Genomic DNA, 115,343 nt, shown 5'->3' on the forward strand with positions numbered 1-115,343 from the left:
AGGAATCGACAGGACATGATTCGACCACGACAGTGGGCCTACGCCCTCACACTCGCCTTGGCCGTGACCGGCTGTGGCCCCAATACACCGGGGGGAACGGGAATGGAACCGACCGTCACCGAGGATGAAGCCGCCGAGAAGGTCAGGGAGCACATCGACAACACGATGGCCGCTCTGCCCGGCGGCGCCGAACTGGAGGAGCGACGCGGAACCATCGTCGCCGCCTGCGACGACCCCACCGACGGCGGACCCAAGGACCGTGTCACGGTCGGTGAAACGTTCTGGATCCGGAATCTGCCCGTTGAGGACAACGAGGAGAACATCGAGCTCCTCCACGAGCACTGGACATCCAGCGGCTACCGGATCCGCGATGATCTACGTCCTGACGACATGTTCCTTTCAGTCGAACACGAAGAGGACTCGTTCGGGTTGTCCATACAGGTGGCTGGAGACGGCAGCCTAGCTATCGCCGCATCCTCCCCCTGTGTCTGGCCCAAGGGCACCCCCGGACCCTGAGCCGTCAGCCCAGCCTCTCCAGCGCCTTGAGCGGGGACCTGGCGTGGCGCCCCATCCCCGCGAACGGGCACTCGTCCCGTTCCAGGTCGATCGTGAACGCCCCGGCCGCTTCCAGACCGTCCAGCTCCTCCCAGGTGAGCGGCGCCGCGACCGGCGCGCCCGGCCTGGCCCGCACCGAGTACGGGGCGACCGCGAGCTGCTCGCGACCGTTGCGCAGGTAGTCCACGAACAACCGGCCGCCCCTGGCGGCCTTGCGCACCTCTGTGGTCAGCTCGTCGGGGCGCCGGTCCGCCACACGGTCCGCGACCGCCTCCGCCAGCCGCCGGACCTCCTGGTCGTCCGCCTCCGGGCGCAGCGGCGACCGCACGTGCAGCCCCTTCGACCCGCTGGTCATCACGTAGGCGGCCAGGCCCAGGTCGTCGAGCACCTCCCGCACGTCACGGGCGGTGTCCCTACAGGCCGCGAATGCCTCCGGTCCGTCTCCCGCGGGGTCCAGGTCGATCACCATCCGGTCGGGGCGGCCCAGGTTCGGCTCCCTGGACTGCCAGGCGTGCACGGTGATCGCCGCCTGGTCGGCGCACCACACCAGCGCCGCCGCGTCCTGGCACACCATCATCCGCCCGCCGCTGGTCTCCACGGTGCGCACCCAGTCCGGGACCGACGGATGCTTGACGAAGAACCCCTGCGCGCCGATCCCGTCCGGAAACCGCTCCAGGGCCACGGGGCGGCCGCGTAGGTGCGGCAGCATCAGGGGCGCGATCCTGGCGTGGTACTCCGCCAGGTCCTCCTTGGTCGCGCCGCCCGCGCCGAACAGCGGCTTGTCGGGCTTGCGCACACGCACCACACGCCGTCCCGCTCGCACCCCCGACGACGTCATCGATCCTCCCCCGGTAGGCACCGTGCGATCCGCCTACCCGGTCCGGCACACCGAAAACGGCCCCGCACAGCGCGAACGCCCGGCCAGGTCCGCCTGGCCGGGCGTTCGCGGTGCCGAGCACGGTACTACTTGCGCTTGTTGATCTCCTCGGTGAGCTGCGGGGCGACCGCGTGCAGGTCGCCCACGACGCCGAAGTCGGACAGCTCGAAGATCGGAGCCTCGGGGTCCTTGTTGACCGCGACGATGTTCTTCGCGGTCTGCATGCCCGCGCGGTGCTGGATCGCGCCGGAGATGCCCAGGGCCACGTACAGGTTCGGGCTGACCGTCTTACCGGTCTGGCCGACCTGGAACTGGTTCGGGTACCAGCCGGAGTCGACGGCGGCGCGGGAGGCACCCACGGCCGCGCCGAGGGAGTCGGCCAGGTTCTCGACGACGGAGAAGTCGTCGGAACCGACACCACGGCCACCGGAGACCACGATCGCGGCCTCGGTGAGCTCGGGGCGCTCGCCCTGCTCCTCGGCGACGCGCTCGACGACCTTGGCGGTCTTGGCGGCGTCGGAGACCTCCACCGACACGGCCTCCTCGGCGGCGGCGCCGGAGGCGGCCTCGGCCGGGATGGAGTTCGGGCGGACGGCGATGACCGGCACGCCGGTACGCACGCGGGCGTGGGTGACGGTGGCACCGCCGAAGATGCTGTGCTCGGTGACGGCCTCGGCGTTGACGTCCACGACGTCGGTGAGCACACCGGAACCCAGCTTGACGGCGGCGCGGCCGGCGATCTCCTTGTTCTCGGCGGTGGCCGAGACCAGGATGGCGGCGGCGCCCTTGTCCTGGGCGAGCTTGGCGAGCAGCTCGGCCTTGGGGGCGACGACGTAGTCGCCCAGCTCGGCCGGGGCCACGTAGACCTTCTCCGCGCCGTACTCGGCCAGGGCGCCCTTGCCCGACTCCGCGCCGTCGCCGACCCACACGGCCGCGGGCTCGCCGATACGGCGGGCGGCGGTGAGCAGCTCGGTGGTGACCTTCTTGACCTGTCCGTCGACGTGGTCGACGAGGACGAGGACCTCAGCCATAATCCTTGAACCTTCCTGAGTCTCTCGCCGGACCTAAACGAACTTCTTCTCGACGAGGAAGTCGGCGATCTTGGCGGCGCCGTCACCCTCGTCCTTGACGACCGTGCCCGCGGCGCGCGGCGGCGCGGCGGCGAAGTCGACGGTCTCGGTGGTGGCGTTGGCCAGGCCGACCTTGTCGGTGTCGATGCCCGCGTCCGCGGTGGACTTCTTGTCGACCGGCTTCTTCTTCGCCTGCATGATGAGCTTGAAGGACGGGTAGCGGGGATCGTTGATCTTCTCGACCACGGAGACGACCGCCGGGAGCTGGGCCTCGACGACGTCGTAGCCGTAGTCGGTCTGACGCTGGATCCTGATGGTGCTGCCGTCGACCTCGACCTTGCGCGCGAACGTGAGCTGCGGCAGGCCGAGGTACTCGGCGAGCGCGGCGCCGACGACACCGGTACGGGCGTCGGTGGACTCCGAGCCCAGCACGACCACGTCGTACTCGATGGTGCCCAGGGCCTGCGCGATCGCGTAGGCGGTCTGGAGCGAATCCGAGCCGTGGAGCGCGTCGTCGTTGACGAAGACCGCCTTGTCCGCGCCCATCGACAGGGCCTTGCGGATGGAGTCCTTGGCCTGGTCCGGGCCCATCGTCAGGACGGTGACCTCGCCACCGTGCTTCTCCTTGAGCTGAAGAGCCTCTTCGATCGCGTACTCGTCGAGCTCGTTGATGACCCCGTCGGACGCTGCGCGGTCGAGCGTCTTGTCATCGGGGTTGAGCTTCCGCTCGGTCGCCGTGTCCGGGACCTGCTTGACCAAAACGACAATATTCATGGCCGGTGGCCGACCTCCCTGCACTCCATGATCCGCCGTGCGGCGGTCGGACGCTGGCGCGCCCCGTATTGCCAACAATGCCGAATGCCGTTCGGTCATCCGACGGCGGGGCCGCCTTCATGTCCAGACAGGTCCCGCAGTGTGCTCCATACAGCCAAATGTTACTGGCTAGTAGCTTGGAGGCCAACCCGTGGCCCCCGATGTGACTGAGGCAACCCTGACCATCCCCGTGGTACCGGACCGCCGCTCCGCCGCGGTGCACCGATCCCGGTGCCGGGGAGCCGGCCTCCGGTTTCCACCCTAGTCGCCGCGGCCTCCCCCGGAACCGGTCACACCATCGGTTACACCACCGGTGGGGCCCCGGGAAAGGGTCGACGCCCTCCCCCGGGACGGGAGGAGGGCGTCGAGGAGTCCGGCACCGCGGCGCCGTCTAGGAGGACGCGGAGGACTCAGAGCCAGTCCGACGGTCCGTCCAGCGGGGTCCAGCTCGGTGCAGCGGTCAGTCCGATGGACAGGATCAGCATGGTCAGCAGCAGGATGCCGACGACCACGCCGATGTACATGTACAGGTTGTGGAACCGCACCCGCTCGACCAGCCACACCGCCTGGTGCCGGGCCTCGCGCCCGCTGGGCATGATGTAGCTGAGCAGGACCATCACGAACACGGCGAACGCGCCGGTGTAGTTGGCACCCTGACCGACGTCCGCCCCGGCGACCTGGGCGTAGATCATGCCGACCAGGACCCCGGCCAGCAGGTAGATCAGGCCGAACCCGACCGTGCGCAGCACCATGCGCCCGAATGCCCACGGGAAGCTCAACACCACCAGCATGCTGTCGGAGTTGCGCGGACCGCGGGTCTGCAACCGGCGCGCGTGCTCGGCCTTGACCACGTCCAGGGCACTCAGCCCGGCGATGATCACGACGCCCAGCAGGATGCCGAACCAGGGGAACCACAGGGCCACGCCGGCCAGCGAGACCATGGTGGGGATCAGCACCAGCGGGTGCATCCGCCACGCCTCGGCCTCGTACTCGTCGTCGTAGTACTCGTCGTCGCCGCCGCCCCGGAAGTAGTCGCCCATCCGGTCGTTGCTGCCGCGCTTGAACCGGCTCAGCCAGCCGCCGCGATCCTGGTAGTCGTCCTCGTCGAACTCCTGTGTCCGGCCGCTCTGGCGGTTGTCGTCCACGGGGGTGAGGATGTCGGCGAAGTCACCCTTGTGCAGCGGGGTGTTGAAGAACTGGGTCTGCGGGGCCTGGTTCTCCGCCACGGGGCGCCCGTGGCCGCTCTCGCCTCCCGGGTCCATCATCATGGTGCCCTGCGGGTCCTCGCGAGGCAGGTCGCCGGGCTGGATGCGCCGCGTGCCCTGTATGTCGTCCAGGTCGTCTCCGGCGCCGCCCGGGTTGATCCGCATGGTCCCCTGCGGGTCGTCCAGGTCGTCCGAACCACCCGGGGCGATCCGCTGGGTGCCGCCCAGGTCGTCGGTCGCGTCCTCGCCGGTGCCCCAGCCCCGCTGGGCGTCGGCCGCTCCCGACGGGTCGTCCGTGGCCTCCGGACCTCTGTCCCAGCCGTTCGAGTGGGCCGCGGAGACCGTGTGCGGGGACTCCCCCGGAAGGGACCAGGAACTGGCCGCCGGGTTGGCCCCGCTGCTCGTGTGCGAGGGGCCCCACCCCTCGTCGCCCCTCATGTGGCCCGCGGACTCGGGAACACCGCCCACGGACGGGTTGTACACGGTGTGGGTGCCGGTCAGACCGGTGGACTGGCCGCCGACGTCCTCGGTCCAGGGCAGGTCGAGGTTGAGGCGGCTGGTCGACTCGACCAGCCGCGCGGCCGTGGGCCGGCTCGCCATGTCGCGGGAGACCGCGCGGTTGACCAGCGGCCGCAGCGCCTCGTGCATCCCGTCCATGTCGATCTCACCGTTGAGGATGCGGAAGAAGATGACCTCGAAGGAGCCCGCGCCGTAGGGCGGGCGGCCGGTGGAGGCGAAGGCGACGGTGCCGCCCCAGGCGTGGACGTCGGTCGCCGGCCCCAGGTCGGTGCCCTCGATGACCTCCGGGGACAGGTAGCTGGGCGTGCCGACGAACGTGCCGGTCTGGGTCAGCTTGGCGCCGTCCACGGCGTGCGCGATGCCGAAGTCGATGACGATCGGCTCGCCGTTGGAGATGATCACGTTGCCGGGCTTGAGGTCGCGGTGGATCACGTCCACCTCGTGGATGTCCTTGATCGCCCGGGCCATGCCCGTCACGAAGCGGGTGAGCGCGCGGCCGCGCAGCGGGCCGTGGTCGGTGACGGTCGAGTCCAGGGTCGGGCCGGGGATGTACTCGGTGACCACCCACGGCAGTTCGGCCTGGGTGTCGGCGTCGATGACCTCGGCCACGTTGGGACTGTGCACTCGGCGCATGGTCTCGACCTCGCGGGCGAGCCGGGCCCGGGCGATCTCGTCCCCCGCGACCTCCGGCTTGAGGACCTTCACCGCGACGAACTGCTCGGTCCGGGGGTCCTCGGCCTGGTACACCACGCCCATGCCGCCCTGCCCGATACGGCGGCGGATCACGTAGTGGCCGATGCGCTCCGGCAGCTCCTCGCCCGTGGGGAAACCTGCCGACATTGCCATCGAGAACTCATCCCCTCAAAAGACCGCATACCGCCACGTCCAGCTTATCGGCCGGGGGGATGGGTCAACATTGGCTTGTGTGGCCCGTCCGGGACCCGTGCGGTCGCTTCCGCGCCGCCGGGGTACCCGGGGCTCTGGCGGCGCGTCCGTCCTCGGACGACCACCACGAGTATGACGGAAAACTTGCGTGCACGGTTCCCTCCTCCGTGTCCGGACTGGCCGGATGCGGACGTTCGGCCGGACTCCCCCGGTCACGCCTGCCCGCCAGGGGCGGGAAGGTGCGCAGGACACCGGAGAACCAGCGGTCGGGGGAGGGCGGCACCCGGGTAGGGCCCTCCCCCGTCTCCCCGGCTCAGCGCCCGTTGAAGGAGGCCTTGCCAGGTCCCTGGTCGACGAAGCTGCGCATGCCGTTCTTCTGGTCCTCGGTCGCGAACAGCCCGGAGAAGTGCAGGCGCTCGATCTCCAAGCCCGTGTCCAGGTCGGTCTCCAGGCCCCGGTCCACGGATTCCTTGGCGGCGGCCAGCGCCACGGCCGGGCCGTCGGCGTACTTCGCGACCCGGGCCAGTGCGGCCCCGTAGACCTCCTCGTCCGGGACGACCTCGTCCACCAGGCCGATCTCGCGGGCCTCGTCCGCCTTCACGTGGCGGCCGCTGAAGATCATCTCCTTGGCCCGGGCCGGACCCACGAGGCGGGGCAGGCGCTGGGTGCCGCCCGCGCCGGGGATCACCCCGAGCTGGATCTCGGGCACGCCCAGCTTCGCCCCGGCCCCCGCGACCCGGAAATCGGCGGCCAGCGCCAGCTCCAGGCCGCCGCCCAGCGCGTAGCCGGCGACGGCCGCCACGACCGGCTTGGGGATGCGCGCCACCAGGGTCAACGCGCCCTGGAGGTTTCGCGCGTACTCGCGCATCTCGGTGGCGGTGCGGTCCGTCATCTCCTTGATGTCGGCGCCCGCGACGAACACGCGCTCGCCCCCGTAGACCACCACGGCGCGCACGGCCGGGTCGGTGGACACCTGTTGCGCGGCCTCGGCGATCCCGGCCGTCACCACCGCGTTGAGCGCGTTCACCTTCGGCCGGTCCAGCCTGATCACGGCCACGGCCGGATGGTCCGGGTCAGTCTCCACGCGAACGAACTCGCCCACGGTCTCCACCTCTTCCACTTGACGTCGGTGTCCTGAACTACCTACCACCTGGTTCAGGAGAACAGCAGCACCAGGGTGCCCAGCCGGGAGGACAGCGTGTACGCCACCGCCAGGAGCAGGGCCGCGCCCGCGAGCAGCAGCGTGTCCGCGCGCCGCCAACGGCTCCGTCTGGCCCACGTGCGCGGCCCGGTTCCGAACGCGCGGGCGTCCATCGCGGTGGCCAGCAGCGTCCCGGTGCGGATGGACCGCACCAGGAGGGCGAACAGGCGGCCGAAGAACAGCGTGAGCACCCGCACGGGGTTGCGCCCGGCCTCCAGCCCACGGGCACGCCGGGCCAGCGTGATGGTGCGCCACTGGTCGGCCAGCAGCGGGATGAGCCGCAGCGCCGCCAAAACGCCCATGGCGGGCCGCTCGGGCACCTTCAACCGCTGCACCAGCCCGTCGGACATCTCCGTCGGATCGCTGCTCACGGCCGCGAGCAGACCTGGCAGGGCGATGGCCAGCAGGCGCACCGCGGCGCCCAGCGCGCCCTCCGCGCCGTGCTCGCCGTACAGGTAGTTGACCAGACCGCTGGAGAGCCCCATGAGCAGGAAGGGACCGCTCAGGACGAGCAGGGTGCGCCGGTCGATCCCGCTGAACGGCAGGAGCAGCAGGATCCCCGCCAGCACCACGCCGCCGGTCACGGCGTCCACGGCCGGGACCAGGCCGATGCCCAGGAACAGGGCGGCGAGCAGTTTGGCGGCGGGGTTGAACCCGACGAGCCAGTAGCGGGCCCCGCCGCCCTCCGGTGTGTCCAGGGTCAGTGTGTCCCCGCCCGCGGCGCAGGCCCCCTCCGGAAACCGTCGGTCACCCACGGGCTCTCCCCTCGGCCGCCGCGCGGCGCGCGGCGGCGGACCCGGGACCGCGCGTTTCCCCGTCCGGGGCCCCGTACACGGCGCGGCCGTCGGCCACGCGCACCCGGGCGTCCGCCAGGTGCCGCAGCAGCAGGTCGTCGTGGGTGGCCATGACCACGGCGCGCCCCTCGGCCCGCAGGGCGCCCAGCAGCTCCACCAGTTCGATCCATGTGCGGGTGTCCTGGCCGAAGGTCGGCTCGTCCAGCATGAGCACGTCGGGCGCGTGCGAGGGACCGGAGCTGAGCGCCGTGGCCACCGACAGGCGCCGCTTCTCCCCGCCCGAGAGCGTGTAGGGGTGCACGTCGGCCAGGCGGGTCAGGCGCAGCCGCTCCATCAGCTCACCCACCCAGGTGTCGGTCTCGGCCTCACCCATCCCGGCACGCAGCGGGGCGAACCGCAGCTCGTCGCGGACGGTGGTGGTGACGAACTGGTCCTCGGCGTGCTGGAAGACCGTGCCCACGTGCCGGGCCAACCGCCGGGCGGGCCAGCGTGCGAGCGGGCGCCGGTCGGCACCGGCCAGCGGCCCGCGCGGCAGCACCTGTCCCCGGTACGGCTTGGACAGCCCGGCCAGCATGGTCAGCAGCGTGGACTTGCCCGAGCCGTTGGGCCCGGTCAGTGCGGTCGCCGTCCCCGCGGACACGGTGGTGTCCACGCCGTCGAGCACCACACGCCGGGGCGCGGAGCGCACGCCCAGCTGGAAGGGGGTGCGCGCGGCCACGTCCACGGCCTCCAGCAGGGCCCCTCCCCCGGGTGCCGGCGCCAGGTCGGGCCCGGGCTCGTTCCCGGGCATCCACACCCCCTGGTCGGCCAGTGAGCACCCGTGTCCGGCGAACACGGTGTCCGGGTCCCCGTCGGCGATCACGCCGCCGCCGGGCTCCACGACCACGACCCGGTCCACCAGGTCGACCACCTCGGCCACGCGGTGCTCGACCAGGACCAGGGTCGCCCCGGTCTCGGCGAGCAGGCGTGTGAGCACACCGCGTACCAGCGCGGCCCCCGCGGGGTCGAGGTTGGCGGTGGGCTCGTCCAACAGCAGCAGGCGGGGGCGCATGGCCAGCGCCCCGGCGATCACCAGGCGCTGCTTCTCGCCTCCCGACAGCGCGCCCGTGGAGTGGCGGGACCCGTACGGGAAGCCCACGGCCTCCAGCGCCCCGTGCACCCGGGGCCAGATCAGCTCGGGGTCCACGCCCAGGTTCTCCGGCCCGAAGGCCACGTCGTCGCCCGCGCGCGCCATCACCAGCTGTGTCTCGGGGTCCTGGCTGACCAGGCCGACCCGGCCCCGTCCGCGGTCGGCGGGCTCGCCGTCCACGACCAGGGTGCCCTCCTGGTCGCCGCTGATCGCGCCGTCCTCACCGGTCAGACCGGCCAGCGAGTGCAGCAGGGTGGACTTGCCCGCCCCGGAGGCGCCGAGCAGCAGCACGCGCTCCCCGGGTTCGACGACCAGGTCCACGCCGCGCAGCGCGTACTCCTCGCGTCCGGAGTGCCGCCAGCCCCAGCCGGACAGCTCCACGCGCGCGCCGGGGCGGGCGTCCCGCCCGTGTGTTTCCGCCACGGGTCAGCCCCTGGCCGACGGGAAGGGCGCCAGTGCCCCGGACCTGGCCAGGGCGGTGGTGAGGATCCGGGCGCCTGCGCCCGCGATGACGGCGGCGCTGATCACCACGATGACGCCGTAGACGATCTGGAAGTGCAGCGGCCAGGCGACGTTGTAGGTGATGTTGTCGCGGATGGCCGGTGAGACCCCCGCGGCCGCCGCGGCGAGCACGGCCGCGCCCATACCCCAGCGCCGGTAGCCGAAGGCGAGGAAGACCAGCTCGGGCAGGATGCCCTGGAGGGTTCCGTCGAGGATGACCATGATTCCCCACTGGGTCCCCAGGACCGCCGACACCGAGGCGGCGGCGACCGAGGTGAGCACGGCGGCTCCGGGTTTGCGGATGACCAGGCCGCCGAGCACGCCGGAGATCAGCCACATGCCGTAGACGGCGGCCTGCGCCGGCGGGAACCCCACGAACAGGGGTGTCGTGACCGTCCACACGATGTTCCACAGCCAGAAGACGACGCCGACCGCGACGCCGATGACGGCGGCCACGACGATGTCGACGGTGCGCCAGCCCAGCAGTTGGCCGCGAACGTCCCGCCAGAAGCCGGTCTTCGCGGTGTCGTCCTTCTTCTTCATGTCCTGGTGTCCCTTCGTCGGGGGATGACGAGGGGCCATGGGGCCAAGAGCGGCACCGGTGGAGCATGGCGCGCACCAGATCACTCCGGTGCGCGGGAGCACGCCACCGGTGACGAGTTCCTACGACTTCCTTCGCTGGTATGACCCAGATCAGGTGTGTAAGGGTCTGCGGCCTGGTACCGCACTCTCAGCGCTCACGCGCTCCCCTGTCGGTTCTTCCCTCCAGTATGGGGCACGGGGGAGGATCGTGGGGTGGTCCGCCCCCCACGATCCTCGTCCCGCCCGGGGCGGCCGGCCCGGCCGCCCCGGGACGGCGTCAGGCCTCGTCCCCGTCGCTGTCGGACCCGGACGGCTCGGACGACGAACTGCCGAAGGCCTTCGGCGACGACGCGAACTTCTTCTTCGGAAGCTCGTCCGCGGCCTCCTCCATGGTGGCCTGCCAGATCGGGCCGGGCAGGGTGGCGCCGTAGACGATGCCGTAGAACTGGTCACCGATGGTCACGCCCTCGAGCGGGTGCTGCTCACCGCCGCGGATGTCGCCGACCGCCACGGTTCCGACCAGGTTCGGGGTGTATCCCGCGAACCACGCGTACGCCGAACTGTCGGTGGTACCGGTCTTGGCCGCGGCTGGGCGCCCGATCTCAAGGCCGTTGGTGGTACCGCCCTTGAAGGTCTGCTGGAGCAGGTGGTTGACACCGTCGGCGACCTTGGTCTTGATCGCGTCCTCCTCGCAGACGGTGTCCACCTCGATCACCTCGCTGTCCTCCTCCTCTTCGTTGCCGACGCGGACCGAGGAGACCGGGACCGGTTCGCAGCGGGTGCCCCGGGCGGCGAAGGTGGCGTAGGCGCTGGCCAGGGTGAGCGGGGAGACCTCCTGGTCGCCCAGGGTGAAGGAGTTCCACACTCCCAGGTCCTCGCCGTCCGCGCGGTGGATGCCCAGTCGCTCAGCCATCTCCGCGGTCTCACAGAGGCCGACGCGCTCCTGGAGCTGGGCGAAGTAGGTGTTCACCGACCCCTTCGTCCCGCTGACCATGTCGTGCTCGCCCCCGTCGCTTTCACCGGCGTTGCGCACGTCCCACTCGGCCATCTTGCCGCCCTCGCAGTTGCGCATCCCGCTGACCGACACGGTCTTGGGCGCGTTGAAGCTGGTGCCGTACTTGAGCCCTGAGTCCAGGGCCGCGGCCAGCGTGAACGGCTTGAACGTCGATCCCGCCTGGTATCCGTGGGATCCGCCGCCGTCGCGGTCCACGGCCAGGTTGATCGAGGTGGTACCGGTCTCCTCCTCGTCGAAGCCGTAGGGCATGTTCTGGGCCATCGCCCGCACCCGACCGGTGCCGGGCTCCACGAGCACCTCGGAGGCGAACTTGGTGTTCTCCTCCGCCGGTACGTACTTCTCGATCGCCTTCTCCGCGGCCTTCTGCATGTCGCTGTCGAGCGTGGTGCGCACGGTGATGCCGCCCTGTTCGATCATCCGGTCGCGCTCCTGCTGGGTGTCGGCGAGCACGTCGGAGTCGCGCAGCCAGCGCATGACGTAGTCGCAGAAGAACGGCTGCTCGCCGTGGAAACAGCTGCCCCCGCGCGGGGTCTCGTCCACGCCCAGCCCCCGGTTCTTGTACTCCTCGGCCTCCCCCGCCTCCAGGTGCCCGGTGGCGGCCATCCGGTCCAGCACCAGGTTGCGGCGCTCCAGCGCGGATTCGGGGTTGTCGATCGGGCTGTAGTACGACGGCGCGCGCACCAGGCCCACGATCGTGGCCGCCTGCGCGGGGTCCAGTTCGGAGGCCGAGACGGAGAAGTAGCGCCTGGCGGCGATCTCGATGCCGTGCGCACCCGCGCCGAAGTAGGCGAGATTGAGGTAGCCCTCCATGATCTCGTCCTTGGTGAGCTGCTCCTCCAGCTCGACGGCGTGGCGCAGTTCCGTCAGCTTGCGGCTCAGGGTCTGCGCGCTGGCGCTCTCCACGTCCTCCTTGTCGGTGGCCTGCTCGATGAGCAGGTTCTTCACGTACTGCTGGGTGATGGTGGACCCGCCCTGGGTGTTGCCCGTTGCGGTGCGGATCGCGGCGCGCAGCGTCCCACGCAGGTCCAGTCCGGAGTGCTCGTAGAAGCGCTCGTCCTCGATCGCCATGAGCGCGGCGGGCGCCCAGGGGCTGATCTCGTCCAGGGGCACCACATCGCGCTCGCGCTCGGCGACCTCCGCGATGGGGTCTCCGTCCATGTCGGTGAGGAGGACCCGTTCGGCCAGGGGCCGCACCTCCAGGTCGCTGGGCATGGCCATGAAGGCCGCCGCCGTGTCCTTGGCCACCAGTCCGACGCTGCCCACCCACGGCAGCACCAGCGCCGCGGTCAGCAGCCCGGCGACCGCGCTCGTCCTCGTCAGGCGCAGGACCGCCTCCTGACGTGTCCCGCTCGGCACCGGTTCGGACAGTCTTCCGCGCAGGACCGCGGCCCACCGCTTCACGCCCGGGACCGCGCCCCACAGCTTCCCGCGTGAGGAGGCGGCGCTCCCCCTCCCCCGCAGGGCCTCGTGCCGCCGCCGTCCGCGCGGCGGGCGCTGGTTCGACTCCGTCACGTCGCCCCCCCTACGGCCGTGTACCGCCCGGCCCGCGGATCACGCGGACAGGGCCGTCCACCGACCACGCTCGCAGGAGGGCCGTAAAGGGAGGACCGTGAAAACGGGCGTGTCGCGAAAAGCTTCGCCAATCCCCAGCAAAGCCCACAGAGCGAACATACCCCTCTAATCTCCACTAAACAGACATACAGCAGTCTCGAAACCGAGAGAAACCGAAGGGTCGTCCGGAGCTTGCCAGCCCTGGATGACCGAATCCGGGGCGAACGCCACTCCGAAGATCATTCGGCCACACCGGGATGTCCGGAATAAGGCTGAGCGGCCCGGAGGTGCATTCGGTCATCCCTACCCACCGCACCACACCACCCAACACCACAGATCAGTTTCTCGGCATTTCCTCATAATCCATAGAAAAACAACCACAGATACGCCTGCATCAGCTGTGCTCTTATGGCCGATTTGAGAGGTTTACTCAGCCGAAACCCGGCAAATGCCAGCTCTTAGCGCATGCAGCAAGTGTGATGAGGATCACTCAAATTATTCGGCACGGCCGCTCCGCCAAACACCGCAAGAGGGCAGACGATAGACAGCGGGGGGCACCGAAGTCGCAATCCGGACAGTTTCTGTTCTGGATACTTCGTCAACCCCGCCTTGCCTTGGATTGACCCCCGGTTATTTCCTACTGCCGAAAACCGGCACGCTTCCATAACGCCCAAACCATGACAATTACGGTGTAGCCAGTGATCGGACGCCTGCCCATACTCGACATCTCTCCAGACAACGACCTCGGTCCGGTGAAATCCGTTCCCGGAGAACGCTTCACCGTGGGAGCCACGGTGATCCGCGAGGGCCACGACTCCCTCGCCGCGGGCGTCGTCGTCTACTCACCCGAGGGGCGCCGCGAACGCCTCGTCCCCATGCGCGAGCACACACCCGGCACCGACCGGTACGAGGCCGAGATCAGCCTCCCCTCCGAGGGAAAGTGGTCGTTCGCGGTCGAGTCGTGGTCCGACCCCTTCGCCACCTGGCACCGCACCGCCCGTATCAAACTCCCCCTGGACCAGGACACCGGCCTCGTCCTGGAGGAGGGTGCCCGGCTGCTCGCCCGCGCCGGATCCCGTGTCCCCCGCAAACCCTTGCTCACCAGGGCCGCCGAGGCCCTGCGCGACACCTCCAAGGCCCCCATGGAGCGCCTCGCCGCGGCGCTCACCCCCCAGGTCCTCGCTGAGATGGAGCGCGCACCCCTTCGCGAGCTGGTCACCAAGTCCCGGCGCACCAGCGTGGCCGTCCACCGCGAACGCGCGCTGTTCGGCTCCTGGTACGAGTTCTTTCCCCGCTCAGAGGGCGCCCAGGTCGGCACCGCCCCCGGAGACGAGCGCTCCGGCACATTCTCCACCGCCGCCAAGCGTCTGCCCGCCATCGCCGACATGGGCTTCGACGTGGTCTACCTGCCGCCCGTCCACCCGGTCGGCACCAGTCACCGCAAGGGCGCCAACAACGCCCTGACCGCTGGCCCCGGCGAGCCCGGATCGGTGTGGGCCATCGGATCGTCCGACGGGGGCCACGACGCCGTCCACCCCGCCCTCGGCTCCCTCGCCGACTTCGACGCCTTCGTCGCCGAGGCCCGCGAACACGGCCTGGAGATCGCCCTGGACCTGGCCCTACAGTGCTCGCCCGACCATCCGTGGGTCACCGAGCACCCCGAATGGTTCACCACCCGGGCCGACGGCTCCATCGCCCACGCCGAGAACCCGCCCAAGCAGTACCAGGACATCTACCCGCTGAACTTCGACAACGACTTCGAGGGCCTGTACACGGAGGTCCTGCGGGTGGTCGAGCACTGGATCGGCCACGGTGTGCGGATCTTCCGCGTCGACAATCCGCACACCAAGCCGGTCGCGTTCTGGAGGAGGCTGCTCGCCGACGTCGCCCACAGGCACCCGGACGTGCTGTTCCTGGCCGAGGCCTTCACCCGCCCCGCCATGATGCGCACCCTGGCCAAGGTCGGCTTCCACCAGTCCTACACCTACTTCACCTGGCGCAACAGCAAGGAGGAGCTGACCGACTACCTCACCGAGCTGAGCAGGGAGACCGCCCACTACCTGCGTCCCAACCTCTTCGCCAACACTCCGGACATCCTGCACGCCTACCTCCAGCACGGCGGCCGTCCCGCCTTCGAGGTACGCGCCGTGCTGGCGGCGCTGCTCTCCCCCACCTGGGGCGTCTACTCCGGTTTCGAGCTGTGCGAGAACACCCCGGCCGCGCCCGGCAGCGAGGAGTACCTGAACTCGGAGAAGTACCAGTACCGGCCGCGCGACTGGACCGCGGCCGAGACCTCCGGCGAGACCCTCACCGAACTCATCACACTGCTCAACCGGCTGCGCCGCGAGCACCCGGCCATGCGGGAGCTGCGCAACCTGCGCTTCCACCATGTGGACCGACCCGAGCTGCTCTGCTTCTCCAAGCACCGGCCCGGCTCCGGAACCGACACCCCCGACGACGCCGTGATCGCCGTCGTCAACCTCGACCCGCACCACGCCCACGAGGCGACGGTGCACCTGGATCTGCCGTCCCTCGGCCGCACATGGGAGGAGGAGCTCAGGGTGACCGACGAGCTGACCGGCCGTTCCTACACCTGGGGCGCGGACAACTACGTCCGGCTCGACCCCACGACCGGTCCCGCGCACGTGTTCACCGTCAACGGCAGATAGCGGACCCCGGACCAGAGCACGGGCCCCGGCGGCGCACCCTCCGCCGGAGCCCTTCCCGTGTCCGAAACGCCTGTTGATCCGACGTCGAACATTCTTGGTGGGGAGCAGTAGATGAGCAAAGACGAGCCCGGCCCCGGTGGACACGGTCACGCCGAACACGGTCCGCTCGCCCCAGCCACCGGGGCCGCCACCGGCCCGCTCATGTCCTCCGGTGGTACCAGTGATCCCCACTGGTACAAGCACGCCGTCTTCTACGAGGTACTCGCCCGGGGCTTCTTCGACTCCAACGGCGACGGCACCGGCGACCTCGCCGGCCTGGTGCAGAAACTGGACTACCTCCAGTGGCTCGGGATCGACTGCATATGGCTGCTGCCGATGTACGAGTCCCCTCTGCGTGACGGCGGATACGACATCTCGGACTACTTCAAGATCCTGCCGGAGTTCGGCCGCACATCCGACTTCGTGGAACTCCTGGACGAGGCGCACCGGCGCGGCATCCGCGTCATCACCGACCTGGTCATGAACCACACCAGCAACGAGCACCCGTGGTTCAGGGCCTCTCGCGAGGACCCCGAGGGCCCCTACGGCGACTTCTACGTGTGGTCGGACACCGACGACCGCTACGACGAGGCCCGCATCATCTTCGTCGACACCGAGACGTCCAACTGGACCTACGACGAGGTCCGCGGCCAGTACTACTGGCACAGGTTCTTCTCCCACCAACCCGACCTCAACTTCGAGAACCCGGCGGTCCAGGAGGCGCTCCTGGAGGTCCTGCGCTACTGGCTGGACCTGGGCATCGACGGGTTCCGCCTGGACGCCGTGCCCTACCTGTACGAGCGCGAGGGCACGAACTGCGAGAACCTCAAGGAGACGCACGAGTTCCTCAAGCGCGTGCGCGCCGAGGTGGACCGGCTCTACTCCGACCGCGTGCTGCTGAGTGAGGCCAACCAGTGGCCGTCCGACGTCGTCGACTACTTCGGCGACTTCGAGTCCGGCGGCGACGAGTGCCACATGAACTTCCACTTCCCGCTGATGCCGCGCATGTTCATGGCGGTACGGCAGGAACGGCGCTTCCCGATCTCGGAGGTCCTCGCCCAGACGCCGCCGATCCCGCGCAACTGCCAGTGGGCGATCTTCCTGCGCAACCACGACGAGCTGACCCTGGAGATGGTCACCGACGAAGAGCGCGACTACATGTACTCCGAGTACGCCAAGGAACCCCGCATGCGCGCCAACGTGGGGATCCGCAGGCGGCTCGCGCCCCTGCTGGACAACGACCGCGACCAGATCGAGCTGTTCACCGCCCTGCTGCTGTCGCTGCCGGGCTCGCCCGTCCTGTACTACGGCGACGAGATCGGCATGGGCGACAACATCTGGCTCGGCGACCGCGACGCCGTGCGCACACCCATGCAGTGGAGCTCGGACCGCAACGCCGGGTTCTCCAAGAGCGACCCCGCGCGCCTCTACCTGCCGCTGGTCATGGACCCGGTCTACGGCTACCAGGCGCTCAACGTGGAGTCCCAGCGCGACAACCCCGGCTCGCTTCTGCACTGGACACGGCGCATGATCCAGATCCGCAAACGCCATCCCGTGTTCGGCACGGGCGCGTTCACCGAGCTCAACGCCTCCAACCCGAGCGTGCTGGCGTTCATCCGCGAGCACGGCGACGACCGCATGCTCTGCGTCAACAACCTGTCGAAGTACCCACAACCAGTGGAGCTGGACCTTTCCCCGTACACCGGGGTCAGCCCGGTGGAGTGCGTGGGAGGTGTGCGCTTCCCCGAGGTGGGGGAACTGCCGTACCTGCTCACCCTGCCAGGGCACGGCTTCTACTGGTTCCAGCTGCCCGCGACCGCCGATCCGGGGGCCGCGCACGGGAGCCGGGACGGCATTCCGTCCTACGGCCTGCCCGCCGCCGGGGTCCGCGTGCACACCGCTCTCGGCACCTCCACGGGGCGTGCGGCCCCATCCCGGACGCACGCTCCGGACCACCCAGTCAGCACGACGTCCAGCATTCCGGCCGGGTTCGTCTCCACGTTCGACGGCGGCGCGTCCGAGCCCCCAGCCAGGGCTCCGATGCGCACCGCGGGCTCCTCCGGCCCGGTGACCGAGCGCACGGACCGGGGTGGTGGCGAGAAGGGAAACGGGCCTCTCTGACATGTCCCAGCTCGAAGAACTCCTGGCCGTCTGGCTGCCCCGGCAGCGCTGGTTCTCCGGCAAAGGAATCCCCATTCGGCAGATCCGGGTCGAGAGCAGGCACACGCTGGTGTCGGCCGGCCCCGAAGGGCCTGACCTGCACGTCCTCGTCATCCAGGCCGGGCAGCGGGGGCTCAGCTCCCGCTACCAGCTGCTGTTGGGCTCGCGGCCGCCGCGCTCCCTGCCTCCCGACCTGGCACGCGTCGCCATCGGCGTGTGCCAGGTCTCGGGCGGCAAGCCCAAGGTGGTCTACGACGCGGCCCACGACGCTCAGCTGACCGGGCTGCTGCTCGAACGGTTCGCCGCGCCCACCGGCGCGGAGCCCTCGGGACGGGTGCGCTTCCGGACCCTGCCGGGCAGCCGCATCCGTGTCGGGACGACCGGACGGATACTCACCGGAGAGCAGTCCAACACGTCGCTGGTCTACGGCGAGGACTACGTCCTCAAGACCTTCCGCAGACTCTGGCCCGGCACCAACCCGGACCTGGAACTGAACATGGCGCTGTCCGGATCGACGTACGTGGCCCGACCATGCGGCTGGATCGAGGCCGACCTGGCCGGGCACTCCACGCCCACGACGCTGGCCATGCTCCAGACCTACATCCCGCAGGCCACGGACGGGTGGGTACTCGCCACCGCCAACGTGCGCGCCCTGCTGGAGGGGACCGGGAGCGAGCGCGAGTCCGCGTTCACCGAGGAGGCGGCCCGACTGGGCCACACCACCGCCGAGGTGCACCGGTCGCTGGCTCAGGCCCTGCCCACGGACGTGCTCACGCCCATGGGCGCGGCCGAGATGGCCGACGCCATGGTCGAGCGCCTGGCGATGGCCAGTGCAGAGGTGCCCGAGCTGGCCGAACACGCGCCCCGGGTGATGGAGGCCTACGCCGACTTCTCCGAGGTGGACGAGCCGCTGCCGATACAGCGCATCCACGGCGACTACCACCTGGGCCAGGTGATCCGGCCCGGGCCCGGATGGGTGGTGCTGGACTTCGAGGGCGAGCCCACCGTGCCGGTCCGGGACCGCCAGCGCCTGTCCAGCCCGCTGCGGGACGTGGCCGGAATGCTCCGCTCCTTCGACTACGCGGCCGGGTACCTGCTGGTCGGGCACCCGGGCGATTCCGAGCTGGAGTGGGCGGCCCGGGCCTGGGCCCGGCACAACCGGGAGGCGTTCTGCCGGGGATACGCCGACGGGGGCGGGGCCGACCCGGAGAAGCATCTGACGGTGCTGAGGGCCTTCGAGTTCGACAAGGCCGTGTACGAGGTGCTGTACGAGGCCCGGAACCGGCCCAACTGGCTGCGTGTCCCGCTGGAGTCCATCGCCGCCGCGGCCGCGGCGCCACACGTCCCCGGATAGACCATCGGCGGCCGCCTTCCACGGGGGCGGCGGCCGCCACGACCACCATCCACCCCCGATTCGTCCGCCACGAGAACCACGGAGTCCGTATTGACCTCGCCGCGCAGCGAACAGCGTCCGCGTGCCAGTACCGCCAAGGCCGCGACGCCCGCGAAGAACACGAAGAAACCGGCGGCCGCGGCCGCCGCCGACGGCGGCACGCCGGTCGTGGAGGAGATCCCGGTCGGCAAGACGGGAGCCGTGTCCGAGACCGCCGAGAAGCCCGCGACCGCGAAGAAGGCCGCCGCCAAGAAGCCCGCCGCCGGTAGAACTGCGGCCAAGGGCAAAGCCACGGCCGGAGGCAGGCGGAAGGCGGCGCCCGACCCCGAGCTGATCGCCGAACTGGACCGGCTGGTGGACGGACACCACCACGACCCGCACGCGCTGCTGGGCGTGCACCCCGAGGGCAGGAGCACCGTGATGCGGGTCCTGCGGCCGGGCGCCCTGGAGGTACACGCCCTCCTGGCCGACGGCTCCCGGCTGCGCCTGGACCACCTGCACCGCGGCGTGTTCTCGGCCAAGGTGGCCAAGACCAGGCTGGCGGCCGCACCCGACTACCGGATCGCCGCCCGCTATGAGGCCGACGGACCCGAGCACGTGGCCGCCGACTCCTACCGGTTCGCGCCCACCCTCGGTTCCCTGGACCTGCACCTGATCGGTGAGGGCCGCCACGAGGAGCTGTGGAACGCCCTGGGCGCGCACACGCGGGTCGAGGCCACCGCGATGGGCGAGGTGGCCGGGACCGGCTTCGCCGTGTGGGCGCCGAACGCGCGCGGCATGCGGCTGATCGGCGACTTCAACTACTGGGACGGCGTCGGGCACCCGATGCGCAGCCTGGGCGCCACGGGCGTGTGGGAGCTCTTCCTGCCCGGTGTGGGCGACGGCGCCCTGTACAAGTTCCAGGTCCTGGGCCCGGACGGGCACTGGCGGGACAAGGCCGACCCGATGGCGCGGTGCACGCAGATGCCGCCCGCGACCGCCTCGGTGGTCACCGCCTCGTCCCACACCTGGAGCGACCAGGAGTGGATGGCCGAGCGCGGGAGCGTGGAGCAGCACCGTGCGCCGATGAGCGTGTACGAGGTGCACCTGGGCTCCTGGCGGCCCGGGCTGGGGTACGCGGAACTGGCCGATCAGCTGGTCGAGTACGTGACCGACATGGGGTTCACACACGTGGAGCTCCTGCCCGTGGCGGGGCACCCCTACGACGGGTCCTGGGGTTACCAGGTGACGTCGTACTACGCGCCCACGCCCCGGTTCGGGTCACCGGACGAGTTCCGCCACCTGGTGAACTCCCTGCACCAGGCGGGGATCGGCGTGTTCCTGGACTGGGTGCCCGCGCACTTCCCCAAGGACGACTGGGCGCTGGCCCGGTTCGACGGGACCGCGCTGTACGAGCACCCCGACCCCCGCAGGGGCGAGCACCCGGACTGGGGGACGCTCATCTTCAACTACGGGCGAACCGAGGTGCGCAACTTCCTCATCGCCAACGCCCTGTACTGGCTGGAGGAGTTCCACATCGACGGCCTGCGGGTGGACGCGGTGGCCTCGATGATCTACCTGGACTACTCGCGCGACTCCGGCGCCTGGGAGCCCAACGCCTTCGGCGGCAGGGAGAACCTGGAGGCGATCGACTTCCTCAAGGAACTCAACACCACCGTCTACCGGCGCAACCCGCACGCGGCGATGATCGCCGAGGAGTCCACCGCCTACACGGGCGTGACCACCCCGGTGGACCACGGCGGACTCGGCTTCGGGTTCAAGTGGAACATGGGGTGGATGCACGACACCCTGGAGTACGTCAAGAAGGAGCCGGTCCACCGGCAGTACCACCACAACGACGTCACCTTCTCGATGGTGTACGCCTACAGCGAGAACTACGTGCTGCCGCTGTCCCACGACGAGGTGGTGCACGGCAAGCAGTCGCTGTTCAACAAGCCGCCCGGCGACGAGTGGCAGCGGTCGGCGACCCTGCGCGCGCTTTTGGCCTTCATGTGGTCGCACCCGGGCAAGCAGCTGCTGTTCATGGGCGGGGAGATCGCCCAGGGGGACGAGTGGTCGCACCGCGACGGCGTGCCGTGGTGGCTGTTGCAGTTCGACCACCACGCGGGTATGCAGCGTCTGGTGAAGGCGCTCAACGAGGCCTACCGGCCGCGGGCCGCGCTGTGGTCGCAGGACACCGACCCGGCGGGCTTCCGCTGGTTGGACGGTGGCGATCACGAGGGCAACACGCTGTCGTACCTGCGCCACGGCGACGACGGGTCGGTGCTGGCCTGCGCGGTGAACTTCTCGCCGGTGCCCCGCTCGAACTGGCGGATGGGCCTGCCCTCCGAGGGCCGGTGGAACGCGCTGCTCAACACCGACGAGGCACGCTTCGGCGGGTCGGACCACCCGGCGCCCGCCCGGGTCGAAGCCGAGGCCGCCCCGTGGCACGGTCAGCCGTTCTCCGCTGAGGTCACCCTGCCGCCGCTCGGCGCGGTCTGGTTCGAGCCCGAGCGGTAGACCGCGACGCCGTCAGAGGGCCCCGGGGCGACCTGGGGCCCTTGGTGTCCGGCACGCCCGCCCCCCCTGGGCCCGGCCCCGCACCCTTACGCCGCACATCCCCTGGCGGGGTGTCGTGCCTGCCCGTACGAGGAGCGACCGAAGTCTCACCGATGAGCGACTTCCCCTCTCGCCCGTTCCGTGCTTCGGTTCGTGCACCACAGGACCGACCCCGAGGAGCCCCCATGTCAGACAGCAGTACGGGTTTCGTGCGGATCCTGGGGCGAGGTGACGTCCTCGCCCTGGCCTTCGGCGCGATGATCGGCTTCGGCTGGATCGTGCTGACCGGAGACTTCGTCAGCGCCGCCGGACCCGGCGGCGCCGCGCTGGCCTTCGTCATCGGCGGCGTCATCATGGCCCTGGTCGGCCTCACCTACGCCGAACTCGTCTCCGCGATGCCCCACGCGGGCGGTGAACACCACTACGCGATGCGCGCCATCGGTCCCAAGGGCGCGTTCGCGGCGTCCTGGGCGATGGTCCTGGGCTACGTCTCCGTGGTCGCCTTCGAGGCGGTGGCGGTTCCGCAGACCCTGGTCTACCTGTTCCCGGACATGGAGGCCGGGTACCTGTGGACCGTCGCCGAGTACGACGTCCACGCCAGTCTCGTCGCCGTCGGCCTGGCCACCGCCGCGCTGATGACCGGGATCAACTACGTCGGCATCCGGCCCGCCAGCGCCTTCCAGGGCATCGCCGTGCTGTTCCTGCTGGTGGCCGGTGCCGCGATGATCACCGGATCGTTCACCGGCGGCTCGGCCGAGCACCTGGAGCCCCTCTTCACCGGCGGGGTCCCCGGCGTGTTCGCCGTACTGGTCGCCGTGCCGTTCCTGTTCGTGGGCTTCGACGTCATCCCGCAGTCCGCCTCGGAGATCAGGCTCCCCCACCGCTTGATCGGCGCCCTGCTGGTGGTCTCGGTCCTCTGCGCGACCGCGTGGTACGTGATGATCATGCTGACCACGGGCTCCGGCCTGTCCGCCGCCGGCCTGGCCGGGTCCGAGCTCGCCGCCGCCGACGCCATGGCCGCCCTGTGGAACAGTCCGGCCATGGGCAACCTGCTCGTTCTCGGCGGTGTCGCCGGTCTGCTCACCAGCTGGAACGCCTTCCTCATCGGCGGCAGCCGACTCATCTACGCGATGGCGCGATCCCGGATGCTTCCCGCCTGGTTCGGCCGACTGCACCCGCGCTTTCGCACCCCCGCCAACGCCGTGCTGTTCGTCGGCGTGCTGTCCGCGGCCGCGCCGTTCTTCGGCCGCCCGATGCTGGTGTGGCTGGTGGATGCCGGAGGGCTCAACATCGTGGTCGCCTTCCTGCTGGTGGTAGTCAGCTTCCTGGTGCTGCGCCGCCGCGAGCCCGCGATGGAGCGGCCGTTCACGGTCCGTGCGGGCGTCCCCGTCGGATGGGCGGCCCTCGGGCTGTCCCTCGGACTGCTGGTGCTGTACATGTCCGGCATGCCCGCCTCGCTGGCCTGGCCCCACGAATGGGTGATGGTGGGCGCGTGGTGGCTGTGCGGGGCGGCGCTCATGTGGCGGCTGCCCCGGACCACTCCGGGACCCGACGCCGAAAGGAACCTCGTCGCGGCCATGGACGCCCGTGCTTCCCAGGGCACCGACCGGTCCTGACCGGGGCGGGCGCCGCCCGGCCCCGCCACGGGCGCGGGTGGCGTCCGCACACGCACGGGCCGGACGGACGGTCTCAGGAGGAGCGCTGGTGCCAGCCGGTGAGGCGGGTGATCGCCTCGTCCAGCACCTCGTCCTTCTTGCAGAACGCGAACCTGAGCAGGTGCGCGCCCTCCTCCTGATGGTCGTAGAACACCTGCGCGGGCACCGCCGCCACCCCGGCCTCCTTGGGCAGGGCTCGGGCCACCTCCACCCCGTCCGCGTACCCGAGCGGGCGGATGTCGGCCATGAGGAAGTAGGTGCCCTCGCACACGTTCACGTCGAAACCGGTACCGGCCAGCCCTTCCGCCAGCCGGTCCCGCTTGTTCTGGAGCGCGGCGCGCTGGGCGGCGACCCACTCCCCCTGGTGGTCGATGGCGTCGGCGGCCGCCAGCTGCAACGCGCCGTTGGCGGAGAAGGTCAGGAACTGGTTCACCGTCCGCACCGCGCCGACCAGCGGTGCCGGACCCATCACCCAGCCGAGCTTCCAGCCGGTCACGGCGAACATCTTGCCCACCGACGACACCGACAGCGTCCGCTCGCCCATGCCCGGAAGCGCGGCCAGCGGCACGTGCGGCCGGTCGTCGAAGGTGAGGAACTCGTACACCTCGTCGGTGAACGCGATCAGGTCGTGCTCACGGCACACCCGTGCGATCTCCTCCAGTTCCCCGGCGGTGAACACGGTGCCCGTGGGGTTGTGCGGAGTGTTCACCAGGACCATCCTGGTGCGCGGGCCCACGGCCGCGCGCAGTTCCTCCGGGTCGAAGGAGAAACGGCCGGTCTCGGCGTCCGGACGCAGCGTCACCGATCTGCGCACGCCGCCCGCCAAGGTGATCATGGCGGCGTAGGAGTCATACATCGGCTCGAAGACGATCACCTCGTCGCCGCGTTCCACCAAGGCGAGCATCGCCGCCGCGATCCCGGCGGTGGCGCCGACGGTGACGTAGACCTCGGTGTCCGGGTCCAACTCGATGCCGTAGTCACGGGCCCGGTACCGGCTCACCGCCTGCCGCAGCTCCGGCCGCCCCGGCCCGGGCGGGTACTGGTTCACCCCTTCCAGGATGTGTCGGGAGGCGGACTCCAGCAGGGAGCGGGGACCGTCAGTATCGGGGAACCCCTGTCCCAGGTTGACCGATCCGGTCTCCACCGCCAGTTGGGTCATTTCGGCGAAGATGGTCTCGCCGTACACACGCATTCGTTCGATCAGCGGTTCTTCCACCTGTCGAGCGTATCCACCCGTCCTCCGCCCGGACCATCCCTACCCGAGCGCACACCCTTGGGCACGAGGAAGGGGCGGACCGCGAGGGTCCGCCCCTGGTCGGAGTCCCGCGGTCCTCCCTACAGCAACAGGCTGAGCACCATCCACGCCACGGGCCCGGCGATCAGCAACGAGTCCAGGCGGTCCATCAGCCCGCCGTGCCCCGGCATGAACCGGCCCATGTCCTTGACCCCGAGGTCGCGCTTGAACAGCGATTCGATGAGGTCTCCGACGGTGGCGGCCAGCACGGTCGCCAGCCCGAGGACCACACCGACCCACCACGGCCCGTCCAGCATCAGCACCACGCACAGTGCCCCGGCCACCGCACAGCCCACGACGGAGCCGCTGAAGCCCTCCCAGGTCTTGTTGGGGCTGATCACCGGCGCCATCTTGTGCCGTCCCAGCAGGATCCCGGCGAAGTAACCGCCGATGTCGCTGGAGATCGTCACCACGATGAACGTGACGAGGCGGTACTGGCCGTCCTCCGGGTGCGCGGTGAGCAGCAGCCACGTCCCCAGCAGGAACGGCAGGTACACCAGGGTGAACAGGTTCGCCGCGACGTCGGCCACGAACCCCTCCGTGCCGCCGCGCAGCCGCCACACCAGAGCGACGATCGCGGTCAACGCGGTCGTTCCCACCAGCCACTCGGTTCCCCCGAAGTAGGCGGCGACCTGCATGGCCACACCACCGACCGCCAGCGGTGCCAGGGCCAGGCCCATGCCCTTGCCGGCGAACGCCCGGTTCACCTCCCGCAGGCCGATCAGTACCGCGAGCGAGGTGATGATCGTGAACAGCTGGGGCCACGGGAAGACGGAGAAGAACACGAGCGCGCCCAGGGCGCATCCGCTGGCGATGGCCACCGGAAGGTTGCGCCCGGTCCGGACCGGCTCGCCCCCCGGCTTGTGCAGCACGAAGCGCTGACCGGCCGGGGCGAAACCGTCCCGGAGACCGTCGCCGGATCTGTGCTCGGGCGAATGGTCATCGCCTCCGGAGCCGCTGGAGGAAGGAGGGGTCACAGGCTAAACCTCGAGCAGTTCCGATTCCTTGTGCTTCAGCAGTTCGTCGACGGAGGCGACGTACTTCTGAGACATCTCGTCCAGCTCGGTCTGGGCGCGGTGCGCCTCGTCCTCGCCGATGTCGCCGGCCTTGACGGCCTTCTCGAAGGTGTCCTTGGCCCTACGGCGGACGTTGCGGATCGAGACCTTGCTGTCCTCGGCCTTGGTCCGCACGACCTTGACGTACTCCTTGCGGCGCTCCTCGGACAGGTCGGGGAACACCACGCGGATGACCTGACCGTCGTCGGAGGGGTTCACGCCCAGGTCGCTGTTGCGGATGGCGTTGATGATCCCGGTGCGGGCGTTGACGTCGAACGGCGAGATGACCACCATGCGCGGTTCGGGAACCGAGAAGGAGGCCAGCTGGTTGAGCGGCGTCCGGGCACCGTAGTAGTCGACAGTGATCTTGTTGAAGGTCGCCGGAGTCGGGCGGCCGGTGCGGATCGTGGCGAAGTCCTCCTTCGCGACGACCACGGCCTTCTCCATCTTCTCCTCGGTCTCGAGGAGAGTCTCTTCGATCATGTGGGCGCTCCCGGTTCGGACTGTGGTGTTCTTGCTGTGGTCACGAGGGCCGGCTCAGGCGGGTGTCGGCCCGACGATGGTGCCGATCTTCTCACCACGCACCGCACGCAGGATGTTTCCCTGGCTCATCAGATCGAAGACGACGATGGGCAGACCGTTGTCCATGCACAGGCTGACCGCGGTGGCGTCCATGACCTTGAGGCTGCGGGTGAGGACCTCGTTGTAGTTGAGCTTGTCGAACTTGACCGCGTCGGGGTTGCGCTGGGGGTCGGAGTCGTAGACCCCGTCGACCTGGGTGCCCTTGAGTACCGCCTGCGCACCGATCTCCAGCGCGCGCTGGGCGGCGGTGGTGTCGGTGGAGAAGAACGGCGCGCCCAGACCGGCACCGAAGATGACCACGCGGCCCTTCTCCAGGTGGCGGACGGCGCGGCGCGGGATGTAGGCCTCGGCGACCTGGCTCATGTGGATCGCGGTCTGCACGCGGGTGTCCACACCGAGCCGCTCCAGGAAGTCCTGAAGGGCGAGGCAGTTGATGACGGTGCCGAGCATGCCCATGTAGTCGGCGCGGCCGCGCTCGATACCGCCCTCGGTGAGCTGGGCGCCGCGGAACATGTTGCCGCCGCCGACGACCACGGCGACCTGGATGCCCTCGGAGACCGCCTCGGCGATGGACTCGGCCACGTACTGGACCACCTCGGGGTCGATACCCAGGCCGCCCCCGCCCGCGAACGCCTCTCCGGAGAGTTTGAGCATCACACGCTTCCAGCCGGAGTCGTGCATAGCGGGTTCGGTGCTCGTCGCTTCGTTCACGGCCTGTGGCCTCCCTTGTCGTCCCCGAGCGGCACAGGGTCCCCCGAGTGCTCCTGTCGCGGGCCGAGTCGACGCACCCGAACCCGCCCATATCCACCGAAGGTGCCGGGGAGCAGTCTCCCCGGCACCTCCATCATCTCAAAGCTCTCAGGCCTGGCCGACCTTGAAGCGAGCGAAGCGCTTGACGGTCACTCCGGCCTCTTCGACGACCTTCTGGACCGTCTTCTTGTTCTCCTTGACGAACGGCTGGCCGAGCAGCGTCACGTCCTTGAAGTAACCGTTGAGACGGCCCTCCACGATCTTGGGGATGGCCTGCTCGGGCTTCCCCTCCTCGCGGGTGGTCTGCTCGGCGATGCGACGCTCGTTCTCCACGACCTCGGTGGGGACGTCGTCCCTGCCGATGTACTGCGGAGCCAGCGCGGCGATCTGCTGGGCGAGGTCCTTGCCGACCTCCTCGTCAGCCTTGTCCAGCTCGACCAGGACGCCCATGCTGGGGGGCAGGTCCGGGTCGGACTTGTGCAGGTAGCTGGCGACGTAGGCACCCTCGAACTTGGCGAAGCGGCGGAACTCCAGCTTCTCCCCGATGACGGCGCTCTTGTCCTCGATGAAGGCCTGGAGGCTCTTGCCCGGCTCGATCTCGGTGGCGGCGACGGTCGCGAGGTCGTCGCTGTCCTGGGCGGCGACGAAGTCGGCGACCTGGTCGGCGAGCGCGATGAACTGGTCGTTCTTGGCGACGAAGTCGGTCTCGCAGTTGAGCTCGACGAGGGTGGCTTTACCCTCGGACTCCTGCTTGAGGACGACCATGCCCTGGGCGGCGGTGCGGTCGGCGCGCTTGCCGACGTCCTTGGCACCCTTGACGCGCAGGGCCTCGACGGCCTGGTCGAAGTCGCCGTCGGCCTCGGTCAGGGCCTTCTTGCAGGCCATCATGCCGGCGCCGGTCATGTCGCGCAGCTTCTTGACGTCCGCGGCGGTGAAGTTCGCCATGACTGTTCTGGATTCCCTTGGAGTGGAGAGACTGTACGGAAAGTGGAGCGGGTCCGGCGGCGCACCGTCGCCGCCCTGCCGCTTCCGGCGGGGCGGCGACGGTGCGCCGGGGCACGGAACTACTCGCCAGAGGCCTTGGGGGCCTGGGAGGGCGCCTCGGCCGGGGACTCGGCGGCGCTGGCCTCGGACGGGGCCTCGGCGGCGACCTCGTCGGCGGGAGCGACGTCGGTGGTCTCGACGGGGGCCTGCTCGGCCGCAGCCTCGCCGGCCTCGCTCTTGGCGGCCTCACCCGTGGCGGCCTCGCCCTTGCCCTCGAGGAGCTCGCGCTCCCACTCGGCCAGGGGCTCCTCGACGGCCTTCTGCGCACCGGCGGTCTCGGAGGCACCGGAACGGGCCATGAGACCGTCGGCGACGGCGTCCGCGACCACGCGGGTCAGCAGGCTGACACTGCGGATGGCGTCGTCGTTACCCGGGATCGGGTAGTCGACCTCGTCCGGGTCGCAGTTGGTGTCCAGAATGGCCACGACCGGGATGTTCAGCTTGCGAGCCTCGCTGATCGCGATGTGCTCCTTCTTGGTGTCCACGATCCACACGGCACTGGGCACGCGGGACATGTCGCGGATACCACCGAGGGTGCGCTCCAGCTTCTCCTTCTCACGGCGGAGGTTGAGGAGCTCCTTCTTGGTGCGGGTGGAGCCGGCGACGTCGTCGAAGTCGATCTCCTCCAGCTCCTTGAGACGCTGCAACCGCTTGTGAACGGTGGAGAAGTTGGTGAGCATGCCGCCCAGCCAGCGCTGGTTCACGTAGGGCATGCCGACGCGGCGGGCCTGCTCGTCGATAGCCTCCTGCGCCTGCTTCTTGGTGCCGACGAACAGGACGGTGCCGCCGTGGGCGACCGTCTGCTTGACGAACTCGTAGGCGCGGTCGATGTAGGCCAGCGACTTCTGGAGGTCGATGATGTAGATGCCGTTGCGCTCAGTGAAGATGAAGCGCTTCATCTTGGGGTTCCAGCGACGGGTCTGGTGCCCGAAGTGGACGCCGCTCTCCAGGAGCTGGCGGATTGTCACGACTGTGGCCATGACCTGGTCCTCCTTGCGGTGGCGGGAAGTCTTCCCGCCTTCGGTTGTGCCTGACGCCCCGGCCGTACCGCCGCACACCGGAGAAGGCGTGCGGACCGCGGGTGCGGCCCCTCACTGAGGAGGCTCGTGGACGTGCGTATTGTGGTCGGCCCGAAGGGCCAAGGATGATTCTATCCTCCGTCGGGAATACACAGGACGTGTGCTGCGCCTCCGGAGTTGTCCACAGTCTCCGGCTCTCCCTGGCGAAGCCTCTCCGTCCGGCGGACCCTTGAAGTATGGCCCCCTTCCTCCTCGCCCGCCTGCTGCTGATCCTTCCGCTTCTGCTGTTCCCCCTCCGCCCCGTGTCAACCGCCACCGAGTGGCGTTGGCCAGCGGATCCGCCCGCAGAGGTGCTGCGTCCCTTCGATCCGCCCGAGCAGCGGTGGCTGCCCGGGCACCTGGGCGTGGACCTGGCCGCGGAGCCCGGCCAGGAGGTGCACGCGGCTGGTCCGGGCCGGGTGCGCTTCGCTGGCAGGGTGGCGGGCACGCCGGTGGTGAGTGTGAGCCACGGCGCACTGCGCACCACCTACCTGCCGGTGGAGTCCGAACTGGCCCGGGGCGACCCGGTCGCCGCCGGGGATCCGCTGGGCACGCTCGCCGCCGAGCCCCTCCACTGCCGGGACCGCCCCTGCCTGCACTGGGGCCTGCTCCGCGGCACCGACTACCTCGACCCCCTCAGCCTGTTCGGACTCGGAGAGTTCCGGCTACTGCCCCTCCGCGATTCCGCGGGGACGGTGCGCGCAGGAGCCCCCTGCCGTGCACCCGTAGAGACCGCAGCAGCGCCCCACCGAAGGAGGTCGGGGAAGCCTAGAGCGGTGGCCCGCCCCAGAGGGGTTGGGCAGAGCCTTCCGGAGACCCCGGCCGTGCGCCCTACCAAAACCCCTGCGGTGACGTTTCCCCAACCCCCTCGGGGCCTGGGCAGCCGCCGGAAGACGGGCACCTCCGGCCTGGTCAGGCCCGGGGGTGGGCCTGACGGTAGGTGTCGCGCAGGCGCTCCACGGACACGTGCGTGTAGACCTGTGTGCTACGCGGGCTGGCGTGGCCCAGGAACTCCTGCACGCTGCGCAGGTCGGCGCCGCCGTTGAGCAGGTGGGTGGCGGCGCTGTGCCGCAGCCCGTGCGGTGCCCCGTCGACACCGGCGGCGCGCAGGTAGGCGTGCACGTCATCCCGGGCCTGGCGCACCCCCAGACGTCTGCCGCGCGCCCCCAGGAACAGCGCGGTACCGCTTTCGGGGACCGCCATCTCCCGGCGGCCTCCGGACAGCCAGGCGTCGAGGGCCTCCAGCGCGGGGCCGCCCACGGGAACCGTGCGCTCCTTGGCGCCCTTGCCCAGGACGCGCACGGTGTTCCGTTCGCGGTCCACGTCGACCAGATCCAGTGCGCACAGTTCGGCGACGCGTACACCGGTGGCGTAGAGCGTCTCCACCACCGCGTGTCGGCGCAGGCCGGTCGGGGTCTCGGCGGGCCCCCGCGAGAGCGCGTCGGCGGCCTGGCGCTCGTCGAGCACCGCGGGCAGGGAGCGCTGCTGGGTCGGGGCGGACAGACGCGGGCCGGGGTCAGCGGCCAGCACCCCCTCGCGGTGCAGAAAGCGCGTGAGGGCGCGCACGGCCGCCACCCGCCGGGCCACCGTGGAGCGGCTCGCGCCCGCGTCGCGGGCCCGCGACAGCCATCCGCGCACCAGGGGCACGTCCAGGTCCTCCCAGCCGTGTCCCCGGGACTCCAGGTAGGCCAGAAGCGAGCGCAGGTCGGCCAGGTAGCCGCGCACGGTGTGGGGTGAGCGTCCCAGCTCGCCCGTCAGGTATGCGGCGAAGCGGTCCAGCATGCCCCTACTCCCCCGACGGCAGGCAGGCGATCCCGTCGATCTCCACGAAGTAGGCGGGGTTGACCAGGCCGCCCACCTCGACCAGGGACGCGGCCGGGCGGTGTCCCTTGGGGAGGCAGCCCAGCAGGGCGGTGCGGAACTCGTCGAGGTCGGAGATGTGGCGCAGGTAGTAGGTGAGCTTGACCAGGTGGCCGAGGTCCGCACCGTGGCGGGCCAGGACGGCCTCCAGGTTGCGGAAGATCTGGCGGGTCTGCCCTCCGACGTCCCCGGCGACCCCACCCTCGGGTCCCTCCGGAACCTGTCCGGAGACGAACAGCAGCGGCCCGTCCGCCACAAGGGCGTCACTGTAGGGTTTTGCCATGGCGATACCGTACCCACGGCGGGGGACGCCCTATCGCTGTTTCCTCCAGATCGGTCCGTGCGTTGCCTCCTCTCAGCGCGGAAGCCGCCAGCCCGACGGACAGCGCTCCACCAGACCGGCGGCGGCCAGCAGTCCCAGGAGCCGCATGGTGCCCTCCAGCCCGACCCCGCTGATCATGGCGATCACCGCCGGACCCGCCCCGGACCGGGGTACGGCCTCCAGTACGCGAACGCTGTCCCGGTCGAGTTCGGCGGACACCCGCAGCGGCCCGGTCTCCGGCGGCAGCTCCTCCAGCGCGCCCACCTGGGCGACGACGTCGTCCGCGCAGGTGACACACCCCGCGTGCCAGTCACGGAGCAGCAGGTGGCACCCCGCCGACATCGCCGAGGTGACCGGCCCGGGGACCGCCATCAGCATCCGGTTCAGCTCGGCGGCGTGCGAGGCGGTGTTGAGGGCTCCGCTGCGCCGACCCGCCTCCACGACCACCGTCCCCGGAGTGAGCGCCGCGATGAGGCGGTTGCGCACGAGGAAGTCCGGAGCGCGCGGGGTGGCGCCCACCGGCCGCTCGCTCACCAGTACGCCGGTGCGGGCGACGTCGGCGAACAGACCCGCGTGCCCGCGCGGGTAGTCCACGTCCAGCCCGCAGGCCAGCACCACCACCGTGCTCCCCGAGGCATGGGCGGCCCGGTGCGCGGCCCCGTCGATCCCGTAGGCCCCGCCGGAGACCGCCACGACCGCGCGCTCGCCCAGCTCGTAGGCCATCTCCGCGGCCACGTGCTCGCCGTAGGGGGTGGCCGAGCGCGCCCCCACCATGGCCACCGAACGCAGGCACAGGTTGCGCAGATCCCCGCCGCCGCGCACCCACAGTCCGTGGGAGCGGCGCCCGCCGGGCAGGTCCAGCTCGTCGAGCCGTCCCGGCCACTCGGGGTCCCCGGGTACCACGAACCGGATCCCGGCCGCCGCCGAGTCGCCGAGCAGCCCGTCGGGGTCCACCACGGCCGCGGCGGCGCTCCATCCCCACCACCGCCGCCACAACCGGGCCAGCGCCTCCGGCCCGGGCTCCTCGTCCTCCGAGCAGGGCACCGTCGGCGGGGAAGCCCCCGCCACCAGTTCCGCCCACACCCGGGCGGCCCCGTGCTCGGCGAGCATCGCCCCCAGCCACAGGTCCCCCGGCGGGGCCACGGCCGTCAGGCAGGCCCGTGCCCGCGCGTCAGCCTCCCCCTCAGCGTCCCGCACCACCGCACCGCTCTCCTTTTCCGCTCCCGACCTGGCCGTGCTCACCACGCGCGCCCCGACCACAGCGCGAAGGCGTACGCGGCATCCTCCTCGCCGGGGCGGTCCCGACCGGCGAGGTCGGCCAGCGTCCACGCCACCCGCAGCGCCCGGTCCACGCCCCGGGCGCTGATCTGCCCCAGGTCCATCGCCCTCCCGAGCACCCTCAGCGCGGTGGGCTCCACCGGAAACTCCCGGCGCAGCTGGGCCCCGGGGATGGCCGCGTTGGTGCTCCACGGTGTGTGCGAGAGCCGCTCGGCGGCACGGGCTCGGGCTTTCTCCACCCTGGCGGCCACCACCTCGGAGGACTCGGCGAAGGCGCGGTCGGCGAGCAGCTCGGCCCTGGACACCGGCTGAAGCTCCACCTTGAGGTCGATCCGGTCCAGCAGGGGCCCCGAAAGCCGGGAAAGGTAGCGGCGCCGCTCTCCGGCGGGACAGGTGCACAGGTTGCCGGGTTTGGCGCAGGGACAGGGGTTGGCCGCCACCACCAGCTGGAAGCGGGCCGGGAAGGTCACCGTGGCGGAGGACCGCGCCAGGACCACCTCGCCGCGTTCCAGCGGTTCGCGCAGGGAGTCGAGCACCCCCCGTCCGAACTGCGGTGCCTCGTCGACGAACAGCACACCGCGGTGGGCCTTGGACACCCAGCCGGGGGAGGGGTGGCCGCTGCCGCCGCCGATGATCGAGGCCCGGGTGGAGGTGTGGTGCGGCGCGGCGAAGGGCGGTGCGGTGACCAGGGGCGACCCCGGGGGCAGGATGCCCGCCACCGAGTGGATGGCGGTGGCCTCCAGCGCCTCAGCGGGCCCCAGCTGGGGCAGCACCGTGGGCAGCCGTTCGGCCAGTAGGCTCTTCCCGGTGCCCGGTGGCCCCAGCATCATGAGGTTGTGGCCCCCGGCGGCGGCGATCTCCACCGCGCGGCGCGCCACCGGCTGCCCCAGCACGTCGGACAGGTCGGGGCCGCGGTCCCGGGGCTCACGTGGCGGCGGCACCGAACGCCCGGCGGCCTCCTCCGGGAAGTACTCCCCGCGCAGCCACTGGCACAGGTCCATCAGGCTGTCCACCGTCGTCACCTCGACGTCGGGCACCAGCCGAGCCTCGTCCGCGTTCCCCCGCGCGACGACGAATCTGCGGTACCCCTGCTCGGCGGCCGACACCATCGCCGGAAGCACCCCGGGCACGGGCCGGGCCCGTCCGTCCAGGCCCAGCTCGGCGATGAGGACGGTGTCCTCCAGCCGCTCCATCGGCACCGAGCCCGCCGCGGCCAGGACCGCGCCCGCGATGGCCAGGTCGAAGAGGCTGCCCGCCTTGGGCAGGCTGGCGGGGGACAGGCTGATGATGATCTGGCCGCTGGGCCACTCCTCACCGCTGTTGACCACGGCTGCGCGGATACGGTCCCTGGCCTCGCGGAGTGCGGCGTCGGGCAGTCCCACGAGGGTCACCCCGAAGTCGCCGCCGCCCAGGTGCACCTCCACCTCGACGAGATGCCCCTGGACCCCCAGCAGGGTGATGCAGCAGGTACGGGCGAGCGTCATCATGGCATCCCCCGCTCGTGGGAGACGAACACGCGCCCGCCGCTGACCAGGACGCAGACTCCGTCCACGCGCAGGGGATGGCCGGGGACCCGGTGCCGGGCCGCCCAGGCACGCCCGAGGCGGCGCAGGCGGCGGCGTTTGCCGGGGGTGATGGCCTCCACCGGATGTCCGTACCGGACGGAGGTGCGGGTCTTGACCTCGGCGACGACCAGGACGGGACCGTCCCGGGCCACGATGTCGATCTCACCCGCGTGGATCCGCCAGTTGCGGGCGACCACCCGCATACCAGCGCGTTGGAGGAAGGCCGCGGCGAGTTCCTCGCCGCGGCCGCCCAGCGTCCTTCGGTACTCGGCCCACCGGTCCAAGGTCGACCACCTCCCGTTACTACGGTCGGTGATCGCCGGTCACTGCGCCAGAGCGAGTTTTCTCCTGTGGACAACCGGAACCGGGCCGCCTGAGGGGCGCCCGGCGGAGAGTCAGCCCCCGACGCCCCCGTCGGTGGGCGGCATCTCCAGGTCGGCCTTGGTGATCTCCTCGACGTTGACGTCCTTGAACGTCACCACGCGTACGTTGCGGACGAACCTGGCCGGGCGGTACATGTCCCAGACCCAGGCGTCCTCCATCACGACCTCGAAGTACATCTCCCCGTTCTCGGTCGAACGCGGCTGGAGGTCGACGTGGTTGGTGAGGTAGAACCGCCGCTCGGTCTCCACCACGTAGCTGAACAGACCGACGACGTCCCGGTACTCGCGATAGAGCTGGAGCTCCATCTCGGCCTCGTATTTCTCCAGGTCCTCAGAACTCATCCACGCGCTCGCTTTCGTCGCACTCTCCGGTCGTGGTGTGCCGGTCCCTTCCACTGACACCGCCGCCGCGCGGGTTGTTCCCGATCGGCGGCGACCCCGCGCGGTGGGAGGACGCCAATACGGTCCAGATCCATCATGCGTCACGGAAGGGGCTTGTGTACCCCGTCGGGCGAATTTCTTCGGTGAATCGCCCGACGTACTCCGCCCGCGGCCCCGGGCCGTCCGCCGTGTGACCGCTCCGCCGGAAGGCTCCCCGCCCGGTCGGCGCCTCACCCGTCCTCGGCGTCGAGTTCCTCGAAGCTGTCCGGGACGCTCAGTGAACCGGCCTGGCTGAACGGCCAGATGATCACGAAGGCACGGCCCACCACGTGGTCGGTGGGGACAGCGCCGCCGCCGGGGTTGTTCTGGTTCATCCGCGAGTCGGCGGAGATCGCCCGGTGGTCCCCCATCAGCCACAGGTGGTCCTCGGGCACCTCGACCGGCCCGAACTCGGTGTGGCTGGCCACGCTGCCCGGGTACAGGTAGGCGTCCTCCTCCAGGGGGACGCCGTTGACCATGACGCGGTTCTGCTCGTCGCAGCACTCCACGGTGTCGCCGGGAAGACCGATGACCCGCTTGATGTACTCCTTGCCCGTGGGCGCCGCCCCCAGCTGCTGCTGCACCCAGGTGAACGCGCCGGAGACCGGATTGGTGGGTTCGGGGACCGACACGGTGTTCGGGTCGTCCCATGACCCGTCGCCGTCGAAGACGACCACCTCACCGCGCTCGATGTCGCGGATCTGGTAGACGACCTTGTTGACGAGCACGCGGTCTCCGACGAGCAGCGTGTTCTCCATCGAGGTGGAGGGGATGTAGAAGGCCTGTACCAGCCATGTCCTGATCACGAACGCCAACACCAAGGCGATCACGATCAGGATGGGGAGTTCCTTCCAGAACGACCCCTTCTTCTCGCTGCTCTGGGACTTGCTCATCTTGGCGTCCGCCTTCTCCTCAGGCTCCTGACCACCGGCTTCGGAGACACCACTGGCTCCCGAGAGCTCATGCTCTCGGGAGCCAGTGGCGGAGCTGTGCTCCTCCGGACCGGACCGGGCGGAGTCCTCGTCCTGGGCCCGGTCCGTGCCGAGGTCCCTCTCATCTTTGCTCATCGAGCCGAAGCCTATCCTGCCTCCCTGCCGGGAGCGGGGGTTTCGGCCCGGGAAAGGCGCGTGTGAGAGTCCGCGGCCACCCGCCGGAGGGTTAGCGGCGCTCGCGGATGCGGGCGGCCTTGCCCCGCAGCTCGCGCAGGTAGTACAGCTTGGCGCGACGCACGCGGCCGCGGGCGACGACCTCGTACTTCTCGACGGCCGGGGTGTGGATGGGGAAGGTGCGCTCCACGCCCACGCCGTAGCTCACCTTGCGGACGGTGAAGGTCTCGCGGCTGCCCGCGCCCTGACGGCGGATGACAACACCCTTGAAGACCTGGACACGGGTACGGTTGCCCTCAGTCACGCGGACGTGAACGTTGAGGGTGTCACCCGGACGGAACTCCGGGACGTCGGAACGCAGCTGGGTCTTTTCCAGCTCCTGAATGGCGGTGTGCATCTCGCGAATCCTCATCGGTAGCGCTCCGCGTCCTGTCCCCGGCGGGGAGGGGTGCGCGGGCGAGGGCCCTTATGGGTCTGAACTTTCGAACCGCCCGGGTGACCGTCACAGAGGCCGACGTCGTGCCGCCGGCATGCGGATGCCGCCGATCACCAGGGGGGAACCCACCCAGTTTGCCACATCTCAGATGGCGTCTCGAACGCCCTCCTCCGCGAGGACCTCGCGGTCGCGCCGGTCCAGGGCCTCCTCGGGCAGGGCTTCGACCAGGTCGGGGCGGTTGCGCGCGGTCCTGCGCAGTGCCTGGTCGCGGCGCCAGCGGTCTACGGCGCCGTGGTTGCCCGACAGCAGCACCGGCGGCACCTCCCTGCCCCGCCAGGTGGCGGGCTTGGTGTAGACCGGCCCCTCCATCAGGTTCTCCATACCTCCGGAGGCGAAGGAGTCCTGCACGGCCGACTCGGTGTTGCCCAGCACGCCGGGCAGCAGCCGGGTGATCGCCTCGACCATCACCAGCGTGGCGGACTCGCCGCCGTTGAGCACGTAGTCGCCGATACTGACCTCCTCGACGGGCATCCGGTCCGACGCCGCCGCCACGACCCGGGAGTCGATGCCCTCGTAGCGGCCGCACCCGAAGACCAGCCGTTCCTCCTTGGCCAGGCGCTCAGCGTCGACCTGGCGGAACGGGCGGCCGCTGGGGGTGGGCAGGATCAGCCGCGCGGGTTCGTCCGCCACGACCTCGTCGAGCGCCTCGCCCCACGGCTCGGGCTTCATGACCATGCCGGGGCCACCGCCGTAGGGGGTGTCGTCCACGGTGTTGTGCCGGTCGTGCGTCCAGGTGCGCAGGTCGTGCACGCGCACGTCGAGCAGCCCGGAGACACGCGCCCTCCCGATGAGGGACAGCTCCAGGGGACCGAAGTAGTCGGGGAAGATGCTGATGATGTCGATGCGCACGGCGCGCCCCTTCAGTCCGCGAGGTCGAGCAGGCCGGACGGGGGGTCCAGGACGATCCGCCCGCCGGGCACGTCGACCTCGGGAACCAGGGCCGCCACGAAGGGCACGAGGACCTCGCCGCCCTCGGGAGCGGTGATGACCAGGACGTCCTGCGCGTGGTGGAGGACGTCCTCCACCGTGCCGACCGGCTCGCCGCCGGTGGTGACCGCTGCCAGGCCGATGAGTTCGTGGTCGTGGAACTCGTCCGGGTCCTCCAGGGGAGCGATGTCGGCGGAGTCCACGAGCAGGGTGGTGCCGCGCAGCTTCTCGGCGGCGTCGCGGTTGGCCACGCCCTCGAAGCGCACCAGCAGGCGGCCGCTGTGGCGGCGGGTGGAGGCGACGGTCAGCGGACCGGCCCCCGCGGGGTCGGTCTCCAACACGGAGCCGTCGGCGAACCGCGCCTCGGGGTCATCCGTGCGCACGTCGACGGCGACGTCGCCGCGGACACCGTGTGCGCGGCCGATCCGGCCGATAACGAGTCGCATGGGAATTTCCGTCCTTTGCCCGGTCCCGTCCTCGCCGGAACTCGGAGAGAAAACCGTGCCCGGAGCTTGTCGCCCCGGGCACGGCTGCGGGGCGCCGACCGTTCGCGGTCGGCGCCCCTGGAGGCGCGTCAGCGCACTTCGTGCAGGTCCAACAAGTCCACGCGGACGTAGCGGCCCCCGGCGAGGGAGCCGATAACGGTCCGCAGGGCCTTGGCGGTACGGCCGTTGCGGCCGATCACCTTGCCCAGGTCGTCGGGGTGAACGCGGACCTCCAGGACTTTGCCCTTGCGGAGCCTCTTGGCTCTCACCTGGACATCGTCGGAGTTCGCCACGATCCCCTTCACGAGGTGCTCAAGCGCCTCTTCCAGCACGTCAGGCCTCGCCCTCGGACTTCTTCTCAGCCTCGGCGGCCTCGGCGGGCTTCTCCGCCTTCTCCGCCTTCTTCTCGGACTTCTTGCCCTTGCCCTTGCCCTCGGCACCGGGGAGCACGAGCTCCTTCAGCGCGGCCTGGAAGGCGGCTTCCTTGGCCTCGGGGTCCTTGGGCTCGGCGACCTGGAGCGGAGCCGGAGCGGGCAGGCCCTTGAACTTCTGCCAGTCACCGGTCTTGCGCAGGAGGACCTTGACCGCGTCGGAGGGCTGGGCGCCCACGGACAGCCAGTACTGGGCCCGCTCGGAGTCCACCTCGATGTAGCTGGGGTGCTCCTTGGGACGGTACTTGCCGATCTCCTCGATCGCCTTGCCGTCGCGCTTGTTGCGGGCGTCGGCAACGATGATGCGGTACTGGGGCGTACGGATCTTGCCCATACGCTTGAGCTTCAGTTTGACAGCCACTGGAGTGGTCTTCTCCCGATTAACGGTGTGAGCGCCCGTCGGTGAAACCACGTGGGGTTGTGGTACCCGGCGGGACAGACGTGGGTGACGGGCTAGTTAGAGGGCTGGCCCGAAACCGTTAGTCGACTACTCATTGTGCCAGACGCGGACGGGTTCCCCGCACACGACACCAACGGTTCATGGACGAGAGCGGCCCGTCCCCGGAACGTGGACGGGCCGCCGGGCCCGGTTTCCCGGGCGGTACCAGCGGCTCGCTGCCGAAGGCGAGCCGACGGGCCGGTGGCCCGCCCGCGTCCATGACGCGGGGCGGCTGGCGGCGCCACAGGCATGGTAACCCTCCGCCCGCCCTCTGGCGGGTGGAGGGGACGGCACGGGCCGCGCTATTTCTTCGGGAACTTGAAGTTCGACAGGTCCGGCATGTTGGGACCGCCGCCCAGACCGGGTGGGAGCGTGGGCTGGCCACCGTCGCCGCCGAGGCCCGGAGGCAGCTGCGGCGCCTGCTGCTGGCCGCCCTCCTCCTGGCGGCGCTGCCGCTCGGCGGCGCGCTCGGCCTCCTGCTGGCGGGCCTTCATCGGGTTGCCGCTGCGCTGCTTGCCCTTCTTCGCCTTCTTGGCCTGGCCCTTGACCTTCTTGCGGTTCCCACCGCCACCACCCGGCATGCCGGGCATACCAGGCATTCCACCGCCGCTCTTCATCTTGCGCATCATCTTCTGCGCCTCGAAGAAGCGTGTGACCAGGCCGTTGACATCGCTGACCTGCGTGCCCGAACCGTTGGCGATGCGCAGGCGACGCGAGCCGTTGATCGTCTTCGGGTTCGAGCGCTCGGACGGGGTCATCGACTGGATGATCGCCTGGATGCGGTCCAGGTCCTTGTCGTCGATGCTGTCGATCTGCTCGCGCATCTGCCCCATGCCGGGCATCATGCCGAGCAGGTTGCCGATCGGGCCGAGCTTGCGGACCATCGACATCTGCTGGAGGAAGTCATCCAGCGTGAAGTCGTCCTCCGAGGCCATGGTCGAGGCCATCTTCTCGACCTCGGACTCGTCGAACGTGCGCTGTGCCTGCTCGATGAGCGTGAGCACGTCACCCATGTCCAGGATGCGCGAGGCCATCCTGTCCGGGTGGAAGAGGTCGAAGTCCTCCAGCTTCTCGCCGGTGGACGCGAACATGATGGGACGGCCGGTGATGTGCCGGACGGACAGGGCCGCACCGCCACGCGCGTCACCGTCCAGCTTGGTGAGCGCCACCGCGTCGTAGCCGACGCCGTCGAGGAAGGCCTGCGCGGTGTTGACCGCGTCCTGACCGATCATCGCGTCGACGACGAACAGGATCTCGTCGGGACTGACCGCGTCGCGGATGTCCGAGGCCTGCTGCATCATCTCGCTGTCCACACCGAGACGGCCAGCGGTGTCGATGATCACCACGTTGTGGTTGTTGCGGCGGGCGTGCTCGACCGACTCGCGGGCGACCTGGACCGGGTCGCCGACGCCGTTGCCGGGTTCCGGCGCGAACACGGGGGACCCGGCGCGCTCACCGACCACCTGCAACTGCGTGACCGCGTTGGGGCGCTGTAGGTCGGCGGCGACCAGCAGCGGCGTGTTGCGGTCGGCCGCCAGCCATTTGGCGAGCTTGCCCGCCAGGGTGGTCTTACCGGAGCCCTGAAGGCCCGCGAGCATGATCACGGTCGGCGGGGTCTTGGCGAAGCGGAGCTGCCGGGTCTCGCCACCGAGGATCTCGACCAGTTCCTCGTTGACGATCTTGATGACCTGCTGTGCCGGGTTGAGGGCCTTGGACACCTCCTCGCCCCGCGCGCGCTCCTTGACCCGCGAGATGAACTCACGGACCACCGGCAGCGCGACGTCCGCCTCCAGCAGCGCGAGACGGATCTCCCGCGCGGTCGCGTTGATGTCCTCCTCGGACAGGCGCCCCTTGCCGCGCAGCGAGGAGAAGACCGATGTCAGCCGGTCGGAAAGCGTCTCGAACACGAGTGTGGCCAGTCCTTTGTCTCGGAATTGGTCTCCCAGCCTACCCGCCCCGGGTCACCCTGGAGTATCACGAGACGGGGAGAAATCCGTGCACCGCACGGAAGGCGGAAGAGGCGGGGAGTGCCGCGGCCGCGGGCCGCCGGCCGGGGCGAGGGAGCGAGTCAGTTACCGCTACCGCTCTCCTCCCCTTCACCGGCCCCTTCCTCCTCGGAGGGGGCGCCGTCATCCGAAAGGGTGGTCTCACGCTGCTCGTTGAGGTTGGCCAGCATCTCCTCCTGCTGACCGCCGGTCAGCCCTCGCGTGGAGAGCTGCGCCTCCCCGTCTATGGTGTAGGTCTGCTGGTCGGCGCTGACGATGTCGTAGTTGGCGCCGCACGACAGGTCCATGGTTCCGCCCGCCTCCAGAGCGCCGCCGTCCTCGCACGTCTGCTCACCGATGTCGGCGTTGCTGAAGGTGACGTCCATGCGCACGGTGACCGTGCCGCTGCCGTCGCCGCCCGCGTCACGCACGGTACCGGACCAGGTGCAGTTGGGGCCGTCCTCGCACGACATGCTGGGGTTGCCGTCCCAGCCCACCTCGATGCGGGCGTCCCGGGAGCCGGTCAGTTCCTCCTCCGTGGTGGTGATGACACCGTCGTAGAGCTCCTCGGCCTCGGCGGTGTCGGCCTCAGCCAGGTCCAGGCGCACCTGCGGGCCGCTCTCGGCCTCCTCCGGGACGAGTTCCTCGATGGCGATGCGCTGGATCTGACTGGTCTCGGCGTTGATCCACACCTGGTCGTGCTCACCTGCCAGGTCGACCCGGTAGGTGAGGGTACCGTCCAGGCTCTCCTCCGTGGCCTCCTCGGAGTCCAGCTCGATCGCGCTCAGGGCGGCGGAGAGCTCAGGCGGGGCCAGGACGGCGCTCGGGTCGAACCCGGCCTGGGGCGTGGAGGCGCGCACCCAGTTGTCGTCGAAGTCGTCGGAGTCCGGACCGAAGACCCCCTGGTCGAGCCAGAAGTCTCCTGCGGACCGGATGAAGAGTTTGTCGTCGGCGCTGATCAACTCGGCCTCGATGCCGTTGGCGCGGATCGTGCCGTTGGCCGTGCCGGAGTCGGCCACGGTCAGGGAGGTGTCGCGCACGTCGGCGGAGCCGACGCTTTCGGCGACCTGCCCGGTGGCGGTGAGCGCCGGGTAGGCGGCGAGATCGGCCAGGGCCTCCTCCAGGAGGGGTGCGGCGGCGACCGGCTCGGCGGGCTCGGAGCTGGGCTCCTCCTCGCCCCCGCCTCCAGGACGCAGGTCGCTGAGGCCGATGGAGCACCCGGCCAGCCCGAGTGCGACGACCGCGCCCGCGGCGGCGAGCGCGGCGCGCCCACCCCGGCGACCCCTGTTGTGACTAACCGGCGCCATCTTGCCTCCTGACCCCGACATGTGGGGCACTGTACGAATCAGCATGGTTTACGGGCGGGCGGCGGGTGGATGGCACCGGCCCTGGCCCCGTCTCTTGGCGTGAGATGCGGATGCGCGGCTCCCGGTTCCGCCGTGTACCCCTTCGGAGGGGGAACCGGGACGGTTCCATGACGGGATGCTTCCGTCGGCCGGGCACCCCCGCGCCCGGTTCTACCGCCGCACCGCTCCGAAAGGGTATCGAACCGATGCGTGGGACATGGCCAATACGGAGCTACGAATGCCTACATATGCCACGAAAAGTGTCCGAAGCCACGAATGGGGCTGACGGGGATCGCTCCCCGTCAGCCCCTGAGACACCTCACCGCGTCAGCGGCGCAAGGCCTGCGGCCTCAACGCTGAGGACTAGGCCTTGACCTGCGGCGAGGCCGTCCCCCCGCCCGGAGGCGTCGGCGAGGAGACCGCTTCTTCCTCCATCTCGTCCAGCTCGTCGAAGGCGTACGCGGATTCGGCGTGCAGTTCGTGGTCCAGCCCGTTGGTCTCGACTTCCTCGGGGATACGGAATCCCATGATGAGGTCGATGACCTTGGCGATGACCCACGTGACGACGAAGGAGTAGAGCATGACGCCGATGACCGCGATGGCCTGGACGGCGAGGAGACCGATGCCGCCGCCGTAGAGGAGCCCGTCGGAGCCGTTGGCCACACCGGAGGCCAGGAAGCCCAGCACCAGGGAACCGATGATGCCGCCGACCATGTGGATGCCCACGACGTCGAGGGCGTCGTCGTACTTGAACTTGAACTTCCAGCTGATCGCGTAGGCGCAGACGGCACCGGACAGCGCACCGACGGCGATCGCGCCGAGGGGGGTGACGTCCGCGGCGGCCGGGGTGATGGCGACCAGGCCCGCGATGGCACCGGAGGCGAAGCCGAGAGCGCTGACCTTGCCGTACCGGAGGCGCTCGACGAGCATCCAGGCGCCGGTGGCCGCGGCGGTGGCCACCTGGGTGTTGACCAGGGCCAGGGCGGCGGTGCCGTCGGCGGCGTAGGCGGAACCGGCGTTGAAGCCGAACCAGCCGAACCACAGCAGCGCGGCACCCAGCAGGACGAACGGCAGGTTGTGCGGGCGCATCGACTCCGAGCCGAAGCCCTTCCGGCGGCCGAGAACGAAGGTCAGGGCCAGCGCGGCGGCACCGGCGTTGATGTGGACGGCGGTACCGCCCGCGAAGTCGATCACCTCGTAGCCGCCGATCTCCAGGCCGCCGATCCAGCCGCTGCCCCAGACCCAGTGGGCGACGGGGAAGTAGGCCAGGAGCGCCCAGATCGGGGCGAAGAGGACCCAAGCGCCGAACTTGGCGCGGTCGGCGATGGCTCCGCTGATCAGGGCCACGGTGATCACCGCGAACATCATCTGGAACCCGGCGTCGATGAGGAGCGGGTAACCCCCGGCGCCGTCGTCCATGGGCTCGACCTCACCGATGAGGCTGGACAGCCCCACGTGGTCGAGTCCTCCGATGAAGGCGTCCACCGGGCCACCGTCGGAGTAGGTGAGCGAGTGGCCGATCAGGACCCAGAGCACACTCACGACCGCGATGCTCGTGAAGCTCATCAGCATCATGTTCAGGACGCTCTTCGCCCGCGACATACCTCCGTAGAAGAAGGCCAGGCCCGGGGTCATGAGCATCACGAGGGCTGCGCTGATCAGCAGCCACGTCGTGTTGCCGGTGTCAATCATTACGTCGCCTCCATAGGACGGACGGGGGACTGTCTGTGAGGGCGGCGGTCAGCGAGCGCATCATCGGGCCCGATGCAGAACACCACGCAGGCAACTGTCTGACCGGGGTGTTTCTCCCCTGGACCCGATGTGTTGCGCTCCGGTAAAAGGACAGACAGCAGTGTTAAGGAGCCGTGAACCGAGGCCCCGAAGCGCGCGAACACACGCGCACCGACGCGGAGCGACCCCCGTCACACCAGCAAGGGGTTACGAAATGGACACGGAGAGTCGTTGCTCACGTCCGCGGCGACGGCGCGGTCAGCTGGTCGCCCTCCGTGTTGCACCGGGGTTTCCGCCGCGTGTCGCGTTTCACGCCCCACACGCACCGGGAGGACACCGCCGTCACATCCCCGTGTACACACGGGTGCGGCCGGACACCCGGTCGGGTGTCCGGCCGCGTCGCCGGTATGGGGGCGCGCCCGCCGGGCGCGCCCCAGTTCAACCTTCGGACAGGATCGTGTCCACGAAGACCTCGGGGTCGAAGGGCGCCAGGTCGTCAGGGCCCTCGCCGAGCCCGACGAGCTTGACCGGCACGCCCAGCTCCCGCTGGACCTGCACGATGATGCCGCCCTTGGCGGTGCCGTCCAGCTTGGTCAGTGCGATGCCGGTCACGTTCACGACCTCGCCGAACACCCGGGCCTGGCGTAGGCCGTTCTGCCCGGTGGTCGCGTCCAGGACGAGCAGCACCTCGTCCACCTGGGACTTCTTCTCCACGACCCGCTTGACCTTGCCCAGTTCGTCCATCAGGCCGGTCTTGGTGTGCAGGCGGCCCGCGGTGTCGATGATGACGGTGTCGACGCCGTCATCGATGCCCCGCGAGACGGCGTCGAAGGCCACGCTGGCCGGGTCGGCGCCCTCTTCCTTGCGCACGACCGGGGCCCCCACTCGGCCGCCCCAGGTCTGGAGCTGCTCGGTGGCGGCGGCTCGGAAGGTGTCGGCGGCGCCGAGGACCACGCTGCGGCCGTCGCCGACCAGCACACGGGCCAGCTTGCCGGTGGTGGTGGTCTTTCCGGTGCCGTTGACCCCCACGACCATGATCACGGCGGGGCGGTCGCCGTGCGGCTCCGTGCGCACGGTTCGGTCGGCGCTGGTGACGATGTGCGCGAGAAGCTCCTCGCGCAGCAGCGCCCGCACCTCGTCGGCGCCGCGGGTGCCGAGCACCCTGACGCGGGTGCGTAGGTTCTCCACGATCTGCGAGGCGGAGGTCACGCCGATGTCGGCGGTGATGAGGGTGTCCTCGATCTCCTCCCAGGCGTCCTCGTCGAGGGAGTCGGAGGAGAGTAGGTTGAGCAGCCCCTGGCCGAAGGAGCTCTGCGAGCGGGCCAGCCGTGAGCGCAGGCGGACCATGCGGCCGGCGGAGGGGGGCGGGGCCTCCAACTCCGGTTCCGCGGGTTTGACGGCCTCCTCCGTGGGCGGCGGCGCCTGGGCGGGGGGCGTGCGCACGGTCCCCGTGTCCCGGTCCCGGTCCTCCACGGCGGTCGCCCCCGCGGACTCCCCGGTGGCCTCGGGCCTGGTCTCGTCCTTGCCCGGTTTGACCGAGCGCTGGGTCCTGACCAGGAAGAATCCGCCGGTGACCAGCAACACGACGGCGATGACGATGGCAACGAGCAAGGTGATGTCCATAGCACCGCCCAGTCTCCCAGAGTGTCCGACGCGTTCGTGTCACAGCGGGATGGCGCGCCGGGAACGAAGGGGGCGCTCTGCCTTCCGGAACCCCGCTCCCTCGACCCCGGCCCCGCCCTCCGTCACGGTCCTGCGGCACGGCTCCGGCCCTAAGTGCTGCGGTGGCGCGTGGTGCGCAGGATGAGCACGAAGAAGGGCGCGCCGAGGAAGGCGGTGACCACGCCGATGGGCAGTTCGGCCGGAGGGATGAGGGACCTGGCGACGATGTCCACCACGACCAGGAAGGCGCCGCCGAAGAGCACTGTGACCGGAAGGATCGCCCGGTAGTTGGAGCCCACCAGGCGGCGCACGATGTGTGGGACGACGATCCCCACGAAGCCGATCAGGCCGCTCACCGACACGGCTGCGGCGGTGGCCAGGGACGCGGCGCTGATCACCACGATGCGCACGACGGCTGGGTTCAGGCCCAGGCTGACCGCCTTGTCGTCGCCCAGGGCCAGCATGTCCAGCAGGTATCCGCAGGCCAGCAGCACGGCGAGGCCGACCACCGCGTAGGGGGCGACGAGGCGCACGTCGTCCCAGCCGCCGCGGCCGAGCCCTCCGAGCAGCCAGGCGAAGATGCGCTGGAGCTGGTCCACCCCCATCTGCTGGACGAGGGTCTGCGCGGCGGACAGGAAGGAGGAGACGGCCACGCCCGCCAGGACGAGCGAGGCCGTGCCGCCCCCGCCCGCCGTGGAGCCGAGCAGGTAGGCGGCGGCCACGCCGAGAAGGGCGCCGAGGAAGGCCGCGACGGGGACCAGGGCTCTCGGGGAGTCGCTGAACTGCTGGCCGAAGACGATGACCATCGTCGCTCCGAGGCCGGCCCCGGAGGCGGCGCCCAGGAGGAAGGGATCGGCCAGCGGGTTGCGGAACACGCCCTGGTAGGCGCCGCCCGCCGTGGCCAGGAGCGCACCCACGATCGCGCCCATCACCACGCGGGGCAGGCGCAGCTCCACCAGCAGGGCCGCCTCCCGCTCGGTCAGCGGCGACTGTACGTCGAAGGGCAGGAGACTGAGCAGGTGCAGGACGATGTCGGCCGAGGAGAGGGAGGCCGCTCCCGCGGAGATACCGAAGAGGACGGCCACGGCAAGCGCGGCCAGTCCTGCCACGGACCATGTGACCGGAGGTCCGACACCGCCCCGCATGCTAGTTGCCCGCGTTCTCGACGACGGCCTCGCCGACCAGGTCGGCGAACTCGACGACGCGCGGTCCCCAGCGGGAGGAGATGTCGGCGTCGAGCAGGTAGACGGCGTCGTTCTTCACCGCGGTGACGGTGTCGAAGGCGGGGCGCTCTGTGACGTCGGTGACCGTCGACTCGTCTCCGTAGGACAGGAAGATCATGTCGGGGTCCTCCTCGACGATGTACTCCTGCGACAGCTGTGGGTAGCCGCCGTCGGAACCGTCCTCGTCGACGGCGTCGGCGATGTTGACCAGGCCGAAGGACTCGTAGATCTGGCCCGCGAAGGTGCCGGAGGTGGCTGCGTAGGAGGTCTCGTCCAGCTCCTGGTAGAAGGTCAGCCCGGCGCCGTCGACCTGCTCGCGCACGTCCTCGACGATCGCGTTGAACTCGCTCTCGACCCGCTCGGCCTCGGCGTCCGCCTCCTCGGCCTTGCCGGTGGCGTCGCCGAGCAGGCGGATCTGGTCGTAGGTGTCCTCCAGGTCCACGGCGGCGTCGAGGACCAGCGCCGGGATGCCCACGGTCTCCAGCTGCGAGGCGGTCGCCTCAGCGCTGCGGGCGAGCACGACCAGGTCGGGATCATACTCGGTGATGGCCTCCACGCTGGGCTCGAAGCCGCTCAAGGCGGTGGTGGGGGCCTCCTCCGGGTGGTTGGAGTACTCGTCGACGGCCTCGACCTGGTCGCCCGCACCTATGGCGAAGAGCATCTCGGTGTGGCTGGCGGACAGGGAGACGATCCGCTCGGGCGCCTCCTCGACGGTGACCTCGCCGGTGGCGTCGGCGATGGTGACGGGGAAGGCGCCGTCACCCGCGGTCGGGCCGGGGTCGGGGTCGGGAGCGTCACCGTCCTGTGCACCGCATGCGGTCAGGACGAGTACGGCCCCGAGGAGGGCGAGGGGAAGATGGCGTGCGGTCCGCACGGTGCTCCTTTTCGGCAGGGGAAGGAGCACGGTCCCAACTGAGACGGCCTGTCCTTCCCACGAGGACGGGGACGTCGGTGTCGGGAAGGCGACCTGGCTCGTCCCCGTACGGACGGGGCTTCACAGTTGCGGGACAGCGCCGGGTCGGGCGGCCGCTTGTGGCCGCGTTAGCCGGACTTCGCTTCCTTGACACCGGTCGGGCCGCCCGTGGGCGGCCCGGCTCTTCCAGCGTACTCGGCCCGCCGCACGCTCCGGGGAGCGCCCCAAGGGCTACGCTGGCCTGCGTCTTCGCCGGAACGGCGGTGTTTTCCACGGAGAGCGAAACATCCCATCACCCTGCCCTTTTATCCCATTAAAAGACAAAAAAGCATATTGTCCGGTTTGCGCAAATATGAAAAACAGCGCGCCTCTCGTCCCGCCATGTGGCCAGATTGAGTCTTAATGAACATTGACACCTTTATGGCACACAGCAATGATCTCGTTGCTATGCGCGCCGATTAACCGAGTACGGACATTAAGCGGCGTATCCCCCTGAGCACCACAGACGTATCCAGCGGGGTGCCCCGCTCCCCCGGTGTCCCCCGGCGCGCACCGAGAAGGGATGTGTTGACAAGGTGGTACCCCACCGAACTCGCCTGGCACCGCTCGCCGGGTTGACACTCATTGCGGGCTTGGTCACGGCCGCACCGGCCAGCGCCGACGAATCCTCAGAGCTCGCCCCCCTGCACCCCGCCCCCTCCGCCGAGAACGGCGAACTGACCCACCAGGCCAACGGCCTGTGGTTCATCGAACTCGAAAGCCCGCCCACCACCGAGGGCTCCCCCTCGGGGCAGGTCGAGGGCGAGCAGGAGGAGTTCCGGGCCGAGGCCGAGGAGCACGGCCTGGAATACGACGAACGGCACTCGTTCAGTGACCTCTGGAACGGCCTCTCCGTCGAGATGGACGACACACAGGTGGGCTCGGCCCGGGAGATCCCCGGCGTCAACGCCATCTACCCCGTCGTCTCCTACCGGATCCCCGAGACCGATGACAGCGCCCCCGACCTGGACACCGCGCTGCCCATGACCGGGTCCGACACCGCCCAGAACGAGCTCGGCCTGACCGGTGAGGGCCTGCGGGTGGCCGTCATGGACACCGGCGTGGACTACACCCACCCCGACCTGGGCGGCGGCGGATTCCCCAACGACCGTGTGGTCGTCGGCCACGACTTCGTCGGCGACGACTTCAACGCTAGCGACCCGGCCTCCGTGCCCGTCCCCGACGATGACCCACAGGACTGCAACGGCCACGGCACCCACGTGGCCGGGATCGTGGGCGCCGAGGGTGAGGTCACCGGCGTGGCACCCGACGTGGAGTTCGGCGCCTACAAGGTGTTCGGCTGCGAGGGCTCCACCACATCCGACGTCATGATCGCCGCCATGGAGCAGGCCCTGGACGACGGCATGGACGTGCTCAACATGAGCGTGGGCTCCGCGCACTCCTGGCCGCAGTACCCCACGGCCGTCGCCTCGGACAACCTGGTCGACCAGGGCATGGCCGTGGTCGCCTCCATCGGCAACGAGGGCGACACCGGCCTGTACTCCGCGGGCGCCCCCGGCCTGGGCGAGGACGTGATCGGCGTCGCCTCCTTCGACAACACCCACATCCAGGCCGCCTCCGTCACCGCCAACCCCAGCGGCGAGACCCTGGCCTACATGGAGATGGGTGAGGCCGTCCCGCCGCCCGCGTCCGGAGAGACTGACGAACTCGTCTACGTCGGACGGGGTTGCACGACCCTGGGCGACGAGCTGGAGGGTGACCCCGAGGGCAGGACGGCGCTGATGGTGCGCGGTGAGTGCGCCTTCGCCGAGAAGTACGACGCGGCCCTGGCCGCGGGCGCCACCGGCGTGGTCGTGTACAACAACGTCGCGGGCATGTTCGCGGGCGGCGGCATCGTCGACCAGGGTGCGTTCGCCGTCGGGGTCTCCGCCGCCTCCGGCGCCCACCTGCGGGACCTCCTGGAGCGCGAAGAGCCCGTCACCCTGTCCTGGACCGGCGAGAACACCACCGTCCCCAACCCGACCGGCGGCCTGATCAGCTCCTTCAGCTCCTTCGGCCTCTCCCCCGACCTGGGGCTGAAGCCGGACATCGGTGCCCCGGGCGGCCTGATCAACTCCACCTACCCCGTGGCCAAGGGCGGTTACGCAACCCTCAGCGGCACCTCGATGTCCTCCCCGCACGTGGCGGGCGGCGTCGCCCTGCTGTTGCAGGCACGGCCCGACCTGGACGCGTACGAGGTGCGCGACGCCCTACAGAACAGCGCCGACCCCAAGGCATGGTGGGGCAACCCCGACCTGGGCTACCCGGACAACGTGCACCGCCAGGGCGCGGGCATGCTGGACGTGCCCGGATCGGTGCTGGCCTCCACGGCCGTGGCCCCCGGCAAACTGTCCCTGGGCGCCACCGAGGGCGCCGTGACCGAGACGGTCACCATCACCAACGACGGCGACGAGGAGGCCACCTACGAACTGGGCCACGAGAGCGCTCTGGGCACCCACGGCAACACCTTCACGCCCAGCTACAACGACGGCTTCGCCGATGTGGCCTTCGACACCGACGAGGTGACCGTGGTCCCTGGCGGGTCGGCCGAGGTCCAGGTGACCGTCACCCCGCCCGCCCAGGATTTCGAACAGATGATCTACGGCGGGTACGTCACCGTGGCCGAGGCGGACGGCGAGACCTACCGCGTCCCGTACGCCGCCTACAACGGGGACTACCAGGAGATCGAGGCGATGACCCCGATCACCGACGGGGCGGGCGACACCTTCGAGCTGCCGTGGCTGGCCAGGATCACCGACTGCGGCGCCTTCTCCGGCCTGGAGTGCGCCAGCGCCGACGGCGGCACGTTCGAGAACCAGCCCGACGGCGCCACCTACACGATGGCGTGGGTCGACGGGCTGCCGGACGTCCCGTACGTCACCGCGCACTTCGACCACCACGTCACCAAGCTGGAGATGGTCGTCGTCGACGAGCGCACCGGACGCCCGGTGCACCCGCACCGCAACGTCGCCGTGTCAGTGGACCACGTGCACCGCAGCGCGACCGGGACGTCGTTCTTCAGCTACCCGTGGGACGGCACGGTCGTGGACAGGCACGACAAGATCAAGCCCGTCAAGGACGGCGAGTACCGCCTGGAGGTCCGTGCGCTCAAGGCGCTCGGCGACCCGGACAACCCCGAGCACTGGGAGACCTGGACCTCCCCGGTGATCACCATCGCGCGCGGCTAGACAGCGCCCCCGGGGCTCCACCGCCGCACCGGGGCCGTTCCTTCCGACGGGAGGGGCGGCCCCGGCCGCGTGTCAGGTGCCGGTCGGTTCCCCACCGCCGCGGCGGTCACGCCTGAGCCGCTCCCTTAGCTCCTCCTTCCCGTTGACGGCGTCGAGGGCGCTCTCCCGGACGCGCAGCACGAGGCAGACCAGGGCGACGAGGCCACCGGGGCCCAGCCCAGCCAGGGAAGGGCCATCTCGGCGCAGGCCTGCGCCTCGTGGTGGAAGCCGGAACCGTTCCACGGCGGTCTCTGCCCCAGGACCGGGTAGCAGCTCAGCCCTTCATCGGGACGGACGTCCATCATCCGACCCGGCCATGAGACGTCCGTGACCAGGAACAGGAGGGCGACAGCGAATCCGCCCCCAGATCCCGCAGAGCAGGAACCCGCGCCAGGCGGGATTCCCTGGATCGCGGGTCCGCGCCACGAAGAGGACCACGAAACCGGGCAGAGACACCGTGCACAGGGGCCAGCATGAGGGTGGACTCTCCGGTCATGCCGCCTCCCCGTCCCCGTACGAACCGGACGGACGCTACCGGTCCCTCACAGAGCGTGCGTGGCCGGATCCGGCCGTCAGGCGGGGCGTTCGAGCTTCTGGCTGATCACCTGGGAGATACCGTCGCCCTGCATGGTCACGCCGTACAGCGCGTCGGCCGCCTCCATCGTGCGCTTCTGGTGGGTGATGACGATCAGCTGCGAGGAAGCACGCAGTTCCTCGAAGATCACCAGTAGCCGCTGTAGGTTGGTGTCGTCCAGGGCCGCCTCGACCTCGTCCATCACGTAGAACGGCGACGGTCGGGCCTTGAAGATCGCCGCGAGGAAGGCCACGGCCGTCAGGGACCGCTCGCCGCCGGAGAGCAGCGACAACCGCTTGACCTTCTTGCCGGGCGGACGCGCCTCCACCTCGATACCGGTGGTCAGCATGTCCTCGGGCGAGGTGAGCAGCAGCCGCCCCTCGCCGCCGGGGAACAGCCGTCCGAAGATCGCCGCGAACTCGCGCTCCACATCCAGGTAGGCGGCGGAGAAGACCTCCTGCACACGGGCGTCGACCTCCTGGACGATGTCCATCAGGTCCCGGCGGGTCTTCTTCAGATCCTCCAACTGGGCGTTGAGGAACGCGTGCCGCTCCTCCAGGGCCGCGAACTCCTCCAGCGCGAGCGGGTTGATCTTGCCCAGCTGGTTGAGCTGGCGCTCGGCGGACCTGGCCCGCTTGACCTGTACCTCGCGCACATACGGCAGCGGGACCGCGTCCTCACCGGCGTCCGCGGGCGGAGGCACGGGCACCCGGGGCCCGTACTCGGCGATGAGGGTGGGCACGTCCACACCCATCTCCTCCATCGCCTTGGTCTCCAGCTGTTCCAGGCGCATGCGCCGCTCAGCACGGGCCACCTCGCCGCTGTGCGCCGAACTGGTCAGCTTCTCCAGGTCCACGGACAGCTCGCGCACCCGGGCACGCACGGTCCTGAGCTCGGCGTCACGAGCCTCCTTCTCCTTCTCCGCGGCGGCCCGCTCGGACTCGGCGGCGACCAGGGACACCGCGATCCGGTCCAGGGCCAGCCGGGCACTCTCGGCGACGGCTCCGGCGATGGTGGCCTGCGCGGCACGGGTACGGCGGCGCTCGTCCGCGCGTTCCACGGCGCGCCGCTCCTCGAAGGCCTGGGCACGCAGCTGCCCGGCACGACCGGCGATCGAGCGGGCGCGCTCCTCGGCGGTGCGCACCGCCAGGCGCCGCTCCATCTCGGTGGCGCGGGCGCGCGAAGCCTGGGCGGCCAGCTCGTCGCGGGTATCGGCGTCGGGGGCGTCCTCCTCGATGGAGGCCGCCATCTCCTCGGCCTCGGCCAGCTCCTCCTCCAGGCGGGCCAGCCTGTCGCTCTCCTCACCGCGCGCGGCGACGGCCTTGGCGGCGGCCGCCGCATACCGCTCGGACTCGGCCTCGGCGGAGCGGGCCTGCCCGCCGAGCTTGCCGAGCCGCTGGGCGGACTCGTTGCGCTTGCGGTCGCTCTGGCGGCGGCGAGCGGTGAGCTCCTCCACCTCGGCGGCCAGGTCGGCGCGCCCGCGCTTGCACTCCTCCAGCTCGGCCGCGATCCGCGACGCGGCCTCCACGGCCAGCTCCAGCCTCTCGCCCGCCTCGTCCACGGCCGCCTGCACCTCCAGCAGGCTGGGGGCCGCGGCCGATCCGCCGTGGACCAGCGCGGAGGCGAACACGTCACCCTCGGGGGTGACGGCGCGCACGCCGGGGACCTTGCCGACGAGGTCGCGGGCGGTGGCGGTGTCGGCGGCCAGAGCGGTGCGGTCCAGCAGGGTGGTGACCGCGCCGCGCAGGTGTTCGGGTGCGACGACGGCGTCGAGGGCGTAGCGGGCCCCGACGGGCAGCTCGGGCCATTCCTGGAGGGGCACGGCGGGAAAAGCCTGGGCGATGACGATCCCGGCCCGGCCCGCGTCCTCGGACCTGAGCAGGTCGAGGGCGGCCACGGCGGTGTCGGGTTCGCTGACGGCTACAGCGCCCGCGGCGGTGCCGAAGGCCGCGGCCACGGCGGTCTCCTGGCCCGGCTCGACCTGCACGAGCGCGGCGAGACTGCCGAGCATCCCGGGAAGGTCGGCGCCCAGGAGGGTGTCGGCGCCGTCCTTGTGCGCCAGCCCCATCTCCAGGGCCTCCTTGCGGGCGGCGAGCGCGGCGCGCTCGCCCTCGGCGGCGCGTTCGGCGTCGCGTAGGCGGTTGAGCTCGGTTTCGGCCTCGGATAGCCGACGGGCGGCCCGCTCCTGAACGGAGTCGAGTTCGGCGTCGCCCTCGTCGAGCCCGGCGGACTCCTCAGCGGCCGTCTCGTACTCGGCCTGGGCCTGTTCGGCGCGCTCGGCGGCCTGCTGGGCGGACTCCTCCAAGCGGGTGATCTCCTCCTCGCTGGAGGTGAGATGCCTCTGTAGGCTCTCCACCCGCGCGGACAGCCGCACGAGCCCCTCACGGCGGTCCGCGGAGGCGCGTGCGGCGGCTTCCAGCCGCTTCTCCTCGTGGTGCAGGGCGTCCTCGGCGGCGGCGCGCTCGGTGACGGCGGTCTCCAGGACCTCCCGGACCTCCTCCAGCCGGGTGAGGAGCTCCTCCTCCTGGGCGGCCGCCTCCTCGGCCTCCATCTCCAGTTCCTCGGGGTCGCGGTGGTGCACGGGTTCGTCGTCGACGGAGGCCAGATTGCGGTGGCGCTCGTTCGCGAGGCCGCGCACGGCGTCCAGGCGCTCGGTGATGCGGGACAGGGCGTGGTAGGTCTCCAGTGCCCGGGCCAGGGCGGGGGCCGCGGCGCTGGACTGCTCGTCCAGCTCGGTCTCGCGTTCCTGGGCCTGTGCGAGGGCGGCCTCAGCGGAGGCACGGCGGGAGAGGACCTCCTTCTCGTCCGCCTCCTCCTTGGCCAGCTGCTCGGTGAGGGTGGCGATGTCGTCGGCGAGCAGGCGCAGGCGGGCGTCGCGCAGGTCGGCCTGGATGACGGCGGCCCGGCGCGCGAGCTCGGCCTGGCGCCCCAGGGGCTTGAGCTGACGGCGAAGCTCGGCGGTGAGGTCGGTGACCCGGTCCAGGTTGCCCTGCATCGCGTTGAGCTTGCGGATCGCCTTCTCTTTGCGCTTGCGGTGCTTGAGGATGCCCGCGGCCTCCTCGATGAGGGAGCGGCGCTCCTCGGGGCCGGCGTGCAGGACGGTGTCCAGCTGCCCCTGGCCGACGATGACGTGCATCTCACGGCCGATCCCGGAGTCGCTGAGCAGGTCCTGGATGTCGAGGAGACGGCAGGTGTCGCCGTTGATGGCGTACTCCGAACCGCCGTTGCGGAACATGGTCCGCTTGATGGTGACCTCGGTGTAGTCGATGGGGAGGGCACCGTCGGTGTTGTCGATGGTGAGACTGACTTCGGCGCGGCCCAACGCCTGACGGGTGGAGGTGCCCGCGAAGATGACGTCCTCCATCTTGCCGCCCCGCAGGGACTTGGCCCCCTGCTCCCCCATCACCCAGGACAGGGCGTCGACGACGTTGGACTTGCCCGAGCCGTTGGGACCGACCACACAGGTGATCCCGGGTTCGAAACGCAGGGTGGTGGCCGACGCGAACGACTTGAAGCCGCGCAGCGTCAGGTTCTTCAGATACACCCACACCTCCCACGACGGTCACCTCTGACACGGACCGCGATCACCTAAGGGTGCCACGAAGCTGTGACCGAGGGGTGGGGTTCGGGTCAGTGTCTCCTGACGGAGCAGGCCACTGAGCAGGTACTCCCGTGACCGGGCGGGGGGAGGGGATGTCCGGCGGACACGAAGGGTTGCGAAAGGGTCCGCCGGGTACAAAGGTAAAAAAGGCCGCAAGGGAAAGGAAAAACTACGGCTTGACGGGCTGAGGTTCAGGACCGGTCCGTCGACGGTTCCGGCCAGGGACGCCTGGATCGTGCTCTCGGCGTCCCCGTCGGTGGGTCAACCACGAAGGCCAGCCTGGCTGGGGCCGAAACGTCGGCGGCGTCAGGTCAGGCGAGCGCGGGCTCGCGGTCAGTCGCGCTGGAAGCGGTGTCAGTAACGGCCATGTTGAGCTGGTCGTTCTGGGCCTGAAGGCGGCTGACCTCCTCCTCGAGGTCGCGCACCCGCTTCTGAAGCCGCCGCATCTCCGAGACCATCCGAGGGTCGGAGCCGCCGACGTGGCCAAACAGAGCCTTCGCCATGATATGGGTCCTCCACGCTGAGTGACCAGCAATGATCCGCGCACGCGATGTCCCGTGGGAGCGTCGACTGACGTTGCCGCATACGGGCAGGAAGGTTGCGCGATGTATCTTCCAGGATCTCACTGTGCGCGCCGCTGGTCAAGATTGGATTACAACGGTCCGTAACGGCCACAACCCAGAATGACGCACCTGGGCAGGTGGCAGCGCACGATCCGAACACGGTTGCCCCGGGCTCAGCCGGAGTGTGCGGACGACACGGACACCGCACAGTGGTCGTTTCGCACTCCGCGAGGTCCTGCCGACGGCCCCTCGGCCGTCGCTGTCGCGCGGTGTGCTCGAATCGCGTTACCCCACAAGCATACTCACCGCTCGACGAATCCGCTGAAGGTCCCCCCGGACGAAGACCAACGTTCGATCACGGAGTCCACACGACCAGGTGTTCCGCCGCCCCTGAGATGGCCAAGAAGCCGCTCGCAGTCGCTCCTCGGCCCCTCGGCGACCACCTCGACCCGTCCGTCGCCGAGGTTCGTGGCCGCACCGGTCAGCCCCAGTTCCAGCGCTTTGGACCGCGCCCACCAGCGGAAACCCACGCCCTGCACGTGCCCGCGCACCCACGCGGTCAGCCGAACGGTCCCGTCGTCGTCCCCCACGGCCCGACTCCTCACTTACCTGACAGACACACTTTGCTCACCAACACGCGGATGCTGCCTCAGGCCCGGCTCCCGGGCTCCCTCTGACAGCCGGGGCAACTGTAGGAGGAACGGTTCATGAACGCCTCGCGGACGATCAGCGCGCCGCACCGGCCACATGGGAGGTCACGGCGGCCGTAGGCGTTGAGCCCCCGCTCGAAGTAACCGCTCTCGCCGTTGACGTTGACGTACAGGCCGTCGAAGGTGGTGCCGCCCACCTCCAGGGCCTCGGTCATCACCTCGCGCACGTGCCCCAGCAGCTCCGTGGCCTGCTCGTCGGACAACCCGTGCGTGGAGCGCGCCCAGTGCAGCCGCGAGCGCCACAGCGCCTCGTCGGCGTAGATGTTGCCGACGCCGCTGATCAGGGACTGGTCCAGCAACGCCCGCTTGACCTCGGTACGCCTCGCCCGCAGCGCCCGCACGAACACCTCGGGGGTGAAGTCGGGGTCGAGCGGGTCCAGGGCGATGTGGTCCACCGACGAGGGCACATCATCGCGCGCACCGGGAACGTCCACCATCAGGTGGCCGAAGGTGCGCTGGTCGACGAAGCGCAGTTCGGTGCCGTCCGACAGCGGCAGGCGTACCCGCAGATGCTTCTCGTCGGGCTTGCCCGCGGGCTGGACCAGCATCTGCCCGCTCATCCCCAGGTGGGTGAGAAGCATCTCGTCGCTGTCCAGGAGCAGCCACAGGTACTTGCCGCGCCGGTGCGCGGCGGTGGGCACCCGGCCCGACAGGCGGGCGGCGAAGTCCGCGGCGCCGGGCACGTGCCGCCGGATCGACCGGGGGTGCAGGACCTCGACCGCGCCGACGGCGCGGCCCAGGGCGTGCTCGGCCAGGCCGCGGCGGACGACCTCCACCTCGGGGAGTTCGGGCACCTCAGCTCACCCCTGCCCGTCGCCGGAGGCCTTGGCCTCGGCGGTGGTTCCGGCCACCTCTTCGGCGACCCTCTCGGCGACCTTCTCGGCGGCCTCGGAGCGGGCCTTGATGGCCTTCCACGCCGATTCGGCGGCCTGCTGCTCGGCCTCCTTCTTGCTACGCCCCTCGCCCAGGCCGTAGCTCTCCCCCGCGACGCGGACCGTCGCGCGGAAGGTCTTCTGGTGGTCGGGACCGCTCTCGTCCACGTGGTACTCGGGAACACCGAGCATCTCGGCCGCGGTCAGCTCCTGCAAGGAGGTCTTCCAGTCCAGTCCGGCGCCCAGACCGGAGGCCGTGGCGATGAGCGGGTCGAAGAGCCGGTGCACGAACTCCGAGGCCACTTCCAGGCCGCGGTCCAGGTAGACGGCACCGATGACCGCCTCCAGGGTGTCGGCCAGGATCGAGGACTTGTCACGGCCCCCGGTGCCCTCCTCACCCCGGCCGAGCCGGATGTAGGCGCCGATGCCCAGGCCGCGGGCGACGTCGGCGAGGGCGCGCATGTTGACCACGGCGGCGCGCAGCTTGGCGAGCTGCCCCTCGGGCAGGTCGGGGTGCTTGCGGAAGAGGGTGTCGGTGACCACCAGACCGAGCACGGAGTCGCCGAGGAACTCCAGGCGCTCGTTGGTGGGCAGGCCCCCCTTCTCGTAGGCGTAGGAGCGGTGGGTCAGAGCCCGGAGCAGGATCTTCGGGTCGACTTCGACCCCGATCGCCCCGTGGAAGGACTTGGCCTCGGAGGCGGAGAGTTGGTTGGCCACTGGTTCACTTCCCTGTTCGTGCGCCGGGGACCGGCGCGGGGACTGGAGGGATCCGAGGTCAGGCCAGGGTGCTCGAAAACGAGGTGATCGTCGCGGGAGGCTCCGCTCCCCCGGCAACCACCACGAACGCGGGAACCCGGGGAGCCCGGATCGCTGTGCGGTGTGCTGTCTGGTGCTACTGGGTGTGCCTGTATCCGTCGTGTGTCATGCGTCGTTCCTCAGGTAACTCTACAAATCCTCGTACGGCGGCGCTCGGGGAGTGTGAGGGCGGGGTGCGCCCGCACCCGGACAGCACTTCGGGGCGGACCCGTTGGACGGGTCCGCCCCGAGGCGGATCGAGAACCGGGTACTGGGACCCGAAGCCAGGCATCCGCTAGGAAGTGTTTCTTGGATGCTTTCGCTATACGGCGGAATGATCCAGGGAACACGACCTAGGCCGGGTTGGTGACCTGGCGGTTGTTGTAGGTGCCGCAGGTCGGGCACGCGATGTGGGGCTGCTTCGGGTCGCGGCAGCGCGGGCAGTTGACCAGCACCGGGCGCGACGCCTTCCACTGGGAACGGCGGGTCCGGGTGTTGCTCCGCGACATCTTCCGCTTCGGGACGGCCACTTCAATCCTCCTGGGTCACCCCCGCGGTCGCGGGAGGTCGCTTATCTGGTCACCCCGCGCGCTGTGGCGGGGAGGGCGTGCTCCGGTCGACGGGGGCGCGCCCGGGGGCGGCCGTCCGTGATCGGTTCACGAGCTCATCGTTCGCCGGGATCCTCCGCGATCTTGCGGAGTGCGTCCCAGCGCGGGTCGACGTTGTCGCCGTGGCCGTGGTCGGGACCGGCCTCGGCGAGTTTCGCACCGCACTCGGGGCACAGGCCGGGGCAGTCCGGGCCGCACAACGGTGTGAGCGGGAGCGCGAGCACGACGGCATCTCGGACCACAGATCCGAGGTCGAGCAGATCGCCCTCTAGATAGTAGTCCTCATCCTTGTCCTCCGCGTCCTCGCCCGCCCCGGCGGCCGGGTCCTCGTCGCCGGGGTACCGGTACAGCTCCTGGAACCCGGCATCGATGTCGTGCGAGAGCGGGTCCAGGCAGCGTGAGCACTCGGCGTTGAGCTGGCCGCGGACGGTGCCGGTGACGAGGACACCCTCCATCACCGCTTCCAGACGCAGATCCAGCTCGATCTCACTGCCCTCGGGCACGGACGCCATCGCCCCGGAGAACGCTTCGGGGACGGTCACAATGCGGTTGACGGTCCGCATCGACCCCGGCTGGCGGCCCAGCTGACGGGTGTCGACCACGAACGGGTCACGAGGATCTAGACGAGACAGGGTCATCGAGCTTTCACGAGAGGTATGGAGCGCCGGATGCGCGGGAGGTCCCGCCTACGGCCGACGCGGGCGCGCGCCGAGAACCGGTGACGCCCATGGTCAAACTAAGATTCTACCTACCATGTCCCCGACCACCCAAATCAGCTCCCGGTCCGCCCCGCTCGTCCCGTACCGAGGAGAGTCGGGGCCGGCTTCCCCGCCCGACGCGTCGCTCGGCAGGCGGTGTGTCCCCGGGACTGAGCGAGCGTGCACCGGACGGGCTTCAGGCCCGTTCCGAGTACTTCTCCCGCAGGCGCTGCTCGACGTAGGGGGTGACCAGGCTGGAGACGTCCCCGTGGTGCTGAGCGATCTCACGGACCAGGCTGGAGGACAGGAAGGAGTACTGGGGGTTCGCCGTCATGAACACGGTCTCCACGCCGGAGAGGCGGTAGTTCATCTGGGCGATCTGGAGTTCGTAGTCGAAGTCGCTGACCGAGCGCAGGCTGCGAACGATGGTCTCGATGCCATTCGACCGGCAGAAGTCGACGAGGAGCCCGTCGAACTCGCTGACCCGCACGTTGCCGAACTCGGCGGTGCTCTCCCGGAGCATGTCGAGCTTCTCGGGAACGGTGAACAGGCCGCGTTTTTGGACGTTGTTGAGCACGGCGACGACGACCTCGTCATACTGCTTGGTCGCCCGGCCGATGATGTCGATATGGCCGTGGGTCACCGGGTCGAAGGAACCCGGGCAGACGACTCGGCGCACGGTGGATCGCCCCTCTCACAGAACTACGTTCGGGTATCGCGATCGTAGGGGTTCGCCCTCGTGCGGATTCGGGCAACACCCGCTTAGTGGCCGCGTTCGCCCACGCCGCGGACATACACGCGCTTCCAGCGCACCACCTGCCGCGGAGGCCGCGAACACGCGTCCATACACGTCGTTATGGGCCTCCCGACCGTTTTCTACCCCAGTTCCCGCCGCCACCTCCGGGAGGCTCGCCGGACTGGACGGCGAGTGGGCAATGACACAACGAATGTCGTGCGCCGCAGGCGTCAGTTGAGGGTGGCGGAGGGCGACGGGCACGGCGAACACCGCGCCGCAGGCGTCAGTTGAGGGTGGCGGAGGGCGACGGGCGGGCGTACCAGAGAACCGCCTCCCCGTACCCCCGGCTGCGGTCGCGCTCCAGACCCTCGGGCCAGACGGGCTCGGGCCCGCGCTTGGAGCGTTCGACGACGACCACGGCGTCCTCGGCCAGCCAGCCGCGACCGACCAGGTCGGCCAGCACACGGGAGACATCGGCGTCGGTGACGGCGTAGGGCGGGTCGGCGACCACAAGGTCGTAGGGGTCGTCTTCGTTGTCCTGGCCGAGCACCCTCGCCACCCGGTCGGTCACCAGCCGCGCGCCGGGCAGTCCGAGTTCCGCGATGTTCTTCCTGGCCACCTGGGCCGCCTTGCGGTCGGCCTCCACCAGCAGCGCGTGCACGGCTCCCCGGGACAGGGCCTCCAGACCGATCGCCCCCGAGCCCGCGTACAGGTCCATCACCCGTAGTCCGTTGAGGGTGCCGAGGTCGGACTGGGCCGAGGAGAACAGCGCCTCGCGTGCGCGGTCGCTGGTGGGGCGGGTGGTGCGGCCCTCGGGGACGGAGATGCGCCGTCCACCGGCCGTCCCGGAGATGATGCGGGTCATGCCACCACGGTAGCCAAGGAAGCGGCCCGACCGTTCAGGCCTTGTCCAGGTACTCCGCGCGCTCCGCGGGCAGCAGCGTCTCCAGCGCCTCGGCGAGCGGGGGGTACCCGTCCAGTTCGGGGTCCCCGGCCACGTACTCCGATGCCTCCTCGCGCGCCTGTCCGATGAGTTCCTCGTCCTTGAGCAGCGTGAGCATCCTCAGGGTGGACCGGGCACCCGACTGCGAGTCGCCCAGCACGTCGCCCTCCCGTCGCAGCTCCAGGTCCACGCGGGAGAGCTCGAACCCGTCAGGGGTCGCGGCCACGGCCGCCAGCCGTTCCCGGGCCGGTGAGCCCTCCTCCGCGTCGGTGACCAGCAGGCACAACCCGGGCAGCCGGCCGCGGCCGACCCGGCCACGCAGCTGGTGCAGCTGCGAGACACCGAAGCGTTCCGCGTCCATGATGACCATCACCGTGGCGTTCGGTACGTCCACGCCCACCTCGATGACGGTGGTGGAGACGACCGCGTCGGTCTCCCCCGTCGAGAAGCGGCGCATCACCGCGTCCTTGTCATCGGGGGCCATGCGGCCGTGCAGGGCCTCCACCCGCAGGTCGGAGAGCGATCCCTCCTCCAGCCGCGCGGCCACGTCCAGCGCCGCCAGCGGAGGCCGGGCGCCCGGAGCGTCCTCCTCGAACTGGCCGTCGGCCTCCTCCTCCGCACCGTCCTTCGCGTCGTCACCGATCCGTGGGCATACCACGAACGCCTGGTGCCCGTTGGCCGCCTCCTCCCGGATGCGCTCCCAGGCCCGCGCCAGGAAGTGCGGCTTCTCCCGCGCGGGCACCACGTGCGTGGACACCGGGGCGCGGCCGGTGGGCAGCTGGGTGAGGGCGACCACGTCGAGGTCGCCGTAGACGGTCATCGCGACGGTGCGTGGGATCGGGGTGGCGGTCATCACCAGTACGTGCGGGCGCCCGTCCACGGCCTTCTCGCGCAGGGCGTCACGCTGCTCCACACCGAAGCGGTGCTGCTCGTCGACCACCACCAGGCCCAGGTCGGCGAAGGTCACGTGCTCCTGGAGCAGGGCGTGGGTGCCCACGACGATCCCCGCCGCGCCGGAGGCCGCGTCCAGCAGGGCCTCCCGTCGGGCGGCGGCGTTCATGGAGCCGGTGAGCAGCGCCACCCGGGTGGCGTTCTCGGCCCCGTCGATCTGCCCGGCGCGGCCGAGCGCCCCGAGCATGGCGCTGATGGACCGGTGGTGCTGCTGGGCGAGGACCTCGGTGGGGGCGAGCATGACGGCCTGGCCGCCGGAGTCCACGACCCGAAGCATGGCGCGGAGCGCCACCAGGGTCTTGCCCGAGCCCACGTCGCCCTGGAGCAGGCAGTGCATGGGGTGCGCGGCGTCGAGCCGTTCGGCGAGGCGCCCGCCCACCTCGTGCTGGCCCTCGGTGAGCGTGAACGGCAGCTGGGCGTCGAATGCGTCGAGGATGCCGCCGGCCGCGCCGGGACGGGGTTTGGCGGGCAGCTCCTCGGCGTGGTGGCGCCGCTGGGCGAGCGCGAGTTGCAGGACGAACGCCTCGTCCCATTTCAGTCGGCGCCGGGCGGCGCCCACGTCGGCCCACGCGGCGGGGCGGTGGATTCCGCGTAGGGCGTCGGCGACGCCGAGGAGCTTGCGGCGTTCGCGGAGTTCGGGCGGCAGCGGGTCGGGCAGGGTGTCGACGTCGGCCAGGACGACCTCGACGGTGCGGGCGATGGTCGTGGAATCCATGCCCTTGACCGCGGGGTAGACGGGGATGAGCTCCTCGGCGTAGGCCTGGGCCCGCTCGCCCTCACGGCCGTCCTCGTCGATGAGCTCGTACTGGGGGTGGTCGAGCTGGCGGCGGCCCTTGAACGTGGAGACCCTGCCGGAGAACATGGCCAGCCGCCCGGAGACGAGTGCGTTCTGGTGGTAGGAGCCCCGGTTGAAGAACGTCAGGTGCAGGCGGCCGGTGCCGTCCGTGACGGTGGCCTCCATCATGTCCATGCGGCGGCGGCCCTGTCGGGCTGGAACGGTGCGCCGTTTGGCGTCCAGGACGCGGGCCTGCACGGTGACCTCCTCGCCCTCGCGCAGTTCGGCGAGGTCTGTCAGGTCGCCGCGCCGGTCGTACCGGCGCGGGTAGTAGCGAAGCAGGTCGCCCAGGGTGTGCAGGTCGAGCTTCTCGGCGAGGGCCTTCGCCGTTTTGCCCCTGAGCGGTCCCCTGCTCAGCGGTTCGTCCCAGGTACTCACGTGTGCTTCCCCGTCTCGGATCGCCGGTCACCGCCACGGTAGTCCTCCGGTGCGACGCTCGCGCGCCCCCTTGTGGGGGTCGTCGGCGGAGGGAGCGGACGGCCGTGTTCCCGGCGGGCGGGGCCGTCCTGTGCCCGAGGGTGCCCGTCCCCCTTCAACCGGGGTATACTCATCGGAGTTCATCGCGTTTTCGCCGTGTCTGCACGGTGGATTCGATGCTCCGGTGGGTTCCGAGGCCGCCAACGGCCATGCCTTGGCCCACCGTTGCGCGTACGGTCACCGGTCGGCGGCACAAGGCTGCCTCGTCCGGTCATGTCCTTCGTGTACTCTTCCCAGGTTGGCGTCTACGCCAGCCAGTCAGCCCGACCTCTCCCGGTCGGATGAACCTTCGCGTGCGGCGACGTGCGCGATCCCGAGCGCTTGAATGGAGTTACCGTGGCTTCCGTCTGCGACGTCTGCGGCAAGGGACCAGGGTTCGGTAACAGTGTTTCCCACTCGCACCGTCGCACCCGCCGCCGCTGGAACCCCAACATCCAGACCGTTCGCACCCGTGTGGGCGGCACGCCCAAGCGCGTGAACGCCTGCACCTCGTGCATCAAGGCTGGCAAGGTGGCCCGCTAGGGTTCCCAGTCCTTCTGGATTTCGTCGAAGGCCTCCGACCGTCACGGTCGGGGGCCTTCGTCGTTTCCGGTAAGTCGGTGGCGGGCGTGCGCGGCTCAGAGCGCGCAGACGTGCCCGTTCAGGGAGCAGCGGACCGGGCCCTGCGGTACGCCCACCGCGTCGAAGGTGAGTGCGACCGACTCACCGGGTTCCAGACCGTCCTGCCTCCCGGGCTGGCGGGCCAGGATGCCGTCCTCGATCTCCTCCCAGTCGGCGCCGCGGACCTCCGTGACCTCGGCTGAGTCGAAGGCCAGGGCCAACTCCCAGGCCTCCAGCCTGGTCTGTGAGGTGTTGGTGACGGTGACGTGGCCGGTGAACCCGACCGACGTGGACTCCGTGACCTGGTAGACGACCGTGGTGGGCTCCGAACCCGCCTGTGTCTGCGGCCCCTGCTGCCCGTCGTCACCGGCGGCCGAGTCTCCGCTCTCCGTCTCCGCCCCCGAGGAGGCGTCGTGCGTGGGCTGGGAGCCGTTCTGGGTCCCGGGGCTCTCGGTCGTGCCCGGAGTACTGCCGAACTGCAAGTAGATCTGGGTAGTGCTGTAGCCGAACAGGAGCAGGCCGAGGATGACACCGGAGATGACGAGCACGTTGAGCAGCCGCGGTGGTTCGACGCGTTTGGGAACCGTGCTCTCGACGAGGCCGCCGAGCCGCCGCAGCGCGCCCGCGTTCTCCGGCTCGCTGCGGTGCGCACCCCGGGGGACGCTGTTCCGCCAGCCATGCCGCCCCATAAACCGCCTCTCGACGTTCCCGTCGCCCTCCGCCGAGGACTCTGGCCCCGCTGCTTGCCTCCGCGGCGCGCCCCTTCGCGTACGTCTTCACCGCGAGGAAAGGCCTTCGGCGGGTAGCTTCTCCTCCTGCCCCTCTCGGCCAGTCGCTCGTGGGAGGAATCCTGCGTGGACCGCCGTGTCCCACGACCCGGGCGACCTGTTCGAAAACGGCGTAGGCCGCATTCGCAAAGCCTAGCGCGAGAGCTAAACAGGACAAATCCAAACAGGCTCATCCCCGGCGGAAATGGTCCCAACCCGTACTGCGGGGCGTGCGTCCGTCGACCGTAACCGGATTACTGCCTTTTCCTGAGGTTTCGTGCGCTGCTTCGGTCACGGTTCCCACACGGTGCCAGTGGTCGGGCAGTACGGTCTCCGGCGGGAAGACGGCGGCGAGCGCGTGGTCCTCCCCTCCGGAGACCATCAGGTCGCGTGCGGCCCTCTCCGCCTGGCCGGGGCCGGCTCCCAGGACGCGGACCGCATCCAACAGGGCGGGCTCGGGCCGCAGTTTCCCCTCATCCAGGTCCACGCGCACCCCGCTGGCCCGGCACACGTGGCCGAGGTCCTGGGCGAGGCCGTCGCTGACGTCGAGCATCGCGGTCGCTCCGAGCAGGGCCGCCTCGGCGCCCCTGGCGTAGGGCGGGCTGGGCCTGCGGTGCTCGGCCAGGCACTCGGCGGGGCCGTTGATCCCCCTCTCCAGTAGGGCGAGCCCGGCTGCGGACAGCCCCAGATGACCGGTGTAGGCGACCGCGTCGCCGGGCCGGGCGCCGTCGCGGCGCACGGGCGCGCCTCCCTGGAGGTCGCCGAGCGCGGTGACGGCGATGGTGAGGGTGTCCGATCCCACCATGTCCCCACCCACGACCGCGCCGCCCGAGACCGCGCATTCGTCTCGGACCCCGGCGGTGAACTCGTCCGCCCAGGACACCGGGAGGTCCGCGGGCGCGGCGAAACCGATGAGCAGGGCGGTGGGCCGGGCGCCCATGGCGGCGATGTCGGCGAAGTTCTGCGCCACGGCGCGGTGCCCCACGTCGCCGGCGCTGGACCACTCGCGTCGGAAGTGGTGCCCCTCGACCAACAGGTCCGTGGTCGCCACCGTCCGGCCGTCGGGCGCGGCGACGACCGCCGCGTCGTCGCCCGGCCCGAGGATTACATCGTCCGTCTTGGGGAATTGGCTCGTCACGCGTGTGATCAGAGCGAATTCGCCGAGACCCCCAATGGTGTTACGCACAGGGATCAGGGTACGGTGACGCTCCGGCGCGGTGGCCTGGACCCGCGTCCGCCATCCGTTCGTCATCGGCCGCACCGTCGGCCCGGCCGGGGACGCTCGACTCCCACACCCGGCGTATACGAAGGAGTACTTCATGGTGCAGGCATACATCCTGATCCAGACCGAGGTCGGTCAGGCCGCCGAGGTGGCGGGACGTATCCGGGGCATCGAGGGGGTCGAGAAGGCCCACGACGTGACCGGGCCCTACGATGTCATCGTCCAGGCCAGTGCCGAAGACGTCGATTCCCTGGGCGCCCTCGTGGTGGCCCGGATCCAGCGTCTGGACGGCATCGCTCGGACCCTCACCTGTCCCATAGTCAACATCTGAGGCGCCCTGTCGCGTCGTCCGAATCGAGGTCCCTGTGAGACGGAGCGCGTACGCCGGTGTGGCCGTGGCCGTCACCCTGGTGGCAGCGGGCTGTGGCGCGCAGACCGTGCGGATGGATCCCCCGGAGGCGGACGCGGCGACCGCCGAGACCTGCGCGGAACTCGTCGCAGACCTCCCCGAGACCCTGTTGGGTGCCGAGCGGGCACAGGTACGGCCCGACTCGGAGCTGACGGCGGCCTGGGGGGACCCGGCCATCGGGCTGCGCTGCGGAGTGCCGAGGCCCACGGCCCTGGCGCCGGACTCCTACCTGGAGGAGGTCAACGGCGTTGCGTGGCTGCCGCAGCCGGAGGACTCCCCCACGCTGTACACGGTGGTCGGCCACGAGGCCTACGTGGAACTGTCCGTTCCCTCCGCACACGGCGCCCCCGCCGCCGCGCTGACGACGGTCAGCGACCTGATCACCGAGCACGTGCCGGCGCGGCCCGACGGCGGACTCTGACCCAGTGCGGGGAGCGCCGGGCGCCCCCCGGCCCCCGACCTTGGCAGTAACCGCGCTGGGAGTGAGCGGGCATCCGAGCGCCGCGAGAGGGCATGCCGAAGCGGGCGAAGGCGTGACCTCCCCCTTTACCAAGCTGAGCCCGCCCGGGTCCGGTACACCAGGCGGTGCCCGGTCCTGTGGACAACGGGCGCGGGGCCGCCAGCGAACGCTGACGGCCCCGCGCGTCCGTGTCGTGGGGGCACGGAGGGGGTCATGAAGCCAGAGAGCGGGTGAAGGGTCCCGTCACTGCTCTTCCTCGGTCTGCTCGTCCTCGGCCTGCTCTTCCTCGTCAGCCCCGGGGGTGGCGTCGGAGGCCTCGTCCTCGGTCTCCTCCTCGGCTCCGGCGTCACCGCCCTCGCCCTCGGGGCCCTCCATGCCCTCGGTCTGCTCCATCTCTCCACCGCTGATCGCGGCGTCGATCTCGGCGGCGGTCTCCGACACCTGGCCGGAGCATGAGGCGCCGGGCTCGGGAACGTCGGTGCCGCGCTCATAGAGCTGCGCGAAGCGCTGGAGGTTCTCGTCGTCGGCGGTTTCGGCGGAGACCTGGCGACCCCAGCTGGAGGCCACGATCGGAGCGTCCATGTCACCCTCGTAGGGGCTGATCACCAGGTAGTCGCCGGGACTGTACATGTCGACCAGGGTCTGCACCTCGTCCTCGGGCAGGTCCGGCTGGTAGTTGATCCACACCGCGCCGTGCTCCAGGGAGTGCACCGCGAACTCGTTGGTCACCGGCTCGGGGTACACGCCGCAGTTCTGCCAGGCGTTCCAGTGGTTGCCGCCCACGGGCGGGGACTGCTCGTAGTCCACGCGCTGTCCCGTGTCGACGTGCTCGTAGGAGCCGACCTCGAACTCCTCCACTCCCGAGATCGAGCGGCTACGGAACTCCATGAAGATCAGGAACGCGAGTAGTCCCACAACCAGGACCACAGCGGTCGTGATGCCGGCGATGGTGAGGACCTTGCGACGTCGTTCCTCCTTGAGGCGTTGAGCCTTCAACTCGGCTGCTCGGCGGCGGCGCTCCTCCGCCGTCTTCTTCTTGGCCACTTGATCTCCTGGGTGGGTGGTGACAAAAGGGACTTTCTATCCTCTACTTTGGCACCACAGTTGTGCGATTCGACCAGGATGGTTCCCATGGAACACAGAAACGGCCCTGAACCCGGAGTCGACGACGTCGGGGACGCCGAAGACGGGGATGCGTGGGCGAACGACGAGACGCCGTACGAAGACCCGTCACCGCAGGTGTCCTGGCGCTCGGTACCGACATGGATCGCTGTGGTCCTGGTCGTACTGGCCGTGGGGGCGGGCTATCTGCTGGGGCGCCCGTCCCATCCGTTGGACACCGGCCCGGACGCCGGGTTCCTGCGCGACATGAGCGCGCACCACGCCCAGGCCGTGGACATGTCGATGATCGTCCTGGACAAGACCGAGGACGCGGACCTGCACACGGTGGCCACCGACATGGCCCGGACCCAGCAGGCCCAGATCGGGATCATGCAGGGGTGGCTGATGGCCTGGGAGCTGAACTCGCGCGGCGCGCGGCCGCCGATGGCCTGGATGGAGGGCCACGACCACGGCGGCGGCGAGGGGGAGGTCCCCGACAGCATGCCTGGCCTGGCCTCCTCCGAGGAGATGGTGGCCCTGGAGGAGTCCGAGGGCGTGGAGGCCGAGATCCTCTTCCTGGAGCTGATGATCGAACACCACAAGGGCGGCATCGAGATGGCCGAGGCCGAGGTGGACCTGGGCGGGGAGGAGCTGGTCGTCAACCTCGCCCAGGGGATGATCGACGCCCAGCAGTCCGAGGTGGACCTGATGGAGGGCTTGATCGACGAGCGCGAGGGCACCACGGAGAACTGACCCGGCCCCTCTCCGTCCCTTCTCTTCCGGCCCTGGATCCGGCACCGCGGCACCGGATCGGTGCCGGACCGGCCCCGACGACGGCGCGCCCCTCATCCGGGGCGCGCCGTCGTCGTGCGTGAACTCCCCGCGCCGGGAGCACGCGGATCGGCTCTGGCGTCCGCCAGGTCACGGAAGCGGCTGGTCCCCGCCTTTTCCGGAGAACGCGCGCGAACACGTGTGCCCGAACGCACACGGCCGCTTCCCACGGGCCTTCCCCGTCCGGCCCGCTGCGGCCCCGCCCCAGGTGAGAGCGGTGTGGGTACCCCGGCCTCCCACGCCGGGGCCTCCCGAAGGGCGTTTCCCTCCCGAGGGGAGACGTACGGAACACGTCTTTTCTCGGGGGCGGATGGATCTACGACAGCCTGTAGAACTACGATCTGTAGTACTACCGACGGTCGGTACCTGAGAGGCGGGTATGGAAGCCCTTGAACTCGCGAGGTGGCAGTTCGGCGTCACCACGATCTACCACTTCCTCTTCGTCCCCCTGACCATCGGGCTGTCGTTCATCGTGGCCGTGCTCCAGACCCTCTGGTACCGGACCGGCAGGCACGAGTACCTCCAGGCCACCCAGTTCTTCGGCAAGCTCTTCCTGATCAACTTCGCCATGGGCGTGGTCACCGGCATCGTGCAGGAGTTCCAGTTCGGCATGAACTGGAGCGAGTACTCCCGCTTCGTCGGCGACGTGTTCGGTGCGCCACTGGCCATGGAGGCCCTGCTGGCCTTCTTCCTGGAGTCCACCTTCATCGGACTGTGGATCTTCGGCTGGCACCGGCTCCCCCGAGGCGCGCACCTGGCCTGCATCTGGCTGGTCGCCGTCGGTACCAACCTCTCGGCGTACTTCATCCTCGCCGCCAACGCCTGGATGCGGCATCCCGTCGGCTTCACGGTCAACGAGGAGAACGGCCGCGCCGAACTCACCGACATCTGGGCCGTGCTCAGCAACGACCAGGCATGGTCCACCTACCTGCACACCGTCTCGGCCGCCTTCATCACCGCCGGGCTGTTCGTGGTGGCGGTCAGCGCCTACAAGCTCTGGCGCAACAGCCACCACAACGACACCGGCACCGTCGGGGCGATCCCGCCCAAGAGCGACTTCGCCCTGTTCCGCGGCGCTCTCAAGGTCGGCCTGGTCTTCACCCTGGCAGCCGGGGCGCTGGTGGTCTTCTCCGGCGACCACCAGGCCAAGCTCGCCGCCCAGTACGAGCCGATGAAGCTCGCCGCCGCCGAGGCCCTGTGGGAGACCGAGGAGGGCGCGGACTTCTCCGCGCTGGCCGTCGGCGACACCGAGGAGCGGTACAACCCCATCGACATCACCGTCCCCAACGTGCTCAGCTTCCTCGCCACCGGCGAGTTCAACGGCGAGGTGCACGGGATGAACAACCTCCAGGAGGCGTACGAGGAGTACTACGGCCCCGGGGACTACACACCCAACGTGTTCGTCGTGTACTGGTCCTTCCGCCTGATGATGGGCCTCGGCATGTTCGGGGTCGCGATCGCCGCGCTGGGCCTCTACCTCACCCGGGGCAGGGAGCGCACGCCCACCAGCAGGTGGTTCTACTACGCGGCGATGCTCGCCCTGCCCGCGGCGCTGACCGCCAACATCCTCGGCTGGGTGCTCACCGAGATGGGACGCCAGCCCTGGACCGTGCACGGCGAGCTGCTCACCGCGGCCAGCGTCTCCCCCGGGGTCAGTCTCGCAACCGTCGCGATGAGCCTGGGCGGGTTCACCGCCGTGTACGGGGTCCTCTTCGTCGTCGAGGTCGGCCTGCTGCTCAAGTACATCAAGGCCGGACCCTCCCACCTCGTTCCCGACCTGGAGAGCGGCGAGGACGAGTCCCGGATCCCGCACTTCAGCTACTAGGAGCCACGAACCATGGAACTGACCACCGTCTGGTTCATCGCCATCTCGGTCCTGTGGATCGGGTACTTCGTCCTGGAGGGGTTCGACTTCGGGGTGGGCATGCTCATGCCGTTCATGGGCGAGCGCGACTCCGTCGACCGCCGGGTCGCCATCAACGCCATCGGCCCGGTCTGGGACGCCAACGAGGTGTGGCTGATCACCGCGGTCGGCGCCATGTTCGCCGCCTTCCCGGCCTGGTACGCCTCCCTGCTCAGCGGGTTCTACGCTCCGGTGTTCCTCATCCTCGTCGCGCTCATCCTGCGCGGGGTGGCCTTCGAGTACCGGGGCAAGCGCGACGGCCACACGTGGCGCCTCTGGTGGGACCGGGCGATCTTCCTCGGCAGCGCCCTGCCGGCCTTCCTGTGGGGCGTGGTGTTCGCCAACACCGTCCGAGGGGTGGCCATGGACGCCGACCACGTCGTCATCGCGTCCGTCCCCGACCTGCTCAACCCCTACGCCCTGCTTGGCGGGCTGACGACGCTGTCGCTGTTCACCCTGCACGGCGCGATCTTCCTGACCCTCAAGACAGGCGGGCCCGTGCGGGTACGCGCGCGCCGGGCCGCGCTGTGGGCCGCGTACGCCGCGGTCCCCTCCGGTGCGGTCTTCCTGGCGTGGACCCAGCTCGCGCACGGTGACGGGACGCCCACCCTGGCACCCGCCGTGATCGCCGCGGCGGCCCTGGTGGGCGGGGTCGTGGCGGCCTGGCGGCACAGTGAGGGGTGGTCGTTCGCCTTCACCGCGGTGACCGTCCTCGCGGTGTTCACGGCCCTGTTCGGCTCTCTGTTCCCGGACGTGCTGCCCTCCACCACCGACCCGGCGTTCAGCCTGACCGTGTCCAACGCGTCCTCCGCCGAGTACACACTCACCGTGATCTCGTGGGTGGCGGTGGTGTTCCTGCCGCTCGTGCTGCTCTACCAGGGGTGGAGCTACTGGGTGTTCCGCCGCAGGGTGACCGGCGAGACCGTGACCGGTGCGACCGTCACCCGGGCGAAGGGCGAGGACACGAGCCCCCAGCCCGCCGCCTGAGCGGTGACGGCACTTCCCGGCCCCATGCCTCCCAGAGCCGGGGAGCGCCCGCCGCGGCGCGCCCCGTCCACCGTGCACGGGAGGGCACGACCGGTGCACCGGCCCGGGTGGATACTGGGGCCGTCGCCCGCCCCGGCCCACCCGGATCCGCCGCACCGTGCCACCGTGCCAAGACCCCAGCCGTGCCGGGCACCCGTACACCCGGCCGAGACGATCGAGACGATGCCGTGAGGTCCCGCGCGTATGAAGCCCCTTGATCCGCGTCTGGTGCGCACCGCCAGCGCGGTCCGGACGCACCTGGCCGTCTCCGTGGCCAGCGGAGTGCTCATCACCGGCCTGGTCCTGGCCCAGGCCTGGCTGCTCGCCCGCGCTATCAGCGGTGCCTGGCGGGGCGAGGGGCTGGACACCCTGGGCTGGGTGGTCGGCGCGGTCGCGGCCGTCGCCGTGGCCCGGGCCCTGCTGTCCTATCTGGCCGAGACCTCGGCACTGCACAGCGCGGCGCGCACCAAGTCGCAGCTGCGCCGCCGCCTGGTGGCGCACGTGACCGGGTCGGGCAAGGTATGGACGGCCGGGCCCGGGTCCGACACGGACCAGGGGTCGCCCAAGGCGGGCGAGCTGGTCACCCTGGCCACCCGCGGCCTGGACGCGCTCGACGACTACTTCGCCCGCTACCTGCCCCAGCTGGTTCTGGCCACTATCGTGCCGGTCGCCGTCCTGGTGGTGGTGTTCTGGGCGGACTGGATCTCGGGGGCCGTCGTCCTGGTGACGCTGCCGCTGATCCCGGTCTTCATGGCGCTGATCGGGATGCACACGCAGCAGCGCACCGAGCGTCAGTGGCGACTGCTGAGCCGCCTGGGCGGGCACTTCCTCGACGTGGTGGAGGGGCTGCCGACCCTGGCCGTGTTCCGCCGGGCCAAGGCGCAGGCGGCCATCCTCCGCGAGGTGGGTGAGGAGCACCGCAGGGCGACGATGGGGACGCTGCGGATCGCGTTCCTGTCAGCGTTCGCGTTGGAGCTGTTGTCGACCCTGGCGGTGGCACTAGTCGCGGTCGAGGTGGGGCTGCGCCTGCTGGGCGGCCACATGGACTACCAGACGGCGCTGCTGGTGCTCATCCTGGCACCGGAGGCGTACCTGCCGCTGCGCGAGGTGGGCGCCCGGTTCCACGCGAGCATGGAGGGCGTGGCCGCGGCCGAGCAGGTCTTCGCCGAGCTGGACCGCGAGCGCGACGTACCCGCGCGCCTCGGCGGGAGGGCCGACGGGGCCCCGCCCCCTCTCCCCGCGGTCGGCCGGCCGGCGCCCGCCGCGAGCGGTGACATCCGCTTCGAGGGGGTGGAGCTGCTCTACCCGGGCCGGGACGTGCCCGCCCTGTCCGGGCTGGACCTGGAGGTCGCGGCAGGAGAGCACCTGCTGCTCACCGGGCCCAGCGGCGCGGGCAAGACCACCCTGCTGTCGCTGCTGCTGCGGCTGACCGAACCCACACGGGGCCGGATCAGCGTGCGCGCGCCCGGCGGGCGGTGGGAGCCGCTGGAGGCGGTCCCGGCCGACGACTGGCGGCTCGGCACCGCCTGGGTGCCCCAGCACCCGTACCTGTTCGACGTGTCCGTGGCCGACAACATCCGGCTGGGCGCACCGGAGGCGTCCATGGACCGGGTCCGCGAGGCGGCCCGGCTGGCCGAGGCGGACGCGTTCGTGTCCGCGCTCCCGAACGGATACCAGACCCGGCTCGGTGAGCGCGGCGCGCGGCTGTCGGCCGGACAGCGGCAGCGGATCGCGCTGGCGCGGGCGATGTGCCGGGACGCCCCACTGGTGCTGCTGGACGAGCCCACCGCCCACCTGGACCCGGAGAACGCGGCGGCGGTGCGCACCGCCGTCACCCGGCTCCTGGAGGGCCGGACGGCCATCATCGTCGCCCACGACACCGGATGGGCCCGCGAGGCGTTCGACGGCACCTTGCGGACCACGTCGCTGCCACTGCCCGCCCAGGAAGGGAGCGTGTCGTGATGAGCGCCGACACCACCGTCCCCGCCGATCCGCTCCGGGTGCCCGAGCGCGGGCGCCGCCGCGATCCGCTGCGGCGGATGGCCGCCCTGGCCCGACCGCGCGGGGGCCGGTTCGCGCTGGGCGTGCTGCTGGGCGCCGCCGCGACCGGATCGGGCGTGGCCCTGCTGGGCCTGGCCGCGTGGATGCTGGCCACCGCCGCCGACCACCCGCCCATCACCGCACTGGGCGTGGCCGTGGTGGCCACCCGCGCGTTGGGCGTGAGCCGGGGCGTGGCCCGCTACCTGGAGCGGCTGGTCACCCACGACGCCGCGTTCCGCACGCTCGCCGAGGTGCGGGTGCGGGTCTACGAGCGGCTCGCGGCGACCGAGCCGTTCGGCCGTTTCCGGTCCGGCGATCTGGTGTCCCGTCTGGTCAACGACACCGAGGCCACCCTCGACCTACTGGTGCGCGGGCTCGCGCCGCCGCTGGTCTCGGTGGCGGCGGGCGGTGCCACGGTCCTGTTCCTGACCGTTCTGTACGTACCGGGCGGGCTCCTGTTGGCCGCGGGTCTGCTGCTGGCCGGACTCGCGGTGCCGCTGGCCGCCGCCGCGCTGGGCCGAGGGCCGGGCAGGCGCCAGGGCAGGGCTCGCGGGGAGCTGTCCACGGCTCTGGTGGACACGCTGCACGGAGCGCCGGACCTGGTCGCCTACGGCGCCATGGAACGGCAGGTGGAGCGGGTGAACGCGGCCGACGCCGAGCTGACCGGGTTGGCGCGTAAGGACTCGGCGCTGCTGGGGCTGGGCGCTGGTGCGAGCGCGCTGATCACCGGGCTGACCGTGTGGGGTGCCCTGTTCCTGGGCGTGGCCGCGGTGGAGGACGGCGCGTTGGGCGCGGTGCCGATGGCGGTGCTGGTGCTGACGACGCTGGCGGCGTTCGAGGTCGTGGCGCCGCTGCCCGCCGTGGCGGCCAGGTTGGGGGCGATCCGGGCCAGTGGGGCCCGGCTGTTCGGGGTGCTGGACACCTCGACCGCGGTCGCCCCGCCCACCCGTACGGGGCTGGCCCCCGAGGGCGACGCGACGGTCCGTGTACGGGACCTGCGTGTGCGGTACGGGCCGCGGGAGCCGTGGGCCCTGGACGGGGTGGACCTGGAGGTTCCCGCGGGGCGGACGGTGGCGGTGATCGGGCCGAGCGGCGCGGGCAAGAGCACGCTGGCGTCGGTGCTGCTGCGGTTCCGCGACCCGGACGGGGGCCGGGTGGAACTCGGCGGGGAGGACGTCACGGCGTACCCGGCGGACGAGGTGCGCGGAGTGGTGTCGGGGGTACCCCAGGACCCGCACGTGTTCGCGTCGACGCTGCGGGAGAACCTGCGGCTGGCCCGGCCCGGCGCGGAGGACGGGCAGCTGTGGGAGGCGTTGCGGCGCGCGCGCCTGGCCGACGAGGTGGCGGCGACGCCCCGGGGGCTGGACACGCAGGTGGGCACGCACGGCCTGGGGCTGAGCGGTGGGATGGTGCAGCGGCTGGCGCTGGCCCGGGCCGTGCTGGCGGCGCCCCGGGTGCTGGTGCTGGACGAGCCGACCGCCCATCTGGACCCGGACACCCGCGACGCGGTGGTGGAGGACCTGTTGGCCGCCGTCGAGGGGTTCTCCACCCTGTTGATCACGCACGACCTGACGGGCTTGGACCGCGTGGACCGGATCTACGTGGTGCGCGACGGACGGGTGCTGCAACAGGGCACGCACGAGGAGCTGTCCCGGCAGGAGGGGTGGTACCGCGGCGTGAGCGCGGTCTGAGTCCTCAGGCCCGCCGCGCGGCGAGCAGAGGACCCGCAAGCCCTGGAGGCCCGGATCTGACACCTGGGTCCGGTTGCCCTAGTGTTCCCCCGTGGCTAATCCAGTTCGTGAATTCCTCGGCGGTGTCGGTGTCCTGCTGCGCGGCTTCGCCATGCTGCTGCGCAAACCGCGCCTGTTCCTGCTCGGGGCCCTGCCCGCGCTGATCACGTCGCTGCTGTTCCTGGCGCTGTTCGTGGCCTTGGTGGTGAACCTGACCGGCCTGGCCGAGTGGGCGACCCCCTTCGCTGATGGCTGGGACCCCGTGTGGCAGGGCCTGCTGCGTGGGGCGGTCTCCGTCGCGGTCCTGGCCGGGACGCTCCTGCTGATGGTCGTGGCGTTCACGACGGTCACGCTGACCCTGGGCGCACCGATCTACGACAAGGTCACCGACCTGGTGGAGGAGGAGCTGGGCAACGCGCCAGAGGCTCCCGACGAGTCCCTGATGGCGTCGGTCCGGCGGGCGATCCGCCAGTCGCTGGCGGTCGTGGCGCTGTCCCTGCTGGTGATGGTGCTCGTGTTCGTGGTCGGTTTCGTCCCCTTGGCCGGTCAGGTGATCGGCCCCGTACTGGCCGCCGTGCTGGGCGGGTGGCTGCTGGCGGTCGAACTGGTGGCGAGCGCGTTCGACCGCCGGGGCCTGCTGACCATCCGCGAGCGGCACCGGCGCATGAGGACGCGGCGGATGCGGGTGCTGGGCTTCGCCGTGCCGACGTACTTCCTGCTGGCGATCCCGTTCGTGGCCGTCGTGGTCTTCCCCGCCGCCACCGCGGGCGGTGCGCTCCTCACCCGCGACCTGCTCCCGGCGGCCCCGGACCGGCCCACGCCCTAGGTCGTGTTTTTTGCATCATTTCGGGCTCGCGTCCACCGGGCTGCCTCTCGCTACGCCTCCGCGCTCGTGAAGCACGACCAGGCTGAACTTCGCACACCGTCTTGCGAGAGACGGCCCGGACGGCCGCTCACCGACCCGAAAGCCTTCTAAAAAACACTCCCTAGCGCAGGCCGGGGGAGCGGCGCAGCGCCGCGGAGATCATCCGCTCCACGAGCGTCGTGTAGTCCACGCCGGTGGCGCCCCACATCTGCGGGAAGGCCGAGGCCGGGGTGAACCCGGGCATGGTGTTCAGCTCGTTGACGAGGACCTCGCCGCCGTCGGTGTAGAAGAAGTCCACGCGGGCCAGGCCCTCGCAGCCCATCGCCTCGAACACGTCGGCGGCCATCGCGCGCAGCCGCGCCGTGGCCTCCTCCGGGATCCGCGCGGGGATGGTCAGGCTGCTCGTGGACAGGTACTTGGCCTCGAAGTCGTAGAAGTCGAAGCCCTCGGCCACGTGCACCTCGGCCGGGAAGGACACGTCGGGCGTCCCGCCGTCCTCGGCCTCCAGCACGCCGCACTCGATCTCGCGGCCCACGACCTGTGCCTCCACCAGCACCTTGGGGTCGTGCTCGCGGGCGGCCTCCACGGCGGCGACCACCTCGTCGGCGTCGGAGGTGTCCCCCACCTTGCTGATACCCACGCTGCTGCCCGCGCGGGCGGGCTTGACGAACACGGTGGCGCCCAGGGCGGCCACGTCGTCCAGCACCCTCTTGCGCTCGTTGCGCCACTGGCGGTCGGAGATGGGCACGAAGTCACTGGTGGGGATGCCGTTGCCGCGCAGCATGGCCTTCATGAAGACCTTGTCCATGGCGGCGGAGCTGGAGAAGACCCCGGCACCCGCGTAGCGCACGCCCATCATCTCGAACAGGCCCTGGATGGTGCCGTCCTCGCCGAAGGGGCCGTGCAGCAGCGGCAGAACGACGTCCACACCGGCCAGGCGCTCGGGGCCCCTGGCCGGGTCGACCACCATCAGCTGGCCCGCCGCGTCGAAGGGCAGGACCAGGTCGGCGCCGTCCTCGGGCACGGTCGGCAGTGCCCTGGTGTCGGCGTCGATGCGCAGCCGTTCCGGATCACCCGGGGTCAGTACCCAGTTGCCCGTGCGCGTGATGCCGACCGGCACGACCTCGTAGCGGTCGCGGTCGATGACGGACAGCACACTGCCCGCGGTGACGCAGGAGATCTCGTGTTCGGAACTACGTCCGCCGAAGACGACGGCGACCCGAATCTTGCGCTGCTCGGACGACATGCTGTCTGACCCTAACCTTTGGATGGAATCGAACCGGGAGAAACTATCCGCGTGTCACTTCTCGCCGAGGGCCGCGAGTGCGTCCTCGACGAGGTCGCGGGGGTCCTCCAAACCGATGGAGAACCGCACCGCACCCGGTGAGATACCCGCGGCCTCCAGTTCGTCACCGCTCATGTTGCGGTGGGACGTGGAGGCGACGTGCCCGGCCAGCGTGTGCGTGCCGCCCAGCGAGGCGGCGATGGTCGCCACCCGCAGCCGGTCGGCGAAGGCCATTCCGGCCTCCTTCCCACCGCGCGGGTGCACCGTCACGACCGCGCCGTACAGGCCCTGGTCGAAGAGCTTGTCCGCCAGCGACGCCTGGGGGTGCGACTCCAGGGACGGGTGGTCGACCCGTTCCACCAGGGGGTGCCCCTCCAGGGCGGCGGCGAAGGCCGCGGCGCTCTCGCACTGGCGCCGCACCCGCAGCGGCAGGGTCTCCAGGCCCCGGTGCAGCAGGTAGGCCTCGTCGGGGGCCAGGCAGGGGCCCAGGTCCACGCGCGCCGAGCGGATGCGCTCGGTCAGGGCGGGCGAGGCCACGGCCACGCCGCCGGTGGTGTCGCTGTGACCGCCGATGTACTTGGTGGCCGAGTGCACGACCACGTCGGCTCCGTGCTCCAGAGGACGGCACACGGCCGGGGAGGCGAACGTGGAGTCCACGACCAGGGCGGCGCCGGCCTCGCTGGCGATCTGCGCCAGTCCGGGCAGGTCGGAGACGGTCATGGCGGGGTTGGACAGCGTCTCGGTGAACACCATCCGGGTGTCGGGCCCCACGGCGGCGCGCACCGCGTCCAGGTCGGTGACGTCCACGAAGTCGGTGCGCACGCCGAACCGGCGCAGCAGTCCGTCCAGCAGCGAGTGGGTGTTGCCGTAGATGGACTGTGACGCCACCACGTGCGCGCCGGCCTCCGTCAGCGCCATGAACACCGTGCTGAGCGCTCCCATGCCCGACGCGAAGGCCTGTCCGCGCACCGGCTCCGGCAGGCCCGCGCCTTCCAGGGCCGCGACCCCGTCGGCGAAGGCGTCCACGGTGGGGCTGTCGATGCGGGCGTAGGAGTAGCCCTGCCGGGTGCCCGCGAGCACGTCCGCGTACTCCTGGGAGGTGTCGAACGCGTAGGTGGTCGTCCGGTGGACGGGCATGCGCATCGGACGCTCGGCGGGGACCGGCGCCGGCGGGAGGGAGACCGCGCGGGTGTACTCGTCCCCGTTCCCGGTTCCGGCGGCGACCCCTGGTGTGTGTGACATCGTGCTCGCTCTCAGACCCCGTAGCGCTCGGGCTTTGCTGTGCGCGCCATGAAGGCCGCGAGTGCCTCGGCGGGGCTCAGGTCGTGGTGCATCATCTTGACGACGGCCTCGGTGATCGGCAGGTCGACCCCGTTGGCCCATCCGAGTTCCAGGACGGACTCGGAGGACTTGACCCCCTCGGCCGTCTGCCTGGTCTCCGCGACGACCTGTTCGAGGGTCTTGCCCGCGCCCAGTTTCTCACCGAAGGTCCGGTTCCGCGACAATGGCGAGGAACATGTCGCCACGAGGTCACCCATCCCGGCCAGCCCGGACAGGGTGTGCTCGTCGGCGCCCAGGGCCACCGCCAGGCGTGTGGTCTCGGCCAGTCCGCGGGTGATCAGGGACGCCTTGGTGTTGTCCCCGAACCCCATGCCCTCGGCCACGCCCACGGCCAGCGCGATCACGTTCTTCATCGAGCCGCCGATCTCCACCCCCACCAGGTCGGTGCTGGTGTAGGGGCGAAAGTACGGGGCCTTGAAGAGCCCCTGGAGCCGCACGGCCGTCTCCTCGTGCGGGCAGGCGACCACGGCGGTGGCGGGCTGGCGCTCGGCGATCTCCCGGGCCAGGTTGGGGCCCGACACGACCGCGATACGCTCCTTCGGGTACTCCAGGACCTCGGCGATGATCTGGGTGACCCGCATGCTGGTGCCCAGCTCCACGCCCTTCATCAGGCTGACGACCACCGCGTCCTCGCGCAGGTGGGGGCGCCAGTCCGCGAGGTTGGTCCGCAGCGTCTGCGACGGCACCGCCAGCACCACCACGTGGGCCCGCTCCAGCGCCTTGGCGGCGTCGGTGGTGGCGCGCAGCCGGGGGTTCAGCCCGACCCCGGGGAAGTAGTCCGGATTCTCGGAGGTCTCATTGATCGCGTCGACGACCGAGGACCGCCTCCCCCACAGGACCACCTCGGTGGTGGGGCCGTCCGGGTTCCTCTCCCCGGCCAGGTCGGCCGCGTCAGCGATGATGTTCGCGAACACGGTGCCCCAGGAGCCCGCGCCGAGAACGGCGATCCTCACGTTGTCGGTATCCATCCGCTCCGTCATGCCCCCGTGCTGTTCTTTCCGTTCTCGTCGTCCGTGCCGGCCCCACCGCTGGCCGGGGTCCCGTCGCCCCCCCTGGTCCCGGCCTCCTCGGCACCGCCGGCGGCCTGCGCCTCCGCGTCACCCTGGTCGACCGGCTGTTGCGCGCGCCTGGCCTCGGCACGCGCCCTCTTGAGGTCGTAGGGGACCGCGGGCGGCTCCTCACCGCGGATCCCCGCCTGCAAGGCCGTGATCTCGGCCATGATCACCTCGGTGGCCTCCTTGAGGACCGTCCCGGTCAGCGGCTGGTCCCGGAACCGGGACAGGTCCACCGGCGGACCGGCCGTGAACTCCAGGCGCTTGCGGGGGAACAGGCTGGGCTTCTTCGTGCCGTAGGGCAGGATGTGCTGCTCGCCCCAGTGCGCCACCGGTACGACCGGCACGCCCGTGGTGAGTGCCAAGCGCGCCACACCGGTCTTGGCGGTCATCGGCCACAGGTTCGGGTCCCGGGTGCAGGTGCCCTCGGGGTAGAAGATCACCGACGACCCGTCGCGGGTGAGCGCCATCTCGGCTTCGTGGAGCGCCTTGATCGCGTCGGTGCTGCCGCGCTTGACGGGAATCTGGCCGGTGCTCCTGGCCACCGCGCTCACCACCGGGATGCGCATGATCGCGTCCTTCATCGTGAAGGTCGGCCAGCGGCGGGCACCGACGTAGAGGAAGTGGGCGACCGTCAGCGGGTCCACCAGCGACAGGTGGTTGGCGGCGATGATCACCCCGCCCCGGTCCGGAACGTGCTCGGCGCCCTTCCAGTCCGGCTTGGTGACGAACCACAGGACGAATCGGACGAACCGGGAGACGACCGCCTTCACCCACCGCGATTCTCGTTGCTTGGCCACGGGACTCCTCACTCCATCACTCCGGGCCCGTCCGGGCCACGCAGCACAACCGGTTCAGTCTAGGACGCGTTCGCAGGTATTTGCCCTGCTGTGCGTTGTATGGGCGGCACTCGCACCGCGGTTCGGGGCCCCGGCACGCCCCGGGGAACTCGCGCCGCGCCCTCCCCGACCGCCTACTCTCGTCACTGTCATGGCCGCATCGATGTCCCGGGGGAACCGTGACCGGCTTTGGAGAACTGGGCGGGACGCCGCGCCCCGGTGCGCGCTGGTCCCTGATCGTCCCAGTCAAGCACCTCGGCCGCGCCAAGTCTCGGCTGGCCCGGGCCGTGGGAGGCCGACGCGAGGATCTGGCGCTGGCCATCGCCTGTGACACGGTCGCCGCCGCGCTGGCCTGTCCCGGAGCGGCGGTGTTCGCGGTGACCGAGGACGCGCGCGCCGGCGCCGAGCTGGCCGATCTGGGCGCGGTGGTGGTCGGCGGCGAGCCCGGAACGGGACTGAACCCCGCACTGGAGCACGGGGCGGCGGTCGCGCGGCGGCGCCTGCCCGGTTTCGGGGTGTGCGCCCTGTCGGCGGATCTGCCCGCGCTGCGCCCCGAGGAGCTGGAGCGGGTCCTGGCGGCGGCTGCCCGTTACAGCCGGTCCTTCCTGCCGGACGCCCCCGGCGTGGGCACGACGCTGCTCGCGGCGACGCCCGGACACCCGTTCGCTCCGGCGTTCGAGGGGGCCTCGCGCGCCCGCCACCTGTCCGGGGGCGCCAGGGAGCTGGTGCTCCCTGGTGTGGCGTCGGTGCGGCGCGACGTGGACACCCCCGAGGACCTGCGCTCCGCGGTGGCTCTGGGGGTGGGGCCCAGGACGCGGGAGCTGTGGGAACTGGTGGACGGGGGCCCGTGCCCCCAGAACACGCCCTGACCCCGTCCGAGGCCGTGGCCCGAACGCTTCGGCACCGCGCACGGCCCGACGTCGCACTCTCCCAGCCTGGGACGCCTCTCGGCTCCAGGACCACGGAAGAGCGGCCCACGGCCCGTCTCCGGCGCCTGAGCAGCCTCTGAGCGGCTCGTCAGCCGCCCGAAAGACGTTCCGCCCGGGTCCCTTGGGGGACCCGGGCGGACTCGACCCGTCGCTGTGCTGTGGCGGGCTACTTCTTGTCGCCGTTGACCAGGGCCTTGAAGTCAGCGCCAGCGCGGAACTTCGGTACGAAGCTCGCGGGGACGTTGATGGTGGCACCGGTGGCGGGGTTGCGAGCGGTACGGGCCGCCCGCTCGGACTTCTCGAAAACACCAAAGCCTGTGATGGCGACCTTGTCACCCGAGGCCACAGTGGTCTGGATGGTTTCAAGCACAGCGTTGACCGCTTCGGTCGCGGTCTTCTTGTCTCCGAGACGATCGGAGATCGCGTCGATCAGGTCACGCTTGTTCATAAGGTTCCTCCGGTTCCCCCTTGCTCGCACGAAATTAGGGGAAACAGAGGCCCTTACACAAATACAAACGCCTGGGGACAGGGCGTGTCGGGGGTCGCCCCCACCTGCTGAGAAGCCTCGGAGGAGCCCTGGACCGGACCGGCGGTGCCTCCCAGTCCAGTCCCTTTTGGCCCCTTCTGTGAACCTCAAATGCCTACGTATAACCGGATTCCGGGCACCGGACACGCCGAACTTAAGGACAGAAGACCCGTAAGCGGCCGCTCACTCCAAGTGAAGGTAAAATATTTCTGGACCGGGGGTGTCCTGCGTCACACAGGGCACGAATCCCCGGCCCAGAAGCCGATCCGCATACGACTCGGTCTCTACAAGGTCACGGGCAGCCAGGGCTTGCGCGTGCCCTCGAACGCCCCGATGCCGTCCGTGTGGCGCAGGGTCAGTGCGATGTCGTCCAGGCCCTCCAGCAGCCGCCAGCGGGTGTAGTCGTCCAGCTCGAAGGGCTCCCGTACGCCCGCCTCGGGGGACCGCACCTCACGCTCGACGAGGTCCACGGTCACCTCGGTGGCCGGGTCGGCCTCGACGGCCTCCCACAGACGGTCGATGACCTCCTGCGGCAGCAGGACCGTCAGCAGGCCGCCCTTGAGCGAGTTGCCGCGGAAGATGTCGGCGAAGCGCGAGGACAGCACGGCCCTGAAGCCGTAGTCCTGTAGTGCCCACACGGCGTGCTCGCGCGAGGAACCCGTACCGAAGTCCGGCCCGGCCACCAGCACGGACGCGTCCTGGAACTCAGCACGGTTGAGGACGAAGTCCGGGTCGGACTTGCGCCACTCGGCGAACAGGCCGTCCTCGAAACCGGTCCGGCTGACCCGCTTGAGGTAGACGGCCGGGATGATCTGGTCGGTGTCGACGTTGCTGGCGCGCAGCGGCACGGCTCGACCGGTGTGGACGTCGAATTTCTCCATGGAGGTCTCTCCTTACGGGACGGCGCGCTACTGGGCGACCAGGTCGGCGGGCGAGGACAGGGTGCCGCGCACGGCGGTGGCGGCGGCGACCTGCGGCGACACCAGGTGGGTGCGCCCGCCGCGGCCCTGGCGGCCCTCGAAGTTGCGGTTCGAGGTGGAGGCGCTGCGCTCACCGGGCTTGAGCTGGTCGGGGTTCATGCCCAGGCACATCGAGCAGCCCGCCTCGCGCCACTCGGCCCCGGCCTCCTCGAAGACCTTCCCCAGACCCTCCTCGTTGGCCTGCTCCTTGACCCGCATGGAGCCGGGGACGACGAGCATGCGTACGCCCTCGGCGACCCTGCGGCCGCGGATGATCTCGGCGGCGGTCCGCAGGTCCTCGATGCGGCCGTTGGTGCACGAGCCGAGAAAGACGGTGTCCACCCCCACCTCGCGCATCGGCGTGCCGGCCTCCAGGTCCATGTAGGCCAGGGCCTTCTCGGCGGCGGCGCGGGCGGAGGGGTCCTCGAAGGAGGCGGGGTCGGGCACGGAGGCGTCCAGCGGCACGCCCTGGCCGGGGTTGGTGCCCCAGGTGACGAACGGGCTCAGCTCGTCGGCGTCCAGGACGACCTCGGCGTCGAAGTCCGCGCCCTCGTCGGTGCGCAGGCTGTTCCAGTGCTCGACGGCGGCGTCGAAGTCCGCGCCCCGCGGGGCGTGCGGGCGGCCCTTGACGTAGTCGAACGTGGTCTGGTCCGGTGCGATCATCCCGGCGCGCGCGCCCGCCTCGATGGACATGTTGCACACGGTCATGCGGGCTTCCATGGACAGGGACTCGATGGCCTCGCCCCGGTACTCGATGACGTAGCCCTGGCCGCCGCCGGTGCCGATCTTGGCGATGACCGCGAGGATGATGTCCTTGGCGGACACACCCGGGTTGAGCTGGCCGTTCACGGTGACGGCCATGGTCTTGAAGGGTGCCATCGTCAAGGTCTGGGTGGCCAGGACGTGCTCGACCTGGCTGGTACCGATACCGAAGGCCAGAGCGCCGAACGCCCCGTGGGTACTGGTGTGGCTGTCGCCGCAGACGATGGTCATGCCGGGCTGGGTCAGGCCCAGCTGGGGACCGACCACATGCACGACGCCCTGGTCGATGTCGCCCATCGGGTGCAGGCGCACGCCGAAGTCGGAGCAGTTCTTGCGCAGCGTCTCGACCTGTTTGCGTGAGACCGGGTCGGCGATGGGCGCGAGGAGGTCCTGGGTGGGAACGTTGTGGTCCTCGGTGGCGATGGTCAGGTCCGGCCGGCGCACGGACCGACCGGCCAGGCGCAGCCCCTCGAAGGCCTGGGGGCTGGTCACCTCGTGAACGAGGTGGAGGTCGATGTAGAGCAGGTCCGGCTCGCCGTCGGCACGTCGGACGACGTGCTCCTCCCAGACCTTCTCGGCCATCGTGCGTGCCATGGGCGGTCGCCTCTCTCATGGTCGTCTCGGGCGCGTCCCGTGTGGGAGCCCTGCGCTGTCTGCGGCTCGACTTGCATTCCATATTTCGAGACGGCAATATCAAGCCATGGACAACTCTAGCTCATCCAGCGGCGTCGGTGTTCTGGACAAGACAATGTCCGTCCTCGACGCCCTGGAGTCGGGACCGGCGTCCCTGGCCCAGTTGGTACAGATCACCGGACTGGCCCGGCCGACGGCCCACCGTCTCGCCGTGGCGCTCGAACGGCACCGCATGGTCACCCGCGACAGCCAGGGGCGCTTCGTCCTGGGCCCGCGCCTCGGCGAGCTCTCCATCGCCACCGGCGAGGATCGGCTGCTGGCCGTGGCGGCCCCCGTGCTGGTGCAGCTGCGCGACCTGACCGGGGAGAGCGCCCAGCTCTACCGCCGCCAGGGCGACCTGCGGGTGTGCGTGGCCGCCTCCGAGCGCAGCAGCGGCCTGCGCGACACGGTGCCGGTCGGCAGCGAACTGCCCATGAACGCCGGTTCGGCCGCCCAGGTGCTGCTCGCCTGGGAGGACTCCGACCGGATCCGCCGCTCCCTGGTGGGGGCCCGCTTCACCGCGGCCAGCCTGGCCCAGGTGCGCCGCCGCCGGTGGGCCCAGAGCGTGGCCGAGCGCGAGCAGGGCGTGGCGTCGGTGTCGGCTCCGGTGTCCGGCCCCGGCGGGCGCGTGATCGCCGCCGTGTCGGTGTCCGGCCCGATCGAGCGGCTGACCCGTTCCCCGGGGCGCATCCACTCACAGGCGGTGCTGTCGGCCGCGGAGAAGATCAGCGAGTCCCTGCACACCTACGAGGGCGCCCGCTGAGGAACGGCGTGGGGACGGAAGCGGAGCGGGAACGGGCCCCGGGACGGGTGCGCGGGGTCAGGCGCCGACCAGGTCCATCGGCGACCTCGCCGCGATCGTCGCGGTCCTCGCCGTCCCGCCCGGCGCCGCGACGGTGAACTCACTCTCAGGCGACAGGGCGATCATCCCCAGCCAGTCGCGCACGGTCATCCCGGGCATCAGCTCGGTGGTCTCCCCGTCCTCGTCTCCGCCGCCCTCCATGACCAGTGCGTGAATACCCTTGGTCACCGTGGCGAGCACCACCGGGTGCGAAAAGGAGTCCAGCCGGCGGAACACGTCGACGGCCTCGTTCCTCGGCGAGCACACGAAAACGGTGTACTTTCCGCCCGCGTCGCACACCTGTGGGTTCACGAGAAGGTAGCGAATGAACTCCGGGTTCGCGCGGGCGTGCTCCGCCAACTGACTCGCTATACGCCGCACGTCCGAACCGTCGGAATGGAGTACCAGGTTCAGCCGGACCGCCTTGAAGTTCCTCAGGCCCCAATCGATCTCGGTCATCTCGTCCCTGGTGGGCCAGTTCAGGCCGTCGTCGAGGTCGATCCCCCGCAGCCATTCGTTGACCTCGGGCCACAGCCAGACGAGCGAGCGCCCCACCACCGCCTCGGGAGGCGGGAAGGGCACGCCGTCATGCCTTTGGCCGTGAACCCACTGGGTGACGTTCTGACGTGTCCGTGCGGTGAGTTCGGCGATGTCCGAGATTCCGACCATCTCCCGGTCGAGTCGAACGATCCTCATCGACGGAACGAGTTTGTAAGCGCGCTTCACCACCGAAAGCGCGGCGGTGACGGCGTTCTTCCCCTCTCCGGACACGGACATCCGGGGAACACCGTGGAAAGTGGAGACGAGCGCTCCCAGGTCTTCGCTGAGGGACTGGACCGCGTCATGGTCGTCCAGGGAAATTCCGTCCAGAACGAACACGAACTCGTACTCGTACTCGTACACAGCGCGGTCCTCCTTCCACGGCGCCGACGCACACGGCTCCGGGCGAACCTCTTGTTCGCTGAGCCTCCAGCATCACATCCGCCGTTGACATACGTCAACAAGGTCGAGCGTATCCGAGCTCACGCCAGACGTGCGTGCCCTAGCCGCGCGAACCGCGGGGGCCCCGACGCGGATCGTCCTCGGGCAGCGGGCAGCGCCTCGTCTGCCGACGGATACGGCGGGCCTCCCGGCCCGCGTTCCTGGGCGTTCCGGACACCTGCAACATGGAGCACCCGCAACCGCAGTACAGGCGCCCCCAGTGCCCCTCCTTGCGGAGCGTCCATCCCAGCTTCGTCAGTTCCTTGAGCAGCTCACGCATCTCCTTGTCGGCATGGTCCGCGGGGCTGATCTCCCTGCCCGTCACCCGTACGCTCCCCGCAGGAGACGGGCACGGGGCCAAAGGCCGGCATCCGGCAAAGCTGAACCCACTCTCCAGACGTTCCTACGGGGGACGGGAGTCCGGGGGCACTGTCCTCATCAGCATCCCAGAAGGGCGACCGCTCCACCAAGGGAATGCCCCCACAAGCCGCCGCGGGACCGAGGGCGATGACGCCGGCGCAGGCACCCGGGGAGAGCGGCGCGGCGTGGGCACGGGCCGCGAAAACACGAAAGGCCCCATCCCGAAGGATGGAGCCTCACTGGTACCCCCGAGCGGATTCGAACCGCCGTTACCGCCTTGAGAGGGCGGCGTCCTAGGCCACTAGACGACGGGGGCCGGACTGGTCTGAGCGAAACGCGAACGCGATACCCGCCCGAACCGGGTGCCGATGGCGCGCACCGGCCAGAAAGAAGGCTCCCACACGGTGGGAGCCCCTCCCTGTTCGTACCCCCGAGCGGATTCGAACCGCCGTTACCGCCTTGAGAGGGCGGCGTCCTAGGCCACTAGACGACGGGGGCGCGTGCGGGCCTTGGGCCCGTACTGCTCGCGGCTGACCGCGAACCTGCGCTGGGCTACCAGGACTCGAACCTAGACTAACTGAACCAGAATCAGTCGTGCTGCCGATTACACCATAGCCCAATGTCTTGTGAGGACCGGTCCGCTTTCGCTTCCCTGTCCCCTCGGCGACGTGGATAACTCTAGCGGACATTCGGAGTAGTCGCGAACCGAAATCGGGGTGGCCGGCCTGTGGCTCCGGCCACCCCCCGGTCTCAGGCCCCGGCGGCGTCCTCACGGGCGCCCAGCTTCTCCAGGGCGGCCGCCAGCCGCGCCTGGACATGTTCGCGGCCGAGCAGCTCCAGCGACTCGAACAGCGGCAGGCCGACGGTGCGGCCGGTGACCGCGACACGCACGGGCGCCTGTGCCTTGCCCAGCTTCAGGCCCAGCGACGCGCCGACCTCCTCGGTGGCGGACTTGAGCTCCTCGGCGTTCCACGGCAGCCCGGGGTCGGCGAAGCGGGCCAGGGCGGCCTGCAACATCTCCCGGCCCACGCCCGGCTTCATCGCCTTGGACCAGCTCTTCTCGTCCTCCACGGGCTCCTTCAGGAACAGGAAGTCCACGTTCGGCACGATCTCGCTGAGTACCGCCACACGGCTCTGTGCGAGCGGGGCGACGGAGGCGAAGGCCCCGGGGTCGTAGTCGGCCGGGTCCCACGGGACGTCGTCGCCGGTCAGCCACGGCTGGCAGCGCTCGACGAACTCGTCGACGGAGAGCGCGCGGACGTACTCGCCGTTGAAGGCGCGCAGCTTCTTCTCGTCGAAGAAGGCGCTGGAGCTGTTGACGTCGGAGATGCGAAACAGCGGCTGCATCTGCGACCACGGCATGATCTCGCGGTCGTCGCCCGGCGCCCAGCCCAGCAGCATGAGGTAGTTGACCATCGCCTCGGGCAGGTAGCCCTCCTCCTGGTAGGACTCCAGGGCGACCTTGTCGCGGCGCTTGGACAGCTTCTTGCGCTGCTCGTTGACGATGACCGGAAGGTGCGCCCACACCGGCGGGGCCAGGCCCAGCGCCTCCCACAGCAGCTGCTGCTTGGGGGTGTTGGACAGGTGCTCCTCGCCGCGGATGACGTGGGTGATGCGCATCTCCACGTCGTCGACGACGTTGGCCAGCACGAACAGCGGCGAGCCGTCGGCACGGGCGATCACGAAGTCCTCGATGGAGGAGTGCTCGAACTCCACCCGGCCGCGGATCTGGTCGTCCACGACCGTGGGGCCGCCGTCGGGCACGCGGAAGCGCAGCGCCCGGCCCGGACCGGACGCCAGGTTGCGGTCGCGGCAGAACCCGTCATAGCCCAGGTTGGGATTGTCGCGCCGCTCCTGCACCTGCTCCCGGGTGCAGTCGCAGTAGTAGGCGCGGCCGTTCTTGTGCAGCTCCTGCGCGGTCTCCCGGTGCTTGTCGGCGTAGTCCGACTGGAAGTAGGGCCCCTCGAAGTGCGGGTCGTCCTCGTTGATGCCGAGCCAGGCCAGCGCGCGGACGATGCCCTCGGTCCATTCGGGGCGGTTGCGGGCGGCGTCGGTGTCCTCGACGCGCAGCACCATGCGGCCCTCGGGCTGCTGCTGTGCCAGCGCCCAGTTGAACAGGGCGGAGCGTGCGCCACCGACGTGGAACATGCCCGTGGGGGACGGGGCGAAGCGGGTACGAATCGAAGTCTCAGTCACGAGCCCAGGGTATCCGCGGTGCGCGAGGACCCGTGGAAATCCGCTGGTCTCCGCCCCGCCCTCTGCTGGACCCCGGACCCGGCGGGACGGCTCACGACGGCGCAGGGAGGCGCTGAGGGGCCGCGGGGCGGGAAGCCGCGGACAGGAGTCCTCCCGGCCGTGCCCCCGCTCACTCCCCGGCGGTCTCCGGCACCGAGGGCAGCGGACTGGCTTCACCGATCCCGTACTCGTCGGCCAGGACTTCGGCGAACGCGGCGGCGATCTTGACCTCTCCCTCCGCGTTGGGGTGGGTGCCGTCGTAGGTGTCGCCGGACACGTCCCAGTCCCCGCCGTTCGCGACGTCCAGGCTGATCACCGGCGACTCCTCGGTGGACATGTCGGCGGCGACCTCGCGGACCAGCACGTTGTAGGCGTACAGGCGCAGGGCGAACCCCTCGTCGGAGTCGGCGAGGGCGATGGGCAGGGCCTCGGCCAGCACCACGCGCAGGTCCGGGTTGCTCTCGCGGGCGGACTCCACGTAGCCGCGCAGGCGGTACTCCATCTCCTCCATGGAGACCGGCCACAGCAGGTCGTTCACGCCGAGCATGACGCACAGCACGTCGGGTTCGTGGACGCGGACCTCCTCCTGGATGGAGGCCGCGGCGTCACGGAGGGTGCGCCCCCACAGGGCGTTGTGATCCTGGTCGAAGTCGGGGTCACGGTACTCGGCGGTGTCCGGAGCACCGTCCGCGCCGTCCTCCTGGTAGTCCTCGGCGGTGTCGCCGGGGCTCGGTGTGCCCTCGTCCCCGGTGGTGGGCACCGGAAAGATCATGTCCCGGCTGGCGGGATCGGTGTAGGGGCCGACGAAGTCCAGCCCCTCCACCTGTGAGTGGAGGTGGTTCCACAGGTGGTAGCGCCAGGTCCGGTCGCCGTTGGCGCCCTGGGTCATCGAGTCGCCGGCCAGCATGATGCGGCGCGGTTCCATCACGGGTGCCTCCGCCTCCGTTTCCGTGTCGGTGCCGCCGTCGGCGCGCACGGCCGTCCAGTAGACGGATCCTGCGGCCATGAGAACGAGGGCGAGCGCACTGGTGAGGACCAGGAGGCCGGTGCGGCGTCGTCGGGGGATGATCACGTGCTGCCTTCCACTCCTTCACGGGGCCGGCGGCGCCCGACACCGTCGGCCCCCTCGGTCCACCCGTGCGCGGACGCCGCCGCGCACGGGTCCGGGTTCAGTCCCGGGCGGCCACCCTGTTGCTGATGGTGCCCAGCCGCTCCACCGTCACCGAGACCTCCTGGCCGACCTCGACCGGTCCCACACCGGCGGGAGTTCCGGTGAGGACCACGTCGCCCGGAAGCAGCGTCATGAAGGAGGTGACGTAGGCGATGATGTCCGGGATGTCATGGATGAACTGTGAGGTTCGTCCGTCCTGCCGGGTCTGGCCGTCCACGGTGGTGGTGATGGCCAGGTCCTGGACCTCCTCGATACTCATGCCCGTGGTGATCCAGGGGCCGATAGGGCAGAAGGAGTCGAAGCCCTTGGCCCGTGTCCACTGCTTGTCCTTCTTTTGCAGGTCGCGGGCGGTGACGTCGTTGGCCACGGTGTAGCCGAGGATGACGTCCTTGGCCCGCTCACGCGGCACCTCCCGGCAGGGCCGGGCGATGACGATGGCGAGTTCGCCCTCGTAGTCGACCTGTTCGGAGGCCGCGGGGTGGAAGACCGGGTCGTAGGGCCCGGTCACGGCGGTGGAGGGTTTGAGGAAGACCACGGGCTCGTCGGTGGACTCCCCCGTGACGTCCTTCATCTCCTCGACGTGGTCGGCGTAGTTCTTGCCGATACAGACCACCTTGGTGGGCAGTACCGGTGACAGCAGACGGATATCGGAGAGCTTCGCCCGCTCACCGGTCAGCTTGATATCGCCGAGGAGGGGGTGCCCGCTCAGCCGTGCGACGAAATCCTCCCCGCTGTCCGAATCAGTCTCGACCAGGCCGAACCCGACCTCGTCACCGGCCGCGAACCGTGCGATGCGCACCTGATGCCTCCCAGCAGCCCTGTTGTCTCGCTTGCGGTTGAAGGGTATCGGCGTGCGGGACGCCGACGGTGTGCCCGAACCTCACGGAAGGCACCGAACGTGTCGCGAAGGACACATTGAGAACACCACATGAACGCGCAGACGCCCGCAAACAGGCTGATGTGACACAAGACGGTGCAGTCAGGCCCATACCTGGTTTTCATGGAAACTGCCTTGGCCTTTCCTTGGGGCGAACTCTGGCATGCTGGATCCGTCATCCGCTGCTGAGGGGTTGATCCTCGTGCCCACGTCCGCTTCGCCCACAGATCGGTCCCGTGCCCGGCATCGCCGACGCCGCCGGTACCCAATGGGGCTGGCGCTGGGGCTGTGCCTGGCTTCCGGGGCTTCCGCCGTGCTCATGGTCAGCGTGCCCGAACCCCGGAGCGGCAACGTCACCCCCGACGAGACCTCGGCCTCCGAGCCCGTCGGCGACGGCGTTCCCGGGAGCACCGACGACCAGCGAACCTCCTCCGGGGAGCAGGGGTCGGCGAACAGCGCCGACGAGCAGGGGCCCTCCTCAGGTTCGGAGGAGGAGCCCCCGGTCCTGCTCCGCTCGGTGGAGGACGAGGTCGACAGCGCGGACGGCGATCTCAGCGTCATGGAGGGCGAGAGCGACGTCATGGGCGAGGGCCCGCTGACGACCTTCGCCGTGGAGGTCGAGGACGGGCTGCCCGGCGAGGCCGACGACTTCGTCGCCGCCGTGGAAAAGATCCTAGGCGACCCGCGCAGCTGGCGCGACGACGACGAACGCTCCGTCCAGCGGGTGGACGACGACGACGCCGACGTCCGCGTACTGCTGGCCGCCCCGGACACCGTGGACCAGATGTGCGCACCGCTGAACACCAACGGATACGTGTCCTGCGCGAACGGCAACCGGGCCGTCATCAACCAGAACCGCTGGGTGTCGGGTGTCCCCCACTTCGACGACGACCTGAAGACCTACAGGATCTACCTGATCAACCACGAGGTGGGCCACACCCTGGGCCACGGCCATGTGGACTGCCCCGGCGAGGGAGAACTGGCCCCGGTGATGCAGCAGCAGACCCTGGACCTACAGGGGTGCGAGCGCAACGGCTGGGTCCACCCCGAGGGCTGAGCCCGGGGTCCGTTCAGCGGGGGTGGAGGGCGTGATGGCCCGCCCCAGGGGGTTGGCGAAGCGCCACTGCGAGCTCCCTTACTCGCGGACCCCCGCGGGGCCGCTTGCTCCCTCAGCCCTGCGGGTAGCCCTGCCGGAGCAGCCCGTAGGCGACTGCCTGTTCGAGTGCGACCCATGACGCGTCGATGACGTTGGGGCCCACGCCGACCGTGGTCCACTCCCCCGTCCCGTCGCTGAAGGTGATGAGGATGCGGGTGATGGCGTTGGTTCCGGAGCTGCCCTCCAGGATGCGGACCTTGTAGTCCGTCAGTTCCAGCCCGGCCAGCGCGGTGTAGACCAACTCCATGGAGTTGCGCAGCGCCCGGTCCAGCGCGTTCACCGGGCCGTTGCCCTCCGCGGTGGCGATCACGCGCTCGCCCTTGACCCGCAGCTTGACGGTGGCCTCGGTAACGCTCTCGTAGTCGCTGGACAGAGGGCTGGAGCCGCTCCGGGGACGGCGCTCGGTGATGACCCGCCAGGACTCGGTGTCGAAGTAGCGGACCGGCTCACCCAGCTCCTCGCGCAGCAGCAGTTCCAGGGAGGCGTCGGCGGCCTCGAAGCTGTAGCCGGCCAGCTCCAGGCCCTTGACCCGCTCCACGACCCGGCCGGACAGGGCGCGGTCGCCGGACAGGTCCAGGCCCAGCTCCTGCGCCTTGAGCTCGATGGAGGCGCGCCCGGCCATGTCGGAGACGAGCATACGCATGCTGTTGCCGACCAGCTCGGGGTCGGTGTGCTGGTACAGGTCGGGGTCGACCTTGATGGCCGATGCGTGCAGTCCGGCCTTGTGGGCGAAGGCCGACACCCCCACGTAGGGCTGGTGGGTGTCGGGGGCGAGGTTGACGATTTCGGCGATGGCGGTGGCCACGCGGGTCATCTCGGCCAGACAGCCCTCGGGGAGGACCTCACGGCCCTGCTTGAGGGTGAGCGCGCCGGTCACGGAGAACAGGTTGGCGTTGCCCACCCGCTCGCCGTACCCGTTGGCGGTGCACTGCACGTGGGTGGCGCCCGCGTCGACGGCGGCGAGGGTGTTGGCGACGGCGCAGCCGGTGTCGTCCTGGGCGTGGATGCCCAGGCGCGCGCCGGTGGCCTCGCGGACCTCGGTGACGACGCGGGTGACGTCCGTGGGGAGCATGCCGCCGTTGGTGTCGCACAGGACGACGACGTCGGCCCCGGCCTCGGCGGCGGTGCGGACCACGGCGAGTGCGTGATCGGGGTTGTGGTGGTATCCGTCGAAGAAGTGCTCGCAGTCCACGAACACGCGCTGGCCGTGTTCGTGCAGGTGGGACACCGTGTCGGCGATCATGGCGAGGTTCTCGTCGAGGGTCGTGCGCAGCGCGCGCTCGACATGCCGGTCGTCACTCTTGGCGACAAGAGTGACGACCGGTGCGCCGCTGTCGCGCAGTGCGGTCACCTGTGGGTCGTCGGCGGCCCGCACACCGGCACGGCGGGTCGCGCCGAACGCGGTGAGTTGCGCGTGTTCCAGCGTCAGCTCTTGTGAAGCGCGCTGGAAGAACTCGGTGTCCTTGGGGTTCGACCCCGGCCACCCTCCCTCGATGAAGGCCACCCCGAACTCGTCCAGCAGCGCCGCGATGGCCAGCTTGTCGGAGACCCGCAGGTTGATCCCCTCGCGCTGGGCCCCGTCGCGCAGCGTGGTGTCGAAGACGTGGAAACTGTCGTCCCTCATGGGTGGAACTCCCGAAGGTGGATGCTGTGGTGTGGCCGACCGGGCCCCGTCAACAAAAAAGACCCCTCGTGGACACGAGAGGTCAGCGCGCTGGCGAGGTCCGGTGTTCAGCCAGCGCGCCTCACGATAATGAGAACCTGAGACGGCATGAGGTCAGTTTGCCACATGCTCACGGAGTTCCCGGTGCTCAACGGCCAATTGTCCCAGCATTTGGGATGCGAATTTCTCACACCGGACATATCCGGTGCCCTACCAGGCGCTTTCCGCGAGGGCTCCGAAGTCCCGCCAGAGGTTCCGGCCTCGCCGGAGGCGCCTCCGCGGCCGTCGCGGACGTGGGGGCGGAGACAGCGGGGCGGGCCGCCCGGATCCCGTCCGGGCGGCCCGCGGGATCATCCTAGAACCTGGTGATCCAGCCGTACTTGTCGGATCGCAGGCCCGTCTGCAAGCCCACCAGCTCCTCGCGCAGGCGCATGGTGACCGGGCCCGGGGTGCCGTCGCCGACGGTGAACTCGCCGTCGTCGCTCTTGACGTGGCCGACCGGGGTGATCACGGCCGCGGTGCCGCAGGCGAACGCCTCGGTGAGCTCACCGGACTCGGCGGCCTCGCGCCACTCGTCAGTGGAGATCGGCGCCTCCTCGGCCGGGATGCCCAGGTCCGGGGCCAGGGTCAGCAGCGACTCGCGGGTGATGCCGGGCAGCAGGGTCCCGGTCAGCGGGGGCGTGCGCAGCCGCGCGTTCTCGCCCGAGCCGAACACGAACCACAGGTTCATGCCGCCCATCTCCTCGACCCAGTGGTGCTCGCGGGCGTCGAGCCAGACCACCTGGTCGCAGCCCTTCTCGACCGCCTGGGCCTGGGCCAGGAAGCTCGCCGCGTAGTTGCCCGCGAACTTCGCCGAGCCCGTGCCGCCCGGCGCGGCGCGCGTGTAGTCCTTGGACAGCCACACCGTCACCGGCTTGACGCCGCCCGAGAAGTAGGAGCCGACCGGCGAGGCGATGAGCAGGTAGACGTAGGAGCGGGACGGGTGGTTGACCCCCAGGCCGACGTCCGTGGCGACCATGAACGGGCGTAGGTACAGGCTGAAGCCCTCCTTGTCCGGGACCCAGTCGCCGTCGTGCTCCAGGAGGAGCTCGATGGACTTGAGGAAGAGCTCCTCGGGGAGCTCGGGCATCGCCATGCGCGCCGCGCTGCGGTTGAAGCGGGCCGCGTTGGCCTCGGGGCGGAAGGAGGAGAGCGATCCGTCGGGGTGCCGGTAGGCCTTGAGGCCCTCGAAGATCTCCTGGGCGTAGTGGAGGGCCGCGGTGGCCGGGTCCAGGCTCAGCGGACCGTACGGCTCCAGCTTCGCGTCGTGCCACCCCTTCCCCTCGGTGTAGCGGATGCTCACCATGTGGTCGGTGAACACCTGTCCGAACCCCGGATTCTCCAGCAGTGCCTCTCGTTCCTGCGGGGTCTTCCGCACGTCTGATAGCTGGATGTCGAACGCCAACCCGCTTGTGGTGGTGTCGTTGTTCATGTGTCGGTGGTCCTCTCGGGTGCATCAGGCCGGCAGCGCCGCCGACCTGGAATCTAGTTTGGCGGAAGAGCGCACCCGGTGCCAGGGCAGGAGTGGTTCACACGAGAACGGCGACGGGCGCGCCCGGTCTTCCAGGCGCGCCCGTCGGCGGTGGTTCGGTGGGCCGTCAGCCGCGCCTCGAAAAAGTGGGAGGGCAGGGCTTTCGGCGCGTGGCGTCAGCCCTGCTCGGCTACTCGCGCGGCGAGGTCGTCGCCGATCTCGGAGGTGGAGCGGGCCGCGCCGCTCTGGGCGCGGGTCTTGAGGTCCGCGGTGACCGCGTTCTCGACCCGCCGGGCCGCCTCGGGTGCTCCGAGGTGCTCCAGCATGGTGGCGGCCGAGAGCACCGTGGCGGTGGGGTCGGCCTTGCCCTGGCCCGCGATGTCGGGCGCGGAGCCGTGGACGGGCTCGAACATGCTGGGGAAGGAGCGGTCGGGGTTGACGTTCCCGCTGGCGGCCAGCCCGATGCCGCCGGTGATGGCGGCGCCGATGTCGGTGATGATGTCGCCGAAGAGGTTGTCGGTGACCACCACGTCGAAGCGGGCGGGCTGGTTGACGAAGAACATCGACGCGGCGTCGACGTGGCAGTAGTCCACGGTGACCTGCGGGTACTCGGCTCCGACCTCCCGGACCACGCGCTGCCACAGCTCACCGGAGAAGGCCAGGACGTTGTCCTTGTGCACCAGGGTGAGCTTCTTGCGCGTGCGGGAGGCGGCCTTGTCGAAGGCGTAGCGGACGACGCGCTCGACACCGAAACGGGTGTTGACGCTGTCCTGGGTGGCGATCTCGTGCGGGGTGCCCTTGCGCAGGACGCCCCCGGCGCCCGCGTAGGGGCCCTCGGTGCCCTCGCGGATCACCAGCATGTCGATGTCCTCGGGTCCCACCCCCGCCAGGGGGCTGTCCACGCCCGGGTAGAGGCGGACGGGCCGCAGGTTGACGTAGTGGTCGAAGTCGAAGCGCAGGCGCAGCAGCAGCCCGCGCTCCAGGACACCGCTGGGCACCGACGGGTCGCCGACGGCGCCCAGGTAGATGGCGTCGTGTCCGGCCAGCTCGGACCTGACCGAGTCGGGCAGGGTCTCACCGGTGCGGTGCCAGAGCTTGGCGCCCAGCTCGTACTCGGTGGCCTCGATGGCGAGATCGTGCTTGGAAGCCGCGGCCTCCAACACCTTGAGGCCCTCGGCGATGACCTCGGGACCGATCCCGTCGCCGGGAATGACCGCCAGTTTCACGGTGCGCGCTGCCATACGGACTGCCTCTGATCCGGACACGGCCCCACCGGTTAGTTCTCATATGGCGAGACCAGGATGAACACTGTATGAGACAACCCTACCGCTCCGGCGGACTGCCGTCATCTCGCGGCCGGACCCGCCTTCGGCCCGCCCGCGCGCGTCACGCGACCGGTCCCCAGCGGGCCGTTCAGGACCGGCGGTTGAGCGCGTCCTGCAAGGCGCGGTTGATCTCGTCCTGGGAGTCGGGCGCGGACGGGTACTCGACCATGTCGTACATGTGATCCTCCGGATGCGTTGCGCGACCGGTTCCGGGAAGGGCTCGGCCACGGGTGCTGGATGCTCTACGCGGTGTGCGCTGCCGGAGCTCGGGGCGGATTCCGCCGAACGGCGATGGAGCGCGGAACGTGGGCGACGGTGTCCACGGAGGAAGGAGCCCGCCCAGGCGGGTCGTCTGCCGTGGGACGCCTACACAGTCCCCGGTGGGGGTGGATGCGGCGCCGGGCGGCGGCACCGGACGGTGGGCCCGGGTACCGCTGACTCCTAGGACTTCAGAATATCGGATGTCCAACTATATGGCCAGGCTTTCCCATCATGTGAGACAAGCGCGTGTCTCCCCTGGTCTCCGCCCCGAACCGGCCCCGGACAGCACGAAGGGGCCGCACCGCGCGGCTCCCACGGACTTCGTGGAAACGACGTGTGTGCGGCCCCGTCCGCTGGGCGGAGCCCCTGAACGAGTGCTCCGGTCCGGCACCGCCCGGCGTGGTCCCGTACCCGCGGCGAGGTTGGAGGGTCGGGACGCGCTATGAGCACGGGATCATCGCGAAGGAGACCTCCAGGTCCGCCTCCGCGACGCCTCCGGCCAGGACACTAGTCCTCCAGGTCGATCTGGCGGCTGATGTCGGCCTTGATCTCGGCGGAGATCGAGCTGAGGACCTCGTCGGACACCGCGGAGTCGACTGTGAGCGCGATCAGCGCCTTGCCGCCCTCCTTGTCACGGATGACCTGCATGCCCGCGATGTTGACGCCCGCGTCGCCGAGCAGGGCGCCGACCTTGCCGACGATGCCGGGGCGGTCCTCGTAGGACAGGAACACCATGTGCTCGGCCAGGCCGATCTCCATCGTGTAGTTGTTGATCTCCACCAGCTTCTCGACCTGGCGGGGGCCGGTCAGGGTGCCCGATACCGACACGAGGGTGCCGTCCGCGAGTACGCCGCTGACCGTGATGAGGTTGCGCCAGTCGCTGCTGTCGTCACTGGTGACGAGGTTGACCTCCACGCCGCGCTCCTTGGCGAGCAGCGGGGCGTTGACGAAGGTCACGGTGTCCTCGACGACGTCGGCGAAGACGCCCTTGAGAGCGGCCAGCTCCAGGACCTTGACGTCGTGGGAGGCGATCTCGCCGCGCACCTCGACGTCGATGCGGCTGGCGATCGTGCCCGCGAGCGAGGTGAACACGCGGCCGAGCTTCTCGGTCAGCGGCAGGCCCGGCTTGATCTCCTCGGCCACGCCCGTGCCCTGCACGTTCACCGCGTCCGGGACGAACTCACCCGACAGGGCCAGCTTGACCGAGCGGGCGACCTGGGTTCCCGCCTTCTCCTGGGCCTCGGAGGTGCTGGCGCCCAGGTGGGGGGCGACCACGACGTTCTCGAACTCGAAGAGCGGGCTGTCGGTGCACGGCTCCTTGGCGAACACGTCGATGCCCGCACCGGCCACGCGGCCGTCCTTGAGGGCACGGTAGAGCGCGTCCTCGTCGAGGATGCCACCGCGCGCGGCGTTGATGACGCGCACGTTGGGCTTGACCTTGTTCAGTGCCTCGTCACCGATCAGGCCCAGCGTGTCCTTGTTCTTGGGCAGGTGGATGGTGATGAAGTCCGAGCGCTCCAGCAGCTCGTCGAGCGTGGCCATCTCCACGCCGATCTGGGCCGCGCGGGCGGGCTGAACGAAGGGGTCGTAGGCGATGACCTTGGTGCCGAAGGCGGACAGGCGCTGCGCGACCAGGGCGCCGATGCGGCCGAGGCCGACCACGCCGACGGTCTTCTCGTACAGTTCGACGCCGGTGTACTTGGACCGCTTCCATTCGCCGTTGATCAGCGCGTTGTGCGCCGGGGCGGTGTTGCGGGCGCTGGCCAGCAGCAGGTTGATGGCCTGCTCGGCCGCGCTGATGATGTTGGAGGTCGGTGCGTTGACCACCAGGACACCGGCCTTGGTGGCCGCGTCCACGTCCACGTTGTCCAGACCGACGCCGGCCCGGGCGACCACCTGTAGGCGGGAGGCCGCGGCCAGCGCCTCGGCGTCCACCTGGGTCGCGCTGCGTACGATCAGGGCGTCGACGTCAGCGAGGGCGGGGAGGAGCTGGGACCGGTCGGCGCCGTCGACGTGACGCACCTCGAAGTCCTCTTCGAGCAGCGCGATTCCGGCGGGCGAGAGCTTTTCCGCTACGAGTACGGCGGGTTTGGGCACAACGGTTCCTTTTCGGGTGGTGCGACCCGATCGCGCAGGTGGTTGGCACTGCCCGGATCGGGGGTGACGGCCGGTCTTAAGTCTACTGCCCGGGTAGGGAACCGATGGGGGCAGGTGGCCTGACCACCTGCCCCCACGCGGTTCACCGGGTTCCCTGAACCTGGCTGGTGCGTGCTCGCTCGCCCCGTGGGGGTGTCGTTCGGGCGTCGGCGGGGTTCTGGAGGGTTCGTAGGTGGGACTGCGAGGAACGAGCCGTCACACCGAAGAACCCGAAGGCTCCCGCCCTACAGGCGCCCGAACACGGGACGAAGCGAAGCGGAGCCCCCAAAGAGGCGCAGCCTAGGCCTTGAGCCAGCTCATCAGGGGGCGCAGCTCAGCACCCACCTTCTCGATCTGCTCGTTCTGCTCGGCCTCGCGGCGCTTGGTGAAGGTCGGCTGGCCGGCGTCGAACTCGTCCATGAGCTCCTTGGCGTAGGAGCCGTCCTGGATCTCGCCGAGGATCTTGCGCATCTCCTGGCGGGTCTGGTCCGTGATCAGGCGCGGGCCGCGGGTGTAGCCACCGTACTCGGCGTTGTCCGAGACCGACCAGTTCATCTTGGAGATGCCGCCCTCGTACAGGAGGTCGACGATCAGCTTGAGTTCGTGCAAGCACTCGAAGTAGGCGATCTCGGGCTGGTATCCCGCCTCGACCAGGGTGGCGAAACCGGCCTTGACCAGCTCCTCGGTGCCGCCGCAGAGCACGGTCTGCTCACCGAACAGGTCGGTCTCGGTCTCCTCGGTGAAGGTGGTCCTGATGACCCCGGCCCTGGTGCCGCCGATGCCCTTGGCCCAGGACAGCGCCAGGTCCCAGGCCTGCCCGCTGGCGTCCTTCTCCACCGCGACCAGGCAGGGCACGCCGCGCCCGTCCTCGTACTGGCGGCGGACCAGGTGGCCCGGGCCCTTGGGGGCGACCATCGCGACGTCCACGCCCTCGGGCGGGGTGACGAGGTCGTAGCGGATGCTGAAGCCGTGGCCGAAGAACAGGGCGTTGCCCGCCTCCAGGTTCGGCGCGATCTCGGCCGCGTACAGGTCCCGGTGGATGTGGTCGGGGACCAGGATCATGATGACGTCGGCCTCGCGGGTGGCCTCCGCGGGGGTGAGGACGCGCAGCCCCTCCTCCTCGGCCTTCGCGCGGCTCTTGGACCCCTCGCCGAGGCCGATCCGCACGTCCACGCCCGAGTCGCGCAGCGACAGCGCGTGGGCGTGCCCCTGGCTGCCGTAACCGATCACGGCGACCTTCTTGCCCTGGATGAGCGAGAGGTCCGCGGCGTCGTCGTAGTACATCTGTGCTGCCACTTGGGGTTACTCCTGTTTTCTGAGATTTCGTGGGGACGCGGTGCGGGGCCCGGCCGTGTCCGGGCCCCGAAGGTCCTACGCGCTGCGCTCGACTGCGCGGAGGGAGCGGTCGGCGATCGACCGGGGCCCGCGCCCCAGGGCGACCAGCCCTGATTTGACGAGTTCCCGAATACCGAACGGCTCCAGGTTCCTGACCAGAGCATCGAGCTTCTCGGGGTCGCCGGTGGCCTCGATGACGACGACGTCCGGGCTGACGTCCACGACGTCCGCGCGGAACAGCTCGGCCGTCTGTAGCACGTGGGTGCGGCTCGACGCGTCGGCCTTGACCTTGACGAGCAGCAGCTCGCGCCGGACCGACGCGGTGGTGTCCATCTCCACGATCTTGACGACGTTGACCAGCTTGTTGAGCTGTTTGGTCACCTGCTCCAAGGGGTGGAGGTCGCAGTTGACCACGATTGTCATCCGGGACAGTCCTGGGTACTCGGTGGTGCTGACACTGAGCGAGTCGATGTTGAAGCCGCGGCGGGAAAAGAGGGAGGAGGCACGGGCGAGGATACCCGGGGTGTCCTCCACCAGAACGGAAAGCGTGTGACTGCTCATGGTGGTTCGGCCTTCTCCTCTTAGTCCTCGTGTTCCCAGTTCGGCGCCATGTCGCGCGCGTACTGGATGTGGTCGTTGCTGACGCCGGGACCGACCATCGGCCAGACCATGGCGTCGTGGTTGACGGTGAAGTCCACGACGACGGGAGCGTCATCGATCGCCATGGCCTTCTCGATGGTGGCGTCGATGTCCTCGGCCCGCTCGCAGCGCAGGCCGACACAACCGTACGCTTCCGCGAGGCGGACGAAGTCGGGAATGCGGACTTTCTCGTCTCGCGGGGAGGTCTGCAAGTCGGTGTTGGAGTAGCGGCCCTCGTAGTACAGGGTCTGCCACTGGCGGACCATGCCCAGGTTGCCGTTGTTGATCACGGCGACCTTGATCGGGATGCCCTCGATGGCGCAGGTGGCCAGTTCCTGGTTGGTCATCTGGAAGCAGCCGTCACCGTCGACCGCCCACACCGCGCGGTCGGGGTCCCCCGCCTTGGCGCCGAGCGCGGCGGGCACGGAGAAGCCCATGGTGCCCAGGCCGCCGGAGTTGATGAAGGAGCCGGGACGCTCGTACTCGACGAACTGGGCGGCCCACATCTGGTGTTGGCCGACACCCGCGACGTAGGTCGCCTCCGGGCCGACGAGCTTGCCCAGGCGCTCGATGACGGCCTGCGGAGACAGGCTGCCGTCCCCGGGGTCCTCGTAGCCCTTGGGGTAGGTGGTGCGCAGGCGGTTGAGCTGCTGCCACCATCCCTCGTAGTCGCCCTGGCTCCCCTTCTCCTGGTCGGCGCGCACGGCCACGACCAGATCGGCGAGGACCTCGCGGCAGTCGCCGACGATGGGCACGTCGGCGTGGCGGTTCTTGGAGATCTCGGCGGGGTCGATGTCGGCGTGGACGATCTTGGCGCCGGAGGCGAAGCTGTCCAGGCGGCCGGTGACCCGGTCGTCGAAGCGTGCGCCCAGGGCGACGACGAGGTCGGCCTTCTGTAGGGCTCCGACGGCGGCGACGTCGCCGTGCATGCCGGGCATACCCACGGACTGCGGGTGGCTGTCGGGGAAGACGCCGCGGGCCATCAGGGTGGTGACCACGGGGACGCCGGTGAGCTCGGCCAGGACGCGCAGCTCGGCGGAGGCACCGGCGCGCAGGACGCCGCCGCCGACGTAGAGCACGGGGCACCGGGCCTCGGCGATCATGCGGGCGGCCTCGCGGACCTGCTTGCCGTGGGGCTTGGTGACCGGGCGGTAGCCGGGCAGGTCGAGGCGCTCGGGCCAGACGAAGTCGGCGGTGTTCTGTAGGGCGTCCTTGGAGATGTCGACCAGGACGGGCCCGGGGCGGCCGCTGGAGGCGATGTGGAAGGCCTCGGCGATGGTGCGCGGGATGTCGCGGACGTCCTTGACCAGGAAGTTGTGCTTGGTGATCGGCATGGTGATGCCGCAGATGTCAGCTTCCTGGAAGGCGTCGGTACCGATCATCGGGGAGGCGACCTGGCCGGTGATGGCGACCATCGGGACCGAATCCATGTGGGCGTCGGCGAGCGGGGTGACCAGGTTGGTGGCCCCGGGGCCGCTGGTGGCCATGCACACGCCGGGGCGTCCGGTGGCGTAGGCGTAGCCCTCGGCGGCGTGACCGGCTCCCTGCTCATGGCGCATGAGGATGTGGCGTACCCCGGCCGAGTCGTAGAGGGGGTCGTAGGCCGGGAGGATGGCGCCGCCGGGAATCCCGAAGACAGTGTCTACGCCGACCTGCTCCAGCGACCTGATCAGCGATTGGGCGCCGGTCATCTGCTCGGTCATCTCAAGATCCTTCAGCGAGGGTCCAGAGCTGCACGGGGGCTCTGGCATGGTGGGTCCGGATTCTGGGTCTGGCAATAAAAAAACCCCCACCGCCCGGTGGCGGTTGAGGGGTGGCGCGCAGCAGAAGAAACTCAGCGGGCTGCGCGCCGACCAAGTACGAGAATCAGGGAGTTGCTCTTCACGCTCCCAACATTGGCCGACAGGGAGGTCGTCCGTCAACAAGAACGGCATATTGTCTCAGCATTCAAGACGGGAATGCCAGGATGCGACTGTACGCACAGACACGGAAGGTCCTCTGAACTGGACAAACGCGAGAAAGAGCCACCACAGCGTGTAACGCACGACACAGGGCGCACGAACGGTGTCCACGGTGTGGAACACCGGGCGGGCAGAGCCCGCGGGGGGCCGCCGAGCTCAACGGCCGTCCCCGTCAGACCCTGGGCTGGGCTACGCCAGCCGAGGCCCTCAACAAGTTCCTCGTTGCAACAACCACTCGACCCCAAGCGGTCGAGACTGCCGCTACGGGCAAGATCATCGCTGTCGGGCGCGTGGCCGCTCACGCCTTAGAGGCTGGCCCCGGCCTCGCCGCCGACGAGCGACTCCACGCCGCTCGCGGCCATCGGGCGGGCCACCAGGAAGCCCTGGCCGTGGTCGCAGCCCATGGCGCGCAGCTGCTCCAGCTGTTCGGGACGCTCGATGCCCTCGGCCACCACCTGCACGCCCAGGTCGCGTCCCAGCTGGATGATCGTGTGCGTGAGCAGCGTGACCGTGTCGTCGCGGCCCAGATCCGCCACGAACGACGGGTCGATCTTGATCGCGTCCACGCTCAGCCTGCGCAGGTGTGCCAGGGACGCGTAGCCCATCCCGTAGTCGTCGATGGCCAACCGCACGCCCAGTTCGCGCAGCTCCCCCAGGCGCTGCACGGCCTCGCCCCGGTCGTCGAGCAGGACCTCCTCGTCGACCTCCAGCGTGAGCACCTCGGCGGGCAGGCCCGTCTCGGTGAGGACACCCGCCACCGTCTCCACGAAACGAGGCGACAGCACCTGCTTCACCGAGAGGTTCACCGACAGGCCGATGTCCCAGTCCGAGATCCGCCACACCGCGACCTTCTCGCAGGCCTCGCGCAGGATCCGCTCGCCCAGCGGCACGATCAGCCCCGACTCCTCGGCCGCGCCGATGAACGTGTCCGGCCCCACCGTCTCGTCGTCGCGGTTCCAGCGCACCAGCGCCTCCACCGAGGTCACCTGGGAGCTGCCCAGGTCCACGACCGGCTGGTACTCCAGGAAGAACTCGCCGTCGGCCAGCGCCCGGCGCAGCCGTATCTGCAACTCCAGGCGCGAGACCACCGTGTCGTGCATGTGCGCGGCGTAGACCTCCACGTGGCCGGCCCCGCGCTCCTTGGCCCGGGTCATCGCCACGTCGGCGTTGCGCAGCAGCTCGCCGCTGTCGATGGCCGGTTCGGCGAAGGCCACGCCGATGCTGGCGGTCAGCAGGATGTCGCGGTCGGCGACCTGGAACGGCTCGGAGGCGATCACCCGCCCCAGCCGCTCGGCCAGGTCCACCACCCGCTGGGCCCTGGGTACGTCCTCGATCAGGACCGCGAACTCGTCGCCGCCCCAGCGCGCCAGGGTCGCGTCGGACTCCACCTCGCCGCGCAGCCTGCGGGCCGCCTGGCCGAGCAGGTGGTCGCCGCGCACGTGTCCGGCGGAGTCGTTGACCGCCGTGAACCCGTCCAGGTCCAGGAAGATCACCGCGACGTCCCCGGGAGGGTCCTCGCTCATCGCCCGGTGCGCCAGCACGTCGCTGGCCCTCTCCTCCAGGTAGGCGCGGTTGGGCAGCCCGGTCACGCCGTCGTGGAAGGTCAGGTGCTCCACCTCGTCCTGTAGCGCCACCTGCGCACTGATGTCGCGGGTGGTCACCAGCAGCCGGTCGGGCTCGCCCGGCTGCTCGTACAGCGAGATCGTCGACTCGGTGTGCCGCCAGGTCCCGTCGGCCGCGCGGACCCGCAGCCGCATGTGCACGCCCTGGGTACCGCGATCGGTGAACAGGTCGGTGACCGCCTTGGTACGGCCCAGGTCCTCGGGGTGGATGAGCGCGGTGACGGGCGCGGCGAGCACGTCGTCGAGCCGGTAGCCGAAGGCCTCGGCCGTACCCGGGCTGACGTAGTTCACGCCCCCGTCCCTGTCCAGGACCAGGATGACGTCGCCGCTGTTGCGCGCCAGCTCGTGGAAGTGCCCCTCGCGGTTGCGCACCATGCGGGACAGGGTGGCGTTCTCCTCCAGCATGCCCATCATGCGCACCAACAGCACCACGACGGCTGTGCCGGCGGCCAGCGGCAGCACCGGCGCCACCCCGGGCAGGCGTATCCCGGCCACGGTGAGCACCAGTGCGGCGACGAGCACCGCGCCGATCGCGGCGAGCTCTGGCGCGAACCGGTACAGGCCCCGGCCGGTGATACGGCGCGGGTCCGTGCCCGGCCGGTGCTCCACCAGCCAGGGCAGTGCTCCGAGCAGGGCGAAGCCCAGGAACTTCACCGGGTGCTCGATCCCACCGGCCACGGGCGGGCCGGTCAGCCGGGTGAGCGCGCCGACCATGTCCGCGCCGGCGATGACGACGAGCGCGCTGATCGCCACCAGCACCGCGCGCCGCGTGCTGTGCGGCGACATGAACACCAGCGGTATGAGCAGGCAGAGCACGACGATGTCGGCGACCGGGTAGACCAGTGCGAAGCCGAGGGACCCGGCGCCCTCGCCCAGCTCCCGGTAGAGCGGGGAGAACAGCAGCAGCCACACCACGGAGAACACCGCGGCGGCGCACACGTAGCTGTCGGTGACGTGCCGTACCGCGGTCCGGACGCCGCCGGGCCAGGGGGCGAACTTGGTGAAGCCGACCACGAAGAGTGGCAGGGCGGCGAGGGAGAAAAGGTCACCGAGGGTAAGAGACAGGACCGATCCGGAACTGAACAGACGGGTCAAACCGTGAGTGACGCCACCCGCGCACCAGGCGAGCGAGGCGAAACCGAGGTGCCGCAGGGCGGCGGATCCGTCCGCGCCGTCGGCGCGGGCGTCCCGGTCGGCGCCGGTGGCCGCCCAGCGGCGCGCGGCGTAGAGAAGGGACAGTCCGGCGGCCCCGGCCGCGACGGACATCGGCCACTCGCCGAACTCTGCGGTCACGCTGACGTCCCCCGAGGGGACGAACGTTCCCGCGACGTAGAGCAGGAACAACACGCCCAGGGCGACAGCCCACAGGCGACGTGCCCGGCTCCCCATCACCGGCTTGCCGGTGGGCGCGCCGCGGCCGACGCGGCGTTCGGCCGTTGTCATGCTCTCTCCTCGGACATGGAGCACCCACCTCGCGTCATTGGAGTCCGGGCGCGGCACAGCATCATGGCACCGCATCTGTCGCCCAGGATCTCGCGGGACTGGGACGAGCTGGTGGCGGGAACGGACCGAGGGACCGCACACGCCCCCATGCGTCGCAACCCTACGCAACCAAGGTCACACAGCGATTGAGGACCGGATGAGAGATGACGACGGAACCTCACCCGGCGTGACCGTTTCGCGCTACTCGTCCGCTGATCGTCCCGACGCGCCGTGGCCCGGCGCACCCGGGCGGCGGGGAACCTCCCGCGGGCACGGATCCGGCCGGGGACGGCCCGCGGAGGGCGGCACCGCGCCGCCCTCCGCGGGCCCGCCTCCGAGGGAGGGCAAGGCGGGACCGCCCCTTCCGAGGACGTGAGGACGTCCTCGGAGGAAGGGGCGGGGATCAGCTCGCGGCGAGCTTCTCCAGGATGAGCTCACGGGCGCGGCCCGCGTCGGCCTGCCCCCGGGTCGCCTTCATGACGGCGCCCACCAGGGCACCGGCCGCGGCGACCTTGCCGCCGCGCACCTTGTCGGCGGCGTCGGGGTTGCCGGCGATGGCCTCGTCCACGGCCGCGCCGAGCGCGCCGTCGTCGCTGACCACCTTCAGGCCGCGGGCCTCGACCACGGCGTCGGGCTCGCCCTCACCGGCCAGCACGCCCTCCACCACCTGGCGGGCGAGCTTGTTGGTGAGCGTGCCCTCGGCGACCAGGGCGATGATCCGGGCGACCTGGGAGGGGGTGATGGGCAGGGCGCCCAGCTCCACCTCCTGCTCGGTGGCGCGGCGGGACAGCTCGTTCAGCCACAGCTTGCGGGCCTCGGCCGACGGGGCTCCCTCGACCACGGTCGCCTCGACCAGTTCGATGGCGTCGGCGTTGACCAGGTCGCGCAGTTCGGTGTCGGTGAGGTCCCACTCGGCGCGGACCCGGGCGCGCTTGGCGGCGGGCAGCTCGGGCAGGGTGGCGCGCAGCTCCTCCACCCACTCGTCGGAGGGGGCGACGGGGACCAGGTCGGGGTCCGGGAAGTACCGGTAGTCCTGTGCCTCCTCCTTGGAGCGGCCGGAGATGCTGCGACCGGTGTTCTCCTGGAAGTGGCGGGTCTCCAGCACGACCCTCTCCCCGGAGTCGAGCACGCCGGCCTGGCGCTCGATCTCCGAGCGCACGGCCCGCTCGACCGAGCGCAGTGAGTTGACGTTCTTGGTCTCGCTCCGGGTGCCCCACTCGGCGGCGCCGCGCTCGTTGATCGAGACGTTGACGTCGCAGCGCATGGAGCCCTCCTCCATGCGCACGTCGGAGATGCCCAGGGAGCGGACCAGGTCGCGCAGCTCGGCCGCGTAGGCGCGGGCGACCATGGGTGCCAGCTCGCCGGTGCCGGCGATGGGCTTGGTGACGATCTCCAGCAGCGGGATACCCGCGCGGTTGTAGTCGACGATGGAGTGGTCGGCGCCGTGGATACGGCCGGTGGCCCCTCCCACGTGGGAGGTCTTGCCCGTGTCCTCCTCCATGTGGACACGCTCGACCTCCACGCGGAAGTCACGCGGGCCGTCGGGGGTGTCGACGGTGACGTCGAGGTGGCCGTCGACACAGATCGGCTCGTCGTACTGGGAGATCTGGTAGTTCTTCGGCATGTCCGGATAGAAGTAGTTCTTCCGGGCGAACCGGCCCCAGGGGGCGACGGAGCAGTTCAGCGCCAGGCCCAGACGGATGGCGCCCTCGACCGCCTTCTCGTTGACGACCGGCAGCGAACCGGGCATGGCCAGGCAGACCGGACACACCTGCGTGTTGGGCTCGGCGCCGAACCCGGTGGGGCAGGAGCAGAACATCTTGGAGGCGGTACCCAGCTCGATGTGGGTCTCCAGGCCGAGCACGGGCTCGTATTTGGTCAGCGCCTGCTCGTAGTCCACCGGCGCAGGACCGCTGTTCGTGGCAGGGCTAGGAGTTACCGCGTGGGCCATCGCCGCAAACCCGTTTCCGTAGAGGACATACCTTCCAGCTCAGCCTACCGAGCGTGAGGGGGTGGAGTGCCCGCGCCCGGGACACGGAAGGGTTACCCCACATCACAGCCCGTACACGATTGGGCCGCTGTCGCGGTAAGTTCCGGCGTCCCGGGGAGGCGAACCGTTAGTCTTGGGGGCCCGAGAAGACCATTTCGCCGATCGGTCCACCATGGCCGCCACCTTCGCACTGGAGCGCAAGAGCATGTCCGGCATCCTGCGTCGGTGCGCCGCGCTGCTTTCCTCTGCCGCCCTGACCGGCACCCTGGTTGGCGCCCCCGCGGCGAGCGCCGACGACTTCTCACGTGTGGACCGCGACCCCGTCGAGGGCGCGGTCCTCGTCCTCGCTGACGGCAGGGAGGCCGACACCGCGCTGTTCAGCCTACGTGTGGCCGACCAGGACTCCGTGCGGGCCTACACAGCGGTCTCCGACGAGGCGGTGCACCCGCGTACCGCCTACGTGGAGTCAGCGTGGTCGGACAGTCCGCAGTGGACCGAGATCCCCGGCGAAACGGACGCCCCCGACCAGGCGAACTGGATCGTCTCCCACTCCTATCCGACGGTCGACCTGCCCGGCCTCGCGGAGACGGCGGACCTGTCCCAGCTGGACGAGCGCCAGGCGATCGCGGGCACCCAGGCGGCCCTGTGGCACGTGTTGGACGGGGCGGAGCCGGACCGTGAGGCCAACGACGCCGCGGTCGTCGCCCTGTACGACCACCTGGTGGAGGAGAGCGCGACGGCGGCCGACAACACCGTCGCCCAGTCCCTGGAGGTGGTGCCGGCACACGTGGAGGCGATCGCCCCCGAGGAACCGCTGGGGCCGCTGAGCGTGCACAGCTCGGGGTCGGGCCCGCTGGGGGTCTCGGTGCGCGGCGCACCGGCGTCGTGGCTGGTCGACGGGGACGGCGAGCAGGTGACGCAGACGCGCGACGGCGAGGAACTCTTCCTGGATGTGGACCCCTCGGTCCCGGCGGGCGTGGCGACCCTGCGTGTACGAGGCCAGGACGTGCCGCTGCCCGAGGGGCGCCTGTTCACCGGGCGGGACGGCGTGCGCACCCGGCCCCTGGTGACCGCGGAGGCGAGTACGGCGACGAGTTCGACCACCGCGACCTTCACCTGGCATCCGGTGCAGACCGAGGAGCCGGACGCCGGGGAGACTTCCGGGGCCTCTCCGGAGGGAGAGCCACCCGTGCTCGGCGAGGCCGACCAGGAGACCGCTACGGAGGAGGAGGTATCCGCTGAAGCGGAGGACCGAATCCCCGATGATGATCTGGCTCGCACCGGCACCTGGCTGTCGGGGCTGCTGGTCATAGCTGGCGCTCTGGTGGTATCCGGCCTGATCATCCTGGTTCTGGGCCGCAAGCGACACGGCTGAGCCCGAATTCCGACGCGCAACACAGCCTTTGGTTGCGTGACTTATGGCCACAATTTGGCCTGGCTGCGCAGAAATTTTTTCCGGGCCGTATAGGTCACATTTTTCGCGAATCGGGTTGGAAGCAGCGAAGGGGATCGCTAGTATCAAGCGGGCGTTGGCACACCACGGCGAAGCGGCCCGTTCCCGCGTCACAGTGAGCCACTCCGGATGATCGCGCCCACCCCACACGGCGCCACGCCCCCCGAACCAGACGTGGTGACCTCCCGGAACGGACGAACGCACAAGGCGGTACCGGTTCCCGGTCACCGCCACGCCGTGGTCATCGCTTCCGCCCTCTCGGCTCCTCGAAGCCCCGTGGGCGGATGGCACCCCTATCCGGTTACCCCTAGAACACACCGGGACACGATTTGAGTAATTCCTCGCTCCCCCGCACCGTCGGACGCACCGGCTTCGCCGCCTCCGCCGCCGCGCTCCTGGCCTTCGGCCTGGCCGCCGCTCCCGCCGCCGCGGAGCCGGACGGCTCACCGACCCGCGCCTCCTACGACCAGACGGCCACCTCCGGTATCTCCGTCGACATGAAGGGCTCGGAAGGATCGGGCACCAGCCTGTTCGACCTGAACCTGGCCGAGGACGGCGGCACCCTCAGGACCTACTGCATCGACCTGCACACCAACATCCCGCCTGAGCATGAGATGGCCTCGGTTCCCTATGTCGAGGGCGCCTGGGCGGACTACCCCGGCAAGGGCGACTTCGAGGCCCAGTCCGGCAAGGTGCTCTGGATCCTCCAGAACTCCTACCCCAGCCAGGACCTGAGCGTCCTGGCCTCCGAGATCGGGGTCAACAGGCTGGAGGAGAAGCAGGCGATCGCCGCCACCCAGGCCGCGATCTGGCACTTCAGCAACGGCAGCGAGCTCCAGGGTGTCGCGTACGAGCGTGACGAGAAGGCCCACGAGGACAAGATCCAGGCGCTCTACGACCACCTGGTGGAAAGCGCCGCCCCCCTGGACGAGCCCGCTCCCGCCGTGAGCATCGAGCCGGGCGAGGCCGAGGGTACGGCCGGGGAGATCGTCGGCGAGTTCACCGTCGGCACCAACGCCGAAGAGCTCAAGCTCACGGAGGCCGCCGAGACCCCCGAGGGTGTCGAGCTGGTCTACGCCGAGAACGGCGAGCTCGTCGAGACCGTCAAGGACGGCGACGTCCTCGGCTTCTCCGTCCCCGAGGGCGCCGAGGCGGGTCAGGCCGGATTCACCCTGACCGCCAGCGCCACGGTCTTCGCGGGACGCCTGTTCCAGGGCGAGGACGTCGAGACCCAGACCCTGATCACCGCCGAGGACAGCGAGACCACCGTCTCCGCCTCCGCCTCCGCCTCCTGGGGCGCGGGCGAAGATGACGGCGGCGACGACGGCGACGACGGCGACGACGGCGACGACGGCGACAAGGACAACGGCGACGACGACAAGGACGACGGCAAGGACGACGACGGCAAGGACGACGGCGACGACGACGGTGACGACGGCGACAAGCCCAGCCCCGAGCCGAGCAAGCCTGCCGACGACCAGAACGAGCCGACCCTGCCGGTGACCGGTGGCGCGCTCGCCGGCCTGGTCGCGGCCGGTGTGGCGGCCCTGGGCGCCGGTGGCGGCGCCATCTACCTGAGCCGCAAGCGCAAGGCCAGCAACTCCGCGGACCTGGAGGGCTAAACCCCTCCCGGCCGTCCGAGTACGGCGGTGCCTGAGGGCCCGTTCCCGTGGGAGACCACGGGAACGGGCCCTTCGCCGTGTCGCCCACCGGGCCGGTCTGGTTGTCACGGTGTCCGGTACCGGACACCGGGGAGGCCGTTGTGCCGAAACGGGTTGGAGGGGCCCGGGCCGATCATTAGCATCAGCCGGGTACCACGCCCTACGTCCACGCCCGGGGCACGCGAGGACGCGTTCCCGCCAGGCACCGCGCCTCCCCGGAGCCCTCCTCCCCCGTTCCCGTCCGCCGCACCACCCGGCCGGGCCCTTCCTGTCAGCACGGTGAGACCCCGAGAAGAGACGTGACGCACGTGCACCTCCCCCCTGCCTCCGGAGCCGGACGCCCCCTTCCGTCAGCCGGTGCCGCCACCGCGGCCGCGCTGCTCGCCGTCGGCCTGGCCGCCGCTCCGGCCGCGGCCGCCGCACCTGTCACTGCCGGAGCCGAGCCCTACCAGGGGTCGGTGCGCGGCCAGTACACCGGTGTCGCCGAGCACGGCCACGCGATCACCATGCGGGGCGAGGCCTACACCACGACCAGCACGTTCAACGTGGTCCTGGAGGGCGGCCAGCGCCTGACCACCTACTGCATCGACTTTCGGACCGGCATCGTCGGCGACTCCTGGTACCGCGAGGACCTGTGGACCAACTACCCCGGCAGGGGCGACTTCGCCGAGCCCGGCAAGGTGCACTGGATCCTGCTGAACTCCTACCCGGTGGTCGGTATCCAGGAGCTGCGCCGGGAGACCGGCATCGCCGCCGTGGACGAGGCCGAGGCGCTGACCGCCACCCAGGCCGCGATCTGGCACTTCAGCAACGGCCTGGACCTGGACGAGGTCGAACAGGGGCCGCAGGCGGAGGGGGAGGTCATCGCGCACAACGTCGTCCGGCTCTACGAGCACCTGGTGGACAGCGCCGAGGCGGCCCCCAACGAGCCGGGGTCGGCGCTGACCGTCAGCCCGGACCAGGCCTCCGGGCTGGCCGGCGAGACCGTCGGCGAGTTCACCGTGGAGACCAGCACCGCTGATATCCCGGTGGCCCCGAACGCCCCCGAGGGTGTGGAACTGGTCGACGTCGAGACCGGCGAAGCCGTCACCGAGGTCGACGACGGCGACACCGTCGGCTTCTCCGTCCCCGCCGACGCACCGGCGGGCGAGGCCGTCCTCACCCTGGAGACCGAGGCCACCGTCCAGACCGGCCGCCTGTTCAAGGGCGAGGAGGCGGACGACCCGACGCAGACCCTGATCACCGCCCAGGACAGCGAGATCCCGGTTTCGGAGACGGTGACCGCGGTCTGGGACGAGCGGGGCGGCACACCGCCCCCCATCGAGCCCGCCGGGGAACCCGCCGACCCCCTCGACGCCGCCGCGGCCCCGGGCGGCGGCGGGCCGCTGGCCCTGACCGGTCCCGCCGTGGCCGTACTGGCCGTGGTGGGCGTGGCCGCCCTGGCCGGTGGCGCCGGACTGGTCTACCTGGCCCGCAGGCGCAGGTCCGCCTCGACCTCCGGTTAGCCTCTTCCGTTCGCGGCACCGGGCGGGGAGGACCCGAGTGCCCGCCGCCCCTGTCGGGGCGACGGGCACTCGGGGTACCTCCGGACTCGCGGTCCCTACTGGCCGACCGCGTAGGGGCTGCGGGCCAGCAGGGCGCCGTCGCGCTCATCCAGCGCGCGCTCGACCGCGGCCGCGACCCGGTAGGTGCGGTCGTCGGCCAGTGGCGGGGCCATGATCTGGAAGCCGACGGGCAGGCCGTCCTCCGGGGCCAGGCCGCACGGCACCGACAGCGACGCGTTCCCGGCCAGGTTGGACGGGATCGTGCACAGGTCGGCCAGGTACATGGCCACCGGGTCATCGGAGCGCTCCCCGAGGGGGAAGGCCGTGGTCGGCGTGGTCGGCGAGACCAGCACGTCCACGTTCTCGAACGCCGCGTCGAAGTCGCGCTTGATCAGCGTGCGCACCTGCTGGGCACTGCCGTAGTAGGCGTCGTAGTAGCCACTCGACAGGGCGTAGGTGCCCAGCATGACGCGGCGCTTGACCTCGGGGCCGAATCCCTGGGCGCGGGTCAGCGACATGACCTCCTCGGCACTGCGCGTGCCGTCGTCGCCCACCCGCAGGCCGTAGCGCATGGCGTCGAACCTGGCCAGGTTGGACGAGCACTCGCTGGGCGCGATGAGGTAGTACGCCGACAGGGCGGCGTCGAAGCTCGGGCAGGACAGCTCGACGGTCTTCGCACCGAGGGACTCCAGCAGCTCCAGGGTCTCGTGGAAGCGCTGGCGCACGCCCGGCTGGAAACCGTCGCTGTCCAGCTCCCGGACCACGCCCACACGTAGGCCCTCGACGTCGCCCAGGCGGGCGGCGTCCACGACCGGCGGGACCGGGGCGTCGATGGAGGTGGAGTCGTGCGGGTCGTGTCCGGAGAAGGCCTCGTGCAGCAGGGCGGCGTCGAGCACGTTGCGCGCGAACGGGCCCGGCGTGTCCAGGGAGGAGGCGAAGGCGATCACCCCGTAGCGGGAGGCGCCGCCGTAGGTGGGCTTGGCGCCGACCAGGCCGCACACGGCGGCGGGCTGGCGGATGGATCCGCCGGTGTCGGTGCCGGTGGCCAGGGGCGCCTCGAAGGCGGCCACGGCCGCGGAGGAGCCTCCGGAGGAGCCGCCCGGGATGCGGTCGGTGTCCCACGGGTTGCGGGTGACCTGGTAGGCGGAGTTCTCCGTGGAGGAGCCCATGGCGAACTCGTCCATGTTGGTCTTTCCCAGGATGACCAGACCTGCCTCGCGCAGACGCGCGGTGACGGTGGCGTCGTAGGGCGGCTGCCATCCCTCCAGGATCTTGGAGGCGGCGGTGGTGGGCATGTCCTTGGTGGTGAACACGTCCTTGTGGGCGATCGGCACACCGGCGAGCGGGCCCAGCTCCTCACCGGCGGCGAGGCGGGCGTCCACCGCGCGGGCCTGGGCCAGGGCGGTCTCGCGGTGCACGTGCAGGAAGGCGCTGATATCGCCGTCCACGGCCTCGATCCGGTCCAGGTAGGCGGTGGTGGCCTCCTCCGAGGTCACCTCGCCCCCGCGGATGGCCTCGCCGAGCTGGGCGGCGGTCAGGTTGACGACGTCGCTCATCACTACTCCTCCTCCCCGAGGATCCGCGGGACCCGGAAGCGCTGGTCCTCCACCGCCGGAGCGCCGGCCAGGGCCTGGTCGGGGGTGAGGCCGGGCTTGGCCTCGTCGGGACGGTAGACGTTGGTCAGCGGCAGGGCGTGCGAGCTGGGCGGGATGTCGCCCTGGGCGACCTCCTGCACCTTGGCCACGGCGGTGAGGATGTCACCGAGCTGGGCGGCGAGCGTGTCGAGCTCGCTCTCGTCGAGCGCCAGCCGCGACAACCGGGCGAGGTGTGCGGCCTCATCGCGGGTGATGGCGGTCATGAATGCGAACCGTTTCTTCGGCGGAAGGACTATCAACACCAATCCTATGGCTCCGGGGCAGGTCCCGCTGCCGGTCGGGAGGAAGGCCCCGCCGGGCTCAGACCCGGGTGCCGGCCGCTGTGCCGCCGTTGTGGGCGGTGACCCAGTCGGCGACCTCCCGCGCGGCCAGCGGCGGCGCGAAGTAGCGGCCCTGGGCGGCCTGGCAGCCGGTGTCACGGGCGGCGCGGACGAGTTCGGCGTTCTGGACGCCCTCGGCGGTGGCGCGCATCCCCAGCGCCTTGACCAGGGCGATGGCGGCGCGGACGACGGTGTGGCCGCTGCCGGACCGGTCGACCAGGCGCTCTGTGAAGGATTCGTCGATCTTGACCTCGTCCAGGGGCAGCCCGGCGAGTTGGGCGAGGGTGAAGTGACCGGTGCCGAAGTCGTCCAGGGACAGGCCGACGCCCAGGTCGCGGAGCCGGTGGACGGCCTCGGTGGCGGCCTCGGGGTCGGCGATCAGTGCGTGCTCGCCGACCTCCAGGACGAGCCGCTGGGGCGCCACGTCGTGCTCGTGCAGGGCGGCGGCGACGGTTCCGGGCAGCCCGGGGTCGAGGAGCTCGCGCACGCCGAGGTTGACGGCGACGGGCAGGTCCAGGCCCTCGTCCCGCCACAGGGCGGCCTGGGTCAGGGTGACTTCCAGCACCTGGGCGGTGAAGGTGCGGAGCAGGTTGGACTGCTCCACGACCGGCATGAACTCGTCCGGGGTGAGCAGGCCGCGGCTGGGGTGGCGCCAGCGGGCGAGGGCCTCCAGGCCGACGGGGTGCTCGTCCTCCAGGCTGACCTTGGGCT

93 protein-coding genes, 3 tRNA genes, 1 pseudogene and 1 riboswitch (2 of these 98 cut by a window edge) are annotated in these 115,343 nt (G+C 70.4%); of the genes and pseudogenes, 24 read left to right on the plus strand and 73 right to left on the minus strand.

Annotated features, from left to right (window positions below; all coding sequences use genetic code 11):
- Window positions 1–2, plus strand: a 2-nt sliver of a protein-coding gene (locus AC0T5L_RS11775; protein ID WP_476165473.1) for an alpha/beta hydrolase. The gene continues 1,261 nt to the left of window position 1, outside the view; just 2 of its 1,263 coding nucleotides fall inside the window; its start codon lies beyond the left edge, outside the window; only part of the stop codon is in view: it crosses the left edge, with 2 bases visible at window positions 1–2.
- 100 nt (window positions 3–102) lie between these two features.
- Entirely contained in the window at window positions 103–516 is a 414-nt protein-coding gene (locus tag AC0T5L_RS11780; protein WP_476165474.1) for a hypothetical protein, read from the plus strand.
- A 4-nt stretch (window positions 517–520) separates the two neighbouring features.
- Here the strand turns inward: AC0T5L_RS11780 and ligD are convergent, their stop codons facing one another.
- The 9 genes from ligD to AC0T5L_RS11825 form a co-directional block, all read right to left on the minus strand.
- Window positions 521–1,393, minus strand: a complete 873-nt coding sequence (ligD, locus tag AC0T5L_RS11785; RefSeq protein ID WP_476165475.1) for a non-homologous end-joining DNA ligase — start codon at window positions 1,391–1,393, stop codon at window positions 521–523.
- A gap of 125 nt (window positions 1,394–1,518) precedes the next feature.
- Window positions 1,519–2,463, minus strand: a complete 945-nt coding sequence (locus AC0T5L_RS11790) for an electron transfer flavoprotein subunit alpha/FixB family protein (protein WP_476165476.1) — start codon at window positions 2,461–2,463, stop codon at window positions 1,519–1,521.
- 33 nt (window positions 2,464–2,496) lie between these two features.
- On the minus strand, window positions 2,497–3,276 hold the full coding sequence (locus tag AC0T5L_RS11795; RefSeq protein ID WP_476165477.1) for an electron transfer flavoprotein subunit beta/FixA family protein: 780 nt from the start codon (window positions 3,274–3,276) through the stop codon (window positions 2,497–2,499).
- A 449-nt stretch (window positions 3,277–3,725) separates the two neighbouring features.
- Window positions 3,726–5,885 carry a protein kinase domain-containing protein gene (locus AC0T5L_RS11800; protein ID WP_476165478.1) on the minus strand — a complete coding sequence of 720 codons (2,160 nt, stop codon included), beginning with the start codon at window positions 5,883–5,885 and terminating at the stop codon, window positions 3,726–3,728.
- 352 nt (window positions 5,886–6,237) lie between these two features.
- A complete protein-coding gene (locus tag AC0T5L_RS11805; RefSeq protein ID WP_476165479.1) occupies window positions 6,238–7,026 on the minus strand; it encodes an enoyl-CoA hydratase/isomerase family protein in 789 nt (262 codons plus the stop codon).
- A 53-nt stretch (window positions 7,027–7,079) separates the two neighbouring features.
- The gene (locus tag AC0T5L_RS11810) at window positions 7,080–7,880 is read right to left on the minus strand and encodes an energy-coupling factor transporter transmembrane component T family protein (RefSeq protein WP_476165480.1); all 801 of its coding nucleotides are present in this window, start codon (window positions 7,878–7,880) and stop codon (window positions 7,080–7,082) included.
- Entirely contained in the window at window positions 7,873–9,471 is a 1,599-nt protein-coding gene (locus AC0T5L_RS11815) for an ABC transporter ATP-binding protein (protein ID WP_476165481.1), read from the minus strand. Before AC0T5L_RS11815 ends, AC0T5L_RS11810 begins: the two co-directional genes overlap by 8 nt.
- 3 nt (window positions 9,472–9,474) lie before the next feature.
- Entirely contained in the window at window positions 9,475–10,092 is a 618-nt protein-coding gene (locus AC0T5L_RS11820) for an ECF transporter S component (RefSeq protein WP_476165482.1), read from the minus strand.
- 110 nt (window positions 10,093–10,202) lie between these two features.
- Window positions 10,203–10,310, minus strand: a riboswitch (TPP riboswitch).
- A 98-nt stretch (window positions 10,311–10,408) separates the two neighbouring features.
- Window positions 10,409–12,658 (minus strand): transglycosylase domain-containing protein, encoded by a 2,250-nt coding sequence (locus AC0T5L_RS11825; protein ID WP_476165483.1) that lies wholly within the window; start codon window positions 12,656–12,658, stop codon window positions 10,409–10,411.
- Window positions 12,659–13,395: 737 nt separating this feature from the next.
- Here AC0T5L_RS11825 and AC0T5L_RS11830 point away from each other — a divergent pair.
- From AC0T5L_RS11830 to AC0T5L_RS11850, 5 genes are all read left to right on the plus strand, one after another.
- The gene (locus AC0T5L_RS11830; protein WP_476165484.1) at window positions 13,396–15,366 is read left to right on the plus strand and encodes an alpha-1,4-glucan--maltose-1-phosphate maltosyltransferase; all 1,971 of its coding nucleotides are present in this window, start codon (window positions 13,396–13,398) and stop codon (window positions 15,364–15,366) included.
- 111 nt (window positions 15,367–15,477) lie between these two features.
- Window positions 15,478–17,526 (plus strand): maltose alpha-D-glucosyltransferase, encoded by a 2,049-nt coding sequence (gene treS, locus AC0T5L_RS11835; protein ID WP_476165485.1) that lies wholly within the window; start codon window positions 15,478–15,480, stop codon window positions 17,524–17,526.
- Window position 17,527: 1 nt separating this feature from the next.
- Window positions 17,528–18,919 (plus strand): maltokinase N-terminal cap-like domain-containing protein, encoded by a 1,392-nt coding sequence (locus AC0T5L_RS11840; protein ID WP_476165486.1) that lies wholly within the window; start codon window positions 17,528–17,530, stop codon window positions 18,917–18,919.
- Between the two features lie 240 nt (window positions 18,920–19,159).
- Window positions 19,160–21,457 (plus strand): 1,4-alpha-glucan branching protein GlgB, encoded by a 2,298-nt coding sequence (gene glgB / locus AC0T5L_RS11845; protein ID WP_476165608.1) that lies wholly within the window; start codon window positions 19,160–19,162, stop codon window positions 21,455–21,457.
- Between the two features lie 224 nt (window positions 21,458–21,681).
- A complete protein-coding gene (locus AC0T5L_RS11850) occupies window positions 21,682–23,112 on the plus strand; it encodes an APC family permease (protein WP_476165487.1) in 1,431 nt (476 codons plus the stop codon).
- Between the two features lie 73 nt (window positions 23,113–23,185).
- Here AC0T5L_RS11850 and AC0T5L_RS11855 read toward each other — a convergent pair whose 3' ends face one another.
- From AC0T5L_RS11855 to rpsB, 6 genes are all read right to left on the minus strand, one after another.
- Window positions 23,186–24,367 (minus strand): pyridoxal phosphate-dependent aminotransferase, encoded by a 1,182-nt coding sequence (locus tag AC0T5L_RS11855; protein ID WP_476165488.1) that lies wholly within the window; start codon window positions 24,365–24,367, stop codon window positions 23,186–23,188.
- A gap of 119 nt (window positions 24,368–24,486) precedes the next feature.
- Window positions 24,487–25,422 (minus strand): phosphatidate cytidylyltransferase, encoded by a 936-nt coding sequence (locus AC0T5L_RS11860; protein ID WP_476165489.1) that lies wholly within the window; start codon window positions 25,420–25,422, stop codon window positions 24,487–24,489.
- A gap of 3 nt (window positions 25,423–25,425) precedes the next feature.
- Window positions 25,426–25,983 carry a ribosome recycling factor gene (gene frr / locus AC0T5L_RS11865; RefSeq protein ID WP_476165490.1) on the minus strand — a complete coding sequence of 186 codons (558 nt, stop codon included), beginning with the start codon at window positions 25,981–25,983 and terminating at the stop codon, window positions 25,426–25,428.
- Between the two features lie 54 nt (window positions 25,984–26,037).
- Window positions 26,038–26,763: a UMP kinase gene (gene pyrH, locus AC0T5L_RS11870; RefSeq protein ID WP_476165609.1), complete on the minus strand. Its 726-nt coding sequence runs from the start codon at window positions 26,761–26,763 to the stop codon at window positions 26,038–26,040.
- Window positions 26,764–26,940: 177 nt separating this feature from the next.
- A complete protein-coding gene (gene tsf / locus AC0T5L_RS11875; RefSeq protein WP_476165491.1) occupies window positions 26,941–27,777 on the minus strand; it encodes a translation elongation factor Ts in 837 nt (278 codons plus the stop codon).
- A gap of 119 nt (window positions 27,778–27,896) precedes the next feature.
- Window positions 27,897–28,856, minus strand: coding sequence for a 30S ribosomal protein S2 (gene rpsB, locus AC0T5L_RS11880; protein WP_476165492.1), 960 nt, complete (start codon window positions 28,854–28,856; stop codon window positions 27,897–27,899).
- 275 nt (window positions 28,857–29,131) lie between these two features.
- Here rpsB and AC0T5L_RS11885 point away from each other — a divergent pair.
- Window positions 29,132–29,557 (plus strand): annotated as a pseudogene (locus AC0T5L_RS11885) (peptidoglycan DD-metalloendopeptidase family protein); the annotation flags it as partial.
- A gap of 289 nt (window positions 29,558–29,846) precedes the next feature.
- On the opposite strand, the gene AC0T5L_RS11890 reads toward AC0T5L_RS11885, so the two are convergent.
- From AC0T5L_RS11890 to AC0T5L_RS11975, 18 genes are all read right to left on the minus strand, one after another.
- Window positions 29,847–30,716 carry a tyrosine recombinase XerC gene (locus AC0T5L_RS11890; protein ID WP_476165493.1) on the minus strand — a complete coding sequence of 290 codons (870 nt, stop codon included), beginning with the start codon at window positions 30,714–30,716 and terminating at the stop codon, window positions 29,847–29,849.
- Window positions 30,717–30,720: 4 nt separating this feature from the next.
- A complete protein-coding gene (locus AC0T5L_RS11895) occupies window positions 30,721–31,077 on the minus strand; it encodes a RidA family protein (RefSeq protein ID WP_476165494.1) in 357 nt (118 codons plus the stop codon).
- Window positions 31,078–31,149: 72 nt separating this feature from the next.
- Entirely contained in the window at window positions 31,150–32,313 is a 1,164-nt protein-coding gene (locus AC0T5L_RS11900; RefSeq protein ID WP_476165610.1) for a DNA-processing protein DprA, read from the minus strand.
- A gap of 41 nt (window positions 32,314–32,354) precedes the next feature.
- The gene (locus AC0T5L_RS11905) at window positions 32,355–33,878 is read right to left on the minus strand and encodes a YifB family Mg chelatase-like AAA ATPase (RefSeq protein WP_476165611.1); all 1,524 of its coding nucleotides are present in this window, start codon (window positions 33,876–33,878) and stop codon (window positions 32,355–32,357) included.
- Window positions 33,878–34,243, minus strand: a complete 366-nt coding sequence (locus tag AC0T5L_RS11910) for a YraN family protein (RefSeq protein WP_476165495.1) — start codon at window positions 34,241–34,243, stop codon at window positions 33,878–33,880. Before AC0T5L_RS11910 ends, AC0T5L_RS11905 begins: the two co-directional genes overlap by 1 nt.
- A 111-nt stretch (window positions 34,244–34,354) precedes the next feature.
- Window positions 34,355–34,684 carry a DUF2469 domain-containing protein gene (locus AC0T5L_RS11915; protein WP_476165496.1) on the minus strand — a complete coding sequence of 110 codons (330 nt, stop codon included), beginning with the start codon at window positions 34,682–34,684 and terminating at the stop codon, window positions 34,355–34,357.
- Between the two features lie 269 nt (window positions 34,685–34,953).
- Complete coding sequence (gene lepB, locus AC0T5L_RS11920; protein ID WP_476165497.1) at window positions 34,954–35,829, minus strand: signal peptidase I; 876 nt, start codon at window positions 35,827–35,829, stop codon at window positions 34,954–34,956.
- 91 nt (window positions 35,830–35,920) lie between these two features.
- Window positions 35,921–36,265 carry a 50S ribosomal protein L19 gene (rplS, locus tag AC0T5L_RS11925; RefSeq protein WP_476165498.1) on the minus strand — a complete coding sequence of 115 codons (345 nt, stop codon included), beginning with the start codon at window positions 36,263–36,265 and terminating at the stop codon, window positions 35,921–35,923.
- A 183-nt stretch (window positions 36,266–36,448) separates the two neighbouring features.
- A complete protein-coding gene (gene trmD / locus AC0T5L_RS11930) occupies window positions 36,449–37,213 on the minus strand; it encodes a tRNA (guanosine(37)-N1)-methyltransferase TrmD (RefSeq protein ID WP_476165499.1) in 765 nt (254 codons plus the stop codon).
- Between the two features lie 11 nt (window positions 37,214–37,224).
- Window positions 37,225–37,737 (minus strand): ribosome maturation factor RimM, encoded by a 513-nt coding sequence (gene rimM, locus AC0T5L_RS11935; RefSeq protein ID WP_476165500.1) that lies wholly within the window; start codon window positions 37,735–37,737, stop codon window positions 37,225–37,227.
- A 128-nt stretch (window positions 37,738–37,865) separates the two neighbouring features.
- Window positions 37,866–38,108, minus strand: a complete 243-nt coding sequence (locus tag AC0T5L_RS11940) for an RNA-binding protein (protein WP_073704564.1) — start codon at window positions 38,106–38,108, stop codon at window positions 37,866–37,868.
- A gap of 1 nt (window position 38,109) precedes the next feature.
- A complete protein-coding gene (gene rpsP / locus AC0T5L_RS11945; protein WP_476165501.1) occupies window positions 38,110–38,568 on the minus strand; it encodes a 30S ribosomal protein S16 in 459 nt (152 codons plus the stop codon).
- A gap of 380 nt (window positions 38,569–38,948) precedes the next feature.
- Window positions 38,949–40,553, minus strand: a complete 1,605-nt coding sequence (gene ffh / locus AC0T5L_RS11950) for a signal recognition particle protein (RefSeq protein ID WP_476165502.1) — start codon at window positions 40,551–40,553, stop codon at window positions 38,949–38,951.
- Between the two features lie 161 nt (window positions 40,554–40,714).
- A complete protein-coding gene (locus tag AC0T5L_RS11955; RefSeq protein ID WP_476165503.1) occupies window positions 40,715–41,938 on the minus strand; it encodes a LolA-like protein in 1,224 nt (407 codons plus the stop codon).
- 402 nt (window positions 41,939–42,340) lie between these two features.
- Window positions 42,341–43,669, minus strand: a complete 1,329-nt coding sequence (locus AC0T5L_RS11960; protein ID WP_476165504.1) for an ammonium transporter — start codon at window positions 43,667–43,669, stop codon at window positions 42,341–42,343.
- Between the two features lie 477 nt (window positions 43,670–44,146).
- A complete protein-coding gene (ftsY, locus tag AC0T5L_RS11965) occupies window positions 44,147–45,331 on the minus strand; it encodes a signal recognition particle-docking protein FtsY (RefSeq protein WP_476165505.1) in 1,185 nt (394 codons plus the stop codon).
- A 149-nt stretch (window positions 45,332–45,480) separates the two neighbouring features.
- Complete coding sequence (locus AC0T5L_RS11970; RefSeq protein WP_476165506.1) at window positions 45,481–46,515, minus strand: FecCD family ABC transporter permease; 1,035 nt, start codon at window positions 46,513–46,515, stop codon at window positions 45,481–45,483.
- Window position 46,516: 1 nt separating this feature from the next.
- Window positions 46,517–47,467, minus strand: coding sequence for an ABC transporter substrate-binding protein (locus AC0T5L_RS11975; protein ID WP_476165507.1), 951 nt, complete (start codon window positions 47,465–47,467; stop codon window positions 46,517–46,519).
- A 614-nt stretch (window positions 47,468–48,081) separates the two neighbouring features.
- Between AC0T5L_RS11975 and AC0T5L_RS11980 the strand changes: the two genes are divergently transcribed.
- Window positions 48,082–50,733, plus strand: a complete 2,652-nt coding sequence (locus tag AC0T5L_RS11980; RefSeq protein WP_476165508.1) for a S8 family serine peptidase — start codon at window positions 48,082–48,084, stop codon at window positions 50,731–50,733.
- Between the two features lie 611 nt (window positions 50,734–51,344).
- Here the strand turns inward: AC0T5L_RS11980 and smc are convergent.
- The 10 genes from smc to recG form a co-directional block, all read right to left on the minus strand.
- On the minus strand, window positions 51,345–54,890 hold the full coding sequence (gene smc, locus AC0T5L_RS11985) for a chromosome segregation protein SMC (RefSeq protein ID WP_476165509.1): 3,546 nt from the start codon (window positions 54,888–54,890) through the stop codon (window positions 51,345–51,347).
- A 368-nt stretch (window positions 54,891–55,258) separates the two neighbouring features.
- Window positions 55,259–55,450 carry a hypothetical protein gene (locus AC0T5L_RS11990; RefSeq protein WP_476165510.1) on the minus strand — a complete coding sequence of 64 codons (192 nt, stop codon included), beginning with the start codon at window positions 55,448–55,450 and terminating at the stop codon, window positions 55,259–55,261.
- 362 nt (window positions 55,451–55,812) lie between these two features.
- On the minus strand, window positions 55,813–56,100 hold the full coding sequence (locus AC0T5L_RS11995; protein WP_476165511.1) for an acylphosphatase: 288 nt from the start codon (window positions 56,098–56,100) through the stop codon (window positions 55,813–55,815).
- Between the two features lie 59 nt (window positions 56,101–56,159).
- The gene (gene mutM / locus AC0T5L_RS12000; RefSeq protein ID WP_476165512.1) at window positions 56,160–57,014 is read right to left on the minus strand and encodes a bifunctional DNA-formamidopyrimidine glycosylase/DNA-(apurinic or apyrimidinic site) lyase; all 855 of its coding nucleotides are present in this window, start codon (window positions 57,012–57,014) and stop codon (window positions 56,160–56,162) included.
- Between the two features lie 6 nt (window positions 57,015–57,020).
- On the minus strand, window positions 57,021–57,809 hold the full coding sequence (gene rnc, locus AC0T5L_RS12005; RefSeq protein ID WP_476165513.1) for a ribonuclease III: 789 nt from the start codon (window positions 57,807–57,809) through the stop codon (window positions 57,021–57,023).
- Between the two features lie 431 nt (window positions 57,810–58,240).
- Window positions 58,241–58,417 (minus strand): 50S ribosomal protein L32, encoded by a 177-nt coding sequence (gene rpmF, locus AC0T5L_RS12010; RefSeq protein WP_013151268.1) that lies wholly within the window; start codon window positions 58,415–58,417, stop codon window positions 58,241–58,243.
- A 134-nt stretch (window positions 58,418–58,551) separates the two neighbouring features.
- Window positions 58,552–59,133: a YceD family protein gene (locus tag AC0T5L_RS12015; protein WP_476165514.1), complete on the minus strand. Its 582-nt coding sequence runs from the start codon at window positions 59,131–59,133 to the stop codon at window positions 58,552–58,554.
- A 256-nt stretch (window positions 59,134–59,389) separates the two neighbouring features.
- The gene (gene coaD, locus AC0T5L_RS12020; RefSeq protein WP_476165515.1) at window positions 59,390–59,872 is read right to left on the minus strand and encodes a pantetheine-phosphate adenylyltransferase; all 483 of its coding nucleotides are present in this window, start codon (window positions 59,870–59,872) and stop codon (window positions 59,390–59,392) included.
- Window positions 59,873–60,212: 340 nt separating this feature from the next.
- Window positions 60,213–60,794: a 16S rRNA (guanine(966)-N(2))-methyltransferase RsmD gene (gene rsmD / locus AC0T5L_RS12025; RefSeq protein WP_476165516.1), complete on the minus strand. Its 582-nt coding sequence runs from the start codon at window positions 60,792–60,794 to the stop codon at window positions 60,213–60,215.
- Window positions 60,795–60,828: 34 nt separating this feature from the next.
- On the minus strand, window positions 60,829–63,036 hold the full coding sequence (gene recG / locus AC0T5L_RS12030) for an ATP-dependent DNA helicase RecG (protein ID WP_476165517.1): 2,208 nt from the start codon (window positions 63,034–63,036) through the stop codon (window positions 60,829–60,831).
- Window positions 63,037–63,471: 435 nt separating this feature from the next.
- On the opposite strand from recG, the gene rpmB reads away from it, so the two are divergent.
- Window positions 63,472–63,657 carry a 50S ribosomal protein L28 gene (gene rpmB / locus AC0T5L_RS12035; RefSeq protein ID WP_073704548.1) on the plus strand — a complete coding sequence of 62 codons (186 nt, stop codon included), beginning with the start codon at window positions 63,472–63,474 and terminating at the stop codon, window positions 63,655–63,657.
- Between the two features lie 95 nt (window positions 63,658–63,752).
- On the opposite strand, the gene AC0T5L_RS12040 is transcribed toward rpmB, so the two are convergent.
- Window positions 63,753–64,424, minus strand: a complete 672-nt coding sequence (locus AC0T5L_RS12040) for a cellulose binding domain-containing protein (RefSeq protein WP_476165518.1) — start codon at window positions 64,422–64,424, stop codon at window positions 63,753–63,755.
- A 268-nt stretch (window positions 64,425–64,692) separates the two neighbouring features.
- Window positions 64,693–65,688, minus strand: coding sequence for a thiamine-phosphate kinase (locus AC0T5L_RS12045; RefSeq protein WP_476165519.1), 996 nt, complete (start codon window positions 65,686–65,688; stop codon window positions 64,693–64,695).
- A 133-nt stretch (window positions 65,689–65,821) separates the two neighbouring features.
- Here AC0T5L_RS12045 and AC0T5L_RS12050 point away from each other — a divergent pair, with 133 nt between their 5' ends.
- The gene (locus tag AC0T5L_RS12050; RefSeq protein ID WP_073704545.1) at window positions 65,822–66,055 is read left to right on the plus strand and encodes an Lrp/AsnC family transcriptional regulator; all 234 of its coding nucleotides are present in this window, start codon (window positions 65,822–65,824) and stop codon (window positions 66,053–66,055) included.
- Between the two features lie 34 nt (window positions 66,056–66,089).
- Window positions 66,090–66,554, plus strand: coding sequence for a DUF3515 domain-containing protein (locus AC0T5L_RS12055; RefSeq protein ID WP_476165520.1), 465 nt, complete (start codon window positions 66,090–66,092; stop codon window positions 66,552–66,554).
- Window positions 66,555–66,836: 282 nt separating this feature from the next.
- Here AC0T5L_RS12055 and AC0T5L_RS12060 read toward each other — a convergent pair whose 3' ends face one another.
- The gene (locus AC0T5L_RS12060) at window positions 66,837–67,637 is read right to left on the minus strand and encodes a DUF3105 domain-containing protein (protein ID WP_476165521.1); all 801 of its coding nucleotides are present in this window, start codon (window positions 67,635–67,637) and stop codon (window positions 66,837–66,839) included.
- An 87-nt stretch (window positions 67,638–67,724) separates the two neighbouring features.
- Between AC0T5L_RS12060 and AC0T5L_RS12065 the strand changes: the two genes are divergently transcribed.
- The 6 genes from AC0T5L_RS12065 (at window position 67,725) to AC0T5L_RS12090 (ending at window position 76,050) form a co-directional block, all read left to right on the plus strand.
- Window positions 67,725–68,447 (plus strand): DUF305 domain-containing protein, encoded by a 723-nt coding sequence (locus AC0T5L_RS12065; protein WP_476165522.1) that lies wholly within the window; start codon window positions 67,725–67,727, stop codon window positions 68,445–68,447.
- A 457-nt stretch (window positions 68,448–68,904) separates the two neighbouring features.
- The gene (locus tag AC0T5L_RS12070; RefSeq protein ID WP_476165523.1) at window positions 68,905–70,350 is read left to right on the plus strand and encodes a cytochrome ubiquinol oxidase subunit I; all 1,446 of its coding nucleotides are present in this window, start codon (window positions 68,905–68,907) and stop codon (window positions 70,348–70,350) included.
- 12 nt (window positions 70,351–70,362) lie between these two features.
- The gene (gene cydB, locus AC0T5L_RS12075) at window positions 70,363–71,415 is read left to right on the plus strand and encodes a cytochrome d ubiquinol oxidase subunit II (RefSeq protein ID WP_476165524.1); all 1,053 of its coding nucleotides are present in this window, start codon (window positions 70,363–70,365) and stop codon (window positions 71,413–71,415) included.
- A 243-nt stretch (window positions 71,416–71,658) separates the two neighbouring features.
- Window positions 71,659–73,416, plus strand: coding sequence for a thiol reductant ABC exporter subunit CydD (gene cydD / locus AC0T5L_RS12080; protein WP_476165525.1), 1,758 nt, complete (start codon window positions 71,659–71,661; stop codon window positions 73,414–73,416).
- Entirely contained in the window at window positions 73,416–75,185 is a 1,770-nt protein-coding gene (cydC, locus tag AC0T5L_RS12085; protein ID WP_476165526.1) for a thiol reductant ABC exporter subunit CydC, read from the plus strand. The genes cydD and cydC overlap by 1 nt, the downstream gene beginning before the upstream one ends.
- Before the next feature lie 91 nt (window positions 75,186–75,276).
- Window positions 75,277–76,050, plus strand: coding sequence for an EI24 domain-containing protein (locus AC0T5L_RS12090; protein WP_476165527.1), 774 nt, complete (start codon window positions 75,277–75,279; stop codon window positions 76,048–76,050).
- Window positions 76,051–76,210: 160 nt separating this feature from the next.
- On the opposite strand, the gene AC0T5L_RS12095 is transcribed toward AC0T5L_RS12090, so the two are convergent.
- Genes AC0T5L_RS12095 through AC0T5L_RS12110 form a run of 4 tightly spaced genes read right to left on the minus strand, consistent with a single transcriptional unit; the run spans window position 76,211 to window position 80,567 of the window.
- Window positions 76,211–77,335 carry a D-alanine--D-alanine ligase family protein gene (locus AC0T5L_RS12095; RefSeq protein WP_476165528.1) on the minus strand — a complete coding sequence of 375 codons (1,125 nt, stop codon included), beginning with the start codon at window positions 77,333–77,335 and terminating at the stop codon, window positions 76,211–76,213.
- Window positions 77,336–77,389: 54 nt separating this feature from the next.
- Complete coding sequence (locus tag AC0T5L_RS12100) at window positions 77,390–78,616, minus strand: trans-sulfuration enzyme family protein (protein ID WP_476165529.1); 1,227 nt, start codon at window positions 78,614–78,616, stop codon at window positions 77,390–77,392.
- An 11-nt stretch (window positions 78,617–78,627) separates the two neighbouring features.
- Window positions 78,628–79,683, minus strand: a complete 1,056-nt coding sequence (locus tag AC0T5L_RS12105) for an NAD(P)H-dependent glycerol-3-phosphate dehydrogenase (RefSeq protein WP_476165530.1) — start codon at window positions 79,681–79,683, stop codon at window positions 78,628–78,630.
- Window positions 79,684–79,691: 8 nt separating this feature from the next.
- Window positions 79,692–80,567 carry a lysophospholipid acyltransferase family protein gene (locus tag AC0T5L_RS12110; protein WP_476165531.1) on the minus strand — a complete coding sequence of 292 codons (876 nt, stop codon included), beginning with the start codon at window positions 80,565–80,567 and terminating at the stop codon, window positions 79,692–79,694.
- A gap of 218 nt (window positions 80,568–80,785) precedes the next feature.
- Between AC0T5L_RS12110 and cofC the strand changes: the two genes are divergently transcribed.
- Entirely contained in the window at window positions 80,786–81,475 is a 690-nt protein-coding gene (gene cofC / locus AC0T5L_RS12115) for a 2-phospho-L-lactate guanylyltransferase (protein ID WP_476165532.1), read from the plus strand.
- A 226-nt stretch (window positions 81,476–81,701) separates the two neighbouring features.
- Here the strand turns inward: cofC and AC0T5L_RS12120 are convergent, their stop codons facing one another.
- The 3 genes from AC0T5L_RS12120 to leuC all read right to left on the minus strand — a co-directional run bounded on the left by AC0T5L_RS12120 (window position 81,702) and on the right by leuC (window position 84,376).
- Window positions 81,702–81,983, minus strand: coding sequence for an HU family DNA-binding protein (locus AC0T5L_RS12120; RefSeq protein ID WP_017576946.1), 282 nt, complete (start codon window positions 81,981–81,983; stop codon window positions 81,702–81,704).
- Window positions 81,984–82,345: 362 nt separating this feature from the next.
- A complete protein-coding gene (leuD, locus tag AC0T5L_RS12125; RefSeq protein WP_476165533.1) occupies window positions 82,346–82,942 on the minus strand; it encodes a 3-isopropylmalate dehydratase small subunit in 597 nt (198 codons plus the stop codon).
- Window positions 82,943–82,969: 27 nt separating this feature from the next.
- Complete coding sequence (gene leuC, locus AC0T5L_RS12130; RefSeq protein WP_476165534.1) at window positions 82,970–84,376, minus strand: 3-isopropylmalate dehydratase large subunit; 1,407 nt, start codon at window positions 84,374–84,376, stop codon at window positions 82,970–82,972.
- A 154-nt stretch (window positions 84,377–84,530) separates the two neighbouring features.
- Here leuC and AC0T5L_RS12135 point away from each other — a divergent pair, with 154 nt between their 5' ends.
- Window positions 84,531–85,217 carry an IclR family transcriptional regulator gene (locus AC0T5L_RS12135; RefSeq protein WP_073704528.1) on the plus strand — a complete coding sequence of 229 codons (687 nt, stop codon included), beginning with the start codon at window positions 84,531–84,533 and terminating at the stop codon, window positions 85,215–85,217.
- 57 nt (window positions 85,218–85,274) lie between these two features.
- On the opposite strand, the gene AC0T5L_RS12140 is transcribed toward AC0T5L_RS12135, so the two are convergent.
- The 8 genes from AC0T5L_RS12140 to AC0T5L_RS12175 form a co-directional block, all read right to left on the minus strand.
- Window positions 85,275–86,198: a helix-turn-helix transcriptional regulator gene (locus AC0T5L_RS12140; protein WP_476165535.1), complete on the minus strand. Its 924-nt coding sequence runs from the start codon at window positions 86,196–86,198 to the stop codon at window positions 85,275–85,277.
- A gap of 139 nt (window positions 86,199–86,337) precedes the next feature.
- The gene (locus tag AC0T5L_RS12145; protein WP_476165536.1) at window positions 86,338–86,601 is read right to left on the minus strand and encodes a hypothetical protein; all 264 of its coding nucleotides are present in this window, start codon (window positions 86,599–86,601) and stop codon (window positions 86,338–86,340) included.
- A 275-nt stretch (window positions 86,602–86,876) separates the two neighbouring features.
- Window positions 86,877–86,952, minus strand: a tRNA-Glu gene (locus tag AC0T5L_RS12150).
- Window positions 86,953–87,061: 109 nt separating this feature from the next.
- Window positions 87,062–87,134, minus strand: a tRNA-Glu gene (locus tag AC0T5L_RS12155).
- A gap of 49 nt (window positions 87,135–87,183) precedes the next feature.
- Window positions 87,184–87,255: transfer RNA gene (locus tag AC0T5L_RS12160), tRNA-Gln, on the minus strand.
- A 131-nt stretch (window positions 87,256–87,386) separates the two neighbouring features.
- On the minus strand, window positions 87,387–88,832 hold the full coding sequence (gene gltX / locus AC0T5L_RS12165; protein WP_476165537.1) for a glutamate--tRNA ligase: 1,446 nt from the start codon (window positions 88,830–88,832) through the stop codon (window positions 87,387–87,389).
- A 169-nt stretch (window positions 88,833–89,001) separates the two neighbouring features.
- Window positions 89,002–89,943, minus strand: a complete 942-nt coding sequence (locus tag AC0T5L_RS12170; RefSeq protein ID WP_476165538.1) for a GDSL-type esterase/lipase family protein — start codon at window positions 89,941–89,943, stop codon at window positions 89,002–89,004.
- Between the two features lie 97 nt (window positions 89,944–90,040).
- Window positions 90,041–90,841: a fumarylacetoacetate hydrolase family protein gene (locus AC0T5L_RS12175; RefSeq protein ID WP_476165539.1), complete on the minus strand. Its 801-nt coding sequence runs from the start codon at window positions 90,839–90,841 to the stop codon at window positions 90,041–90,043.
- Between the two features lie 346 nt (window positions 90,842–91,187).
- On the opposite strand from AC0T5L_RS12175, the gene AC0T5L_RS12180 reads away from it, so the two are divergent.
- Window positions 91,188–91,976 (plus strand): DUF3152 domain-containing protein, encoded by a 789-nt coding sequence (locus AC0T5L_RS12180; RefSeq protein ID WP_476165540.1) that lies wholly within the window; start codon window positions 91,188–91,190, stop codon window positions 91,974–91,976.
- A gap of 112 nt (window positions 91,977–92,088) precedes the next feature.
- Here the strand turns inward: AC0T5L_RS12180 and cimA are convergent, their stop codons facing one another.
- From cimA to gatB, 9 genes are all read right to left on the minus strand, one after another.
- Window positions 92,089–93,699 (minus strand): citramalate synthase, encoded by a 1,611-nt coding sequence (gene cimA, locus AC0T5L_RS12185; RefSeq protein ID WP_476165541.1) that lies wholly within the window; start codon window positions 93,697–93,699, stop codon window positions 92,089–92,091.
- A gap of 394 nt (window positions 93,700–94,093) precedes the next feature.
- On the minus strand, window positions 94,094–95,209 hold the full coding sequence (locus tag AC0T5L_RS12190) for a branched-chain amino acid aminotransferase (protein WP_476165542.1): 1,116 nt from the start codon (window positions 95,207–95,209) through the stop codon (window positions 94,094–94,096).
- A 215-nt stretch (window positions 95,210–95,424) separates the two neighbouring features.
- Window positions 95,425–96,489, minus strand: a complete 1,065-nt coding sequence (locus AC0T5L_RS12195; RefSeq protein ID WP_476165543.1) for a 3-isopropylmalate dehydrogenase — start codon at window positions 96,487–96,489, stop codon at window positions 95,425–95,427.
- Between the two features lie 852 nt (window positions 96,490–97,341).
- Window positions 97,342–98,931 (minus strand): phosphoglycerate dehydrogenase, encoded by a 1,590-nt coding sequence (gene serA / locus AC0T5L_RS12200; RefSeq protein ID WP_476165544.1) that lies wholly within the window; start codon window positions 98,929–98,931, stop codon window positions 97,342–97,344.
- A 339-nt stretch (window positions 98,932–99,270) separates the two neighbouring features.
- On the minus strand, window positions 99,271–100,266 hold the full coding sequence (gene ilvC / locus AC0T5L_RS12205; protein ID WP_476165545.1) for a ketol-acid reductoisomerase: 996 nt from the start codon (window positions 100,264–100,266) through the stop codon (window positions 99,271–99,273).
- A gap of 75 nt (window positions 100,267–100,341) precedes the next feature.
- Window positions 100,342–100,866 (minus strand): acetolactate synthase small subunit, encoded by a 525-nt coding sequence (ilvN, locus tag AC0T5L_RS12210; RefSeq protein ID WP_476165546.1) that lies wholly within the window; start codon window positions 100,864–100,866, stop codon window positions 100,342–100,344.
- 20 nt (window positions 100,867–100,886) lie between these two features.
- Window positions 100,887–102,647: an acetolactate synthase large subunit gene (locus AC0T5L_RS12215; RefSeq protein WP_476165547.1), complete on the minus strand. Its 1,761-nt coding sequence runs from the start codon at window positions 102,645–102,647 to the stop codon at window positions 100,887–100,889.
- Between the two features lie 563 nt (window positions 102,648–103,210).
- Complete coding sequence (locus AC0T5L_RS12220) at window positions 103,211–105,916, minus strand: putative bifunctional diguanylate cyclase/phosphodiesterase (RefSeq protein WP_476165612.1); 2,706 nt, start codon at window positions 105,914–105,916, stop codon at window positions 103,211–103,213.
- Between the two features lie 496 nt (window positions 105,917–106,412).
- Window positions 106,413–107,909 (minus strand): Asp-tRNA(Asn)/Glu-tRNA(Gln) amidotransferase subunit GatB, encoded by a 1,497-nt coding sequence (gene gatB / locus AC0T5L_RS12225; RefSeq protein ID WP_476165548.1) that lies wholly within the window; start codon window positions 107,907–107,909, stop codon window positions 106,413–106,415.
- Window positions 107,910–108,204: 295 nt separating this feature from the next.
- Between gatB and AC0T5L_RS12230 the strand changes: the two genes are divergently transcribed.
- The 3 genes from AC0T5L_RS12230 to AC0T5L_RS12240 all read left to right on the plus strand — a co-directional run bounded on the left by AC0T5L_RS12230 (window position 108,205) and on the right by AC0T5L_RS12240 (window position 112,618).
- Entirely contained in the window at window positions 108,205–109,374 is a 1,170-nt protein-coding gene (locus AC0T5L_RS12230) for a thioester domain-containing protein (protein ID WP_476165613.1), read from the plus strand.
- Between the two features lie 407 nt (window positions 109,375–109,781).
- Complete coding sequence (locus tag AC0T5L_RS12235; protein ID WP_476165549.1) at window positions 109,782–111,074, plus strand: thioester domain-containing protein; 1,293 nt, start codon at window positions 109,782–109,784, stop codon at window positions 111,072–111,074.
- A 338-nt stretch (window positions 111,075–111,412) separates the two neighbouring features.
- Entirely contained in the window at window positions 111,413–112,618 is a 1,206-nt protein-coding gene (locus AC0T5L_RS12240) for a thioester domain-containing protein (RefSeq protein ID WP_476165550.1), read from the plus strand.
- 95 nt (window positions 112,619–112,713) lie between these two features.
- Here AC0T5L_RS12240 and gatA read toward each other — a convergent pair whose 3' ends face one another.
- From gatA to AC0T5L_RS12255, 3 genes are all read right to left on the minus strand, one after another.
- Window positions 112,714–114,213 (minus strand): Asp-tRNA(Asn)/Glu-tRNA(Gln) amidotransferase subunit GatA, encoded by a 1,500-nt coding sequence (gene gatA / locus AC0T5L_RS12245; RefSeq protein WP_476165551.1) that lies wholly within the window; start codon window positions 114,211–114,213, stop codon window positions 112,714–112,716.
- A gap of 2 nt (window positions 114,214–114,215) precedes the next feature.
- Window positions 114,216–114,515, minus strand: coding sequence for an Asp-tRNA(Asn)/Glu-tRNA(Gln) amidotransferase subunit GatC (gene gatC, locus AC0T5L_RS12250; RefSeq protein ID WP_476165552.1), 300 nt, complete (start codon window positions 114,513–114,515; stop codon window positions 114,216–114,218).
- 97 nt (window positions 114,516–114,612) lie between these two features.
- A protein-coding gene (locus AC0T5L_RS12255; RefSeq protein WP_476165553.1) for a putative bifunctional diguanylate cyclase/phosphodiesterase crosses the window boundary here: on the minus strand, window positions 114,613–115,343 show its 3' end. The gene runs 1,318 nt beyond the window's last position; 731 of the gene's 2,049 nt are visible here — the last part of the coding sequence; its start codon lies off the right edge, out of view — the gene reads right to left on this strand; it ends in the stop codon at window positions 114,613–114,615.

The organism is Nocardiopsis sp. TRM 82005 (assembly GCF_056312425.1).

Bases quoted from the DNA above. Each gene is read 5' to 3' on its own strand.
- AC0T5L_RS11790 (WP_476165476.1), bottom strand. From the start codon at position 2,463: ATGGCTGAGGTCCTCGTCCTCGTCGACCACGTCGACGGACAGGTCAAG.
- AC0T5L_RS11990 (WP_476165510.1), bottom strand. From the start codon at position 55,450: ATGGCGAAGGCTCTGTTTGGCCACGTCGGCGGCTCCGACCCTCGGATG.
- AC0T5L_RS12100 (WP_476165529.1), bottom strand. From the start codon at position 78,616: ATGTCACACACACCAGGGGTCGCCGCCGGAACCGGGAACGGGGACGAG.
- AC0T5L_RS12095 (WP_476165528.1), bottom strand. From the start codon at position 77,335: ATGTCGTCCGAGCAGCGCAAGATTCGGGTCGCCGTCGTCTTCGGCGGA.
- AC0T5L_RS12050 (WP_073704545.1), top strand. From the start codon at position 65,822: ATGGTGCAGGCATACATCCTGATCCAGACCGAGGTCGGTCAGGCCGCC.
- AC0T5L_RS12015 (WP_476165514.1), bottom strand. From the start codon at position 59,133: ATGACCCTGTCTCGTCTAGATCCTCGTGACCCGTTCGTGGTCGACACC.
- leuC (WP_476165534.1), bottom strand. From the start codon at position 84,376: ATGGCACGCACGATGGCCGAGAAGGTCTGGGAGGAGCACGTCGTCCGA.
- AC0T5L_RS11795 (WP_476165477.1), bottom strand. From the start codon at position 3,276: ATGAATATTGTCGTTTTGGTCAAGCAGGTCCCGGACACGGCGACCGAG.
- AC0T5L_RS12065 (WP_476165522.1), top strand. From the start codon at position 67,725: ATGGAACACAGAAACGGCCCTGAACCCGGAGTCGACGACGTCGGGGAC.
- AC0T5L_RS11820 (WP_476165482.1), bottom strand. From the start codon at position 10,092: ATGAAGAAGAAGGACGACACCGCGAAGACCGGCTTCTGGCGGGACGTT.
- tsf (WP_476165491.1), bottom strand. From the start codon at position 27,777: ATGGCGAACTTCACCGCCGCGGACGTCAAGAAGCTGCGCGACATGACC.
- AC0T5L_RS11955 (WP_476165503.1), bottom strand. From the start codon at position 41,938: ATGGCGCCGGTTAGTCACAACAGGGGTCGCCGGGGTGGGCGCGCCGCG.
- rplS (WP_476165498.1), bottom strand. From the start codon at position 36,265: ATGCACACCGCCATTCAGGAGCTGGAAAAGACCCAGCTGCGTTCCGAC.
- AC0T5L_RS12180 (WP_476165540.1), top strand. From the start codon at position 91,188: ATGGGGCTGGCGCTGGGGCTGTGCCTGGCTTCCGGGGCTTCCGCCGTG.
- pyrH (WP_476165609.1), bottom strand. From the start codon at position 26,763: ATGCACGACTCCGGCTGGAAGCGTGTGATGCTCAAACTCTCCGGAGAG.
- AC0T5L_RS12070 (WP_476165523.1), top strand. From the start codon at position 68,905: ATGGAAGCCCTTGAACTCGCGAGGTGGCAGTTCGGCGTCACCACGATC.
- lepB (WP_476165497.1), bottom strand. From the start codon at position 35,829: ATGAGCAAAGATGAGAGGGACCTCGGCACGGACCGGGCCCAGGACGAG.
- AC0T5L_RS12040 (WP_476165518.1), bottom strand. From the start codon at position 64,424: ATGGGGCGGCATGGCTGGCGGAACAGCGTCCCCCGGGGTGCGCACCGC.
- AC0T5L_RS11780 (WP_476165474.1), top strand. From the start codon at position 103: ATGGAACCGACCGTCACCGAGGATGAAGCCGCCGAGAAGGTCAGGGAG.
- ligD (WP_476165475.1), bottom strand. From the start codon at position 1,393: ATGACGTCGTCGGGGGTGCGAGCGGGACGGCGTGTGGTGCGTGTGCGC.
- cydB (WP_476165524.1), top strand. From the start codon at position 70,363: ATGGAACTGACCACCGTCTGGTTCATCGCCATCTCGGTCCTGTGGATC.
- AC0T5L_RS12220 (WP_476165612.1), bottom strand. From the start codon at position 105,916: ATGGGGAGCCGGGCACGTCGCCTGTGGGCTGTCGCCCTGGGCGTGTTG.
- AC0T5L_RS12230 (WP_476165613.1), top strand. From the start codon at position 108,205: ATGTCCGGCATCCTGCGTCGGTGCGCCGCGCTGCTTTCCTCTGCCGCC.
- ftsY (WP_476165505.1), bottom strand. From the start codon at position 45,331: ATGGACATCACCTTGCTCGTTGCCATCGTCATCGCCGTCGTGTTGCTG.
- gatA (WP_476165551.1), bottom strand. From the start codon at position 114,213: ATGAGCGACGTCGTCAACCTGACCGCCGCCCAGCTCGGCGAGGCCATC.
- AC0T5L_RS11915 (WP_476165496.1), bottom strand. From the start codon at position 34,684: ATGAGTTCTGAGGACCTGGAGAAATACGAGGCCGAGATGGAGCTCCAG.
- rsmD (WP_476165516.1), bottom strand. From the start codon at position 60,794: ATGACCCGCATCATCTCCGGGACGGCCGGTGGACGGCGCATCTCCGTC.
- AC0T5L_RS12120 (WP_017576946.1), bottom strand. From the start codon at position 81,983: ATGAACAAGCGTGACCTGATCGACGCGATCTCCGATCGTCTCGGAGAC.
- gatC (WP_476165552.1), bottom strand. From the start codon at position 114,515: ATGACCGCCATCACCCGCGATGAGGCCGCACACCTCGCCCGGTTGTCG.
- frr (WP_476165490.1), bottom strand. From the start codon at position 25,983: ATGATCGAAGAGACTCTCCTCGAGACCGAGGAGAAGATGGAGAAGGCC.
- cimA (WP_476165541.1), bottom strand. From the start codon at position 93,699: ATGAGGGACGACAGTTTCCACGTCTTCGACACCACGCTGCGCGACGGG.
- AC0T5L_RS11840 (WP_476165486.1), top strand. From the start codon at position 17,528: ATGTCCCAGCTCGAAGAACTCCTGGCCGTCTGGCTGCCCCGGCAGCGC.
- AC0T5L_RS11895 (WP_476165494.1), bottom strand. From the start codon at position 31,077: ATGGCAAAACCCTACAGTGACGCCCTTGTGGCGGACGGGCCGCTGCTG.
- cydC (WP_476165526.1), top strand. From the start codon at position 73,416: ATGAGCGCCGACACCACCGTCCCCGCCGATCCGCTCCGGGTGCCCGAG.
- AC0T5L_RS11850 (WP_476165487.1), top strand. From the start codon at position 21,682: ATGTCAGACAGCAGTACGGGTTTCGTGCGGATCCTGGGGCGAGGTGAC.
- ilvN (WP_476165546.1), bottom strand. From the start codon at position 100,866: ATGAGCAGTCACACGCTTTCCGTTCTGGTGGAGGACACCCCGGGTATC.
- AC0T5L_RS12105 (WP_476165530.1), bottom strand. From the start codon at position 79,683: ATGGATACCGACAACGTGAGGATCGCCGTTCTCGGCGCGGGCTCCTGG.
- treS (WP_476165485.1), top strand. From the start codon at position 15,478: ATGAGCAAAGACGAGCCCGGCCCCGGTGGACACGGTCACGCCGAACAC.
- rimM (WP_476165500.1), bottom strand. From the start codon at position 37,737: ATGCGACTCGTTATCGGCCGGATCGGCCGCGCACACGGTGTCCGCGGC.
- AC0T5L_RS12190 (WP_476165542.1), bottom strand. From the start codon at position 95,209: ATGAACAACGACACCACCACAAGCGGGTTGGCGTTCGACATCCAGCTA.
- AC0T5L_RS11800 (WP_476165478.1), bottom strand. From the start codon at position 5,885: ATGGCAATGTCGGCAGGTTTCCCCACGGGCGAGGAGCTGCCGGAGCGC.
- cydD (WP_476165525.1), top strand. From the start codon at position 71,659: ATGAAGCCCCTTGATCCGCGTCTGGTGCGCACCGCCAGCGCGGTCCGG.
- AC0T5L_RS12195 (WP_476165543.1), bottom strand. From the start codon at position 96,489: ATGGCAGCGCGCACCGTGAAACTGGCGGTCATTCCCGGCGACGGGATC.
- AC0T5L_RS11970 (WP_476165506.1), bottom strand. From the start codon at position 46,515: ATGCGGGGCGGTGTCGGACCTCCGGTCACATGGTCCGTGGCAGGACTG.
- AC0T5L_RS12215 (WP_476165547.1), bottom strand. From the start codon at position 102,647: ATGACCGAGCAGATGACCGGCGCCCAATCGCTGATCAGGTCGCTGGAG.
- rpsB (WP_476165492.1), bottom strand. From the start codon at position 28,856: ATGGCCACAGTCGTGACAATCCGCCAGCTCCTGGAGAGCGGCGTCCAC.
- AC0T5L_RS11905 (WP_476165611.1), bottom strand. From the start codon at position 33,878: ATGACGCTCGCCCGTACCTGCTGCATCACCCTGCTGGGGGTCCAGGGG.
- AC0T5L_RS11890 (WP_476165493.1), bottom strand. From the start codon at position 30,716: ATGCTGGACCGCTTCGCCGCATACCTGACGGGCGAGCTGGGACGCTCA.
- leuD (WP_476165533.1), bottom strand. From the start codon at position 82,942: ATGGAGAAATTCGACGTCCACACCGGTCGAGCCGTGCCGCTGCGCGCC.
- AC0T5L_RS12135 (WP_073704528.1), top strand. From the start codon at position 84,531: ATGTCCGTCCTCGACGCCCTGGAGTCGGGACCGGCGTCCCTGGCCCAG.
- AC0T5L_RS11960 (WP_476165504.1), bottom strand. From the start codon at position 43,669: ATGATTGACACCGGCAACACGACGTGGCTGCTGATCAGCGCAGCCCTC.